Raw genomic sequence first — 115343 nt, 5'->3', positions numbered from 1 at the left:
CAGAGCGGTGAGATCAAGTTTGATGAGCTTCCGACCTTTTCCCCTGAATTGTTTGCCAAGGTTACTGTAAAAAATGCATTGAAGCACAAGCAGTTCCAGAAAGGAATCGATCAATTGACTGAAGAGGGAACCATTCAGGTGTTCCGCACGATCAATTTTGACGATATGATTCTTGGCGTTGTCGGTCAGCTTCAATTTGAGGTGTTTTTGCATCGGATGAAGGGGGAATACGGTGTGGATGTTCAACTCCAACGTATGCCTTATCAATTTGCTCGCTGGATAATCGATGAGAAAGTGGACCCTTCGAAATTCCGGATTAACTCAACACTGGTGAAGGATAAAAAAGATAATTACGTTGTTCTCTTTGAGAATGAATATGCGATGAGAACAGCTGTGGAAAAAAATCCGACAGCGAAGTTTTTGGAGACGGCTCCTTAAAAGAGAAACGATAAGAAACAATCCCCCTGCAAAATCATAAGCAGGGGGATTGTTTGTTTACCGACACCCGGCCTTATGTTAGACAATCTTGCCGGGAGTAACGGTTTTGAGGTGATTATGAAGGGAAGTGACAAGTTCACTTTGAGCGGACTTGTCCATGTTTTTCCACATCATCTCGAACATGACACCGAGACCGGGAAGGGCTTCCTCGGGTCCGTCCACGGAGCCCTCGATCATGGAGCGCAGCTGTTCTTCGTCCTGATTGTGGACTTTGTGAATGACGGCCTGCCTTAGATCTAACAATATGGACATCGAAATGTTCCTCCTTGCTATTAAAGGGTCATTTTAATGTACCCGACAAGGGAGATATCCATTCAAGATTAACGCGTAGTTATGGTATACTAACACAGATAGTCTAGGGTTCGGGGAGGAAAGAGTATGGCTAAGAAACAGTATGCGGTTATCGGTATGGGCCGCTTTGGTACAAGCGTAGCCAAGGAACTTAGCTCAATGGGTTTTGATGTGCTTGCGATCGATGCTAGCGAGCAGCGTATACAGGAAGTGTCCGGTTTGGTCACACATGCGGTGTCATCGGATTCGACAGAAGAAGAGGCTCTTCGGGCATTAGGCATCCGTAATTTTGATGTGGTCGTGGTTGCGATTGGTGAAGATATTCAATCGAGTATTTTAACAACATTGATTCTAAAGGATTTGGGTGTTCCCGTTATTATTGTAAAAGCCAGAAATGAACTTCACGGTAAGGTATTGCAAAAAATTGGCGCCGATAAAGTGATATTTCCTGAAAGAGACATGGGGTTAAGGGTGGCTCACAATCTCATTTCACCGAATATTTTGGATTACATTGAAATTTCCGATGATTACAGCATTATGGAAATGAAGGTGTCCTCGGACATGGTTGGACATAATTTGAAGGAGCTTAATATCCGCGCTCGTTACGGCTGCAACGTCATGGGCATACGCCGTGACAAGGAAATGAACATTTCTCCACATCCTGAGGATCGGCTTGTAGCCGGTGATATTTTGGTCATGGTTGGACATAAGAATGACTTGACGAAGTTTCAGCTTGCTTATCCGAAATAAGGCGACGGATTGGATTGATATTAGGACAGGTGAACATATATGGAAATTTTATCGCTACAAAATGCGAGAGTGAAAAGCTGGGCTCAGCTGAAAGAGAAAAAGCATAGAGATCGGCAAAATAAATTTGTAGTGGAAGGCATTCATCTGGTACAGGAGGCGTTGATGGCTGGAGCAGACATGGAATGCATTGCTTATAACTATGAATTAGGCATTCCGAATGAGCTTCAACCATGGTCTGACCATAAACAAGGCGTCGAATGGATCGGTGTGACAGAGGCGATTATATCTAAGGTGAGTCATGCATCGACTCCACAGCCGGTATTTGCGGTCGTTCGTAAAGCGGAAGTGACCTGGGATGCTCTTTTTGCCGAAAAGGACAAGCTGGTTATCGTGCTGGATGGCCTGCAGGACCCGGGGAATGTCGGCACGATCATTCGCAGTGCGGATGCTTCGGGAGCAGGGGGCGTGATTTTAGGCAAGGGCTGTGCTGACCTGTATAATCCAAAAACGTTACGTTCTACGATGGGTTCTTTATTTCATCTTCCTGTTATAGAAGGGAACTTAACCGATATTCTCCCTCAAGCGAGGGAAGCGGGGGCGCGTTTGGTTACGACTTCACTTCAGGGACAAACGACAGCCTTTCATTATGATTTTAGTGGATCATGCTGGATCGTAATCGGCAGTGAAGGCAGCGGCGTATCACCGGAAGTGGCCGAATTGGTAGATGATGCTATTATTATCCCTATGCCCGGTAAAGCGGAATCGCTGAATGCGGCGATGGCCGCGTCGGTGTTAATGTTTGAAGCGCTGCGGCAACGGGAGTACTCAAGTGAGTAATTGGAAATCTATATGTTTCAAATGACGAAGAGCAGGCCTTCTTTTTCGGGACCCAAGCTCTTCTTTTTTACGTTTTGTCCGCATATCCTCTAGGGAAGCTTGCCAAGAAGTGGGGTACAGGACCTCCAGCGCAGATGAGGGGAGGGGCATAAAGTGTGAGACGAAAAAAATGGGGGAGCCGGCGAATATCGCTTCCGTCCTTGGCTTCATGGCCTAAACCGAAATTTCGGCGGCGAGCACGAGCATATAAAAGGTTGTCACCCATGAAGCCTTTAATGCCTGTTAAAGCGTCATGGAAGCAGCAGCATACACGTCCTCAAGGATCAAAACGAGGGAGTCGGCGAAAATGGTGGCTTATCGCATCGCTGATCGTATTGTTTGGATTGGTTCAACTGTTTCTATATGTGGAGCGGAATCTGAAGCCGCCGATTATGCATCTGGCGCAAATCCGTGTCAAGCAAATTGCGACAGAAGCGATTAACAAGGCGATTACAAGCCAAGTCAATGAAAGTCAACAGTTTGAAAATCTGGTGAACTGGAAAACGGACAGCACAGGCAAAGTGAGCGGGTTCATGCTGAATTATGCAGAGCATTTAAAGATCACATCGTTTACGACCGAGCTCGTTCAGGAAACGTTGGAATCGATTGAAAAGCAGAAAGAGCATATTCCGCTTGGACAGGTGTTAAAAAGCCCGATCGTTGCATCTTTTGGACCGCAAATTCCAGTTAAAATCGAGCCTCAAGGAGCCGTTAAAGTTCAGCTGGATACGAGGCAGCAGGAGCTCGGCATCAACATGATTTTGGTAGAGGTGTATGTTCATATCATCACAGAGGTTGCCGTTGTGGTTCCTTTTGATATGGAGCCTCAGGTTATTGAAACAGATATCCCGATTTCCTATATGCTGGTGGTCGGTGACGTGCCTATGTATTATTATGACAACCAAGGCAGGCCTGTCGGTGAGAACAGCCATCAAGCACCGAGCATCGCTATTCCTCCAATGGTTAAGCCTGAGGAGGGAAGTGATGAAACGGAGAAACAGACAATTCCGAATCCGGGAATCTCATCTCCTGTACCGGAAGTGCATGAAGAAATGCCTCCTACAGATTCAGAGCATGTTCCGGAAACAACGGAAAGCCCGTAACTCCAGCAAAAGGTTAAAGCGCGCCACAATTGACTTAGCGGCGCGCTTTTTTATTTTTTCGTAAAGATTGACGTTCCTGATATTCCCAACGCTTAAGAAGCGGGTATGGATCGAAAGACCATTCGGACAGACCGGTGTCACGATAAATCCCATAATGCAGGTGTGGAGGAAACTTGCCCTGTGTTCCCGGCTTTCCGTATCCTGAGCTTCCCACCCAGCCAATATTTTGTCCCGGGGTGACGACGTCGCCTGTTTTGATTCCTTTTTCAAAGCCTTGAAGATGTGCATAGTAATGATAGTGATTGTTCAGATCACGGATTCCAATCCGCCATCCCCCGTATTTATTCCACCCCTTGAGTTCAACGACCCCATAGCAGGTGCTTCGGACAGGAACACCGTATCCGGCAAACAGGTCCGTTCCCTCATGAATGCGTCTGCCTCCCCAGCTTCGTCCCATACCATAAGTGCTGCGATAAGAGTAGTTGTTACCGATAGGGAGCGGAAAGGCATGATCAAACAGGTCTAGTTTTCCAAAACTTTCATAAAGCTTGGCATACTGCATGATCCGCTGAACAGCTCTTCCGTTCTGATAATATGACCATAATCCGATGGCGAAATCATCTTTGGAGTGACCATATGGTTTCAGTTTGGCAGAAATGCTATATAGTAAATCCATGTTATTGTTCGGGTCGGCTTTGCCATCTCCATCGCCATCCCGCCCAATTCCGTAATACAGTTCGATCGTTGGAGGATGCGTATCCTCTGGATTGGGATTCATCGGGCCTGCCCAAGCTGTTGGAGGAACAAACACACCGATGAGACGTTCAGGATGTTTGCGATCTTTCGGATGAACCCGCGTTAACGTCCGTTCATATTGATCGATGGCTGCTAGTCGATACCAGGGGATCTGGGTTACGGCAGAAATTTGGTCGTACAGCATTTTTCGGGACTTGAAAACGTCGTTTTCTCTCGATTCCACAGGTTTAGTTGAATGAGTTAGGATGGTTGATTTTGCTGCAGCATCGTCCGGTCCCCATAAATAGGTGACCGCTGTAACAGCAGTCATTAGAGCAGCAAAAACCTGCCGCTTCATTTTCCATCGACCGGATTGTTGTCGTGATTGTTTCATGATAGTACCGTCCTCCTAACTTGTTGTTTTCAAAAATAAACGGATATGGATGCCTACCTGTAGGGTGAATCGAAAGGATGATTTTTATCCATGCCGCTAAAAGATGAATTTGATATCGATGAGGATAGGTAATCATTAGATTTTCATGATATAATATGGAACTATAAATTGAGCGATTTCAAATCAACTCAAATATACTCAAATCAAATCGAACGAAAGAAGGTTTTCTTCTTGTCCAAAACATTGAACAAACAACCAAAACCGGACTGGATTAAGATCAAGCTCACCACGGGTGATAACTATAACGAAATCAAGAGTATGATGCGTTCTAAAACACTCCATACCGTGTGTGAAGAGGCGCGTTGCCCGAACATTTATGAATGCTGGGCTAACCGTACCGCTACGTTTATGATTCTGGGAGATATTTGCACTCGGGCATGTCGTTTTTGTGCAGTCAACACGGGAATGCCAACAGAACTGGATTTACAAGAGCCAGAACGTGTAGCTGAGGCAGCCGAACAGATGAATTTACGTCATTGTGTTGTAACAAGTGTTGCTCGGGATGATTTGAAAGATGGAGGGGCTTACATATTTGCGGAAACGGTAAAGGCTATTCGCAAGCGTTTGCCACTATGCAGCGTTGAGGTGCTGATTCCCGATTTTATGGGTTGTGATGATTCACTGAAAATTGTGATGGACGCAAAGCCCGATATTTTGAATCACAATATTGAAACGGTTGAACGAATGTCTGATCGTGTTCGGGCGAAAGCTAAATATAAGCGTTCTTTGCAGCTGCTTCAGAATGCGAAGCGAATGCAGCCGGATATCCCGACAAAGTCCAGTATCATGCTGGGCGTAGGTGAGAAGTGGGATGAAATTTTACAGACAATGGATGATCTTAGAGCCGTCGATTGTGATATTATGACAATTGGACAGTATTTACAGCCAACACCTAAACATCTGAATGTCGAGAAATATTACACTCCTGAAGAATTCGCTCTATTGAAGGAAGAAGGATTGAAGCGTGGATTTAGCCATGTGGAATCCGGACCGCTTGTGCGAAGCTCTTATCATGCGCATGAGCAGGTTAAATCGGCTGAACGCCGAAAGGATGAAATTATGCGGTCGTAGCCGGGAAAGGCAGGGGAAGCTTGCTTGATCGTTATTGGCAACAAAAGTTATGAAGTGCTTGAAGACCATAGAAATGGTTGGAATGCTGAGGCTTTTCGCAGCAGATACAGTGAAGTGCTTGATCGGTATGACTATATTGTTGGAGACTGGGGATACAACCAGCTGCGACTAAAGGGGTTTTACCGGGACAATCATCCGAAAGCCCCTAAAGAATTAACTTATTCAGCGATGTCTGATTACATTAATGAATATTGTAATTTTGGCTGTGCATATTTTGTGATTCATAAAAGCAAGGAAATCAAAGATCCGAAAGAACTTAAGGAATTGAAGGAACAAGAATTAAAAGAGGCGAGAGAAGCTCAGGAAAAGCGTGCACAGTTAGAAGCAAACGGCCCTGAAAACTTTGAAAGAAAAGATGTTACCAAGTCCAACGGCGGGCGTTCGGGTGAGCAGGGTACAAATATAGAACAGCAGGAATATAAGGTAAAACGCGAATCAAAAGAAGCTAAAGATGTTAAAGATGTTAAAGATGTTAAAGATGCAAGAGAATCTCGCCCTAACAAATCGTCGAAATCGTGGAAGGAGCCGAAACATCGGGATCACCGCGAAAGTCGAGTGAATCATAAGAACCAGCATCATGAAGATAATTAGGGAACCTTCGACAAATATCTTCTAATAAGAAACACCTCTTCTGTATGGTATAGTGCTTTTTTTAAAATCACTAAACCATAAGAAGCGGTGTTTTTTGTTGCCAAAAATATCTACTCCCGCACCGACATGGTGTATGAAGTAAAAAAAGTCCATGCCCATGTAAATTGTGTGCATGGGCATTGTAGTCCTTTTGTCGTAGCATAAAAGCATAGGAAATAAAAAGAGACTTGGGAGGGGCATTCAATGAAAAAACATAAGCTGTGGTCTTCGGCTCTTGCTTTGACGCTAGTGGCATCTTTATTTGCTGGCTGCGGTGGTGGCAAACAAGCTGAAACGCCGCAGGCTGAGCCGGAAACGACGGTTAATGCCGACGGCACGAAAGAATTTGCAAACAAAGAGTTAAATATTGCAGTTTTTGAAGGCGGTTTCGGCAAGGTGTACTGGGAGGAAGTAATCAAACGCTTTGAAGCAGACTATCCCGGAGTAAAAGTGAATTTGACATCCAATCCGAAAATTATGGATGTGATCAAGCCGAAGATCGTGTCGGGGAATCCGCCGGATATGATCTACGCACCGATGTCTGACCAAACAGGTACGATTTCTTCCATGATTAAAGAGAAAGCGCTTGAGCCGCTAAATGACATATTCGACGAAAACGCGTTAGACCAAGATGTTCCGCTTAAAGACATGATGACTGAAGGTATTTTGGACTATGCGATGCCTCATGATGACGGCAACATTTATTATGCTCCATTTTATATGTCATCTTTAGGTTTGTGGTATAACAAAAATCTGTTCGAAGAAAAAGGCTGGGAACCGCCTGCAACTTGGGACGAGTTCTTCGCTCTTGGTGATGTTGCCAAGGAAGAAGGCAGATCGCTCTTCACATATCAAGGTATTTACCCAACGTATCTGGAATCGGTGCTTTGGCCTGCGATCGCTTCTGCAGGCGGTGAAGAAGCGATGAACAATGTGCTTAGTTACGAGAAGGATGCGGTGAAATCGGATGCAATTCGCCAGGCATTTACTGTGTTCTACGATATTGCCCACAAAGATTATTTAATGCCGGGTACGGTGGCGCTCAACCATACACAAGCTCAAACCGAGTTCCTTAAAGGAAAAGCGCTATTTGTCCCGAACGGCAACTGGTTTGAAGGTGAAATGAAGGATGCGCCGCGTGAAGAAGGCTTTGAGTTTGGCTTCTTGCCGATTCCTACATTCGAGAGCAGTCAACAGCGTTATGTGGCTGTAGCTTATGAAGGGCTGTTCGTTCCTGCCAAAGCGAAAAATAAAGAGCTCGCCAAAGAATTTATCCGTTATCAATATAAAGAAGATAATGTGAAACTGAATGCAGAGAAAACAACCGGTGTATTGGCCATTAAGAACGGAGCCGAAATCGCTAAAGATTATATTCCAGAGTCCGTTTATGAATCGATGAAAGTATTTGACAACGGCGTTAAACCTCTTTTCTTCCAATGGAAAGTAACACCAAAGACTGAAGTGATGATTAACGAAGAGATGTTTAACCCAATCAGCAACATTATGAACAAAGAAATGACGGTTGATGAGTGGATCGACCGGGTGGATACAGCGTCCACGAAATTGCGGGAAATTATTGAAAAGTCGAAGTGATCCAAATGGCAATGTCCGTCTCGGTGAAGGGGTTTCCTTCACCGAGACTCGTTAATAGGAGTGAGACGACATGAAACATAAAAGAAAAGGTTTATTTATACTCGGATGCACGATTCCGGCGTTGTTGTTATTTGGCATATTCAGCTTGTATCCATTTTTGAAGGCGATTGTGATGGCGTTCTACAGTTGGAGCGGTATTTCCGATACGACAGAATTTATCGGTCTCGGTAACTTTAAAACATTGATCGATGACCCGATTGTTTGGAAGTCGTTTAGCAATAACTTGTTGCTTCTGGTCGTTGCCCCTGTGATAACGATGTTTTTAGCTCTATCTTTTGCATACATGTTGACACGTAAGAAACTGAAGGAAAAGGCGTTTTACCGTACTGTGTTCTTTTTTCCGAACGTTCTTGCACTTGTCGTGATTGCCGTATTATGGTCTTTTATTTATCATCCGACTTTCGGGATATTGAATTCACTATTGAAAAGCATCGGCCTGGAGGCTCTAACACATGCATGGCTCGGTGAGACGGGAACTGTCCTGTGGGCAATCGTTCTGCCGATCGTTTGGCAAGCCGTTGGTTATTATATGATCATTTATATTGCTGCTATGGAAGGCGTTCCCGATCATCTGTACGAAGCTGCGCGTCTGGAGGGAGCAACCGAGTTTCAGCAGTTCCGCCAAATCACATTTCCGCTGATCTGGACAGTGGTGCGAATTACGATTATCTTTTTCCTGATCGGCATATTTAACCAAAGCTTCGTTTACATCAAGGTGATGACAAACGGCGGTCCAGACCATGCATCTGACGTGCTCATGACTTATATGTACCGCCAGGGCTTTGAAAATGGAAACTTTGGCTACGCGATGGCTGTGGGCGTATTTACATTGCTTATTACCATTACACTTTCCGTCATCAGCGAGAAGCTGACGGCGCGGGAAACGTACGAGTATTAAAGGAGGAGAACGCGATGAATGAAAACACAGGAAGGAACTTTGCTTCTAATCTACTCACACGCATCGTTCTTCTCATCTATAGCTTGATCGTGCTGTATCCCTTGTTCTGGACTTTAATGACATCATTCAAAACGACGACAGAGTTTTATGACAATCCTTGGTCACTCCCATCCTCGTTAAGTTGGGAGAACTATATAAACGCGCTTGACAAGGCAAATCTTGGTGCCTATTTCTTTAACTCCATTTTGGTAACGGCGATTGCTCTGGTCGTATGCAACGGTCTTTCTTTTGCAGCCGCATATGTCATTGCTAGATTCCAGTTCCCATTTCGTAAGTGGTTGCAAAAGCTGTACATGGGCTCTTTGTTTATCCCGGTTGCCTTCAGTATTATACCACTATTTATTTTGCTCAATAACATGAATTTGCTTGATTCCCTTATTGGACTCAGCCTTGCTTATGCTGCTAGCGCGATTCCGTTTACGATTTATTTGCTGATCGGTTTCCTGATTACGATTCCGAAGGAATACGAAGAGGCTGCGGCGATTGACGGCTGTTCGAACTTCAAGACGATGATCCAGGTTATATTGCCGATGGCCAAGTCGGGCATGATTACGATTACGATTTTCAACTTTATGGCTTTTTGGAACGAATACGTGATGGCTTTATCTTTTATCACAACGGAGACAAAACGGACGCTGACGCTAGGACTGGCTTACCTGATGGAAATTCAACGCTTTTCCACTGACTGGGGCGCATTGTTTGCAGGTTTGGTGCTCGTCATGCTGCCAACGATGCTTATGTATGCTTTATTGCAGCGGAAAATAACTGCTGGCCTGAATATGGGTGGCATTAAAGGATAAAAGAATTGGAGGAGATGGATGATGGCAAGTCACGGACGCCTCACATTACCGATTGAGTCGGGGATGGACGAGAAGTTGAAGGAAATCATGCGGCGCTGGGGAGCGGATGCTGTTCGGAACAGCGATGGAACGAGTCTGCCGGATTGTTTGGAGGAATTGGGTGCAAAGGTATATTCCACTTACTTCCCGACACGAAATGATCAAGAGTGGCCTAAGAAGCATCCGGATCAAATCCAGCAGCTCTACCTTATGACTCCGCATACTACGGCTGTAGCCGAAACGTTGGAAATCGATCTGATGCACGGTTACTTCAAGGAACAAGTCATGGTGGACAAGGATCATGATCCGAAAGTTTGGTGGGAAGTGATCGATCGGACAACCGGACAGGTTGTGGACCCCACTACTTGGGATTTCGATGCAGATAAGGAAACGGTGACGATTCGCGGTACAAAGAAGTTTCACAGCTATACCGTCTCATTTCTCGTATGGCAAATATGGGATTCGACGCAAATGTACAATCATTTGACGAATGATTGGGGCGACAAACCGCATGAAATCCCATACGATGCCCGCCAACCGGAAACAAGAGCACATATCATCAAAGTTATGAAGCGCTGGCTCAATGACAATCCACATGTGGATGTCGTTCGTTTTACGACGTTTTTCTATCACTTTACCAATATATTTAATCAACATGCCAAGGAGAAACTGATTGACTGGTTTGGGTACTCAACGACGATTAGCCCGCTTGCACTGGAGCAGTTTGAACAGGAATACGGATATAAGTTGCGGCCGGAAGATCTGGTTGATCAGGGCTATCATAATACGCCGTTTCGTAATCCTAGCCCACAATATCGTGATTGGATGGATTTTCAACAGAAATTCGTATGCGAGCTTGTGCGGGAGCTTGTAGAACTGACCCATCAAGAGGGCAAAGAAGCGATGATGTTCCTTGGTGACAACTGGATCGGAACGGAGCCGTATGGTGAGTTCTTTGAGGCAACGGGGCTTGATGCAGTTGTTGGTTCGGTAGGAAACGGTGCGACGCTGCGGATGATTTCTGATATCCCAGGTGTGAAATACACAGAAGGACGCTTCCTGCCATATTTCTTCCCGGATACGTTCCATGAAGGGGGAGACCCGACGACAGAGGCGATCGATAACTGGCTGCAAGCGAGAAGGGCGATCCTTCGTAAGCCAGTTGATCGAATCGGTTATGGCGGTTATTTAAGCCTGGCGGTTCAATTTCCGGATTTTGTTGAATGTGTTGAAAATATCAGCAATGAATTCCGGACGATTTATGACCGGATTGGCGGCACGAAAGCATACACGCCGAAATTTAAGGTAGCTGTGCTAAATGCATGGGGGAAACTACGCTCCTGGCAAACAGCGATGGTGGCTCACGCCCTTTGGTATAAAAAAATCTATTCATACGTTGGCGTCATTGAAGCGTTGAGCGGAATGGCTGTGGATGTGGAATTTATCAGCTTTGATGATGTGAAGGAAAAGGGAATCCCGTCTGATATCGGTGTTATTATCAATGCCGGTGATGCGGGTACGGCTTGGAGCGGACACGATTACTGGGTGGATGAAGACATCATTTGCAAGCTGAAAGAATTCGTGTATAACGGCGGCGGATTTATCGGGATTGGCGAGCCGAGTGCATATCAGCATCAAGGCCGCTTTTTCCAAATGGGTGATGTGCTCGGTGTGGATAAAGAAGTCGGATATACACTCAGCTATACGAAGTATGACCAGGAGAACACAGCTGATCATTTCATAATGAAGGGGATAACAGGCCCTGTGGATTGTGGTGAGAAGATCGAGTTTATCCGCAGCGTTAGCGAACAAACGCAGATCGTACAAATGCAGCGTGGTGACATCGCCGTTGCGGCGAATGAATTCGGAAAAGGCCGTAGCGTATATATTGCCGGACTTCCGTACTCACCGGAGAATGCAAGATTGCTTCTGCGCTCGATCTACTGGACAGCAGGAGCAGAGAACGACCTGAAAACATGGTACTGTGACAATCCTCAGACGGAATGTGCAGCATATTTGGAAACAGGCTGGGTGATCGTGATCAACAATTCACTGGAGCCGCAAACGACAATGCTTTATAAAGATGTAAATACAAGTGTGGAGGTTTCACTCGAAGCAGGCGGACATCGATGGTTCCGTGTGGATGAACTGTAAAGCCTTCATTGTTTAGTGTACTGTTGAACCGGACGAATCTTCAGGCTAGATTATCGTTCGGTTCATCATTTAAATTGTAAATCAGTCCATGGTAATAATCGGCTTCAGCTTTATCATAGAAATGAAGATTCAGTCATTTTGATACGAAAATTTTTGAAAGCGCTTTTAAGGTGTTGAATGATAAAAGGAGGCGATTTAATGAAAAAAATAATTTACAGCGTTTCATTTCTCATTCTTACGATTTTTGTCTTGATATTTGGCTCTCGGGTCGTAATGGCAGAGGCAATGATGGAGGCGGTGGATGCGAATGTCGTTGTAGAGTTGACGGATTCGAAGAATGAACAGACGGATGCTGCTGAAGGGAAGGATATGATGCGCATGTTGGACAGTGAATTTGTTTTTTCACCAGGAGCCACTACATATTATGTTGATGATTTGAACGGTTCAGACAAAAATAGCGGGCAAAGTCCGGAGCAGGCATGGAAATCTTTAAGTAAAGTGAATACGGTAACATTTATGCCGGGGGACAAAATCCTTTTTAAAGCGGGTGGCAAGTGGACCGGGTCCTTGGAGCCGAAAGGATCAGGCGAACCTGGGAAGCGAATTGTTATTGGTTCATACGGTGAAGGCCCCAAACCGCTGCTGCAAGGGAATGGAGCAGAAAATACAATCAAGTTCTATAATCAGGAACATTGGGAAGTTGGACATTTGGAAATTACGAATACAGGTGCTCAAAAAGCTACAAGTCCGCGCCGCGGCATCCTGATTTTGGGTGTGAATGCCGGCCTGGGCAATAAAACGGAAACCGACCTGAATGAAATAACGGTACTGCGTGATTTCTATCTTCATGATCTTTACATTCATGATGTTAACGGTGAGGATAAGAAAGATGGGGATGGCAGTGCAGCCATTCAAGTGTCGGTACGAATTCCCGGGTTGGCCAATAATCAAATACCAGAAGGCAGTGTGAATCAAAGAACAACTTTCGATCAAATCGTGATTGAAAATAATGAGATTCGTAACGTTGATCGCTCTGGCATCATTTTTTGGACCGATTGGAAAAGCAGAGACTTGCTTCGATTCAAGGATAACGTTTATGGGGACAAAACGATAACGCCTTGGACTCCGATGACAAATGTTGTGATCCGCGGTAATAAGCTTTATAACATCGGCGGAGACGGTATTGCTCCGCATATGACAGATGGTGCGCTTGTTGAATATAATTTCATCGACGGTTATAACGTAAGATCTGCTGGTTATAATGCCGGTATGTGGCTGTGGAATGGTGACCATGCGCTTTTTCAATTTAATGAGGCAACAGGCGGGAAATCAACGAGAGATGGAATGCCTTGGGACTTTGACCAAGGTACGCAAGGAACGATATATCAGTATAACTACTCCTACAACAATGAAGGAGGAACGCTTCTGTTTTGTACAGAGAATGAAGGCGGAGGTGTGAAAGACGGTATTTTTCGCTACAATATAAGTCAAAATGACAAGTATCAGATTTTCACGGTTTGCGGCGGCAGTGCGATGGAAAACGTCAAGGTATACAATAATGTTTTCTATGTCGGACCTGGGATGAACACTCAAATGATGGTATCTCAGGGTGGGAATGTGGAAGTACAGCTTTATAACAATGTGTTTATTAACCATGGAACTGGCCGATATCAGTCCAAGCCAAGCTGGACGTATCATAACAACGCTTTTTTCGGCAACAATGTTCCTTCGTCAGAGCAGATCCCCGATCCATTCATGATTACGGAAGATCCGGGGTTAGTTGATCCAGGCAAGTCGGGTTCCGTACTAAATATTCCAGGCACAATCCGGCCCGATCAGGTGAAGTGGGATGAACTTGACGGATATAAGTTAAGCGCCGGTTCACCGCTGATCAATGCAGGCCGTTTTGTAATCGAAACGGAAGATCCGGGACAACGGGATTTTTTCGGTAATCCGCTTTATAATGGTATGCCGGATGTGGGTGTACATGAATATGAACAGGACCCATATCCTGATGTTGAACCGTTTGAACCTGTGATTCCAAGACCGCAAGCAGCGATCAAAAATGGAGACTTTGAGAATACATCTCAGCATGAAAATAAAGCGCCTTGGAATTGGCAGTGGAATGCGGGAATTACGAATGACGGAAACGCATATCAAGGGAATTATGCAGGTTATATTAAAGCTGTTAACGCTGGAGGTTCGATCGAGCAACAGCTTGCTGTTGAGCCTAACACAACCTATCGGATTAGCGCACATACAAAAAACGGTGACGCCAGTCAAAAGGTTTATATGGGCGTGAAATGGAATGAGGGTGGGCAGCACCATGAGTATAAAATTCCGGTAACGTCAACAGACTATAGTCTGCATTCTATTGAATTTTCAACAGGAAGTGCAGCAAAAATGGTCACCGTATATTTTTATAAACAATCGGGCCCAGCGAAAAAAGCTTATATCGATCATGTGAAGATCGAAGAGGTAAAGTCGAAGAAGTGACTTTAAGAATGCTCTGCAAGCATCGCTGGAGACAGTGAACAAGCTTCACAGGAAGCGATACGTCGAGAACAAGAAGTTGCGTTCTTTCGAGCAAGACCAAAAATTGAAATCATTTAAAACAGCAGCCCGTTGCAGTGAAGCACCAGGGCTGCTGTTTCGGTAATGCGTGGCACATCAGATTATTCCAAATAGTTAAAGATACTATGAAGAGGGGAGCATGATATGACATCAAACCGAATTATAGTTTTCCGCACCATATCATCTACGCTACTTACCCTAACCGTTATACTATTTATTATTGATTTGTTTCTTCACAGCGGTGATAAATTTGATGGAATTGGCCTGCTGTCCACATGGTTTCTTCCTCCGATCGGTTTATTTCTTGCAGGAGCCGTTTATCATAAAAACGGATCGAAACAAGACATCTTTCTTTTAGTTTTAAATGGGATAGCCTTTTTAGCAATATTTATCATTATGGTTGTTGGCACATGGCTTTTTGGGCCTTAAGGATGACCTGATCGGCTTGTCCTTTAGTTTTTTTCTTACTCAATAATTTCGCTGCAGCGATTGAAACCCGCCTGAGCGAGGAAATACGTGCGGATCGTCCATGCCCAAAATCCAGATTGATTATCAAGGCATCGAATAAGGGCTGCATCACATTCGCAGTCAAAGTATCCGTTCCTGTCATAGCACAAATCATGTGTCTTACAACAAGAATCTACACCATCAATCGGATCGCTCGGGCCACTGCAACCCGGTCCGCACCAGTTCCCGTATATAAGGCAATTGTCTTGCGGTGTTACAATCCCACTCTCGGTATTTAGGTTATGGATCGTACTTTCTTTAAAAAGTAAAACCTGCCCCTCCTTTACATGATACAGTTGCTCTTGATTTCCTTTGATAACTACCCCGGTTACATTCTCAGCTGTCGATAGGTTTTGCGTATGATTAAATGTGCTGTACCAAATAAAGGAATCCCTACCAAGAGAAACTTCCATGTTAATTCCTGCTTGATGTTCGGAGACAAGTTGTGAGCCTTGTGTGACTTCAAAAGTAGATTCGGTACCACCTTCTTGAGCAAAAAAATCGATCAGTAAGCGAGCTTCGTTATTCTCTTGCAACCGTCTCGCCCAAAAATTCCTTTCAGCTTCACTCAAATTTCGTTTGTAGTTAGTAATATTCATAATAAAACCCTCCTAATATGTTTTTAGTTGCATGAATTAATCCATGCCCTACAGCATTTACAGCGAACTCCAGCGGAATCGCATGGTCAAATAAGAGCTGCTTCAATTGTCCAACGGTTGGTCGATAACCGTAATCCCTTTCCCATCCTTTACTGAGCAAGGCGGCTACTCCTGCTACCATGGGAACGGCGCATGATGTGCCTGATAAAAATGCAAATCCTTTCGGGACTGTGGAGTAAATATTCAAGCCTTGTGCTACAAGATCAAGTTGTGCATTGCAATTTGAAAAATAGGCAGGTTCAAGGTTTTCATCCACCGCACCAACCTGAACAACTTCAGAATAGGCACCTGGAAAGGAATATTCATCGGTTCTCGTATTTCCATCTCCTTGATTTCCTGCAGCAGCAATAATCAAAATTTGGCTTTGTGTAATTAGACGAATGATGTCATATAAAGCTGGGTCATGTTTTCTACTACCAAGTGACATAACAATCAAATCTACTTTTTCTTTGTTTGGCCCTCTCCACTCCAGCACATAACTCAGGGCGCGGATCAGCGTTGCGATATCGGAACGACCATGCTGATCGATCACTTTGACTATAAGCAATCTGCTACCTGGTGCAACTCCCCAAAACCCTGCAGCCTCTCCCACAATTGATCCCGCAACATGTGTACCATGGTAATGATTGTCCTCAAAGTTAAATGGATCTTTGTAGTCGGCCGTGAAATTATAACCGTCGATGATTTTCCCCTTTATATCCGGATGGTTTTTATCACACCCGGTATCTAACACCGCCAATATCGTGTCTTTACCGTAGTCAGCTTTTTTCCATAGCATGTTGGCTTCCACAAGTGAACTGGCAGTTCGCTTCAATAAAGATGGTTTCAAATGATGTGGGAATGAAAAAGGCAATGATACACCTCCTTTCTATGTGAAGTTACTGTGAAAGATCATTTTATCTGTTCACGCGTTTATAATAACATGCAACGTAACGATACGCAATATAAAAATATTGCGTATCGTTACGTATTATTGTATGATTGGTTTACAACATCATTTTATTTAAAGGAGGTATGGATTAATGAATCACGTCTGTGGTGAGAAATTACTAAAATGCATTCAGTCCGTTCATGTCGCAATTATGGCATACGCTAATTGCTTATGTATTGACGGTACTGAAGAGGATCAGGAAATTTTTTTTAAATTCGGAGAGGAATTATCGCTTCAACTTAAAGAACTCAGGCAGCTTTACATTTCGTTGTACCAATTTGATCCTTTAGACGGATATCCTCCAATTCAAACCAACTAGGGCAGTGTATAAGGAAAGACAGGAACATAAAACGCCTAAGCTGAGGTTTTTATCTCTGACTTAGGCGTTTCTTTTCTAATTATAGGTTAGTCCCTGGCGGTATGTAGCGTCTCTTACACTACTATCCGAGGAACGCGTCTCGTACCCGATTCCAAAAAGGGAAAGGACGATACCGGGCAAAGCTTACTTTTTGTTTCGCGACCTGACAGCGAACAGAAATAAGATCATCGATCATGAAATTGTTATGATCGACGGTCAGCAGTAAACGCTGTTCTTTGCGGGAAAAAATATCGCAATGATGATGTTTCGGAAGAAGGAGCGGAGAGCCTAACGTTCGGAAAATTCGATTGTTAATAGAGGCGATTTCCGCGATTTGGAGCGCATCGATGGAAGGATGCACCATGGCCCCTCCCACACTTTTGTTATAAGCTGTGCTGCCGGAAGGCGTTGAAACACAAATACCGTCCCCCCGAAACATTTCAAAGGTTACGTCATTAATGTCCACCTGAGCAACAACAGTACCATCAACACCTTTAAGTGTAAATTCGTTTAAGGCGATATAAGATGCCGTTCCTGATTTTTTATGAATTTCGAGCTGAACTAAGGGATACTTAACAATGCGGGGTTTAAGAAGATTAGGATCGCCGATGCCACTCATGAGTTCAATAAGCTCGGGTATTTCGTCGGCTTTCCAGTCAGCATAAAAACCGAGATGTCCAGTATGAATTCCGACAAAAGCAAGGTCAGGAATGCGGTCGATAAACGTATGGAAAGCGTGAAGCATCGTACCATCTCCGCCAATAGAGACAACGATCTCTGGAGATTCTGCATCCAGTTCGAAGCCCCGTTGTTCCGCCAGCTTGTGAAATTGTTGACTCAATTCTACAGACAATGGGTCTCCGCGGTCCAGAACATAGTATCTCAAGTTGATAAGCTCCTTTTATAAGGTTATATATCGATGATAATCAATCTTGAAGAATAAAACAATCTCACCTTGGGAATTTGCGGAGTTTTCGCCGGAGCAAGATAAAACCTTCCATCAACAAAGCCAAGGCTATAAAACTGCCAAGCATTAGACAAAATGCCAACATGATATGACTGTACCCACTTGAGGACAAATAAGAAGCAGCTGGAACCACTTGAGCTGCAATCGACCCTCCCATGATCGGTTTCCAGAACAGTAAGACGATAGCGGCTGCCACGATGCCATGAATTAAGCGAGCGATCATAAATGGCAAGTAACGAAGATTCGTTGCGTTCAAAATGCTTGCGATCTGAGCATGCACCGACAAGCCTCCCCAGGACAATATAAAGGCGGCTGCAGCAGCTTTGTAAGTCAGAGGGATCATTTCTCCGGCTTCCCCGGCATAGCGCGCCCCTAGTGTGACCTCAAACAGGCCTCCAACCACCGCCGTTGACAATTGTTCCGGTATGCCCACAAGAGACAGAAGTGCATTAACGGCATGATTCAGGGTAGTGATCATTCCCGCGCGTGTCCAAAGCTCCAGAAACACGGAGAAGAATACAACCAGGCCGCCTACGACAATAATAAGCTGGAGAGAAGATTGAACCGATTGTCGCAATAGTGGCCCGAAATCACGCCCGTCTGCTTCTCTTGCGTGATGCATGGCAAGAACTGCAGCTTTAAGACGACCGCCTTTTGGCAAATCTGCAGGTGAAGATATTGTATCATTTTTACGTCCGTGGAATCTCATCAACAGACCTACCAGGAAACCTCCGCCATAATGCGCTAAGGCAAGAATTAAACCGATCTGCGGATTATGAAAAAATCCGACAGACACGGCACCGATAAGAAATATAGGGTCTGACGAGGTCGTAAAAGCAACCAGGCGTTCTCCTTCATCCCGATTGACCATCTTTTGCTCCCACAGCTTAGCTGTCAGCTTCGCTCCAACGGGGTAGCCTGAAACATAACCCATCGCTGCAACAAAACCACCGCTTCCGGGAATACGAAATAGCGGCTTCATTAGCGGGTCCAGCATCGTTCCTATGAGGTGTACGACACCAAAGCCGAGCAGCACTTCCGATATGACAAAAAAGGGAAAGAGCGAGGGGAAGAGAACATCCCACCAAATGGAGAGACCACGGACTGCTGATTGAAGTGCCGCTTCTGGAAAAACAGCCATCAGGAGGACGATGCTGAATAAACCGAGCATGAGAAGGACCCAAGCCATTTTTTTTATAGTCATATGAGAATAACGCCCCCTGGGTAAAACAGATCATGTCTGTGTAGTCTTACTGCTCCATCTCTATGCAGAATGTGGGACAAACAGTACAAAAAAGAGTTGGAAAGCGGTTACAAAAATGCTTTATTTTCGAGGACATTGTGCTATAATAAAAATACCAAAAGCACATCTTTCGAATTATGTTTGGATGGAGTGATGATCATGAGCATAGTCGCGGGTATACTGGTTTGCGCCTTCGTTTATGTAATACGTGCCTCTCTCGTCCATCAGGGTGAAGAGGATTGGCGCAGTTATTGAATAGGAACAAGGTGCTAAACTTGGTTTAGCACCTTTTTTTGAAATATTGGATAGGGATCTAATATTTCTCGAAGAAACGCTTATCATCCTGTGCTGGGTGTTGATGGCGTTTCTTCTTGTTTTTTTTGCTATAATAGTAGACAGATTACTTTTATTCAAGATGGGAGATACGGAAAATGAATCCGAGCTTGAGCATCTACGATAATCTTGGCGGTGCTGAAGGCGTCCGCTCTTTAGTGGAAGCTTTTTACCCGCGAGTTCAGCAAAATCAACTGTTGGCTCCTCTGTTTCCAGAGGATATCCATCCGGTCATGGATAAACAGTATATGTTTCTCAGCCAGTTTTTTGGAGGACCAGCCTTGTTCTCGGAAGCTTTTGGACACCCGATGATGAGAGCAAGACATCTTAAATTCCCGATTACGGATCGCCATGCGGATGAATGGCTTGGTTGTATGGCTGGCGCATTAGAGGAAATTGGCGTGGAAGAGGCGCTGCGGGATTTAGTTCTCAAGCGTTTATCCGGACCTGCCCGACATTTTGTGAACACACCTTAACGCTGCTTAAGTCGAGACTAACATTATGAGGGAAAGGAATGTCTATGGTATGGTTTTAGAGCCTTTGTACACGATTACAGTTACATGTGGGAACTGTGATCACCTTTTTAAAACATCAAGAGTACGGCCTAGCTTTAAAAAAGCGGTGAAGACAGATACCGATTTTTGCGGTTATTACAAAAATGAGAATCCGGACTACTATGTCGTTAGAGTCTGTCCACAATGCGGATTTGCCTCAACAGAGAATTCCATTGAAAAATTGAATGATCACCAGAGATCGGAATTTCGGACTAAAATCTCGAGCAGATGGATCAAGCGTGATTTTGGAGGCCATCGTAGTTTGGAGGATGCGCTTGAAACGTACAAATTAGCTTTGTTGTGCGCCCAATGCATCGGAGAGAGGGATCGAATCATTGCCAGTCTTCTTCACCATATTGCATGGTTATACCGCTATCAAAAGAATGAGGAACAAGAACAGCGGTTTTTAGCTCACAGTCTCGAATCATATATACGGGTTTATGAGCTGGAGGGCGTTGGGGCGAACGATGCCCGCCTGCTGTATCTGATCGGAGAAATTAACCGCCGATTAGGGCGGTTTAATGATGCGGTTCAATGGTTTTCACGGGTTATTCAAGATAAGAAAATTATGGATGCCGCTATGATCCGTGCTTCTCGCGAACAATGGAGTTTATTGCGAGAACAAATGATGAATGAGAAACTGGAGCTTCCGGAAGAAATGAATTCCCTGTAACGCTACATAGAACGGTTTTTCAAGCAGAAATACCGCTTCTTGAAAAAAAGGCGCTGGTGTTTCTGCTTGAAACAACGAGAACAGTTTAAAAATGGGTACTATACTTTCTCCGATTTTATCTCTCGAAAAGCTGTTTACGCCTGTTATCTCAGTTTCCGATCAGTTAAAATATAATCGGCATCGCTGTCAAGAACCGTTACTTTGTTATGACAGCAAGGGAAGATGAGCAGTTTCTTCTTACCTTCACGCACGCTGATAAGCTCTTTTGGTTTCATGGGAAGCAATACATTGTCCCTGCTACAGAGTGGACAGCTCTGCACATACATATCGCCGGCAATGATGTCATAGGGCCAGGTGTTTGAGAAGGGGATCATGGCTTCTCCGTGAAACGGTTGTCTGTATTTTCTTCTTTTTCAGGTGACTTCTGCTCCGACCCAGCCAGTTCTGCAATTTTCTGCATCAAAATGTGCTGCGGCATATGCATGAGATGCTCCAATGGAACACCAAGCTGTTTTGACAGTTTAATGGCTGTCTCCGGTGATATTTGCAATGGTCTCATAAACGTTGTCCTCCAACAAAATTTAATTAGGATATAGTTATATTTATACACTTTTACACGGAACCGTACAAATTAAAACTTATGATAAAAATATAGAAAGGTGATGAATATGAACAAATCGCTTCAGCAAACATGGGATTTGGAAAGTATCTTTCCGGGAGGCTCGCATTCACCAAAGTTTGCAGCATTTCTGGATTCACTTGAGAAGGAAGCCCGTGAACTTCGCTTAGCAGTACAGAATGCAAAGGTGCCTAAGAATCTGGAGGAAGCTAAAAAGCTGGAGGATATTGTCTCGATGATGGAGAAATGCACCGCTATGACGAGTGAAGCAGGTGCATTTGTCAGCTGTTTGTCGGCCCAGGATCAAAATGATAAAAAAGCAGTTCAGCTATCCGGGCGCATCACCTCGATCCGGGCAAACCTTCAGAGTGTGATTTCTGCATTTAGCAACGTACTTCGTGAAATGGATGACTCTTTATGGGATGCGTGGACTTCTACCGAAGCCGTTTTCCCTTTGAAATTCATTCTGGATGAAAGTCGTAATGTGGCACGTGAGAAGATGAATCCTGAACTGGAAAGTTTGGCGCTGGAGCTTGCGATCGATGGATATCATGGTTGGGGGAGCTTTTACGACACCATCGTCAGCAAAATTCAGATTCCAAATGAAGAGAATGGCAAGACTGAGATGCTCTCTGCTGGTCAAGCCTTTAACAAGCTGCATCATCCTAGCCGTGAAGTGAGACAGGAGATGTTTGAAAAATGGGAGCAAGCGTGGACAGATGCAGAGGATTATTGTGCGGACACACTGAATCACCTTGCTGGCTTCCGTCTCAAACTTTACGCTAATCGCGGTTGGGAAGATCCTTTAAAGGAGCCGCTTGCGATTAACCGGATGTCCCATGAAACGTTGGATTCGATGTGGGCTGTTATTCAAGACACGAAGCCATTGCTTGTGGAGTACCTGAATCGAAAAGCCAAGCTTCTTGGACTTGATCGATTAACCTGGACCGATGTAGAGGCGCCGATACGTACTTCTGTTTCCAAAATTACTTATGATGAGGCTGCTGAGACCATCACGCAGCAATTTGAGAAGTTCAGTCCCAAGCTGGCTGAGTTTACTCAAATGGCTTTTGACAAGAGATGGATCGAAGCTGAAGATCGGCCGGGCAAGCGTCCGGGTGGCTTTTGTACATCATTCAAAGTAAGCAATCAGACGAGAATCTTTATGACCTTTGGCGGGACAGTCTCGAACGTGTCTACGCTAGCTCATGAATTGGGTCATGCTTATCATCAGCATCTGATGAGAGGCTTGCCTGTGCTCAATCAAGGTTACGCCATGAACGTAGCCGAGACAGCCTCCACGTTTGCTGAGATGATCGTGGCTGATGCCCTTGTGAAAGGGGCTAAAGACGAGCAAGAAAAGCTGGCATTACTTGAAGAAAAAATTCAGAACACGGTATCGTTCTTTATGAACATCCATTCTCGCTTTTTATTTGAAACACGTTTTTACAACAAGCGGAAAAATGGACTGTTAAACGCCAATGAGATTTCAGAAATGATGGAGAAAGCTCAGAAAGAAGCGTATTGCGAGGCGCTTTCTTCTTACCATCCACATTTTTGGGCATCGAAGCTTCATTTTTATATTACAGGTGTGCCGTTCTACAATTTCCCGTATACTTTTGGCTATATGTTCAGTACGGGGCTTTACGCCAGAGCGCTGCAAGAAGGAAGCGCGTTTGCAGACAAATACGATGCGCTGCTTCACGATACCGGTGTGATGACGGTAGAAGATCTGGCGAAAAAGCATCTAGATGTTGATTTAACTCAGCGTGATTTTTGGCAAAGTGCAGCGGATATGTGTGTTTCCGATATTCATCAATTTTTGCGCATGACAGATCACTTAGCATAAACGAAGGTTTGAATTATGGAACACGGGTTGTCCTGAAAGTAGTTTTTATGACCTAATGGGACGTCTATTAGATTAGAGAAAGGTCGAGTTAGGGGTTGAAGTGACCCCGGACTCGGCCTTTTTGTTGCTTGCGAATAGTGTTTATTTTTGTCGTATAAAACAGAATCATGACGTATAATAGCGGGCTCCATTAGGGACTTTGTGAAATAAATAGTAATTAATACCTAATTATGTTGTATATTGTTGATGAACTAAAACATTTGACCTATAATGAGTCATAAGCCCTAAAATTGGGGGTTTTCGAAAAAAGGTTAAGGGGGTTGGAAATGATTAAAGTGGATCAATTATCGCTGGCTAGACAGTTGGATTTAGTGTTTCGAGAGTTGGAGGAAGAGTTGTCAGGACTATCGTCGGGAACTGTATTTGTGCAAATACGAAATAATGTGATAGGAAAATTTGGTATTCGTCATAATCCGCTTACTGGTCAAAATGGTGTTATTGCTCCGGCTGGTAAAGGTCTAACACCAAGTCAACAACAATCTTTTCGAGCGATCGCGCTTGAAAGTTTGAAGCACAAACGTCGTTGGACGCATGGCGAAATTAGCTATGACTTTACGGTGAGACAAGGTTTGATCATCATAGATGCCATCCTTGAATCAAACTATAATATGGCGAATCTGATGATTCGCTACCCGCGAAAAAATATTTCAGAAGCTGCTTTGGAATCTTGATATTATATTATTTTTAACTGGATACATAGCGAAAGAGACGATCTTTGGGGAGAAGATCGCCTCTTTCTTTATTTTGGAGGAACAGAATCACTACATATTCGAACGACCTGACAATTGTTGTTCAGCCATTTGTACCAGACGTTTTGTGATATAACCTCCCAAAGAACCAGTCTCGCGGGAAGTGTAGTTACCCATATAACCGTCTTGTGGGATAGAAACGCCCAGTTCCTGCGCTGCTTCATACTTCATTTGTTGAAGTGCTGCATTCGCTTGAGGAACGACCAGGTTGTTAGAACGGTTTCTGCGGCCTTGTCCGCCTTGTCCTGCTTGACCCATGTTTGTCACCTCCTTCGGCATTGTATGAAGTTATTATGGTTGAAAGGAGAGATTCTCATGCGTGTACGTGCCAACATCATTCCTGGTAATATTAGGACAAAAAAAGAGCCCTGAATATAAATCAGAGCTTCTTTCCAATGATAAAATTCTATCTTTAAATATTTGGATAATGTATTTGCAACTTAGTGTAAAGTTCAACCGTTTGGTCTGGTTCCAGATGGATAAGACCGGTCGTTTCCTTCGGTAAATTGAGATTCGGTGCATTGGGTAGCCAGGTATAAGGTTCAATACAGAGAAACTCATCCGCAATTCCCTTGGTGTACAAAACCCAATGTTTAAAATAGGAGCGATCGGCAGAATAATGGATTTCATATCCGTCACTTCGGGAAAGAATGGCTTCTGCAGGCTCGCCTTCAGGGATACTAAAGATGGTGTCAAAATTACTGTCTTTCAAGTTATATCCTGTATTCAGGGAGTTCAGTTCACCGAGCGGAGCTCGTTCCCCTGTAGGAAGCAGCTCTTCATTCAAGACGTAAATCCCTTCCACTGGAAGCTTTAAAGTCCACTCGTCAGGTCGTCCATCCAACAGAAACCAGGTGTGGTATCCCATACCAAAAGGAACCGGTGCGGTACCTTGATTTGTTACAATAAAACGTTTGTGCAGTTCAGAGCCTTGAAGACGGAAACTCATTTGTAGTTTGAGCGGCTGCGGCATTTGTGAGATCCAGCGTGGATCGTTGGCCGTCAAAAATTCCGTTGCGACTGCGCATCCTTCTTCATCCTCTTCAATATCACTGACACACCAAGCTTGAGTACGGTGCAATCCATGAATATGGTTGTCATTGGCTGTATTTTGCTCAAATTGATAATGGCTGCCTTCGTACTCAAAACGGCCTTTCTCAATTCGTCCAGGTGGAATTAGCATCGGCATGCCGAAGTGGTAAGGCTTTTGTAAATAAAATGCCAGTTCACTTTCATCAGGCCTCCGGAGTACATGGCGCTGTTCTTGCAAATCCTTAATTTCAATGACGTTGTTACCGAGACGGGGAAGGAGAGTCACTTCCAGCCGGTCTGTTTTTAAGGTGTAGGTGTCGTAACCATTCCATTTTCCTTTGGTCACTTGATTCATATCGATGCCCCTTTACCACAGTAATCAATAGTAGATGATTAATCTCATCATAACAGATTTTATGGGGTGACGTAAAAAATACTTGGGAAGATTCATGGTATGCCGTAATGACAAAATTAAGAACGTCTGCGTTTTGCTTTAATTATAAAACCCCAGCCTATATTTAAAATGGTAAGTAGACCGAGACCTATAGCTACGAGAACGTTATGACTAATGCTTATGGTTGCTGCCGTCATCAGAATGATGGAAGATACCGCAAACCAAAGGGACAAGCCTTTGCTCATGCCTAAATCACCTCCCAATTTTTTAATTTAATCAATCGGTATAAGGTTGCGAGAAAAAGACATAATAAGCTTGCAAGCTTGCACTGGAACACAGTTATATTTATTCAGTGAAGGGAGATCAGAATAACATGGCACAAAGAGGTTCCCGTAGTAATAATCTGGTTGTACCACAAGCAAACGCAGCACTGCAGCAGCTTAAAATGGAAGCAGCTCAGGAGCTGGGTATTACGATTCCTCAGGATGGTTACATGGGACATTATACCTCCCGTGAAAATGGATCGTTAGGTGGATATATTACAAAGCGTCTTGTACAGATCGCAGAACAGTCCCTTTACGGACCTAACTCTTAAACATTTTATAGTACGCCATTCAAGCCTGAAGCAGATGCTTCGGGCTTTTTCAATATGAAAAAATTAGAAATACATTTAGAAATACATATAATAATGTAAATTACTACGCTGTTTACAAAAGCCGCTTAAACAAATTGTGCCTTAATGGAAGGCATAACGTCAAGGCGAAAAAATGACAGCTAATTTCACCGAATTGTCATATAGATGGCACAAAAATCGAAGGATTGTTAAATACTTTTTCGAAATGGTATGATAAACTTTATAGCGGAGGCAGTCTTCCTCCATTTAATGATTGAAATAAGGAGGAATGTTTGAACGTGGAAAATCACATGAGTTATAATGCTCCTTCTGATTCCGCTGCACTGGCTTCCGCAAGACCTAAGCCCCCTGAAAAAGCGGGAACATGGAAAGATTTTATAGCTGTTACAAAACCGGGAATTATTCGTTCGAATTTAATAGCGGCATTTGCCGGATTTTGGATGGCATCCCGTTGGGAAATAGATTTTGGCCTTATGATTATGACACTTCTTGGAACCATGCTGGTAATGGCTTCGTCTTGTGTCTTTAACAATTATTTCGACCGTGATTTGGATGTAAAGATGGAACGCACGCGTAACCGCTCATTGCCAACCGGACGTCTGACCCCAAAGGTGGTACTATGGTATGCCATTATTTTGGGAGTTGCCGGTTTGTCGGTTCTATTTCTGTTTTCCGGTGTGCTTGCCGGTATTTTTGGAATTGTAGGCATGTTTGTATATGTAGTTGCATATACCATTTGGCTTAAACGCACCTCTACCTGGAGTACATCGGTCGGTGCGATTTCAGGCGCTATGCCGCCGGTTATCGGTTATGTGGCTGTCACACAGACTGTTGACATGGGAGCATTTTTATTGTTTGCATTGTTGTTTTTATGGCAACCTCCTCATTTCTGGGCACTCGGAATTCGCCGTGTTGAAGAATATCGCGTTGCCGGATTTCAGCTGCTTCCAGTAGTGAAGGGGGTTAAGCGGACCAAATTTCAAATGATTCCATATATTGCACTGTTGGTACCGCTACCGATTTTGATGTATGCCTACGGATATGCCGGAAAATTCTTTCTTGTTGTTTCACTGCTGCTATCTTTGTCTTGGCTCTACCTTGCCTTCAAAGGTCTTCGTGCGAAGGATGATGAGGCTTGGTCAAAGAAGGTGTTTTTATTCTCTATTAACTATCTGATGGTCAGTATGATTGTACTCGTTCTTAACACGCTTTCCTAAGAGTGTGTTTTCCATAAATACAAACTTGAATGGATGAAGGGAGAACGGGGGTTAATGGCATCTTTCAAACGTTATAAGTGGCATTGGCTGCTTTTCGCAGCCTGCCTGCTTGCTGCGGTAATTCTGGTTTACAATGCACTCGGAATCGGTAAAAGCAAATATCCTGTCGTAGGGCAGGTTGGGGACTTCACGATGGAGAACGTGGATGGTAAAACGATATCCAGGGACGATACGAAGGGAAAAGTTCGCCTGATGTATTTTTACTTCACCAGCTGTCAAGATGTTTGTCCTTTAACGACTTTTGTACTGTCCCAGATCCAGAACGAACTAAAGAAGGATGGAACCTTTGGCAAAGATGCTACAATTGTCTCCATTTCTTTTGATCCGGAAACGGATACAAAAGAAAAAATCAAAGAATTTGGCGATAAGTTTTTTGCAGACTACAGCGGTTGGTATTTTCTCCGCGGCGATCAAGAAGAAACACGTGTGCTGATGAATGATTCTTTTGGAGTCCAGTTATATGGCGATGATTCAAGCAACTATACACACGGAAACAAGATCGCATTGGTTGACCGTGACAATAACATTCGTAAGATGTACAACGCCATTGACCCTAACAGCGTGCAGATTGAGGAAGTTGTGAAAGATGTTAAAGCATTGGTTAAAGAGTAGGGAACATAAAGTGAAGAAGCGCTTGAACTATTCCACAGAATAATTCAAGCGCTTTTTTGATTCTCACGGAAGTTCATTGTATCTCGAAATTGGAGACCGGAGGGGGATAAAGTATAAATTCCTCCAGCCCGGCTTTTTCTAACTGGGCGATGAGATATTCGTCAGGCGTTCCCTCAACTCCGGCATAACCTCGACGTGTGTATATGTGGATGGCATCGGGGAACACATCTCTCAGGACGCCGCGAATTTTTTTACCCGAGCTGTCATTATCCATAAACAGATACACTTCTTGATTTTGGACTTGCTTGTATAGAGATTCTAGTTTGACACTATTCAATGTCCCGAATGTGCAAAGAATTGTAATGTCGGAAGTCAGCAATCGGCGCAATTTTCTGCGATCATTTTTTCCCTCTACGATCATAAAAATCGACATGTCATTCACCTCTGTCATATTGCGATATACCCACCCGAAATTCCCCGGGAAATGTTGCCCTTCGAATTAGTCTTTACATCCGTTATGTATAGTGTAGCTTGTCCAATATGCTTATGCAAAAGAAAGAACTCTAAAAAAATCAGGCCACCCAAGACTTGAAATTCTCGAAAAATGGCCTGATTTATCATTTGGAATATCCTAATATACAATCAGATGATTTAGGTAAGGACAAATTCACTTTCGTGATATACCTTAATAGAAGCAGCTGAGTATAATTACCAGCAAAATGAAGAGGACTAAAATAATGCCTATAGAAGCTCCAGGATAATAACAATGCTTATGAACGTGACTCATTTATCTTCACCCCTCAATTAATCTCAGTGGTCATTTGCCACACTGTATATTATGTGTAAAAACCCATATGGATTGTGTGTTGGCCTAACTTGGTGTTTTTGGGCTAGTTATTTGCTGATATGATTCATACGACATTTGGTTTGTGCTAAGTGTTCGCACCGGTCGGTATGTCGATAGAAGATGTTTTCCTCTGGTAAGGGAGAAGAAGCAGAACGATCATCAACATGATAAAGGCGATAAAATACGGGGAGATCGAATCTCTAATCATTCCCGATGCTATAGGCCCAACAAATGAACCGATAGACATGGCAATGGACTGATAGGAGAACACTCTCCCCAGTCTTCCGCCGCCGCTAAGCTCGATAAATAGGGATGAGAGGGCAGGGAAAAGCAGTCCCTTTGCTGTACCGAGCATAAACAAAATACCGATTATAGGAAGCTGATTCGCCGCTGCCAAAGCATAAAAGCATAGGGCGAATCCGAGAATGCCGATGGCAACTCGTTTGCCTGGACTGTAATGGTTCAGGAATAGCATGCTTAAAGTGACCAAAGCGCCTAAACTGACCGCAGAAAAAAGAAGGCCGGTTGACATAATGCTTGCCTGGCCGTTTGCACGCAGCGGAATCTCAAAAAACAGAATGCCCTGAGAGCAGGCAATAGCGAAAGGAATTAAATACAGGCGAAGGCTGAAGGGGAGTGCTCCACTCGTTTCAATTTTCGTTGTTTTGGCGCGGTCTGGATTGGTCAGTGCTGAAGATTTAGGCAAGGTAAGATAAGCCATGAGCCCCGTAAAGATCAGCAGCCAGCCCAAACTTTGAAATGTACCTGAGAACCCTGTTTTTGCCACAATAAAAGCGCCTGCCGCTGGCGACAACACGGAAGCCAATGTATGAACAACGCCATGCCCGGACATATATTTACCTTGAATGACCTTATCTTGGGACAGAGATGCGAGCAGAGCAAGACATGCTGGTGACAGAAAGGCGAGAACAAACCCGCTGATGGAGCGTAGCACAAGCAATTGCCAAGGCATTTGTACATGAGCTTGAAGCAGCAGAATGATGCCGGCAGCCGTCAGGCTGAAGATGATGTATCTCCGGCTTCCGTGTTTGTCGATCAGTCCGCCGGCGATCAGGTTACCCGGCAGATGTGTTAACGCATAGATCCCCATCATCCACCCGATGAAGGTTGGGGCGGCACCGAGTGAAATCGCAAACGGTGTAAGGACAGGATATTGGGCATGAAGATCAAAAAATGCCAAAAACAAAAACATATATAACCAGGTTGCTGTTTTCATAAAGCACCTCCTACCCTTATTAGACAGGTTATGTTCTACTTGTACGTTGAACTTGCCAAGCTTATACCTTAATTTGTACAACCGGGGTTTTACTGACACCGAGGTGGGGAATCATGTATAATCGATAAGGACGGTAAACTGGGTACCGATCCAAGTGAAGTGATGGGAGTGAAATCACATGGATGCACAAGTATGGCTGGAATTTTTGAAACAAAATTGGCTTGTGATTGTTATTGCCTTGATCGTGCTAATCATTGTGATCAATTTGGTCAAAACAGTCATCAAATGGGCACTGGTTGTTTTAATAATCGGGGGACTGCTTATATACAGTGGAATATCACTGGATCAGATTGGTGAAGTGGTAACTACGGTAAAGAACGAAACGGTTGATACCGTCAAGACAGAAGCTATGAATATGATGATGAAGGAAGTTAAAGACGCACAATATACATCTAATGGGGACGGGACATTTACGGTGAAGTCACCGAACCTGGAGCTGAAGGGAAGCAGCGGGTCCAAGGAAGTGGAAGTGAAGTTCCGGGGAGTACCTGTAGGAAAATGGGATATTAATGAGACAATTCAAAAATATATTGAACAGGCGAAACAGAATTAAAGCAGCTAGATTGACAGACAGGAAGGAGGGGTTCCTATGCTATCTGCATGGATTGACAGTTTAAGAGAAGGTAATGCCATTACGATTCTCCTGCTGTTGATTGTAGCCTTTTCTTTAATACAGGGTTGGAGTCGGGGAGCTTCCCGTTCGGCAGGGAAGCTCGCCTTTTTTCTTGGGGATGCCCTTCTTCGTATAATCGGTATTGGCATTTCGGTTCCACTTACACTTTGGCTTTCACCTCAAGCCTCTGCATGGCTTGATTCTCTAGGGAACCAGATTCCTGATCGGGAGCTTAAAATGTGGGAGCAAATGTATTATACTTTTGTGAAATCGATGGCCGATTTTGCATTGTTGAGATTTGCGGTTCTTTTCATGATCAGCTATTGTTTGATCATTTTTATACTTCGTTTGCTGGTATCACTGACCATCGGCAGCCGTTTGGGACTATTCGATCTGAAGAAGGAGAAACCAGCAACGTTTGCCAGCCGTATGGCAGGAGCAGGCATCGGTATCGTTATGGGGGCAGCTCGCAGCATTGTTGTCATTGCAATTTTATTTATATGGGTAAGCCTTAGTCCGAATCATTCATTCAGCAAGTATGTGGAATCGTCACCTGTTTACCAGCAAGGTGCGCAGGCGGTTATGGAACCTTTGTCGGGCTCACTTGTCCGAGACAAGCTCCCTGTGTTTACAGAATCGGTTCAGGAAGAACTAAACGGCATTATGCAGCAGAAGTATGAGGTCATTGACCATGCGATTCCTGATAACATTGAGCAAACGGCCGCCCATGTTGTAAAAGGAGCCACAACCGATGAAGAAAAAGCCCGTAAGCTTTATGATTGGGTAGGTACGCGTGTTTCCTATGATTATGACAAAGTAAAGGCTTATGAGGAAGAGCGGATTTGGCGTGAGCAAACTCCGCAAGATACCTATAGTACCCGCTCGGGTGTATGCATTGACTACGCTCGTCTATATGCAATGATGGCCCGTTCTCAAGGGTTGGAGGTCAGAGTGGTTACAGGCCGAGGATACAACGGCCAAGGTGGATACGGACCTCACGCATGGAATGAGGTATATTTAAGCGAGCAGCAGCAATGGATACCGCTTGATCCGACATGGGCACAAAGCGGGGATTGGTTCAATCCTCCCCGGTTCTATGAAACCCATATTAAAGAGCAGGTGTTTTAACAGTTTAGTTATTGACCTAGAACCCCTTTTTTCTGCCTTGAAATGTCAGTTGGCGTTTTTTTTCTGTATTTGTCTTGGATTACTTTTATCCCAATATTTATGATAAGATTATTTTATCTAAAGGTGAACTAGGGGGAAAAGCTCAAGGTGAAGCTTTTTAAGTCTGGAATATCAAGGCAGGATGAGGGAGAGGTCAAAAGTCAGCTAACCTTAAGGTTAAATGTATTCTTTTTCTGTACATTTATCATTTTTTGTGTTCTTATTATCCGACTTGCCATATTGCAGTTTGTAGAAGGACCGAAGCTGACAGAGCAGGAAGCGGGTGGTCAGACCAAAAACTTTCCGCTGCAGCCGATCCGGGGCAATATTTTGGATGCTTCAGGAACTCCACTGGCTTATTCCAAACCTTCCAATGCCCTGTATATGACGCTTCTAAAGGACTACAGCAGTAATTCGGATAAGGGGGAGGAAAATCGACCCGAAATCGAAAAGATCGCCAAGGATATCGTTGCTGTGTTTAACAAACATGGTGATGGCAATCCAGAACAGAAAATGACGTATAAGGATGTCATCGAACAGCTGGATCTGGACTCGCAGAAGCAGCACGGCTATGAACCCAGACGCATCAAAGGGAATTTGACCGAAGAAGAGGTTGCTCACTTCCTTGAAAATAAAAACTTATTTCCAGGAGTCGAAATCGTCGAGGAAAATATTCGTTATTATGATAAGGACACGGTGGCTGTTCAGACAATCGGTTACGTGCAGGAATTTAAAGGTGTTAAAACGATTGAGAAATACAAGAAAATCGATAAAAAAAATAAAGATCAAGAGCCTGGCCTAGTCTATTCGGAATCCGAACGTGTAGGCAAGGACGGACTTGAACTAATGTTTCAGAATGAGCTGCGCGGCAAAAACGGATATATGAGCATCCCAATCAATCCGCAAAATATGATTGACGGCGTACCGACGATGGTTCCGCCGGAGAAAGGCCATAATGTTTACAGTACGATCCATAAGGAAATCCAGTTGAAGACGGAACAGGCGATTGTGGATCAGCTGGAATGGCTGCATACCGTACCGTTTTCGGGTCAGACCCATTCCAATGCTCAGACCGGGTATGCTGTCGCCATGGAGGTGGATACCGGAAACGTCGTGGCCATGGCAAGCATTCCGGATTACGATCCGAATATGTGGAAAGATGGAATAAGTAATTTGGACGGCGTGAATTATGGAAACGGGGCGATCTCACCATATAACAGCGGGCGCTCAGCAAGAGGCCTGGATTCGGTTCCGTGGCTGGGTTCTACCATTAAGCCGCTGACAGTGCTGATCGGTTTGAATGAAGGCTTGTTTGGGGTTGATGATTATTATATCGACCAAGGTTATGCTCAAATCGGAAGGGACCCCCGCAAGATCAGAAACTCAGGGGGTAGAGCATTCGGTTCTATTGACCCGGCCAAAGCACTCGAAAAATCTTCTAATGCATTCATGATTGATATGGTAGGCGAGGGGCTTCATAAAGAATATGGTGACAAGGGCATTGATGTATGGCACAAGTATATGACAGATTTTGGTTTGGGTGAGTTTCCAGGTTCCGGATTACCAAGCGAATATAAAGGAAAAATAGACTATGATGAGATTGAACAGGCGGGCAGTCATATGGCAGCACTTTCCTTTGCTTCATTTGGTCAGTCCAGTGGGTATTCGGCGCTTCAGCTTGCTCAGTATACGGTGATGCTGGCCAACCGAGGCGAGCGGATCAAGCCGCAGCTGGCCAGTAAAATTGAAACCCAGGATGGAAAAACGGTTAAAACGTTTAAGCGTGAGGTCCTGAATAAAGTAGATATTCCCGATCGATATTGGGATGAGGTGATTCAGGGAATGAATACTCAGGGGCTTTCTTCGTTTGACGGGTTTGGATATGATTTTGCCCGTAAAACAGGGACATCCCAGATGACCATTTATGAGAATGGTGAACAAATTAATACGGACAACGGTGTCTTCATTGCGTTTGCTCCCCGTCAGAATCCAAAACTTGCCGTAGCTGTCATCATTCCTGAAGGAGGTTTTGGTTCATACAGCGCTGCTCCTGTTGCCCGAAAAATTTTTGACGCCTATGATGAAGTATATGGCCTGGATGGTACACCGAAACCAAAGAAGGCGGAAACTGCAAATGAAGCCGCTCAAGGCTCCGAGCAATCGGATGAATCGGGTGCAGAAGGTACGGAATAAAATATATATTATGAAGTGGAAATATTTGCAGAGGGCCTTTCTTTAGGGAGGGCCTTTTTTGCGCTTTATCTCAACGAATTGTTCCCAACCCTGGTAGTATCTGCAAAGATGAATCGGGGGCAGGGTTTATGTTAAAATCTAAGGAAGACAAGTTCGACATTATACATCTTAGATTTCTCCGCGAAAACGTCAGTTTTTTCCTCCCAAAGACAGCAAAGTCGTTTACGTTTGAGTTATTCTTTATGCGAAAGTCAACCAAAAGGGGAGAAGCTTAGGGTGAAGTTTTTTAAGCCTGGCAGACGAAAAAAAGATGAAGCGGATGCCAGTAGTCAATTAAATTTAAGAATCAATTTGTTCTTTTTCAGCACTTTTATCATATTTTGTGTCATTATTATCCGGCTTGCTATATTGCAGTTCGTAGAGGGTCCGGAGTTAACGGAGCAGGAAACGGGAGGTCGGACGAAAAACTTTCCGCTTCAGCCGATTCGGGGCAGCATCATTGATGCCTCGGGGACTCCGATCGCTTATTCCAAGCCATCCAATGCCCTATATGTAACCCTTCTAAAAGACTATAGCAATGAGACTGAAAAGGGGAGGGCAAATCGGTCTGAGATCGAAGCGATTGCGGAGAAGATGTATAAAGTGTTTGAAAAATACGGTGATCCGAACGGGGAGAAGCTGACGACTCAGGATATCATTGAAAAGCTGGATTTACAATCCAGAAAACAGGGAGGATATGAACCGCGTCGAATTAAAGGCGAACTTACCGAAAAAGAGGTTGCTTATTTTATTGAGAATAAGTCCCAGTTTCCTGGAGTGGAAGTTGTGGAGGAAAATATTCGGTTTTACGACAAGGATACGGTAGCTGTACAAACGATCGGTTACTTGAAAGAGTTTAAAGGTGTTAAAAGTATCAATAAATATAAAGAGATTGATGAACAGAACAAGGATCAGAAGGACCCCGGCTTGAAATATACTGAAACGGAACGAGTGGGCGTTGATGGATTGGAAATGATGTTCCAGGATGAACTTCGGGGCAAAAACGGCTATATGAGCATCCCTGTTAATCCGCTAAATATGATTGACGGTACGCCGACATTGGTTCCTCCTGAAAAGGGTCACAATGTGCATACAACGATCCATAAAGACATTCAGATGGCTGCAGAGCAGGCGATTGTGGATCAACTGGAATGGCTGAGGACTGTACCGTTTTCGGGCCGAACCCATCCTGAAGCCAAGACAGGGTACGCGGTGGCTATGGAGGTGGAGACCGGTAACGTTGTTGCCATGGCCAGCATTCCGGATTATGATCCGAATGTGTGGAAAGATGGTACGGATGATTGGGATAAAGTTATGCCTTATTATGGAAACGGGACCATTACACCGTACAGCTCCGGGCGCTCAGCTAACGGATTGGATTCCATTCCATGGCTCGGTTCTACCATTAAGCCGCTGACAGTGCTGATCGGTTTGAATGAAGGATTATTTGGGGTCAATGATTATTACCCTGACGTAGGTTATGCACAAATCGGTAAAGATCCTCGTAAGGTAAGAAACTCCGGGAGTAAAGCATTCGGTTCTATTGATCCAGCGAAAGCGATTGAAAAATCTTCAAATGCATTCATGATTGACATGGTTGGTGAGAAGCTGCATGCCAAATATGGTGCTAAAGGTATTGAGGTATGGGATGAGTATATGAAGGCTTTTGGACTCGGAGGGGTTACCGGTTCTGGATTGCCGAATGAACATCGAGGAAAAAAAGACTATGACAACATTGAACAGGCGGGCAGTTATATGGCGGCTCTTGCCTACGCTTCGTTCGGTCAATCCGGTGGCTATACTACGCTTCAGCTGGCACAGTATACAACCATGTTGGCCAACCGAGGCGAACGGCTAAAGCCGCAGCTGGCTAGCAAAATCGAAACCCAGGAGGGAGAAGTTGTTCAAACTTTTGAGCGTGAGGTACTTAATAAAGTAGATATTCCTGATCAATATTGGGATGAGGTTATTCAAGGAATGAACACGCAAGGACTTCCTTCATTTGATGGGTTTGGATATGATTTCGCTCGAAAAACCGGTACATCTCAAATGGAGGTCTACGTCGACGGGAATCGAATTTTAACAGACAACGGTGTATTTATCGCATTTGCTCCGCGGGAGAAGCCTAAGCTTGCCGTAGCAGTAATTATCCCGGAAGGCGGATTCGGTTCCTACAGTGCAGCACCTGTAGCTCGTAAGATCTTTGATGCTTATGATGAGGTTTATGGGCTGGATGGAACGCCGCATCCGAAGAAGGAAGAATCGTCTGATGAAGGCACGGGTACGAATGAAGGTACTGCTGATTCAGATGTTGAAACTACGGAATAACTTCATTTTCACGAATTGTTTAATATATCAGGCAGGTCGGGATTGTTATAATCCTGACTTGCTTTTTTTCAAGATAGAGTACATTGTAAATTTGGTAAAGCGATTGTGTTTGCAGCCGCGTTTGTCTTTGGTCATCAGGTTTTGGGCATCTTTTTTTATTTATGGTAAAATGGCGTTATGTCTAACAGGAGAGAATCAGAAGGGGGATTATGTCATGAGTCATAAATACAAGTTGCTGGCATTGGATATGGATGGAACATTGCTTCAGGATGATCTTGAGATTTCACCGGAAACGGTAAAATGGATTAAGGAAGCGGTTCGTCAAGGGATTCATGTATGCTTGTCTACAGGTCGGGCATTTTCCAGTGCGTATCCATATGCACAGCAATTAGAGCTGACAACTCCGATGATTACTGTGAACGGAAGCGAAGTATGGAGAGCACCTTATGACTTGTATCGCCGTTCCATGCTAGATGTAGAGCTTGTCCGAAAAATGCATCGAATCGCGGTGGAGACGGATTCCTGGTTCTGGGCATACGCTGTAGACCAGCTGTATAATCGGGACAACTGGGCCGAAGACATTGCGAATGAGGAATGGTTGAAATTTGGATATCATATAGAAGATGATGATGTACGTCATCAGGTTTTAATGAGGCTTCAAGAAATAGAAGGTCTTGAAATCACGAACTCATCTCCACAGAATTTTGAGATTAATCCGAAAGGAATTAACAAAGCGGAAGGAATTAAGCAGGTATGCGAGCTTCTCGGTCTTGACATATCTCAGGCAGTTGCTGTAGGTGATAGTCTGAACGATTTAGCAGCGATTCAGCAGGCTGGCTTGGGTGTGGCAATGGGAAATGCCCAGCAGACGGTCAAGGATGAAGCGGATGTTGTTGTAGCTAGCAACAATGATAATGGCATCGTGGAAGTGATTCGTGATTATATTTTGTGTCGGGAGTGATTTATAGGTGGATGTATTGGGTTGGATCATCGTCATTGCCCTGTTTGTCGTCGGTATGGCCGGGGCTATATACCCGATCTTGCCAGGCGTTGTCGCCATTTACTTGGCGCTTTTCGTTTATGGCTGGTTCTTTACATTTGAGCATTATAATTGGTTTTTCTGGATTATTCAGACTTTGATCCTTATTATTCTGTTTGTTGCCGACTATGCCGTTAACGCCTGGGGAGTTAAAAGGCTTGGCGGTTCCAAAGCATCCATCTGGGGAAGTACGGTTGGTTTATTGGTTGGCCCGTTCGTTATTCCGGCTTTCGGACTTGTCATTGGCCCTTTTATCGGAGCTATTGTTGGAGAGATGCTGGCAGGTTCGGCGCCAGGAAAATCAATAAAGGTGGGACTGGGTTCGGTTTTGGGACTGTTCAGCAGTATTGTTGTGAAGGTTGTTTTACAGCTTGCCATGATTATTATTTTCTTTGTTTGGATTTTTTAGGGGAAACTGCGGGTAGCAGGGCCTTTTTGGGAGAAAGAAGGGTAAGAACTTGTCAAAGAAAGATACTTTCATCAAAGGTACAATCGTTCTGGCCGTTGCTGCTTTAGTGGCTCGGGTTTTAGGGTTGGCTCAGCGGATACCGCTCGAGCATTTACTCAATAATGTAGGGGACGCATCCTTTACGATTGCAAACAATGTTTATTTAATGCTGCTGACCATAGCTACGGCCGGTATTCCGAGTACGCTCAGCAAGATGGTATCCGAGCGCTATGCACTGAACAGAACGTCTGAGGCCAAACGGGTGTATCAGGCGGCTCTTTTCTTTTCGGCCGGTGCCGGAATTGTTATGACACTGATGCTGTATTTCGTTGCACCGTACTATGCCACTTATGTGGCAGAGATGCCGGAATCAGCAGCTGCAATAAGAGCTTTGGCGCCAGCGCTGCTTCTTTTTCCGACCATTGCGATGATGAGAGGGTATTTCCAGGGGCGGAACTTCATGACAGCCGGCGGTATATCCCAGATTGTTGAACAGATCGCAAGGGTGCTTACCGGGATTGGTCTGGCGTACATTCTGGTTCGTCTCGGTTATGATGACACTTGGGTAGCAGCCGGTGCATCCTTTGGCGGCGTGCTCGGCAGTGTTGCTGCGTTCGGTGTTATGATCTTTTTTGCGATGAAGCTAAGGCGTCAGGATCGGAAGCAGAACCTGCCCGGAGCGGATACATCCATTCCGCTTTGGGGGATTTATAAAGCGATTTTTACCCTGTCTATTCCGATTGTACTGTCATCGCTTGCGGTTCCTGCTATCAACTTCATCGACGGTTCGATTGTCAAGCCGCTCTTGACCGGACATATCGGTGCGGAAGCGGCGACGGAAGCTCTGGCGGTACTAGGTACGAGAGCGCAAAGCATTGCGGGGATTCCACCGATTCTTGCAATTGCTCTAAGTCAATCGTTGATTCCTATCATATCTGCTGCCTATGCCAAAAAAGATCAGGATCACCTTCAGCGTCAGGTTACACTTGCCTTAAGAATATCTATTTTGACGGGAATGCCCATTGTTCTGGCTCTCGTTGCTGCATCCTATTCCGTCAATGGTTTGTTGTTCAGTACGTTGAATGGAAGCGAAATAATCGCTATGCTCACTTTTGGGACCATATTCCAGATTACGATGATGACATCTGGCTCGATCCTGCTTGGAATCGGTAAAGCCAAGGTTTCCATGATTCACGTTATGATCGGTATTGTTATCAAGCTGGTCGCCAGCGTTCTGCTTGCTCCGCTGTTTGGAATTTATGGAATTATCGGTGCAACAGCTCTATGTTTCCTTGTTATTACTATACTTAACATACGAGCGATTAAGCTCATTGTTCCGTTCTCTATTCTGGGCTCACGCTGGACAGGCTTTGTCGTTACAGGGTTGGCTGCTTTGAGTATAGGCTATGGGATGAATCAGCTAGGTATTCAAATGGTTGACTTTATGCCTGCCCGGCTCGCATTCTTTATTACATGCTTGCTCGTGGGTGCTATCGTTGTTGCGCTTTATTTAGTACTGTTGATCATGTTCGGTGTGATCAGGAAGTCAGAGCTTTCGAGTTATCCGGGTATACTCCAAAAACTATTCCGGCCTTTAATGCGTTTGCAGCCTTCAAAACTACGGGAACGCGGCTGAACAAAAGATGATATTGATGAAAAAGCAGCGGTTCTCCGATATGGAGGCCGCTTCTTTTTGCAGAAACCGTCATTCAAAAGGTTCATGTGCCTATGGACTTAAATGCCCCTTGAGATCATGAGCGAATGCTGTTTTTTCCAGAGCTGTGCGGTGAGCATGAGTCATATCAAACAGGAAAGGGCGAATGGGTTTGCTTATATGATGAAGCATTTCAGTTTCTGAAAACCAATCATAACGAGGAATCGGCTCATATTCTGTATCATGCCATACCTCTTCAAGGATCGGGCTGTATAGCCGCTGTCCGTCATTTAGCCACTCGGATTGAAGCAGCTCATGACTCTCTTGAAGCGAGTTCATCGCTTTATCCCGGCGAGTCGTGAACAAAGCGGGCCAGTACTCGGCACGAGAGCCCAAATGCGGCGAGGAGTGGACATATTGAAGTACACCCCGATAAATATCCTCATATCCAAACAGCATGGCATATAGCGATTTTCCAGCTTTAATCCGGCTTGATGGATCATCGAAATGATTCATGTTCAGACCGACTAAAGGCCGAAGGGGCAGGTTGGTTTCCTTAGAAAAATCATGTTTGCATCGGACTTCACCCAACGGAAAAATGACCTGATTTAATCGCATAAATTCATGCAGACGGAAAGAGGGACTATTTAATACGTTTTGGCGGAAATAAGGATGCCGTACGACGCGCCCTTCTATATAATTTTGCTCATTGATGATCAAGGCGACCGTCAGCAGGCTGCTGTTACGCTCTATCCAGAAGCGTTCCCAGAAAGGATACATAAATGCGGAAACGTGAAAATAAGGTAGAAGGTGGAAGCAGCTTCGTTCCTGTTGTCTGCTGAATTTATACAGTAACAGCTGAGGATAAGCATCCTGAAATATAAGGGCATTACAGCGTTCGAGAAATCGGTATAGATGATTCTTGAACCGGCTGTCAGTTAAATCAGACATCAGACCGCTTTGAAGATCGGTCATATTCCAGCCAGCATTTCTGGAAACCATATGAGCAAGAAGGCTCCAATGCACCTCGGGATAATCATCGTAAAATTCGAGGTAAGCTTGAGTTCGTGTGATGTTGCTTTTATTCGCATTGGCAACGGTCTCGTGAATTCGTTGGATGAGAAGATGATCCTGTGCTGGAAGCTGATTTAGATCATTCTCGTCTAGGCAATCGTTTGACTTCGGATCGAAATTTATCGTCTGACCAGCACGCTCCCTTTGGTAACACTCAGCTGTTTTAACGAGCAAATCGCTCATGCTTTTTGCAGCACCTTCATTCCAGGTTAACTCCCTTGGACGGCGCCGAAGCTCACTGGATGCATTCCAAGCGGCCGCTAAACCTTTGAATGCCTCAGCAGTTGCACGGGGAACAGAAGCAAGCAGCGACCAGACGGATCGGCGACTGGACTTGGAACGATGAGAACGACTCATATGGCAACCTTCTTTCCTCAATGTCAGTAAAATTTATTGTAGTATGGTTCTAATGTTTGACTTCCACTCTACATTTTGCTTCACTTAGGGAGAACGAATTCATATGGAAGGGGAGATTTCCATGGAAAAGATTACTTCAGAGGCTGAATTTCAAGTATCGATTCAGTCTCCAAGATTGACAGTAGCTGTGTTTAAGGCAGACTGGTGTGTCGATTGTAAATTTATTGACCCGTTTATGCCGGATGTAGAAAGTAAATATGCTGATCGTTTAACACTGGTGGAAGTTGATGTGGACGCTGTAGGAGATGTAAGTCAGCAGCAAAACATACTGGGAATCCCCAGCTTTGTAGCCTATACAGATGGTCGTGAGCTGGTCCGGTTTGTAAACAAGATGCGCAAATCACGGGAAGAGATTGAAGCTTTCCTCGACCGCGCCTTAGAAGTGTACGGAGCGATTCACAAGTAAAAAAATCACACCGCCAGCCCGATATACGGCAGGCAGGTGTGATTTTTTTGAACATTTTGTCACAAACGGTCTGTGATGATTGTCATTGAATCAGTTATAATAAATATTAGGCTGCATTTCGAAAATTTGGAAACCAGTAATGACTGCCCGGATTGATCATAATATTGAATACGTCAGCAGGTGAAAAATTGTGAGTAATAAACAGTTGAAATGGCTCAGTTACGTGACGTGTCTGGTCATGTTTCTCGCAACCTTTGGCGGTATGGTCGTAACTAAAACTGAGTCCGGCCTGGGATGCGGACAAGAATGGCCTTTATGTAACGGAAAATTTGTTCCCGCTTATACATTGGCATCGATGATCGAGTATTCTCATCGTGCGATTAGCGGTTTGGCCGGGTTGGCGGCCCTTGCTTCCCTGATTGCATTCTGGAAGTTCAAGCGCGATCGTCGTGACCTGATGACCTATGTGATTCTGACCTCTATATTTGTCATTTTACAGGCGATTATGGGCGCAATGGCAGTAGTTAAGCCGCAAACTCCATCGGTTATGGCTTTGCATTTTGGCTTTGCCCTAATTGCGTTTGCGAGCTCTACGATGCTTGCATTGGGGATGCGCAGAATTGAGAAGGCGAAAGAGCCGGATCATCTAATCTCTCTGCCGCGGGTCAGCAAGTCATTTCGCAATTTAGTTTGGTTTACAACGATATACACTTATATTGTTGTATATATTGGTGCCTTTGTTACTCATACGGACTCAAGCGGAGGGTGTTCGGGATGGCCGCTTTGTAACGGCCAGGTTATACCGGAGCTTTCAGGCGGCGTAGGCATTGCTTTTATGCATAGAGTCGCCGCAGCTATTTTGCTTATCGTAGTCGCAATTATGGGGCATTATGCATATTGGCGCAATCGGGATCATCGTGAAATCCAAATGCTTGGCATCGCCTCCGTGGTACTTTGTGTCCTGCAAATATTGAGCGGTCCGCTTCTGATTGCGACGATGGATAACGCTGAGCTGTATATTTTTGCAGCTTTAGGGCATACCCTTCTCATCTCTGCATTATTCGGCGTTTTATGTTATTTGAGTGTAAGGGCGTGGCAGTTAAGCAAGTCTGAATTTCAAATGCCGCGTCATTCAGACTCCGTTTCTTATAAATGAACCCAGGGAGGGTAACGCCATGCTTCGAACCTTACTCGGGGAGCCGCCCCGCAAGAATGAGGGTTTGCTTGAAGATGCTATTGAGACCATGATGGAGACAACCCGGCTTTTGCAGGAAGAGATTAAGAAAAATCAGGATCCGACACATGACTTTCGTAAGCTTGAGATATGGACCCGAGGCCTTATTGTATCGTTGGACGAGCTGGAGCAAAGCTGGTTCGCAGCATGTTTTTTTCGTAAATCGGTTAAGGCTGGATATGTGGATGACATGTCAGCGCAAGAGCAAGGAGATTATGCGCGTTATGTTTATTTTTATAAAAACGGGTTTATTCGGGTGTTTTCCATTCTGGATAAACTCGGGACGGTGTTGAATGAACTATATGATTTGAACACCTCAAAGGTAAAGGCGCATTTTTCATATTTCACGGTACTTCGTCAGTTCAGATATTTGAAATATCATGATGAGTTGGCAGACAAGCTTGAGATGATCAAAGAGCATTACAAGTCATCGCTAAGCGTGCTTCGCAAGCGGCGTAATGCCGAGGTGCATTATATGAACGCCGAGATGCAGGATGATCTGTGGCAGCGTCACCGAGGTCTTAACGACAAGATAGAGTTGGAAGATATGGATGAGCATTTGAACGACCTGAAGCAAGGCCTTGATATGGTGTGCAAGACGATGACGGCTTCATATCGCTACACGAATGAGGTATGGGCGAAAAAGATATTAGCTTCCAAAGAATCAAATAATCTATAAAAATGTTTTGACAAATGTGTTAAAAGAATCTATACTAACAATTGCATTCTATGATCAAATGTGAAAGAAAAGTCAATTTAAAATATCATATCGAAGTTTTCTTATCGAGAGAGGCGGAGGGAAAGGCCCGATGAAGCCCGGCAACCGATTCCAGTGCAATGCTGAATTAAGCTAATTGCACATGGGATGTCATGGTGCTAATTCCTTCAAAACTGCGAACAACTGCAGTTTTGACAGATGAGAAAAGGTCTTCGTTTATTACGTAAAGAGCCCTTTTTGATTCTGAGAACAAAAAAGGGCTCTTTTATTTTTGAAATTTAAGAAAGTACGCTTGACTTCATAGAATTTGGGCTATGGGGAAAGAGGAGGGACCGGGATTGATTGAATTAAAACGATTAACGAAGCAGTATGGAAAATCGGGAATGTTGACCACCGCCTTATCTGAACTGGATCTATCCATTGAAAAAGGGGAGATCTTCGGAGTGATCGGACATTCCGGTGCAGGCAAGAGTACGTTGATCCGCTGCATTAACTTGCTGGAACGTCCAACCTCCGGAGAAGTATGGGTGAACGGGGTCAACCTGACAGCTCTTAATAATAAACGGCTGCAGGGAGAGCGGCGCAAGATCGGAATGATTTTTCAGCATTTTAATCTACTTTCTTCCGCAACGGTGTTTGATAATATTGCATTCCCGCTTCGTTTAATAAAGACATCCAAGGCGAAGATTGAACGGAAGGTGAACGAGCTGCTTGCTTTAGTCGGGTTGGAGGCTCACCGGAACAAGTACCCGTCGCAGCTGTCTGGTGGACAGAAACAGCGCGTTGGGATAGCCCGGGCACTCGCAAGCGATCCGGAAGTGCTGCTCTGTGATGAAGCCACGTCAGCGCTAGATCCACAAACAACAGAATCCATTCTCAAGCTGCTGCTGGATATCAATAAGCGCTTTAACCTGACGATCGTATTGATTACTCATGAAATGCACGTGATTCAAAGTATTTGTGATCGGGTTGCCGTGATCCATCAAGGAGGCATCGTTGAACAAGGGCCTGTAGCAGAAGTGTTTCTGAAGCCTAAACATGAAGTGACGAAGGAATTTGTCCGTAATGAAACAGATTCTGAAGAGGCATTGAAATTAGCCACTTATGCACCGTATATAGGGTCATTCCGTGCGGCCAAGATCACTTTTCTTGGTTCCAAAACCTATGAATCCACCCTTTCGCAAACGGTGCGTGAAACCGGCGTAGCTTTTGCAATTCTACAAGGTACGATATCTACGATTAAGGATACGCCATATGGTCAGTTGATCGTTCGTTTTGAAGGAAAGATGCCAGCCATTGATTTGACGATTCAAAGGCTGCAGGAGCAAGGACTTGATGTGGAGGTGATGGGCTGATGTTCGGATTGGATTTTTCCCAAGTAAACTGGGAAGAGATTGCAACGGCTACCTTGGACACACTTCGGATGCTTAGCGCCTCGGCACTGTTTACCTTTCTGATCGGGCTGCCTCTTGGGGTGTTGCTGTACATGTCGGCCCGTTCGACCTTCGGTTGGGTGCGGCTTGGATACGCAGTTCTATCGTTCGTGGTGAACGTCCTCCGTTCGGTTCCGTTTATTATTCTGATCGTGGCTATGATTCCGATTACGAGATCTATTGTCGGCGTATCTTACGGGGTGCTAGGTACAATTCCTCCTCTTGTCGTCGGTGCAGCTCCTTTCTTTGCACGGCTCGTAGAGACTTCGTTAAATGAGGTGGATAAAGGCGTGATCGAAGCGGCACATGCGATGGGTTCCTCCGCACTTCAGGTCATCTGGCGGGTGCTTCTGCCGGAAGCTCGTCCGGGCCTGCTTGCAGGGATGACGGTTACGATCGTCACACTTGTTTCCTACACGGCGATGTCAGGTATGGTAGGCGGCGGTGGATTGGGTGATTTGGCTATTAAATACGGTTACCACCGTTATGAAACCGAAGTGATGATTGTAGCTGTCGTGCTGATGGTGCTGCTCGTGCAGCTGCTTCAAATGGGGGGCGACAGACTGGTACGTCGTTTTACGAGAAAATAAAGCAATCATAAAACATGATTCATAATTATTTGGAGGGAGAGTTAAACAATGAAAAAATGGACGTTAGCATTTCTGAGTCTGGCACTGGTCGCGGTATTGGGAGCATGCGGGGAAAAGCCTGCGGAAACCGGCAGTAATGATAATCAGACGTTGCGTGTAGGTGCATCGCCTGAGCCGCATTCCAACATTTTGGAGCATATCAAGCCGCAGCTTGAACAAGAAGGCATCAAGCTTGAAATTGTAGAGTTCACCGATTATAAACTTCCGAATCAGCAGTTGGATCAAAAGGAGATTGACGCCAACTTTTTCCAGCACAAACCTCATATGGACGGTGACGTGAATCAGCGTGGAATGGATCTGGTATCGGTTGTTCCTGTTCACATTGAGCCTTTAGGCGCTTATTCCAACAAGATTAAATCTGTAGATGAACTGCAGGATGGTGCTATTGTTGCTATACCGAATGATCCTTCCAATGCCGGTCGTGCACTTTCACTGCTGGCGAAGCATGGTTTAATTAAACTGCAGGATGAGAACATGCTGGAAGCAACATCCAAAGACATTATAGAAAACCCGAAAAATCTGGAGTTTAAAGAAGTGGAAGCAGCGATGCTGCCGCGTATGCTGGACGAGATGGACATGGCGATTATTAACACGAACTATGCTCTAGAAGCTGGTCTGGACCCAACGAAGGATGCGCTCTTTATGGAGGATAAAGATAATCCGTATGCGAACATTCTCACTGCCCGCTCGGACAATAAAGATTCTGAAGCGATCAAGAAGCTGGCAGAAGCACTGACCTCCGATGAAGTAAAGAAATTTATTGAAGAAAATTATAAAGGTGCCGTCATTCCGGCCTTCTAATTGAATTTTATATGCTCTGAAGAAACGCCTCGCCCTTGAGAAGGGACCGAAGGCGTTTCTTTTTTTGTCGGCTCATAGGATGTTCTTTTTGTGGAATAATAACCAAAACTTACGAGAGTTTGTCCTATTGACTACAGGAGGTAATGATAATGAGCTTTGCCTTTAACCATTCCCGGGCATCTATACTGGGGATCGGAACGGCTTTGCCGAATCATGTGATCGCACAATCGGATATAATCGAGATTTTGGCTTCTTCTCTACAGAATCAACCGGATTTAGCCCGATTCGCCAGAAGGATTTTCAAGTCTTGTGGAGTGGAGACTCGGTATACATGTGAACCGGATTTTTTAAAACCATCTGAATCATGTCGATATCTTCCTTCCGATGACCGATCCCGTATTCCTACAACAGAAGAGCGGATGAATACATACAAAAGGGAATCCCTGCCGTTAGCAGTAGAGGCTGCTCAAAAAGCATTAGCCGATGCCAACATTCGCCCTGGGGATATTACCCATCTCATCCCAGTTAGCTGTACCGGTCAGTTTTTGCCAGGGTTGGACGTTATGCTCATACAAAATTTAGGCCTCTCTCCCCGTATTCATCGTCTACCTCTCATTTTTCAGGGCTGTGCTGCAGGACTCAAAGCGATTCAATTCTCGAGGGATATCGTACAAGGCGCGCCGGAGTCACAAGTTCTTATCGTCTGTGTTGAGCTGTGTACGCTGCATTTACAGCCTGTGATGAAGAGGGAAGCTTTGTTTGCAGCTTCATTTTTCGGGGATGGGGCTTCGTCCTGTGTTATCGGCAGCGCACGGCAGGATCGTACACATTATTTACAGCTGGGTTCCGGCTATTCTGTTCTGCTGCCTGATTCTACAGAAGACATGACCTGGGAAGTAGGGAATACGGGCTTTGATCTTTATCTCTCCCCCCGCATTCCTAAGCTGTTAGGTTCTTATCTCTTGCCTGAGTTGGAACTGTTATTGGCAGGGGATGAACTACCGGAGCTATGGGCGATTCATCCGGGAGGCCGTGGAATAGTTGATTCGGTTCAAAAAGTATTGAACTTGCGTGAGGATCAGACCAAGTACAGCCGGGACATACTCAAAAATGCAGGCAACTTGTCCTCAGTAACGATTATGTTTGTTTTGGACGCTATGCGTAGGGAACTGCAATCTGCGGGCAGCCTGTCCAAAGAAGGGGTGGCTCTGGCCTTCGGTCCAGGTTTGACGGCAGAACTTATGCGCTTCCGGTATGTTTCTTCCTCTACATCAGATCTTACGGAGCCTGAACATGCCAATCTTTAGAAAGTTAACTAAAAGGGCGCATGAAGGTGAATTGATGGATGACTTTTCAACCGGGGGTGAAGAGTTGGTTGAGGCGCTTCAACATTTAAGACGTCTGAACAAAATGTTTAATGCACCCGGGCCTACGAGATACGGAATTGAAAAATTGTGGAACAGCATGGGCAGACCTGAGGCGCTGACTATTTTGGATGCAGGTGCAGGCTCAGGGGATGTGAATCGCAAGCTGCTTCGATGGGCGGATCAGAAAGGGATACATCTTAAAATTACATTAGTGGATATGACGGAAGAAGCGTGCAAGGAAGCTAGATCTTTCTTTGAAAATGAGCCGCGTATACAGGTCAGACAAGGGGATATTCGCAACATGCCTGAGGCTAGTGCCGATATAGTAACGGCTTCGCAATTCCTGCATCATTTTGACGGTGACGAATTGATTGAAATCGTATCTCATATGCTGAAGGCTTCCAGGTATGGGGTCGTTATTAATGATATCCACCGCCATGCGGTTTCTTATACAGCCGTATGGCTTGCAACGCGCATGATGTCTCGCAACCGTTACATTCGGCATGATGGGCCTTTATCTGTTGCCAAAGGATTTACAGGAGCAGACTGGAAAGACTTGAGGGAAAAATTGAAGCATGATTCGATGAGCTACGCCTGGAAACCTCTGTTTCGGTATGCTGTTGTGATCCCACGTCAAGATGTACAAAGTAAATGAAATGACGGAAAGGTGTTGTCCCATGGATAAACAGGTAGATGCTATCGTAGTTGGAGCCGGGATTGCAGGCAGCAGTACAGCCATTCAGCTTGCAAGATCGGGACATCGGACCCTGCTGTTAGATCGGCAGCTGTTCCCAAGGCATAAAACTTGTGGTGAATTTATGTCCCCGGAAACTCAAGAAATGCTGGAATTTCTCGGTGTTGATCTGCTGAAGCATCACGTCAAACCTATCATGATGAACAAGGCATGCATCTATATGCCCCGCGGTGGTGAAATAAACGTGCCGCTTCCTGGAAGCGCCTGGGGGATCAGCCGATATGAGCTCGATCATCTGTTGCATCAGAAAGCGCTATCCGCCGGAGCCCAGCTTATAACCAAAGCAACTGTGATTGGAATTGAGCTGTTGGATAACGAGCAGTACAGGGTTGACATCAGACAGGGTAGCCATACGGCTAGCTATTATGCGAAGGCTGTGATTGGCGCTTACGGGACTCGAAAGCCCAAAGGTGTTATACATACGGAACAGAATTATCGGGATGAAGTTGTATATGTTGGGCTGAAATCACACTATACCGGGGTTGAAGCAGGGGCACAGGTGGAGCTTTATTTTTGCGATGGTGGTTACACAGGAATCTCTCCTGTTCCCAATGGAATGGTTAATGTAGCGGCGCTGCTTACTCGGGATGTGACTCAATCCAGTGGTAAATCGGTACAGGATATATTGAAAATTGCTTCACGCACCAATCCCAAGCTGGCCGCCAGGCTGAACAATGCCGTACTTGTTCCGGGAACTCAAGTGTCGATCGCGCCAGTCAGGTTGTCGGATATTCCGGAGCCTTGGTCCACGTTTCCGCATGTGGGCGATGCCCTTTTGATGATTCCGCCACTATGCGGAGATGGCATGTCTGTGGCACTTCGATCATCGATCCTGTGCTCCAATGCGACGGATCGGTATTTACATGGGGAAATAACATACAATGAATGGAAGAGCGAGTATACCGAAAAAGCCAACCATGAATTTGTAAAGCTGCTCAAAAGAGCTCGCATGATTCAGAAGCTGGCCTTTGTAAAGGCCAATCGATTATACCCGGGGATCGCACGTATATTTCCGGGCCTGGCTACTTATGTAGTAAAGTCTACACGACTAGCAGAAGCAGAATTAAATCGTTTTTAGCACTGTTCTTCTTGATGGAAAAGGGTCCAAGTTGTGGGGATGGAGTAAATCTTTTATACTTAATAGAAGGCGAACATGTGCGGAGGAGGGAAGGCCTTGAAGGGGAAAGTGGCTTTGATTACCGGCAGTGCGACCGGATTAGGCAAAATGACGGCATTGACGCTAGCCCGGAAGGGCTGCAATATTGCGCTGAATTTTGTCAACAGCAAAGACCAGGCGTATGCACTTCAAAAAGAAATTGAAGCAATGGGTGTTCGTGCGATTGCAGTGCAAGCAGATATTGCTGTGGAAGAGGAATTGTACAGTCTTGTGGAAGAGACCGAGAAGAACCTTGGGACAGTTGATATTTTGGTGAATAATGCCGGGCCTTTTATTAGGGAACGACGGCTGTTCTCGCAGTATACCCGTGATGAAATCGTACATTTGATCAATGGGAATCTGACAGGTGTTATGCTGCTGGATCACCGCGTGCTTCCTTCCATGAGAGAGAAGAAATGGGGGCGCATCATCCATTTTGGATTTGGTCATGCAGGAGAAGCGAGATCATGGCCGCATCGTTCGGTGTATGCAGCTGCGAAAGTGGGGCTTGTTTCTTTTACGAAAACATTGGCTGTGGAAGAGGCTCCTTACGGTATTACGGTAAATATGGTCTGTCCCGGCGATATTCGGGGAACGAACAAAGAGAAGACCATTGACGAAGTATCGGGGGTAACAGATGGTCTTACTCCTCGGGGGCGCTCAGGAAGCGGGGAGGATATTGCCCGGGTCATCGAGTATTTTTGTTTGGAGAAATCGGATTTCATTACCGGTAATATAATGGATATATCCGGCGGGCTGGACCCGATCAGGCCGCGAATCAAACCTGAGTAAGTTAACGGAATTTATATAATTTTTAAAATAAAAAAAGTCTTGGCTACTGAAGCCAAGACTTTTATGATCTCTTACGTATCTCGCGAAAAAACGCCTTAGCCCTTAAAAAGGACGATAAAGGCGTTTCTTCTTACGCTTAGAGTTATATTAAAATACTTGTACTACTTCTTGGATGCCATCAACTTCTTCAACCAAGGCGCGTTCAATACCGGCCTTCAAGGTTATTGTGGAGCTTGGGCAGCTGCCGCAGGCACCTACAAGTTTCAATTTTACAATGCCGTCTTCAACGTCGACCAACTCCACGTCACCGCCGTCGCGCTGCAGGAACGGACGAAGCTTATCGAGCACTTCAGCCACTTCATCATACACTGTGCTTTGTGCGTTTTCGCTCATCTTGTTCAACTCCTTTCCACAATATTATAGTACATAAAATTTAAAATGCCAATCTAAAGACAGGTTGATTATTATTATGCTCGAAAAAATTTGAATCAAATCAAGAATCCATGTTTTTAGTTAAAATACAAACAAAAATGATTAAAAGCTTCGTTTCGACTTCCAAAGCACACCACTTTTTAGCAGTCTAGGCACACGTCCAATGACGGAGGTGTTGCCCATCAAGCCAAAGCCTGCTCTTTTGCCAAGAGAACCGAGAGTTCCCTTCAGCTTAAGCGGGTGTACCTTCGGCGTGTCACCTCTCCATAAAGCTTTCATGGCACATCCAATCTGTTCTGCCTGAGCACCTGCAGCTTGTGCACTTGGCACAAACGGCAGGCTAGCGCAGTCGCCGATCACATACACTTCCGGATAGGAAGGTATTTGATACAGTTCATTCAGCAAAATTCGGCCACTGCGATCTTTAGGCAAATCCAAATTTTGTACGACTGAAACAGGTTGAATGCCAGCAGTCCAAACGGTTATATCAGTAGGTATAGGTTGATCCATATTGTATACCGCATCTTTTTCCACTCTCGATACAGAAACACCACTATGAATTTCCACGTTATGTTCTGAGAACCAGCGCTGCACGTAGGCAGACAATCGATTAGGAAAGGATGAGAGTACACGAACTCCACGGTCAAGAATAGCTATGTTAAGGTCAGGGCGGCTTTCCCGCAAGTCTGCGGCTAGCTCAATCCCGCTTAACCCTCCGCCGATAATATGAACCTGGCTGTACGGTTTAAGATTATTTAACTTTAAGTAAGTTTCACGAGCCCCGGAAAAAGATTGCAGGCTGCAAGTGAATTCCTCGGCTCCTGGTACACCGTGATATCGGTCTGTGCAGCCAAGGGCTATAGCCAGCTCATCATATTCCACAGGATCATCATTTAATAAATGAACTAACTTGGATTCAAGATCGACTGAAGCAACTTCTCCGTAATGAATGCTCAATTTGTCATGGTTTGGAAACTTTATCCGCACCTCCGTATCAGCAACAGTACCTGCAGCCACTGCATAGTATTCTGTTTTAAGACCTTGATAAGGCATGCGGTCAATGAGCACTACTTCCAGATCGGGAGGAAGATAACTGCTGAACAATTCCTGAATTAAGGCAACACCACCGTAGCCTCCCCCGAGAATAACGAGCTTTTTCATGTATGTCTTCCTTTCTAAGAGATAAGAAAACAGAGCTCTATATTATCTCTTTAACCTGATATCCGTATTTTGGAACTTTATTATTCGTACACTTTAATTTCGTTATAGAATGTATCGCGCTCTACCGGAATCCGGCCAGCTCCTTTAATCAGCCAAACCAGCTCTTTTCGGGTCAGACCTTCAGGTGTTAATGCGCCAGCAGCATGGCTTATTCGTTCTTTCAGGATCGTACCATGCACATCGGATGCTCCGAAGCTGAGAGCGACCTGTGTTAACTGAGAACCAATATTGATGAAATAAGCTTTAACGTGGTCGATGTTATCCAGCATGAGACGGCTGATTGCAATGGTCTTCAGGTCCTCATAAGCCGAATTGCGTCGCATGATGCCTGCATTTTTATTCCTTGGTTGCATGGAGAGCGGAATAAACACCATAAATCCGTTCGTTTCATCTTGCAGCTCCCGAATTTGCATCATGTGACGAATACGATCTTCGTGACTTTCAATCGATCCGTATAGCATCGTAGTATGTGTCTTCATACCAAGCTGATGTGCAACACGATGGACCTCAAGATATTGCTCTACATTGGCTTTGTCGACTTTCATTTTCTGACGGTATTGATCTGATAGTATTTCAGCACCGCCCCCGGTTAGCGATTTCAGCCCTGCTTTTTGCAGTTCTTGGAGCACTTCCTTAATGCTAAGGCCGCTGATCCGAGTGAAGAATTCAATTTCCGCTGCCGTATACGCCTTCAGTGTCACATCCGGAAAGCGTTCATTCAGAGCTTTTAACGAATCCACATAGTATTGAAACGGCACATGGTTGTTATGACCACCAACGATATGAAATTCCCGAATACCCGGATGAAAGTGTTCTTCTACATATTGAATCATTTCCGGACCGGAAAGAGTATAAGAGCCTTCTTCTCCCTCGTCTTTACGAAAGTTGCAAAAAGCACAGCGGGATTCACACACATTGGTGAAATACAAGCTCATGTTCTCGATAAAATAAACCTTTTTCCCGTTTTTACGCAGATTTGCCTCGTTCGCAAGCTGCCCCAGGGTCAGAAGGTCATCAGTTTGATACAAATAGATACCGTCTTCAAGGTCCAAGCGAACTCCGTTTTGGACTTTCTCAACGATTTCGGCCATCCTTTTGTCCATTAAAGGGCTTACAAATGTGGACATATAGTTCCTCCTTATCATGCATTTAAGTACCGGTATATGGATACAAAAATGCAGAAATTGTCCGTCTTAATGAATATTTCGCTAACGGATTGATATACATAGAGGCAAGTAGTTATAATTAAAAAATTTTGTGAAAAAATATACAACTATGAACACGGACACATTAAATAGGCAGCACAGGCTGCCGGATGTGACAGAAATCCAACACTTGGCCTCTTCAGTTCCTTCCTTATTATAAACCTGACCTCTCAGGGTAGCAATACATATGGAGGAAAAGGGAAGACTATAAAAGATTTTGTCGAGTAAATCAGCCGCTTGAGCGTTACTTTGTTGTGGAGTATACTAAAAAGTGAACGAAAAGGAGGGGTGACCTATGATAACAATCAGTGATGCTGCAGCAGAACGTTTGAAAGAAATGCTTGCAGAGCAGGAAACACCGAATATGTTCCTTCGTTTAGGCGTCACGTCCGGCGGGTGCAGCGGTTTTTCCTACGCTATGGGATTTGACGACGACGAAACGGAAGATGATGTATATATGGACGTTGCCGATATGAAGGTTGTAGTTGATAAGGATAGCATGAAGTATTTGAATGGTCTCGAGATTGATTTTGAGGAATCCGGCATGACAGGCGGGTTCACCATTCATAATCCAAACGCTACGGTAACCTGTGGCTGCGGAAGCTCCTTCCGTACGAAAAACGATGCAGGCAAGCCAAATGCGGAGCCTTGCTAATCGCCGTAGTGACGCGGTTTTTCGCCCGTTGATCTGAACGGAAGCCGAAGCGCTAGCGACACGGGAGTACGCGTTCGGGGTTACGAACTGTTTCCGGGAAAATGAAGCATTAACAACCCCGCACGATGAACATTAACAACCCTAAAAACGCTGTTTCTGGGTTGTGGATGACGGCCTCTATAGCGTGATAGTCACGTACTATCAAACCTATGGAGGTCTTTTTGTATGTCATTAAAAAAGCGTGAACGACGCGTTCCAGTAGGCGCAAGAACTATGAAACAGTATCCAGAACTGACGTTTGACCAGGCGATCGATTTAGTTATCGTTACAAAGAGAACGGAGGGTCTACGCGAAAGGACTTTAGCGGATTATAAGAAGCATTTCGGTTATTTCGTTGATTGGGTTCGCGAATTTCATCCGATATCGAATACGTTGGTCAACTGACGATCAGTAATTTTCGTGACCACATATCGTATATGAAGTACGATAAGGTTCGTTATGAGGGGCATAAATATATATCAATTGAAAATCAAACGAGTTGGACTATCCGATACTACGATCAATATTCGGTTGCGTACGCTAAAAGCTATATTTAACCAACTTGAGCGCGATGAATTAATCGAGATCAATCCGACCTCCAAATTGAAGTTACTGCGCCAGGATATCGATTTGACAAACTGCCTTACGGATGAAGAAGTAATTGCGATATTAGCGCAACCCAACCGTCGTGATTTCGTTGGTTTTAGGGATTATGTAGCGATATGTTTGATGTTGGATTCTGGTTGTCGAATTTCAGAAATGTTAGGATTGCGAACGGGGGATATTGACTTTCAAACGAGATTCATATCACTAAGTGGAGGGCAGAATATAAATCGGAAACCGCAAATGTTTCCGATTTCTGCGGAGGTTACAAAGTTGCTGCTACAGCTTATCGAAGAAAATCGTGCTGGTATGCGTGACTACGCTCTCATACTTCTTACGCTGGATACAGGTATAAGGCCTTCGGAAGTTCTTGCGCTACAGCCCAACGATTTTAATCTAATATCCGGATGGATACGGGTGCCAGATAAAGTGGCAAAGACTCGCGTTTCCCGAACGCTTAATATATCCCCGGTTACCGTAGATGCGCTGAAGCACTTCGTAAGAATGCGCCCGCGCTCATGGGTGAATAAGGTGCAGGTTTTTAGTACGGAGTCCGGAAACCATTTAAACAGACATACATGGGGGATAGACTTGAGCGACATAGCAAAAAAGTAGGTGTACATATAACGCCATATGCTTTACGCCATGCTTTTGCGCTTGAATTTATTCGTAATGGCGCTTCGGCGTTCAGTTTACAAAAAAACGTTAGGCTACGTGGATATTACTATGACGAAGCGGTACGTTGCTTTAGCTGACGAGGACTTAAGAACGGATCACGTCAAAGCAAGTCCACTGATCAAGTTAGTTGAAAAAGCGTTTCCTGCCCAAAAATAAATTGACTCCGTGAAGGGACGACTTTGGCCGCATTTATAGGTCTCGTTGTATTGAATTAAAAAGCGCAGTAACTAGCGAGAATTAGTCGTTAGTTACTGCGCTTCTTTGATCCGTAAATTTAGCGTAGTATTATCGTTTTTTTCTCGTACCCTACCTGCCTAACCCTCCACCTAATAGAAAACACCTAATTTGCCGCTGATGTTTTGTGACAGCTAGGCGTTTTTTGTTCATTCTATATCCGTTGAAACATCGCTGTATTACGAGAATAATGCGTTAGGTTACTGGTCTTTAGCGTTTCGAATGCGCACGTAATCCGGTGTGTAGCGCTCGCGTTGGACTCTACGTTAGGCCGTAAATTCGCCTGGTTGACATCGCCTTTTGATGCCTCGATGTGTTAAACCGCTTCAGTGTGTTGCCCGATAGGCATCGACCTCATTCGCGAACAGCGATAGCATGGCGTTCGGCGCATCGTAAAAGTCTTTGGATATGCTTTCGTAGCTCGGTTGCAGCGCTTTCCATTCGCTATCGCTCAAACCGTTCACTAAGTTCTTGAGTTCATTCATGGACTCTGCTGCGACCTTATTCAGCCATTCTTGTTCTGAGATCGCAAAATTTTCATAGTATTTCTTAGCTGCCGCTAGATGGCCTTCAGTATCGAAGTCTATGCGATCGGCTTTCGCAGGTTCTCCCACCGAATCAATTTTCTCCGGCTGCGGGCCGCGTTTTAAGACATACTCGTTGTAAGCCTCTTTAGTTTTGCTCGCGTACTCATCATAATCGCCTATAACCTCTACAATATCGGTGAGCACTTCGCTTTCATCTAAATCCACCACGTTATCCGCGAGCGCCTCCCTTAGCATCCCTTTAAAATCATCACGAGGAATAGCTTGTTCCGAATATTCATCGTAGTCATTAAGAAAAGTATTATAAGTTAGTTCCTTAGATTCGTATTTCTCTAGTAACTCAATATAAACCTCACCCGGTTTTCGACTATCTGTCGTGGAAATTTCCTCCTTTTCTTCGTAACTGGCATCACTTTCGGTATTTCCAAGTTCCTGATCTCCGCAGCCTGTCGCCCCTACGAATAGGAACGCCGCCAAAATGGCCGCAGTTGCTCGTTTCTGTCTACGTTTATGTTGGTGTCTCATATTCTTACGCCTCAATTCTACGATGTAATGGTGCCTTCAGCTGTGCGCTTGTTGATTCTTATCGTTGCGGTAATGCAGTTTACGGTAGGTGCAAATGAAAAACGCCGATCGTTTCGGGTCAGAAGACGCCAGGCAGTATAATCTAAATAAAAGGGCCGCGCCCATTAACAGGTTAGCAGTATTTCTTCGTCTATATTTGCTGAAATATCGCCGTATCGCATAAGTAATACGTTCGATTACCGGTATTAGCGTTTCGAATGCGTACAATATTCGGATCGTACCTATCGACAAATCCGCGTTCGATTTCGATGTACTCTCCGGCCGGATTTTCTTCCCACATGGAAATAAGAGATTCCGATAAGACAGCCGCGAAGAAATGTATGTCCTGCGATAGATCAACGCGTTATCATTCGTCTTTATCCTCTATCAACTAATGGCGAACTGATTTACGAGAAAAAGTAATAAACTACCTCTCATCACTAACTGTCTTTTAATCGCATAACCAAGCGCTATAATCGATACATTTAAAGGTGGGTATCGAAGCTTAGCGGCTTCATAAATCGACTCATTTCGAACCACCTCACTACTATTCGCGCATCCTTGCGTTATTTCACGTTATTATAAAAAAATTTACCATATTCAGCGCCTAAAAAGGCGTCTTTTTCGTTTTTGACCGTGCATTTTGTGCCGTTAGCTGGCTATACGTCATGAGGGTAGTTTATGCGCATTTACTTTGAGCTAACCAAACGTCCACTTACGGAATAATACCGTGAGTGGGCGTTTTTACTTAAGCGCGGTTTTTTTTGCGTTCTGATACTCCGAGATACGTCTTTAACGCATCTTGCAATACGTGCGAATAATTAACCTTGTGTTCTGCGGCCAGGTCGTCAAGCCATTTCGGGATCGTCAGCGTCTTTTTAACCGCACGATCGGCCACCTTATCGCGGAAGGGCGGCATCCAGACCTCGATTAGTACGACCGCCTGATTAGGATCTTTTTCGATATCGGCAGCACGCGAAGGCTCCGGAATAGGTTCGCCGTCTTCTTCCATACCGTAGAGATGTAGCGCAAGGCAATCCTTCGCCATATACAGCGCTTCTTCGTCTGTATCGCCGCAAGTTAGTGCGCCAGGGATATCCGGGAACTCTACGGAGATGCCGTCCTCGTTATATTCGAATATAGCCGGGAAGATATAACGATCTTTTAACTTTGACATTTATATTAACCTCCTTAGGAGGGGCTTATTTTAGCCCTGCCTGTTTGAGAATGCTTGCTATGGTTTTCTTCGGTAAATCTTTCTTGGGATGAGGGACCGTGACCTTGCCGGGCTTGGTTGGGTGTTTGTACTGATAATGGTCGCCTGTCGCTCTTATGTAGCACCAGCCATCCGCTTCTATCATCTTGATCACTTCCCTCGAAGAGTATCCCTTCATTTCATTGTATCACCTCCTTACATTTCTATTATAACATAACACGTATTTATATACGTGTAAATAATTCAATTCCATCTCCTGAACGTATAATTTGTTCCGTTTTGTGGCTATAGGTTATGAAAGCTGCATTTCACGCGGTATCCGTAATCGTTGATGTTGCGGATGCTTTAAGCGGAAAGCGATCCAGCGCGAAGCGAAAAAAGCTACGCAGGCATTGCGTGGGTTGGAGGCGGCCAACTATAACGCATATTTGAAATAATCTGCGAGTTAGTTGGCGCAATACCTGACGATTGTGCATTTGATAAGTTAGGCGATTACGTAGACGGGCGTATTGACAAGATTACACAATTTAGTCGGATTAAGCCGCGGCTGTTGCAGTTACACAGGCGGTCTTGCTTGCGGTAACAAAAAACGTTGAATGGCGAGTCCGGACGGTCGTCCGGCAGGTAACAGCGTAATCCATGCGTGCCAATCTCGCCAAGGGCGTTAATGGTCGCCGAACAATAAGGCCGTGACATACTCGATGGCTTGCGCAAAAAGCTCGGCGACTCTATCGATACCGGAATTATTGACGCAGCAGGGCGGCGGTGGAAGTCGGAAGTATATACGTCGAGATGGTGACGCGGACGAAGTTGGCGGAGACTCACCGTGATGCAAGGATAAACGAGGCTTTAGGCCGCAACGCTATATACGGGCGGATTTCGAGACATGGCGCAAAAGATGCGAAGGAACAATCGTTAAACTTACGCCCCGAAGCACCCGGCCCTTACCGATATATTGGCGATCTGCCGCCCTGGCCGGGCTCGTAACAGGTGTGATGGCTGCGGAGCTGTTTGCCAAACATAAAAACAACGCCTCGGGTTGGACCCGCAGGCGTTGTTTTTATGATTATTTTTCGCGGTTAAACAGTCTGATGAAGAGTTTAACGACTTCTACAATCGGAATGATGGAGAAGGCGGAAAGAACAACGATCAGCCACTGTTCGCCATTCAATGGTACGACACTGAACAAATCATTCATGAACGGAACCAGGATGACGACCAGAACGAGAAAACCTGATATCACTGCTGCACCATTCAAGTATTTGTTGGAAAATACACCGATCGAAAAAATCGACTTGGTCGTTGAACGAACGTTGAATGCATGCGTTAGCTGAATCATCCCCAGTGTGGCAAAGGCCATTGTAACGGCTACCGCTTCGGAATAGTGCGTATGCCCATAATAGTAAGCAAACAATGTTAAGGCGGCTTCCAAAGCACCTTGATAAAGAATTCCTATGCCGATTCCATTGGCAAATACACTTTCCGATGGTTTGCGCGGTCTCCGCTTCATGATGTCACTTTCTGCTTTCTCAAGCCCCAAAGAAAGTGCTGGTAATGTGTCAGTAACGAGATTGATCCACAAAATGTGAATTGGGAAGAGAATCTTCCATCCGAGTAAAGTGGCAATGAAAAGGGTAAGGACCTCCCCGAGATTGGCGGATAAGAGAAAATGAACTGTTTTGCGAATATTGTTGTACACTTTCCGTCCTTCTTCTACAGCCACAACAATCGTACTGAAGTTATCATCGGCGAGTACCATATCGGAGACACCTTTGGAAACCTCGGTGCCTGTAATTCCCATGCCGACCCCGATATCGGATGCTTTAAGCGCAGGCGCATCATTCACTCCGTCCCCGGTCATGGCAACAACCTTGCCTCGTTTTTTCCAGGCTTGAACGATACGTACCTTGTGTTCTGGTGACACCCGGGCATATACGGAATATTGCGTCACTTTTTCTTCAAAATCTTGATCACTAATCTGATTTAACTCACTGCCTGTAATAATGCCGCTCTCATCCTCGATAATATGAAGCTCCTTGGCGATTGCCGTAGCGGTATCACGGTGATCCCCCGTAATCATAATTGGGCGAATACCGGCGCTCTTACAGATGCGAACCGCTTCCTTCACTTCTTCACGAGGCGGATCGATCATTCCGACAAGACCGACGAAGATTAAATGTTGCTCTACATCCTCCGGCTCCATGCTGCTTGGTATCGCTGATTCATCCCGGTAAGCGAGCGACAAAACCCGCAGTGCCTTATCGGCCATTGATTTATTGGCTTTAACAATTTTTTTGCGATGCTCATCGGTTATTTCAGTGACCGTTCCGTTCACCAGAATATGGCTGCATCGTTCGAGCAGAACATCAGGGGCCCCTTTGGTCATTACTCGATAAACGGTATTATCGTCGTTTAATTCATGAATAGTAGTCATTAATTTTCGATCAGAATCGAAAGGGATTTCAGCTTTTCGAGGGAATTTCTTTTCCCCTTCCCGCTTATCAAAACCGTGCTTGATTCCGTAATCAACCAAAGCCGTTTCTGTTGGGTCACCGATTAATGTAAATTTTTCACCATTCGTTTCATTTGAAATTTTCGTATCATTGCATAGTGCCATCACTTGAAGAAACAGTTCATAGTCCTGCATCGTTTCAAGTTCTTGATCGGCCCCTTGCATATGTTGTCCGATAAATGCTTGCTGCACCGTCATTTTGTTCTGGGTCAGAGTGCCTGTTTTGTCTGAACAGATGATCTCCGTACTTCCTAACGTTTCAACGGCCGGAAGCTTGCGGATAATCGCTTTTCGTTTGGCCATTTTCTGAACGCCAAGCGCTAAAATGATAGTGACGATTGCAGGCAAACCTTCAGGTATCGCCGCTACCGCTAATGAAATAGAAGTGAGAAGCATATCGAATACTTCACGGCCTTGAACCATACCGATGATGAAAATAGCCAAAGCAACACCGATCGTAATGATCGTAAAGTATTTCCCTAGCTCATTCAGCTTGCGCTGCAGTGGGGTGATCTCTTCTTCATCTTCCGAAATAAATCCGGCGATCTTTCCGACTTCGGTATTGCTACCGGTTGCTGTAACAACACCAACGCCCCGACCATAGGTAACATTGCTTGTCATGTAGGCCATATTTTTACGATCACCGATTACAACATCCTCTTTAAGCAGCGGTTCAGTTGACTTTTCAACAGGTACAGATTCTCCTGTTAATGCCGCTTCCTCAATTTTGAGAGAGGCAGACTCGATTAACCGCATATCGGCGGGGATGACATCGCCAGCCTCCAGAAGAACGATATCTCCTGGAACAAGCTCCTCGGCTTTGACCTGGACAACCTCACCATTTCTTTTGGTTCGAGCGTTCGGGGAAGACATTTGCTTAAGAGCTTCAAGCGCTTGCTCAGCTTTATTCTCTTGAACCACTCCCAAGACAGCATTCAGCACAACGACGAACAGAATGATAAAGGAATCGGTCCATTCTCCAAGCAATCCTGAAATAAGTGCTGCAACAAGCAAAATGATAATCATGACATCTTTAAATTGTGCGAGCAGCTTGGCAAACAATGATTTTCCTTTACGTTCTTCGAGCGCATTTTTACCATACTGCTCTAGTCTAGCGGCGGCTTCTTCTTGGGATAGACCGTCGTTATGACTGTTTAGTGACGCTAAAGCTTCATCACTGGAAAGTGTGTGGAATGTTTCACTTGAAGTATTGTTACTGCTGTCCAATTCGGTCACTCCTATCCTTATTTCTTCATCATTCTAGAATAAATATCTGAAGAATGATGCTTATAGAAGTTAATACGTATGATTTTATTAAAGTTCCATAAATCATAAAAAATATTCAATGATTTAAAGTGTATTACCCTGAATCGCAAATTTAGACACTGTAGTTTCTAAGAGTCTTTTTGGGCAATAGACCGTATGAAGAAAAAACCGCCTTAATGGCGGCTTTCTAACTTATTTTCATTCATGTATTATGATTAAATCCCTAATAGCCTTGCCACATAAGCGGCAACCGCTTTGTCTTGAAACTCTTGCCAGCTGCTAAGTTTAGAATGATCTGCGAGAAAAGCGTCAAAATCTTTTTGAACGAATGATTCGAATTCTTCTTGGCTTTGCCCCTCATAACCTGCCGCTTTCAACAATTCTTGTAAGGAGGAGAAATCGGAATACATCTGAACGAATGATTCTGGAAATAAATCGTCTGTATGTACTTCCCGCTCGAAATTTGAGAGTTTTTTTGTGTTTTCTTGAATGTCTTTCAGCTTTTTATCAAGATGGTCGAGCTCGCCAAATTCAATATTCATCTAGATCACCTCCGCCTGTCTGTTCTAAGGATGATTCAACCTTATTCTCATGTATTTCGATATATAAAATCAAGAAGAACGGTTTTATGAACACGTATATGTTACTCCTATAAGGCAAAAAAGAACTGTTTATTAAGCATAAATACGATCATGCCTGCGGCTACAAGAGAAAATGCGATGCAGCCAGCACCGAGACCTGTGCGCTTGTCTTTTATAAACTTGAATCCGATAACAAAAATGAAGAGGGTAATACCGATGAGAGAAACGGACATTCCGATCATGGCTATCCAATACAGCACTTCAAATAGAGCTTCCAGACTTAAAACCTCCTTCTATTTCGTTTGGACAAATTTTCAAAAAAATATCTGTTCCTAATATACTTTAAATTGGAATTTTTGGAAAGATGTCAATCGATCTTTGCCTGGCATACTCAAGGAATAGGCGTTATAACCCGGACAATCATCCAAGAGAGAACCTTCACAGCCGAGTAATATAATGTATGTCATGATAAAGGGAGGCGTTGGCAGCATGGCGGGAAGGCAATTAGCCAGCAAGTGGCTCAAAACGGAAGCACTGCTGACCGATCCTCAGATAATCCCTTATATTCCGGAAACGAAAGCTTACGGACGGGAAGATCTGATGTCGATGCTCTCACAACACGACATGGTTGTCATTAAACCAGTTGTGGGAACAGGTGGTAACGGCGTCATACGTATTCAAAAGGACGATGAAGGCTATTACGTCAGCCATAAAGGGCGTACAGGGTTTGTCAGCTCATCTTCGGATTTGATTCAGGTACTACCCAAATTGAAATTGAAACGGAAATATATAATCCAGCAGGGAATAAATCTGGCTACGATCAACGGGCGTCCTTTGGATTATCGCGTTAAAGTAGTCAAAGTAAAGGGGAGGTGGGAGTTTAGAGCGATGGTTGGCAGGCTTGCCAGACGAGGCTTGTTCGTAACGAATCTGTGCAAAGGAGGAACACAGCTAACGTGCAGAACGGCGATTCGAAATTCGCTTCCCCATATTAATTCTGTTGAAAAACGAAAAGAGATGCGGCAATTGACCCGGAACTGTATTGCAGTCTTGGAAAGACATTTTCCCGGCATTGGCCAACTAGGCTTTGATTATGGACTTGATGATACTGGAGCGATATGGATATTAGAAGTGAATACTCGTCCAAGTTAAATACCATTTAAAGGAAAATTAGTAGATTATATGAACGAATATTAGGGTATTTAAAATTATCTATTAAATTCCGATATATATATTAACTGTTTCTCAAAAAAATTTTAGCCTTTCTAAAAAGGCGAATATCCTGTGTATAACATTTATCCCCATTATCCACGTTGATGGAACTGCAATTACGACACTTACCAACAAATTATACACAGGATTTCCACAGGAGCTTGTGGATAAGGGAACAGTTGTTCTGTTATATGATGTTTGATATGATAGATTTAGGAAATTAAAGGAAAGGGGTGTGAGAGGGATGGCTATGTTGACGGACGAGATGTTGCTTGACTCCTACCATATGGCTATTGAATTGAAGCTCGAACGTGAGTTTATTACTTTATTGTTGGCGGAAATTCATAAACGGAACTTGGACACCGATTCCATCAGCATCCTTCACTAGTTCCATTTATTTTATAGATAAGAGAACGTGATGTAGGCATACATTTCAAGAAGATATCTACATAATGTATGTCGTACAACCATAGAAAAGGTATCTCGTATCCACCGATTGATATGTTCGTGGATAGTAGATACCTTTTTTGTTCTATTTAAAATTTTCTTTCATGATTTACAGTTTCATATTGCTGCTGTGACCGGGAGCTAGCCGGGCCTCAGGATCAATGTAAACTTTGGCGTTATTGATCGCCGTTGGAGCTTCACCAAATCCGACAGCAATCAGTTTTACTTTACCGGGATAGGTGGTAATATCGCCAGCTGCAAAAATTCCCGGGATACTTGTTTCCATGCGGGAATCAACCACGATCGAATTGTTTTCAATAGCGATTCCCCAGTCCGAGATCGGACCAAGTGAAGAAATGAAGCCGAAATTGACGATAACATCATCGACTTCGATCTCTTGAGTTTCTTTTGTTTTGACGTGAGAAAGAGTTACCTTGTTAATGTGCTCGTCCCCGTGAAGCTCAGAGATCTCTGCCGGGGTAATGATGTTCACTTTGGAAGCAAACAGCTTTTCCACACTGTGTTCATGAGCGCGGAATTTATCACGGCGATGGACCAGACTTACCTGTTCGGCAATGGGCTCAAGCATAAGGGCCCAGTCGACGGCAGAATCACCTCCACCACTAATAAGAACCTTTTTATCTTTGAAGCGGCTTAGATCGCTGATAAAGTAATGAAGGTTACTTTCTTCAAACTTATCGGCATTAGCGATTTCGAGACGGCGAGGCTCAAAAGCTCCTACGCCAGCAGTAATAATAACAGCTTTGGCATGATGCTCATCTTTATCCGTCTTGATCACAAAGTGACGTTCGTCGATTTTTTCAAGCGATAGCACTTTTTCTTCTAGCCGAATGTCCGTGTTAAACAGATCCATTTGGCGAGAAAGAGAATCTACCAATTCCTGAGCGGTAACTTTAGGAAATCCAGCTACATCGTAAATATATTTTTCTGGATAAAGAGCAGCCAGTTGTCCTCCAAGCTGGGGCATACTCTCAATAAGTTTAACTGAGGCTTGGCGCATGCCTCCGTAAAATGCAGCAAACATGCCTGCAGGGCCGCCACCGATGATGACAAGGTCCGTTATCGGTTGATTCTGCGGTGATGATGTCAAAGGAAAGCACCTCCGTAATGATATATTTAGAATCAGACAGACGATGTCTAACATAATTCTGATTCATTGAATCCTATACTATTATATCCGTCCAGAATCACCATTGAAAGTCGAGAATGATGCCAAAATGCTTATGGCACAAATGATTACGCTTTCTTTGTTGGTTGTTTTATTATGCGAGAATCTTATCCCTTTATCGGTCAAAATATGTCTTGATCTTTGCACTATTTATGCATATGATTAACGTGATATCTTGTGCGCAAACACGAAATATCGACAATTTTTTAAATATTAAGAAAGTATAAATTTTATCATTTATTTGTATACTTGGCTTATATTTTTCGTCTAACGCTGTTGCTTTCAGAATGTTGTAACGATTTAAACTTTTTGACAGCAGTATTTTAAGCGAAGAAACATCAGGTCGAAATCTTAGCGGGCTCTGATAAAGAGCTCTTCTCTTTTTTTAGAGGTTAAAAAATTCACAGAAAGTTAACATATCACACCATACTTATACAGAAGTAAGCCGGGAGGAGCAGGAGAATGAGCAGCATACCGAAAATCGTAATCCTTGGTGCGGGTTATGGTGGCATATTGACAGCACAGCGGCTGCAGAAAGAGCTTAACTATAATGAAGCTGATGTAACGTTGGTGAATAAGCATGACTATCACTACATTACGACCCATTTGCATATGCCGGCAGCCGGTACTGACAGTATAGAAAATACTCGCGTTTCGATATCCAAGCTAATTGATGAATTCAAGATTGATTTGGTCAAATCATCTGTACAGGAAATTCGTCTTCATGATAAAAAGGTTATTTTGGAAGATGGGACCTTGTCATATGACTATTTAATTATCGGACTCGGCGGCGAACCGGAAACTTTTGGTATCCCTGGTCTTGCCGAACATGCGATGTCCATCCGGAGCATTAACTCTGTTCGTTTAATCCGAGAGCATATTGAGTATCAGTTTGCTTTGTACAAAAATGAACGTAAACCGCAAGAAAGAATTAATTTTGTTGTTGGTGGCGCCGGCTTCAGCGGCATTGAATTTGTGGCGGAGCTTGCGGACCGCATTCCCAAGTTGTGTAAAGAGTTTGACGTCGATCCTGCCCTTGTGAACATCTATAATGTAGAAGCTGCGCCAACTGCGCTTCCGGGTTTTGCCCCTGAGCTAGTGGAATATGCGATAGATGTTCTGAAGAAAAAGGGTGTTACCTTTAAGCTTGGTGTGGCGATCAAGGAATGTACACCAAACGGGGTTTTGTTGAGCACAGGGGAAGAAATCCGGTCTGCCACCGTCGTATGGACTGGTGGGATTCGCGGAAATCGTCTGATTGAGGCGGCTGGCTTTGAAACGATACGTGGACGTGTTAAAGTAGATGAATATTTGCGTGCTCCGGGCTACGAGAACATTTATATTATAGGTGATAATTCACTTGTGTATAACGGTGATCGCCCATACCCGCCTACAGCCCAGATCGCCATGCAACAGGGCGTTTGCTGTGCGCAAAACATCGTATCTGCTATAAGAGGTAAGGAATTGAGGAAGTTCGAGTTTCATCATAAAGGAACGGTGGCCTCTTTAGGAAAGGGTGCAGGAATCGCTGTTGTCGGTGATAAAACATATCAGGGCTGGAAAGCGGCTCAGCTCAAAAAACTGGTAGATCTCCGCTATCTCTTTATTATTGGTGGCATAACACTCGTCCTGAAAAAAGGAAGGTTCTTATAAATGAGACACTGCAGTGTACAAGTTCGGGGACTGCTGACGCGCGAAGAGCTGGATCGGTATAACGCACTGATGGAAGTTGGATCATATTTGGAATCCCAGGAAAAATACGATCTAGCATATACTGTCCAGAAGGAAATCGATATATTGATTTTGCCCGCTATTGAGCGGCTGAAGGATAAGAGCAGAGCACGGGACCGAGCTACTGCACAATATTTAGAGTCCTTGCGTGAGGATAATGGTGAAGATTAATAAAAGGCAGGCTTTTTAATGGACGAAAAGTTCATTTACAGGCCTGCCTTTTATAATGTTTGAATCATTTGTTTTGGTAATGAATATTTATGTTCTGATCAGAAGCTTGCTTAAACCTTCATTAACTTTATAAAAGAGTCCTGATTCAGCAAATTGCCGACATAGAACGACCCGAACTCCCCGAAGCGGGCGCTGACTTCGTCAAAACGCATTTCATAGATCAGTTTTTTAAATTGGAGTGCATCGTCAGAAAAGAGTGTTACACCCCATTCCCAATCATCGAGTCCGACCGATCCGGTAATAATTTGCTTCACCTTTCCGGCATAACTGCGGCCGATTTTCCCGTGACTGTACATCATGGCGCGTCTATCTTCCATGCTGAGCATGTACCAGTTGTCGTTCAGATCACGTTTTTTGTTCATTGGGTAAAAGCAAATATGTTTGGATTTTGGAAGAGTTGGCTTTAAACGTGCAATAACATGGGGATTCTCCATCGGATCGCCATCCGATGATCCAGCCAAATAATTGCTGAGTTCGACAATGCTGACATAGGAGTAGGCCTTGGTTGTGTATTGGGCAAATGTTGTTTTGTTAAAGGCGTTCTCGATCTCATTCAACTCTTCAAGCGTTTCGCGTAAATGCATGAATACAAAGTCTGCTTTTTGCCCTACGATGGTATATACAGCGGTGCTTCCTTGCTTGGATTCTTCTACTTGATTCCATTCTTGCAAAAAAGCAAGCAGCTCGTCCAGTGCAACGGCACGCTGCTCATCATCCGCGGCTTTCCAGGCTGGCCAGTTGATCGAGCGGAAATCATGCAGAGAATACCAGCCATCCAGCGTCATTGCGGCTTCGTTCATATGATCACTCCTAAATATTCATATAGGTGTTTATATATCAAGCGAATAAACCGCTTGCCAAACCTTATTCTATTGTATCTGACCGCAAGAATAAGGGCAATGATGACACAATCTATTCACGAAAAGTTCGTTGAAATGTGACATTCTTTCTAGTACACTATCTACTAGCCGCTCTGGCGTGTGCTATTACTCATTGTTATATATAGAATACGCAGGTGACAAAGAAGAGGTGATATAACGAAATGCTTCAGTATCTTCCCGTGCTCGTACTGATGATTTTATTGTTTGTCATGATGTTCGGTATCGGTTTTATTGTCAATATGTTGATGAAGACGACTTGGCTTCCTTGTCTTTTTTTCGTAATCGTTATATTGCCTGTTGTTGTATACAGCATGTGGAACCATGATGAGGCAACGTTTTGGGCTCATATCAGCTCATATCGGGTAGTGGATTACTTGACAGGGGTAGCCGGGTTAGCGGGTACGTTTTTAAGCGGCTGGGCTATTCATACACTGCGTGTGAAAGGGTTTAAAATGTTTTAAGTGTAGTATTATTGCGGCTCTCTCCCGAGTGGAGCGAGTCGTTTTGTTTTTTTATGAAATGTGATTATAAATACCAGAAATTTGAATGCCTTTGAGTGTGGAAACAGACTTTTTGGCCTGCTTTTTATGATAGAATAGAGAAAGTCTATTTTTTTAAAGATCTAAGAAATGATAGGCTCATTACTTCACTGTTTCTTGGTTTATATTTCTTGTGAAAAACGCCGCCGTTCTTTACACAAAGATTTCGAAGGCGTTTCTTCTTGGACAAAAAGGGAGGAGCAACAACGATGCGCATGACAAACTTTTTGCATTTTACTGAAAATCACCGTTACTGCGTATACCGCGACTTCTGTCTGAGCGGATTGGATGATAAAATGCTCAGCTCCATATATCAACCAATGGTAGGGGCTTTTGCTATCAGTTTATACCGCCTTTTGGTTTTGCATGTCCCTGCAGAAAAAGTAGGGTATTCGGCAATCGAGCAGCAGCGTCGGCTGTTTTTGACATTGGGGCTAGAGCCGAGTGAAAAGGGCCGGAAATATTTAATTGAGCAGACCTCAAAGCTGGAGGCTGTAGGATTGCTGCAAACGAGCAGGATGTATGTTCTGGAGACGGATGATTATGTTTATGAATACGAACTGCAGGCGCCCTTGTCTCCGGCAGAGTTTTTCAATACACAGCATTTAACGCTGTTATTGCGCGATAAAGTGGGCAAGTTTGCGGTATTGTCGCTGCGGGAACAGCTATGGAGCAAGGAACCTTTGGAGTGGTCAGGCATTTCACTGAACAAGGAAAATATTTCGGTGCCGTTTTATGATATTTTTGAACTGAATACTCACGTCATCGATTATGAGCTGGAACAGGCACTAACTGAAGTAGAGCCGCCGCGAACTCCTGCAGTGAATATCGTTCCTCAGGATGAGGGGCTTAACTATTCAGATATTATATTAAGATTTCCGAGAGAATCACGAAACCGTGTGTTTGTGGAGCGGCTTCGATATGATCATGAACAGATGGGCATTGTCAATTATGTCGTTCGAAAATACGATATGAGCATACAGGACTTGTGCCGGCTTTTGGATGAGGATGGAATCTTCTCAAGTCAGGGGGAAGTGATGCTGGATGAGCTTCAGCATAGGGCGAGCCTCCATTTCCGTCAAAGTATGAAGCTGGAGGAGAAACGGCAGATCACAGCTGGTAAAGTAATTGCGCTTCACCAAGAGCTGAATGCGGACCCGGATGCACCGGTTGAAGAGCATGCTGTACAGATGGAGTATTATGTAGAGGTGCCGCCGCAGTTTCAATCCAAGTGTGATATTCATCAATATAATATGATGCTTCGAAACGAGCCATATACAAGGCTGCTTCAAACTTTTTTCCCGGGCTCGGTTCCGGTGCATTTTATGGAAATGTTCGAAAAGATCGATCTCAGCTACAAGCTGCCAGGTGAAGTCATCAATGTGTTGATACATTACTTGATGTCTTTGATTGCTGCCGGGGGAGATCAACGAATCAATCGCAATTTTGTAGAGGCTATTGCTTCTAATATGCTGCTCAAGCAAGTGAACAGCTATGAAAAAGCCGTTCAGTATATTCGTGATCAGGCGAAGATGAAAGGCAAACAGGCGGCGGCTGCTTCGCGTACGCGTACATACGCCAAGAGCGGAAAGGCCAAGCCGGAAATTCCGGTGGCGCTGGAGTCTGCCCAAGGCGAAGCCGTTACTGAAGAAGAATATGAGAAAATGCTGAAGCTTGCTGAAGAGATGCAGGCTAGCAAGAAAAGAAGCGGGCTTAATTGATCTGCTTTGTTCTCGTGAAAGGAAGGTGTATATGTGGAATCACTTGGTGAATTGCTGGATAGCATGAAAAGCCCGGCGTTTCGCCGCCGCACAGATCAAATTGTTGATCAGCTGCTGAAGCATCCGCTGATTCTTGCCCTTCGGGCTGAACATCCGGATTTGGATGAAAGCGTGCTGCGGACGAATCTAAGCCGTTTATATCAATATATTGGTGATCATGAGAATTGTAAGCAGTGCCCCGGTCTGGAGCGTTGCCCTAATGATTTCCAAGGTCACTACAGCAAGCTGGACATTCAGCCATTGAACGGTTCTTTGGAAATCTATGAACGTAAGGCGCCTTGTTCGCTCCAAATCGCCAAAAATAACGAGGAGCAGATTCGGAAGCGGGTCCGGAGTTTTTATGTGGATGAACGGGCTTTGAATGAAGGATACGATGAAGTGGAGATCATGGGAAAAGATCGTCTTCGGGCTCCGGCGGTACACCAGGTCTTTCGTTACATCAACGATACGAAGGAACAAGGGTTATCTCATCGAGGTTTGTATTTGACCGGATCATTCGGTACAGGCAAAACATTTCTGATGTGCTATCTGCTGCACGAATTGGCGAAGGAAGGTTATACCGGTGTCATTGTATACATGCCGGAATTTGTGGAAGATTTAAAGTCAATGATGCAGGATGGAAGTAAGCTCAAAGAGACCGTAGAGACGATGAAAAACTGTGATCTGCTTATTTTTGATGATATCGGTGCAGAGAACCTTAATCCGTGGGTTCGAGACCATGTGCTGGGTGCTATCCTCAATTTTCGCATGAATCGGAAACCGACCTTTTACACATCAAATTATTCGCTTGAAGGATTGGAAAGACACCTGAGCTTTACAAGCAAGGACGGTGAGGAAGCCCACAAGGGGCAGCGCTTGATGAATCGAATCTCCCCTTTTGTAGATGTTGTTCAGCTGTTCGGTGAGAATCAGCGGGGGAAAGACTAAGGTGTGACCATGAACGTAAAAGTCTGATCTTTCGTCCACAGGGCGCAGGATTAGGCTTTTTCCAATAAAACAGAAACGCCGTCGTCTTCACAAAGACGACGGCGTTTCTGTTGGTACAAGCGGCGAACTCTATTATAAGAGAGCTCGCCGCTTTCTTCTTGTGTGCAAAAACAGAGCATCAGCCTGCGATGAACTTGATAATAACCATAGCGAAGAAAATAACGAACATAAAAGCAAACATGCCCGTAAAGCCTACAACCAGATCGCTAAAGTCATTACGCGGTTCTTCGTTAATATGCTCTCGAGGATCTACTGCGCGTACGTTCGTATCCATCAGCCTGCCTCCTCAAAAAGTGAACTTCCGTGTGACATAATGCCTTGACAAATGTCTTTCGGGTTCATTATTTGTAGTATACCTAATGGTTAAATCATTTGTAAAGAATGGTTGAACATTCCATTTGGCGTGTCATATCTATTTCACATCGTCTATGTGATTATGGTATACTGTAATGGTCGGCTTAGCATAATATTCTAAGCACAAAATGTAACTTTTCTAAATAAGGAGGAGAACCTCATGGCTATCGTTAATGTTACCGATCAGACCTTTGCTAGCGAAGTAGAAGGTAAAGGAACGGTTGTAGTTGATTTTTGGGCGCCTTGGTGCGGTCCTTGTAAAATGCTTGCTCCGATTTTGGACGAATTGTCCCAAGAGGTCGGCGATGATGTGAAAATTGCGAAGGTGAACGTGGATGAGAACCCTGAATCTGCTTCCCGTTTCGGTGTGATGAGTATTCCGACTTTGATCTTCTTTAAAGACGGCCAGCCTGTCGATAAAGTTGTTGGCCTGAATTCCAAAGAAGCATTGAAAGGCATCATTGCCAAGCATCAGTAAGCGAGCATCTGTAATATAGGATGTCGTGTACCATACAGCGCCTTCGGTTTTGGACCGGAGGCGCTTTGTGTGGTTTCAAATCGATATCTCCTTCGGAGAGGAGTAGAAAGATGGAAGATTTCGCGAAGAAGCTTCAGGAACAGGAGAAGGCGCTGGAGAATATCCGCAATAAGCTGGCTCTTTTGCCCGATCTGCCGGGCTGTTATTTGATGAAGAACGGGGAAGGCACGATTATATACGTAGGCAAGGCCAAGGTTCTCAAGAATCGGGTACGGTCCTATTTCACAGGCAGTCATGACGGGAAGACCCAACGATTGGTTTCTGAAATCCGCGATTTTGAATACATCGTTACGAGCAGCAACATGGAAGCCTTGATTCTGGAATGCAATCTGATCAAGACACATCAGCCGCGGTATAATGTGCTCCTTAAGGATGATAAGACATATCCATATCTCAAAATTACGAATGAAACGCATCCCAAGCTGGAAGTTACACGGCGGGTGCTTAAAGATAAAGCAAAATATTTCGGACCTTATCCGAACGCTTATGCAGCCCAACAGACCAAGAAGCTGCTTGACCGGATGTATCCACTTCGCAAATGTGGAGTCATGCCCAAAGAGGTTTGCCTGTATTATCACATGGGCCAGTGTATGGCTCCGTGTGTGAAAGACATTCCGCAATCCGCTTATGAGGAGATTACACGGGAAATCAGCTCTTTTCTAAGCGGTGGACATGAAGAGGTGAAAAAAGAACTGCAGCGGAAAATGCAGGAGGCTGCGGAAGAGTTGTATTTTGAACGCGCTAAAGAGCTGCGCGACCAAATCATGCATATCGATACCATCATGGAGAAGCAGAAGATTACAACGGCCGACAAGAAGGACCGGGACGTATTTGGCTATGCGGTCGATAAGGGCTGGATGTGTGTACAAATTTTATATATGCGTCAGGGGAAAATGGTTCAGCGAAACGCATCCATTTTTCCATATTACGGAGAAGCGTACAGCGACTTCATGTCATTCGTGGCGCAGTATTACAGTGAGAATCCAGCTTTGCCTCAGGAAATATTACTGCCGGGGCCTTCAGCTGATGATACAGCTAAAGCTGCAAAAGCCGAAACAACCACCTCTTCTGTTGAACCTGAAAAGAAAGATGCGAAGCCGCAGCATACTGAGACTGTCCGGCAAGAAGCTGCTCCGGCTATATGGGTTGCCGAGTCTGAGGAGGACCTCGGCGAAGGGGCAGGAACGGTGGATGCGGCTGGTGGCGCGGCAGCATTGCAGGAATGGATCGGTGTGAAGGTTCACGTACCGCAGCGTGGATTGAAGCGTCAGATGGTTGGGATGGCTTTGCAAAATGCGAAGGTCGCACTGGATGAGAAGTTCCGGATGATTGAACGGGATGAGGAACGAACGTCGATTGCTGCCGCCAACCTCGGCGAGGTGATCGGGATCGATACTCTCCACCGAATCGAAGCGTTTGATAACTCCAACATACAGGGGACGAACCCGGTGTCTGCCATGGTCGTGTTTATTGACGGCAAGCCGGCCAAGAAGGAATATAGAAAATATAAAATCCGCTCTGTACAAGGGCCGGACGACTATGAAACGATGCGGGAAGTTATAAGGCGCCGTTATGAACGGGTGCTTAAGGAAAATCTGCCTATGCCTGATTTGATCGTAGTGGATGGGGGCAAAGGTCAGATTTCGGCAGCTGTAGACGTGCTGGAGAACGAGTTGGGCCTGTTTATCCCGGTCTGCGGACTGGTGAAAGATGCTAAACATAAAACGGCACAGCTGATGGTGGGTGATCCGCCAGAGCCGGTCTCTCTGCCGCGGGACAGTCAGGAGTTTTATTTGCTCCAGCGAATCCAGGAAGAGGTGCACCGCTTCGCGATCTCGTTTCACCGGGAACAAAGGGGTAAATCGATGGTTACCTCCAAACTGGACGCTATTCCAGGAATCGGAGAGAAACGGCGGAAGATGCTGCTGAAGCATTTTGGTTCTGTCAAAAAAATAAAAGAGGCAAGTGTGGAAGATTTTCGCCCTTTATCTATTGGCGATAAGCTGGCTAAAGAGATTCTCAAAGCGCTGAATGATGATTAAGTAAATCTTCATATGGGTGTTAAACAAGAAAAACGGCAATCCGCCTTACATGGACGGATCAGCCGTTTCTTTTTTTCATAAGTCTGTTTGATCAAAAGTAGCTAAGTCGCTTACGACTCCTTGAATTGAATCTGTAAATCACATACCCGACGATGGCTGGCAAAATAATATAGAAAATGCCCATCCATAAGTTTACCGGATCGTTCATCAACATCAGGCTGTAGCCCATCAGAATGCTGTTGAAAACGACATGCGCGAATACGGCGGTCAAATAACCGAAGCGCAAGAAGATGTAGCTGAACAAAAGCCCGATGATGATCAGCTCAATCGGTCTTGAAATGATCGGATAGATCGGATACAGGGTGTGGCCGAGAGCCCAGATGGTCGATGTGATCAGACTGGCGACAAACGTATTACGTACGATTTTTTTAACCATTCGGATACCGAACAGACGATACACCGCCTCCTCAGATATCCCTGCAAACCAGGCCATCAATGGAAATAGCCACGGATACAGCATGTTAAAAGGAGATTGGGTTGCATCTGTTGTAGACCACGTATTGAGGGTCAGGCCGAGCACGATAAAGATCAGAGACTGTACACCGAGCAGGATACAGGCCCATATATATCCGAGCTTCATGCTTTCCAGCACGTACTTGCCATACCCCGGCTCCTTCGCTTGCGGCCAAGGATTCAACCCATCTTCCTTGTGCCATAATCCGCTTCCTCCAACAAGTGAGAAATAAAGCAAAGCCGAGAAGACGAGTGAATAGCCGACGTAAAAGATCATCATCCATTTGATGCCAGCGTCGCTCATACCTTCAGCCTGAAAGACCGGAATCAGATTATAAGTGTTCAACATTTGGATAACAAACAGCAGTAACGAAAGGAAAATCCCTCTTTTGAAAGACGTGTAAGCTCTCGTTTTTATACTGTAGACAATGGCTAAAACACCTAGAATCAGGGTGAACAACCCAGAGCCCAAAAAGGTCAACAGCGTAGCGTTCGTCGTTTGCTTTTCTACATAAGTAGTATGAGCGGCAGGGACAGAAAAGGCTGGTTCGTACGAACGTAACTGTCGGTCTTCGAAGGTGAAGTTTAGTTGAAGAGTCGAGTCACCGATCTTCGCTTCCGGCACCTTATATTCCAAGCCCGGATCTCCTTCACCCGTAACTAGTTCAAGCTCTGATCGCTCGTATCCAGACCTCTGAAGCCATGGCTCTGCCAGAGCCTCCTTCTCGCTCAAAGACATACCGCCTTCGATCAACAGAAGCCATTGACGTTGAATCTCGTCTTTCTGAAGCATGGCCCCTTCATAACTGGAGCCAATTCTGTCATACATAAATCCTGTAATTGTGCCGTTTTGCATATGTACATCCACATTTAAAGCGGAGCCATCGCTTTTTTCGAATCGGACTCGATAAACATCATAAGGATACTTGCTTTCAAATGTTTTATTATATTCTTTCAGCAAATTTTCCTTCGACAGGTATCCATATACATCCGACCTGGTTTGATAGGTAACGAGAGGCTCTTCATCGGACGCAGTATCGTATTGAAGCTGTTCCTGGGCGAAGCGTTCGGCAGCCTCGGCAGCAGCTGTTTTGGTGATGAGTTCGGGAGCTTCAACCTCCGCCGTATCCGTGGTGATTGACGGAAATACTTGAATGATAAGAAACAGAATGAGGCCGATGGCCCCGAGTATGATTAAAGGCTTTTTGTTCGATTGAAGGTTAAGAGGCTCTCCTGCTCTATTCATGTCATTCCTCCTTGTTATAGGGTTGGTACTTGTTCCAGACGTTTCATTACAGAAAGACATAAAGTCAATATAACATAATATGAAAGTCGACACTGGCTTATCCTATTCAAAACATGAAAAATACAATGAAAATGAAGGAAAGATTTCGAAAACCTCAGAAAATCATATGCTACTACTCTTGAATATACCCAATTTCGCTCTTTTTTAAGTTAATTTACGTAAAAAGCGGTTTTGGGTTACTTGGGGTATTGCGTTATAATCACATCATGCTAATTGAATAAAACAGCCGAATTTCGAAAAGAAAACGGGGGAACCATTTAATTGGGGTGAATTTCACTAACGCTAAGGCAGTGAATAGGGCACCTGTGATATGCCCGAATCCGTCAGCTAACCTCGTAGGCTGCAGCGCAGGAACCCAAACGCGTAAGGGCATTGGAATTCCAGTGTCTTTTTTGTTTCATTTTGAAGAGGTGTAGAATATGATGACTTCCAAATTACTATGGCTTCGCTTGTCACCGCCGCAAATTCTTGCTTTGGGATTCGGAGGAATTATCATCATTGGAACCATGCTCCTTATGCTTCCGCTTGCCAACACGACCGGAGAATCGATGAGCTTTATCGATGCTCTGTTTACGGCAACATCTGCGACCTGTGTGACTGGGCTTGTAGTAGTGGATACAGGCACATATTTCAGTCCTTTTGGGCAGGTTGTCATCATGCTTTTGATACAGGTAGGCGGTTTGGGTTTTATGACGATGGCAACGCTGTTTGCGCTTGTATTTAAGCGTCGGATCTCTTTAAAGGACCGGCTTGTATTGCAGGAAGCGATGAATCAGTCATCGATGGAGGGCATCGTCCGGTTGATCCGCAGGGTTCTGCTGTATTCCCTAGTTATTGAAACTTGTGGAGCGCTGCTGCTGACTTTTCGCTGGGCTTTTGATATGCCTTTTGGCCAAGCGTTGTATTACGGGATATTTCATGCGGTTACGATGTTTAACAATGCGGGCTTTGACCTGTTCGGCGGGTTTAGAAGCTTGACTGGTTATGTGTACGATCCGCTTGTCAATTTTGTCGTTATGTTTCTGATTGTATCTGGCGGAATCGGTTTTATCGTAATGGCCGATTTGGTTGATTATCGAAAAACTCGAAAACTATCGCTTCATACCAAAGTGGTTCTTTCCATGACAGGCGCGCTTATTTTAATAGGTGCTGCAGTTATTTTTATATTTGAATTCACGAATCCGAAAACATTAGGGTCGCTGAATTGGGGCGGGAAAATACTCGGATCTTTCTTTCAGTCGGTTACACCGAGAACGGCAGGGGCGAATACGCTGGATATAGGCGGTTTGCGTCAGGCTACCCAGTTCTTTATCGTTATTCTCATGTTTATCGGAGCCTCCCCTGGCTCGACAGGCGGAGGGATTAAAACGACGACATTTACGATGATGATCGCTGCCGTCATCGCGATGATGCGGGGGAAAGATGATATCGTGCTGTTCCGGTATCGATTGGTCCAGGAACGGATTCTTAAAGCGTTGACGATAACGCTGCTTGCTCTCCTTCTGGTGATTACGGTTGCGATGATCCTTTCGACAACAGAAAACGCAAGTTTTCTTTCCATATTGTTTGAAGCAACATCTGCGTTTGGCACCGTAGGGTTGTCCATGGGCTTGACGCCTCAATTGTCTTTGTTCGGAAAGCTGCTGATCAGCATTACGATGTTTGCAGGACGTCTTGGTCCTTTGACACTTGCCTATGCACTAGGCCCTAAAAAGGGTAAGGAATTGTATCGTCATCCAGAAGGAAAAATGATTATCGGATAAGGAGAATGGCGGAGAAATGAAACCGAAGCAATTTGCAGTAATCGGGCTCGGGCGATTCGGGTCCAGTCTGGCGCTTGAACTGATGGATTTGGGTTATGAAGTGCTCGGGATCGATCGGGACGAGGAAGTGGTTGAAGATATGAGCGAACTCCTTACCCATACTGTGGTCGCGGATGCAACGGATGAAGAAGTGCTTAAGTCGCTGGGAATAAGGAATTTTGATTGCGGTATTGTAGCTATAGGGGATGAAATTCAGACCAGTATTTTAGCAGCTATTCTTCTAAAAGAATCGGGTGTAGAAACGGTGGTTGCGAAGGCGATATCCGTACTCCATGGCCGCGCTTTGGAAAAGCTGGGTGTGGACAGGGTTATTTTTCCAGAACGAGATATGGGAATACGTGTTGCGCATCAGCTGGTTACCCCCAATCTCCTGGATTATATCGAGCTGTCGAAGGACTATCGAATTGTGGAAATGACAGTGACAGAATGTATGGATGGGAAGACGCTTAGTGAGCTGAATACCCGTGTCCGTTATGGGATCAGCGTTGTTGCGCTCAATCAACGTTCCGGTATTATAGTGGCTCCTACTGCGATGGATGTTTTACGTGCTGGCGACATTATGGTCGTTATCGGATCAAAAGAGAACATTGACCGTTTTGAAGGTGAAGTTGTGAATATGCAGTAACGAATGGGAACGACACCAGCTTTATTTACGGTGTAATTCCCGAACGATGAAAGCCAATAACCTTGACGTATGTTATTCGTCAGGTTATTGGCTTTTTATTTTCTTTCGAGTTCACGGAATAAAGTTTCCGTTTCAGCGATCCAACGGCTGGCGGCATTGCTTAGTTCAGTGGGATCGCCATAGATCAGACTGGTTGTTCGGCGTGTCTCGATGAGGGCGGGAATATGAATGTCAACAAGGTCATTATCCGACAGCAGCTGCGGACGGAGATAGGATTTGGGAAGGAGCGCAGCGGCTTTGCAAGTCGGGATGAGACGGACAATCGCCTCGAAGGAATCGATTTCCATTCGGATATCGGGCATAATGCCCCAGCGGTGAAACAGTTCATCGGTCAACTTGCGGTACCAGGTCCCTGTGGAGAAGGTGATCATCGGTAGGCCTTGAAGGTGCTCAATCCCGACCTCTTGATTCTCGGCTAAAGGATGACTTGTTGGAAGTACGAGTTCGAGATGATCGTCGAATAGCGGAATACAATTAAGGCCTGGCTGACTGATCGATGAGGCAACGATGCCAACTTCTACTCTTTTATCACGAACGTAGGACACGATTTCATGTGTCTTGCCTGTAACCAGCTTAATTTCAGCTGTAGGATGGCGTTCCATAAAGGCATTCACCAGCGGCGGCAGTGTCGTCTGAAGTGTGGTCAGGCTGGCTCCGAGAGAGATGGTAATCTGATCCTCTCCGCGATAATGCGCGAGGGTTTGCATGAACTTTAATTGCTGCTGGCGCTGCTCCAGAGCATAAGTGTAGGCTAACTGTCCAATGGAGGTGAGCTCCAGCCGCTTTCCGCGCCGATTAAACAGCTGAACGCCGAGCTCATATTCAAGCTTGGCGATTTTGCGAGACAGGGCGGGCTGGGAAAGGTTCAGAAGCTTTGAAGCTTTGTTTAGGCTCGACTGTTCTACAACGACTGCAAACACATCTAATTCTTCGAACATGATGGGTTCACCTCCTGAATATATTGCTTATGCATAATAATTATAACGATTAATAATTATATTGCAATTCCATTATAAGAGAAAAAGGAGTAACATGAAATGTGACACAGGATGTTCACAGAATATGCGAGATTGGGGGCATTTTGTCGTTGTATGCATAATAGTGCAAGGAAATAACGCATGGATAGTAACAAAGTAGTGGATCGTTATGGGTTTTAATGAAAACGCTACACATTTGGAAAGGGGAACGTCAACAGATGAAAGGGTATTATTCCAGAAAGCTGCATTCTCTACTTGGTATCATACCGCTCGGAGCCTTCTTGATTACTCATATGATCACCAACTTTAAGGCTTTCGACGGTGGAAAGGAAGGCTTTGATAAAGGTGTTCAATTTATAAACGGCTTGCCGCTCATATTTTTCCTTGAACTGTTCCTGATCTGGCTGCCGCTTCTTTATCATGGTGTTTACGGTCTCTACGTCGCTTATCAGGCTAATAACAACGTTGGAAATTACAAGTTTGAGCGGAACTTGCGCTTTACTTTGCAGCGGGTCACCGGTGTGATTACGTTTGTATTTATTATTTGGCATATGTATGATACACGTTTTCAAGTCGCTTTGGGCAATATCACGCATGATGAGTTAGGGGCAACGATCCATGCCATTGTGACCAATCCATTCCTGTTTGTCCTGTATGTGATCGGGATTATCGCAGCTACGTTCCATTTCGCGAACGGACTCTGGGCATTCCTGGTAAGCTGGGGTATCACGGTCGGTCCGCGTGCGCAGCGTGTATCTTCTTACATTTGTATGGGTCTGTTCGTTCTAATGAGTGTATTGTTCATTTTGGCACTGGATGCTTTCCGTGCTTCCGAGTTTGAGGCAACCGCTTTTATCGATACATTAAAGACAGTTTTGAGCTAAAAGGAGTGAACAGAAATGGCATCTAATATTATTGTTGTGGGCGGTGGACTGGCTGGTTTGATGGCAACTATCAAAGCAGCTGAGGCCGGGTCTCACGTTCAATTGTTCTCATTGGTCCCAGTGAAGCGTTCCCACTCTGTATGTGCGCAGGGCGGTATTAACGGAGCGGTTAATACCAAAGGAGAAGGTGACTCTCCTTGGGAGCATTTTGATGATACTGTTTATGGCGGTGACTTTCTGGCAAACCAGCCGCCGGTTAAAGCGATGTGTGAAGCAGCTCCGGGTATTATCCACCTGATGGACCGGATGGGCGTTATGTTTAACCGGACTCCGGAAGGGCTTTTGGATTTCCGCCGCTTCGGCGGTACGAAGCATCACCGGACAGCTTATGCAGGCGCTACAACGGGCCAGCAGCTTCTGTATGCGCTCGATGAGCAGGTTCGCCGCTGGGAAACAGCGGGCCTTGTTACCAAGTTTGAAAACTGGGAGTTTATAAACGCTGTTATTGATGATGAGGGTATATGCCGCGGTATTTCCGCTCAAGACCTTCGTACGATGGAAATTCGTACATTCCCGGGCGATGCGGTGATTTTGGCTAGCGGTGGTCCTGGTATTGTTTTTGGCAAGACCACAAACTCTGTTATTAATACCGGTACTGCGGCAAGTGCTGTATATCAGCAAGGTGTGCACTATGCGAACGGGGAATTCATTCAGATTCATCCGACAGCGATTCCAGGGGATGACAAGCTGCGTCTCATGTCCGAATCCGCACGTGGTGAAGGCGGACGGATCTGGACCTACAAGGACGGCAAACCGTGGTATTTCCTAGAAGAGAAGTATCCGGCTTACGGTAACCTGGTGCCGCGTGATATTGCTACACGGGAAATCTTCAGCGTCTGCGTCGATCAGGGGCTGGGAATTAACGGAGAGAACATGGTTTATCTGGACCTTTCCCACAAAGATCCTAAAGAGCTTGATGTAAAGCTTGGCGGCATTATTGAGATATATGAGAAATTTATGGGTGACGACCCTCGTAAGATCCCTATGAAAATCTTCCCGGGAGTCCATTATTCCATGGGTGGTATGTGGGTTGATTACAATCAGATGACCAATATTCCGGGCCTGTTTGCTGCCGGTGAGTGTGAGTACCAGTATCACGGAGCTAACCGACTTGGCGCAAACTCTCTCGTATCTGCCATCTATGGCGGTATGGTAGCCGGACCCAAAGCCATTGAATATGTTAAAGGGCTCAAAAAGTCGTCCCAGGATGTATCTTCGGCAGTCTTTGACCGGGTGGCCAAGGAACAAACAGCCAAATTCGAAGGTCTGTTAAAAATGGAAGGTACAGAGAACGCCTATGTACTTCATAAAGAACTTGGTGAATGGATGACCAACAACATGACGGTTGTTCGCTACAATGATAAGTTGGAAGCGACAATTGACAAGATAAAAGAACTGAAAGAACGTTATAAGAACATTAATATGACGGATACTTCCCGGTGGAATAACCAGTCTGCGCCGTTTACTCGTCAGCTGTGGAACATGCTTGAGCTCGCTGAGGCGATGACGCTTGGTGCGCTTCTGCGAAACGAGAGCCGCGGTGCTCACTACAAGCCTGACTTCCCGGATCGCAATGATGAGGAGTTCTTAAAGACAACGAAAGCAACTTGGACACCGGATGGACCGAAGATTTCATATGAAGAAGTGGATGTTTCCTTGATCCCGCCGCGTATTCGCGACTATTCGAAAGAAAAGTAAGGAGGGGATTTGACATGGCTCAAACTTCAGCAGCCTCAAAGAACGTCAAATTTATAATTACCCGCCAGGACAGTCCGGATTCGAAATCCTACACTGAGGAATTTGAGCTTCCGTACCGCCCCGGCATGAACGTCATTAGTGCACTGATGGAAATTCAGCGCAATCCAATTAACTCTACAGGTAGTACAACCACCCCGGTATGTTGGGATTCCAACTGCCTTGAGGAAGTTTGCGGAGCTTGCTCAATGGTTATTAACGGCAAGCCGCGTCAAGCCTGTGCCGCTCTGATCGATAAGCTGGAGCAGCCGATCCGGATACAGCCGATGAAGACATTCCCGGTTGTGAGAGATCTGATCATTGACCGCAGCCGGATGTTTACAGCGCTCAAGAAGGTTAAGGCATGGATTCCGATCGACGGAACTTATGATCTTGGTCCTGGACCGCGCATGTCGGAGAAGAAGCGTCAGTGGGCGTATGAGCTTTCCAAATGTATGACATGCGGTGTTTGTCTTGAGGCATGTCCGAACGTCAACGAGAAGACGGACTTTATCGGTCCGGCAGCCATCTCGCAAGTTCGTTTATTTAACGCGCATCCAACAGGCGAGATGAATAAGGAAGAGCGGTTGGAAGCATTGATGCAAGACGGCGGCATCGAAGGATGCGGTAACTCGCAAAACTGTGTACGCTCCTGCCCTAAAGGGATTCCGCTCACAACATCGATTGCTGAGATGAATAAAGATACGACGAAGCATTTGTTCAAGCGTTGGCTGAGTGTATAATAATTAAGGATAGTTTTAAAGAGCACCTGTCCCATAATGAAGGAGGACAGGTGCTTTTTTTCAAAATCCGGGGCCGGCAGCGATCGAAAGATCAATTGCTTTTGTAGAAAAAAGACAAACGAAGTTGTTGGTCTGTTTTTAAGTAAGGAGAGAGAAGGATGATTGTTGAAAGACCGGTAACGATTGAAGATATTTCAAAGGATCTGAGAAACCTTGGCGTCAAACCTGGTATGACGCTGCTGGTTCACTCTTCTTTAAAGAGTCTAGGAGGCTGGGTTGTTGGCGGAGTAGAAGCGGTTATCATGGCTTTGGAGGAAGTGCTCGGGGATGAAGGAACTTTGGTAATGCCAACGCAATCTCCGAATTTGACGGACCCATCCATCTGGAGAAATCCTTCAGCGGATTCTAAATGGTGGCAGCTGATTCGGGATTTCATGCCACCTTATGATAAAGATTTCACACTCACAACCGGCATGGGGCAAATTCCGGAAACGTTTCGGAAGCAGGCCGGTGTTGTTCGAAGTGCCCATCCTCATGTATCTTTTGCAGCGAAAGGTAAACATGCAAAGGTTATCACACAATCTCATCCATTGTCTGATAGTTTAGGTCAAACATCGCCCCTTGCCAAGATGTATGAACTGGGAGCTTATGTTTTATTGCTCGGAGTGACCTATGAAAGTAATACTTCCTTTCATCTAGCGGAATATCGGGGGAACTGGAAAGGAAAGCGGAAACGAACAGTCTATGCACCTGTCAGAAGAGAAGGCGGGAAAACAATATGGGAAGAATACAGTGATATTAACTATGATTCTGGTGATTTTGGCAAGGTGGGGGCTGATTTTGAACGTGAATGTCCCGAGGCCTACACCCGGGGAAATGTGCAAAACAGCAGTTGTATCATTGCGCAGCAGCGTGCTATGGTCAACTATGCCGTAAAGTGGCTAGAGGCGAATCGAGGGCTGTAAAATGATATTCGACTAGAAGAAACATGGGGGGGGGGCGTCCTTTTTAAAGGATATCGGTGGGCGAAAGCATTTTTTAAGAAATATAAAACCAAGTAGGGGCTGGTCATGAGACCAGCCCCTTGCTATTTTAAGGTTTCATCAGTTTACGCAGTAGGTTCAACCCCTCTTTACCGGGATAACGGAAATGAAAGTCGAACATATTCGTCTGCTTTAGAACACTCTTCATATGAGAGAAGGTTTGAAAGCTATGCTTACCGTGATATGCGCCCATCCCGCTTTCCCCAACGCCTCCGAAAGGAAGATAAGGAGTAGCCAGATGCATTAGCGTATCATTTACACATCCTCCGCCAAAGGAAATGCTCGATAAAATCTTTTGTTGTACTTCAGAGTCTTTGGTAAACAGATAGAGTGCCAGCGGTTTGGGTCTCTCGTTAACCGAGGTTATAACTTCGTCCAGATTTTCATAAGTCAATATAGGAAGAATCGGACCGAATATTTCTTCCTGCATCACCGGCATGTCCCAGGTGATCTCATCCAGTAAAGTCGGTTCAATCAGGAGTTTCCCAGCATCGGTTTTGCCGCCATGACGGATGGAGCCGTTACTCAGGTAGTCGGATAGACGGTTAAAATGCTTTTCGGATACGATTTTGCCATAATCCAGATTATGAAGGGGAGTATCGCCGTAAAATTCGATGATCGCTTCCTTCAAGTGTTGAATGAGCGGCTCCTTTATACGGTGATGAACGAGTAAGTAATCAGGAGCTATACAGGTCTGCCCTGCGTTGGTAAACTTGCCGAATATGATCCGCTTTGCGGTTAATTCCAGAGGGGTATCCTCGTGAACGATGCAGGGGCTCTTGCCACCAAGTTCCAATGTAACTGGAATAAGCTTTTTGCCAGCTGCCTCCATTACGATTTTGCCGACAGGAATACTGCCTGTGAAAAAAATGTAATCCAACTGCTGCTCCAAAAGACGGGTGCTAGTCTCCGGACCGCCTTCTACAACCGCTACATATTGCTCAGGGAATGTTTCCTTGATAAGAGATGAAATCACACGGGAAACGGCAGGCGTCAGCTCTGACGGCTTGATGATGGCTGTATTGCCTGCGGCCAGAGCTCCAATCAGCGGCGCTATGGCGAGCTGCCAAGGATAGTTCCATGGAGCGATAATAAGAACAGTACCGTACGGCTCTGGATGGATTTTACCACGGCTTCCGACATGTGTCAGTGCGGTTCTCACCCGGCGAGGTTTGGCCCATTTGCGAATGTTCTTTATGATGTGGGACATCTCTTTATATACGATACCGATCTCGGTTGAGAATGCTTCCTGCTCACTTTTATTTAAGTCCTTACGCAGAGCGTCGATTACTTCATCTTCCTTGGCAATTAAAGCTGCTCTCAGCTTTTTTAGCTGCTCGATCCGAAAGTTTACATCCCTGGTTGCTCCTGTTTTGAAATAACGGCGCTGGCCTAGAACAATTTTTTCAATAGAATCGTTAACAGTCATAGGTGAATAAAACTCCTCTCTGCATCACGTGTAAAGCTGCTATGTTAATGATGCTTTCTATTAGATTATAAAGGAGACCGCTCTAAAATGAAAAATAGTTCGGACCCCTTGTTGTCGTCCAAAAATAACCAGACTGGGGACGAGCCTCCAAAAACCTTAACGCGGCGGCAGTTTCTAAAGCTTGGCACATCTGCTTTAATCGGGACTGCGCTGGTTGCCGGTGGTTACGCGTCGCTATATGAGCCGAATACGCTTGAGGTTGTCAGAATGACACTGTATCAGGAAAGGCTGCCGGAGGCTTTCGACGGGACGAAGATCGCTCATTTCAGTGATTTTCATTTAGGGTTTCAGACTGATGCTGAAGATGTCAGAAGAATAGTGAGTGCTATCAACTGGGAAAGACCTGATCTGGTTTGCTTTACGGGTGATATGGTCGATGGTTCAGCGGATGCTTTGGCGGGAGCTGTAGATTCGTTTGCTGCATTAAAGGCGCCTCTCGGTGTGTTGTCCATCCTGGGAAATCACGATTTTGATGATGTGAACAGACTGGTACAGCTGCAGCAAAAAGCGGGATTTACCGTGCTGCGTAACGAGCATGTGATGCTGAGGCGAAATGGAGGAAGCATGGCTGTCGCCGGGCTGGACGATCAGTTACTTGGTTTTCCCGATCTTGACAAGGCACTGAAAGGAGTCCCTGAGAATACATACACTTTACTGATGATGCACGAACCAGATTATGCCGATTGGGTGATCCGACATCATGTTGATCTGCAGCTGTCTGGACATAGTCATGGTGGACAGGTTCGCTTGCCGTGGATCGGCGAGGTGATCACACCTCCCGGTTCCAAAAACTACATTAAAGGATTGTACAGGATAGAAGGGTCGCGGTTGCTTCTCTATGTAAACCGTGGCATCGGAACGACAGGGTTACCTTTTCGCTTTCTATGTAAGCCCGAGCTGACGATGTTGACACTGAGAAAAAAGAGGATATAACCCAAATAAGTCTATTTTTAGGAGAGAGGGCGGCTTTATTCCGTCACTTTTGATTTTGTTACACAATTGAAATATACCTGTTATCAAACGATAACAGCCACAGGGTACACTTAACTCATGACCCCCTTTTGAGAATATATATATTGTTTGAGACCCGAATCTCTCGGGTCTTCTTTTTTTTTGAAATTATAACCGAAGCCTCTATGAAAGAGGCACGGTCACCTTCTGTTTCTGTTTGTAATACACCCATTCGGTATAACCGATGTCTTTCAATACAGCGGCAACCTCCTCGAATTCATCGCCTACTCTGGAAGGTTTATGGGCGTCTGAGCCAAACGTAACTTCTACACCGTGGAAGTGAGCCCGTTCCAATATTTCATGGGAAGGATACCAGCCGCCACTTAATTTTGTTTTGCCCGATGTGTTGATTTCGATGGCAACTCCGCATTCTGCAATCACCTGAAGTGTTTCTTCCAAGGCGTCCTCGGTTAAAATATCCGTAAATGATGGATAATTGCCTTTCATCGCATCGATATGGCCAAGGATCTGAAACATACCGCTCTTTGCAGATTGACGAATGAGAGAGAAGTATTCTTCTTTCTCGGCGATCTTTTGTTTAGGGCTCAAGTTTTTCCATCGATTCTTGTTAAATATACTGACACCGCTCACTTGATGCACAGAACCGATGATGTAGTCGAAAGGATAGCGGGAAAGAGCCTCATGGTACGTTTTTGCATGTTCAGGAAAAAAATCGGACTCAATGCCGAGAAGTACATCAATTATTCCATCGTATTCTTTCTTTAATTCAAGAACTTCATTCACATAATTGGCGATCTCGGCTTTAGCCATAGAAATGTAGGGAAATGGATGTTCCTCCGGGTTACCGAAATAAGGCGTATGGTCTGATATGCCGATAACCTGAAGGCCGGCGCTTATTCCAGCCTCAATGTAATCTCTGATGTTCCCGTCTGCATGTCCGCAGCGGAAATGGTGAGTGTGCAGATCGAATTTCATGATGTCCTCCTTGAAAGAAAGTGGTTGTAAATGCTCATTCGCTGCTGATGAACTGGGTCTCCGGCATTCCCTTCAAATCACTGATAAATTGTCGCATCGCTGAACTGACGTATCTCCCGTTTTTATAAATGACACCAACAGGATGACTAACTTCCAGCTCCGAGAGAGGGACGATTTGAAGTGTTCCTTTCCGAAGCTCAGATAACACAGATTGCTTGGAAATAACGGCCGCTCCGAGATTGATTTCGACCATTCGTTTAATTTCCTCGCTGCTTGAGAGCTCCATGACAACTTGCGGGTTAATTCCATGTAATTTCATCACTTCATCGGCAAACCGACGGCCGACGGTATCTTGAGTTAGGAGAATTAAAGGAGTTTGACCGAGCACATCGATGCTTGCTTTTCTTGCTTTGGCCAGAGAATGCTGTGGAGATACAACCAGTTCAAAAGAGTCGTAAAATAAAATGGAAGAGTTTACGTTGGGGTTCCGTTCAATTAGGTACCCGATTCCAATGTCGATCAGGTTATTCTCCACGCTGTGATAAATTTGTGAAGAGGCCATCGATTGAATCGTTGTTTTGATATTGGGAAATTGATCCTGAAAATAAGACAGCACACGCGGCAAAATCTGAATAGCGATCGAGGTCGTTGTGCCGAGCCGGATGTGACCTTGTGGGGTCTGGTCCAAGTCAGCCAGCCTCTGCTTTAGTTCATCAACGATTCTTAGAATGTGCTCAGCGTGTTCTACGAACACCTGCCCCCGGTCCGTCAGTGTTACAGGCTGACTGCGGTCCACAAGCACGGTTTTAAATTCATCTTCAAGGCTCTTGATTTGAGCCGAGACGGCCGGTTGGGTTAAGTTAAGCAATTCCCCCGCTTTACGAAAGCTCATCGTTTTGGAAATCATGATAAGTGTTTCCAATTGGCTGATGTTCATGACCGTCCTCCTGACCTGATTTGATTTTTCCGTACTTACTAAGCGAATAACCATTGATTAAATTATAGGTGATTATGAATAAGGGGGCAATGTAATGCTGTTAACTTCGGTGTGGCCCAGCAGTAGGCCTTTAATTATATTTTCCATTATTTAATTATAAAATGTGAAGGATAAAAGCCGATAATAGTATAGATTGCTATTATGGAACTAAGACTAAAGACCTTTTCTTTTTTTTCGTGAAAAAACGGCTTAATCGTTGATAATCAGTGCGGTTATTGTTAATTTATGATGATTTATTATAGGGTATCCTTTATAATAGCATTAGTTTAATTTTTAACACTTTAGGACTTTAGCACCCTGGGCCATCAACCTAGTGAAAGGAGATAAATCGGGAATGAAAGCGGAAGTCATCAATCCTTTTTTAGAATCCGCGTGTCACGTCATTGAACAGGTCATACAGGTTTCACCTTCAACGGGCAATCTGCGGGTTCAAGAAATTACATTAATCGATAATCATATATGGATTCAGATCGGAATGACAGGTCAAATGAACGGAGATATCGTATTTGGACTGAAAGAGCAGGTTGCCCTGCGTATAGTTTCTGTTATGATGGGCGGATACATACTGACCGAGATGGACGAGATGGGGCAGAGCGCCATTTCGGAGCTCGGCAACATGATCAGCGGGAATGCGAGCACGATTTTGTCCAATCAAGGCGTTAATGTGGACATTACACCTCCAAAGGTGATGCGATCGTCTAATTTAACGAACTTTTCCCGGAAAAAAGCGCTCAGCATCCCTCTAACTATGGACGGAATCGGTGAATTGGATATTCAAGTCATGATTTCTTAAAATAGATTCATCACAGCAGTCTTCTACATCTGGTAGGAAACGAAAAGGTTTCAACCGCTCGGACTGCAGAGAGGAAGAAGAAATGATGCTTGAAAATAAAATCATTGTCGTTACGGGAGCCTCCAGCGGCATCGGTGCGGTAACGGCAGAGATGCTCTCGAATGAAGGGGCTTATGTGGTTCTTGCAGGTCGATCGGAAGAACGATTGGAACAGGTCGGCAGCCGTTTGAATGGGCCGCATGAGCTTGTTTTACTCGACGTACGGAATACGGAACAGGTTAGAAGCGTATTTGATCGGATCTATGAAACCCACGGCAGGGTGGATGTGCTTCTGAATAATGCGGGGTACGGTGTTTTCGAAACGTTTACGGACATGCCAGAGGAACAGTTCGAAGATATGATGGACGTGAATTATATGGGAGTTGTGCGGTGTACACAAGCGGTTCTTCCCGGTATGCTGCAGCGGAAAAGCGGACAGATCGTAAATGTGGCTTCGATGGCAGGTAAGATCGGCTCCGCCAAATCAACAGCCTATTCAGCTACCAAGCATGCGGTGCTCGGTCTGACCAATTCATTGCGCCAAGAGCTTCGGGGGACAGGCATTACGGTCTCTGCGGTCAATCCAGGGCCGATTGATACACCGTTCTTTTCGCTTGCCGACCCAAGCGGCGGTTATGTGAAAAATGTAGGCTGGTTTATGATGAAGCCCGAATATGTATCCAGGCGTATCGTTAAACTGATTCAAAAGCGAATGGATGAGGTTGATCTTCCACGCTTGGCCGGGGCAGGAATAAGACTATACAATTTGTTTCCGCGTCTGGCTGATCGGCTGTCCTACCGCTGGATGAATAAAAAATAACGAAAATCATATATGTATGCTATGGGCGGGCTCTTAGGGAGCCGCCTTTTTAATTTTCTTATCATGATGGAGTTTCATTTGGTGAGAACTCTGTTTTAGCATATAATGAAACGTGAGTGTGAACAAGACTCAAAGATAAAGGATGGCGAACTATGACTTCTACTACATTTATAAACCTCGGTATAGCAGAGGATTTGGCCGATCGCTTGGCTGAGTTTGGTATACATACGCCTTCCGCGGTACAGGCTGAAACGATCCCGCATGTATTGGAGGGCAAGGATGTTCTGGCCACTTCCCAGACGGGAACGGGCAAGACATTGGCGTACTTGCTGCCGTTGCTGCAGAGCATTGACCCTGACAGTAAAGCGGTTCAAAAAGTAATACTTGCACCAACGCAAGAGCTTGCAATCCAGATTGTACGGGAGGGCGAGCGATATGGAGGGCCAAGAGGAATCGGCGTGTTGGGTCTGATTGGAGGAGCATCGGTCAAGCGGCAGCTGGACAAGTTGAAGCTGCGTCCTCAGCTGATTGTCGGTACGCCGGGCCGGGTACGCGAGCTGATTGAAATCAAAAAGCTAAAAATGCATGAAGTTACCACCATCGTGATTGACGAAGTGGATCAGGTGTTTCATCTTGGAGCATCTGACGATGTGGAGCGGATTTTGCGAAGTGCGATGCGTGACCGACAGCTTGTCTTTCTGTCGGCTACGGTTAGCCCGGAAACAGCTGCTCTGGTTAAGCGCGAGATGGATCAGCCCGTTGAGATCGGCATCGATCCTGAGCTGCGGACACCAAGTGTGCTGGAGCATTACTACTTTGTATGTGAGGAGCGGGATCGCATAGATATGGTGCGCCGTATCGTTCGTCACTATCAGCCGGAACGGGTGCTTGTGTTTGTGAACGAAATCAATGATCTTGCTGAAGTTGAGGCGAAGCTGAATTATTTGGGCTTTAAAGCCGCGGCTTTATATGGAGACGCAGACAAAATGACACGCAGTCGGGTGTTAAGCGATTTCCGGGAAGGACGAACACAGCTGCTTGTTGCTAGTGATGTTGCGGCAAGAGGACTTGATATCGAGGGGTTGTCTATGGTCATTAATTACGATCCTCCGATGGATGCCGAGCATTACACTCACCGTGCGGGCCGAACGGGGCGGATGGGGCGCAGCGGTACGGTCATCTCACTTGTAACAGATCGACAAACGTTTATTATGCGAAAGTTTAACCGTGAGCTAGGCATTACCATTGAGGAAAAAGCGATGTATGGCGGTAAAGTGCGATCCCCGAAGGCATTCACTTCAGGCAGCGGACGTCCCCTAGGCGAAGATGTTGTGAAGGGAGCCGCAAAAGAGAAAGCCGCTCGTTCAAGCCGTGGGAACCAAGTGAAGGCTATGGGCAAGCCGAGTACCAGAGGTTCATCTGGCAAGGCTTCGCAAGAACGGCAAAGTGAGCGCATGCGCGATCGCAAGAACAAGGGCGCACCGAAGTGGCTGAAGAATAAGCCTCCGCGCGGATAGCGTCTGCATTTTTTATTGAAAATGGGGTGAAGAGGAATGAAAGAGAAGCCGGTATTATCTGTCCAAGGATTGACCGGGGGCTACAGCTTGAATCGTCCAGTGCTGCATGACATTTCTTTTGATGTAAAACCCGGAGAGATGGTAGGTTTGATCGGGCTGAACGGAGCGGGCAAGAGTACAACGATGAAGCATATCCTCGGACTTATGAATTCGCAAAAGGGAGAGATTCGAGTCCAGGGCCATACACGGAATGAGAACGCCGAGGCTTATCATAGTGCAATTGCCTTTGTACCGGAGGCACCGCTTCTCTATGAGGAAATGACAGTAAGGGAACATCTTGAATTTACAGCAAGATCCTATGGTGTTTCCCGTGAGGATTATGAGCGGCGTGCAGCGCAGCTTTCCAGTATGTTCAATATGGAGGAGAAGATGGACAGCTTGTCGTCACATCTATCCAAAGGGATGCGGCAGAAGGTAATGATTATGTGTGCCTTTGTCGCAAGGCCATCTCTTTACATTATTGATGAGCCGTTTTTGGGCCTCGACCCGCTCGGCATTCGTTCTCTTCTGGATTTTATGCTTGAACTGAAGGCAGCCGGTTCTTCGGTACTGCTCAGCTCACATATTTTATCGACGATTGAGAATTATTGTGATCGGTTTATCGTGCTGCACCACGGTAACATTATAGCGCAAGGAACGCTTGAGGAAGTGGCCGAGCAGGCCGGAAATCCGGGACTTCCGCTGGAAGAGTTGTTCTATGCCCTGATTCAAGGCGGGAATGGCGGATGAACCTGCGAGAGTTATTTGCCAAGAGACGAAGTCAGTTTTGGGGAAAGGTGTTTCCATATCTCGGATATGTTATTCAGAGCGGTGTTGCGGTAGTCTTCTTGTTTGTGATCATTGCTTTTTCGGCGTGGTACACCTCGCTTGTGCAAAATATCCCGCCGGAACTGCCGATTCGCTGGATCATGCTTGCGGTTTTATTTCCGTTGACGGTTAACAGCAGCGTGCGCACGTATCTGCAGCCTGCGGATACGGTGTTCTTAATGCCGCAGGAGGCCAGGATGAATGAGTATTTTGCCAAGGGATGGGTTGGGGGCACGATTTACAAAATAGCCGGTCTAATCCTTGCGGTGTTTATTTTATGGCCTCTATATACGCGCAGTGATCTTTCCCCCAAGTCGCTGGGTGCTACTATTCTTGTGCTTGTCGGATTGAAACTTCTCTCCAGTTACGGAAGCTGGAAGGAGCTCGCTATGACGCAGCGGAACACGGCTGCAGCATACCGGGCGCTGCGCTGGGCTGTCATTGTGCTCGCCATTGCATCATGGCTGTGGTATCCAAATTTGCGCAGTCTTATATTTATCATTCTGATCAGTGCGGCTTACTTCGCTGCCTTGGCTGTTCCGGCAAAGCATAAAGTAGCCTGGGAGTGGCTCATTCAAGTAGAGAAAAGGCAGGACGCTCGGGTCATGATGATATTAAGCTGGTTCGTCAACGTACCTCAGCGGGAACAGCGGGTGTATGCCCGGAAATGGCTGTCCCGCTTTGGACGGACGATTCCTTGGCGCAAGGATACCGCATATCGGTATCTGCTGGTCAAAAGCCTGATTCGAAGCGATGTCTTTGGCATTTTGATCCGTGTAGGTGTCCTTGGAGCACTGCTCGTTTGGTGGACACGTGACAGTGTGGCTTCCAGCGCGGTTTACTTGGTCAGTTTGATGATAGCGGGCCTTCAGCTCTCATCACTTCGCAAACTCCATCAAGAGTCCTTCTGGCTGCATGTATATCCTTTACCTGAAGGCTCGCGCCGGATAAATGAGATAAAGCTCGTGTTCCAGGTACAGCTGTTATGGGCAATTCTGATGTGGCTTCCGCTGCTGGCCTCACTTTCCAGCGCGCCGGGTCTCGTATTTGGAACGGGGATCAGCGGTGTATTGCTTGTGATCCTGTTTCGTTCTGCCGCTATACGAAAAGGGCGGAAAGTAGATGAGGATGATTTATAAATTTGAAGACAAGGCGCCTCATGGGGCGCTTTCTTCAATTTATTGACGGGATTTTGCTGCTTTTTAAATCCAGTAGGAACGAACGATGATGACGAGAAGGATAAAAAGGACTAGAATGATTCCTACACTTCCGTGACTGCCGTGACCGGCGTATCCTCCGCACCCGCAATGTCTGGTTTCTTCAACTTTACCCATAATTCATTCCCCTTTCACCAACCAGGTTGTTGTTGATACACGGTATTGTATGTAGTCGAGTGTCCAGGTGGTATGGGCAAGTGTTTATATCAAGCAAAACTCCCCTTAAGCATCGGTTTATTTATTAAGCCGGTCTGCTTTAAGGGGAGTTTATTTCATCCCGCTAGGGGACAGTCTCATATATTTTTAAACCTTAAGCTTGCTTCAAGTCCTGAATGCCTTTGTAAATCAGATCAAACATGTCTTCCAAGTGTTCTTCTTCGATACAGGAGAACGCAATCCGGAGATCATGCTCGCCCAGGGCGATCGTTCCCACACCATATTCATAAATCAAATGTGTGCGCAGCTTTTCGGCTGAAACGCCGTTCAGTTTAAGACACATGAAGTATCCGGAGTTGAACGGATAATATTCCCATACATCACCATACTTGCCGCTGTCGAGAAGGGATTTAACCTTGTTCGCACGGCCCTTCATGATGTTGAACTTCTCTTGCTGCTGTTGACGAAAGTCTGGTGATTTCATGGCATCAAGCAAGAAGGTCTGGGAAGGATGGGGACCGCTTGAGATCGTTGCCCGAATGATTCCGAGTGTCTTCTGCTCCAGAGCGTTCAACATGTCTTGGTCTTCACCTGCATAAGTGATAAAGCCAACCCGGAAGCCCCATACAAACTCTTCTTTGGTTGCACCGTCAACCTTTATCGCAAGCACACGCGGATGAAGATCGGAAAGACGGCCGAAGAGAGATTCTTTCAGTGAATCTTCGAAGAACAGGCCAAAGTAGGCGTCATCTGTGACGGCAACAATGTTAATACCGGCTTCAGCAGCTTCGTGAATGGCGGCGACGATCGCCTCACCTTCCTCTATTCCTGGCGTATAACCTGTCGGATTGTTCGGGAAGTTCAGCAGCACGATCGCTTTGCCTTTGTCCTTTTGGCTTAGGAGCGCTTCACGAAGACCCTCTGCATTAAATTTCATATCTTCTGTAAAGAGAGGATAATTTACGGTAACACCATGACGGCGGATACCAAAAGTGAGCTCATAGTTCTCCCAGTTCTTATCTGGATAAACGATCGCATCGCCTTCATTGACGAACAAGTCTGCAACGATGCTCAGTCCGTGGGTCAGAGCGTTGGTAGCAACCGGGTTGCTGAAGCTTTTGCCTTCAAGAGACGGATTATCTTGAATCATCTTGCTCCGCCAGATGGAGCGAAGCTCAGGCTTTCCGGCAGGCGGGGCATAGCTGTAAAGGTCCTTCGGCTGGAATGCCGACAGTTTGTCCTGGATGACTCCCAAATGCATCGGAACTCCGCCTTCTGTGGCAATACCGATCGTGGCGTTATATGTTTTGGCATGACTGGATGCTTCCGCCGATTGACTCAGAATGCCCTCTTTAGGGAAGTAAATTTCTCTCCCGAGATTGGACAGCATGTCATACACGTGAGGGTTTCCTTTTTTAATGTTTTCGTTCAGTTGTTCAGCCATTGAGTTCATGAGTTGATTCCATCCTTCCGAATACCTTGGTTAAGGTGCAGTATCTCTCATTAACAATTCATCGCCTAACATTATATCACTTCACCATCAAAGCGTCACGGAAAAAGGTTAAGCTTTTGGCTGATTTGAAAGGGTGGGATGGTACTTGCATATCAGTTCGGCTGTAAGGGCATCCATGAAAATAATAGGCTCCTTCCACAAACACGAAATTAAGAGGAGTCACTCGCGGGCATCCGGCTTCATCTACCGTACCGAGAAACCCGAAACTCATTTCTGCTAAGAATTGCTCCACTTCCTCTGGATTATCCATCATAAACTCACTTCTTCGCATAGCTATCAATCTCCCCTTCGTCTATCGCTTCCTCTTAGCATATGGGGAAAATTGACAAGAAAAAAGAGCCAATATACATTAATTTTATAAGTCCAATTATTAAAAAGGGAGATTTTTCATGGAGCTAGGTTTAGCGATTGATTCCTATTTGAAGAAATACAGATATAAATATTTGGCTTTATATCATGCTTTACGGGATGCGATTGTAGAAGGGATGCTGTCTGAGGGGACAAGGCTTCCTGCCACACGCGAACTTTCCCGTCAATATGGGTTGTCGCGGGGAGCGGTTGCCCAGAGTTATGACATGCTTCTTGCCGAAGGCTTTGTGTTTACGAAGATCGGCAGCGGGACTTATGTGGCCAAGGGAGCTTCGCTTGCTACTCATGACATTGAAGATGTACACAGCAGCCCGGTTTTATCGACATGGGGACAGCGAGTGTCAGATATCATGTTATCCCCAAGCAGTCATTCAAAAAAGAGCACGGCTGTTATTTGTTACTCCGAGCCGCCAATATCCAACCGGAGCAGTGCTGTCTTTAGAACGGCGCAGAGAGCTGTTGAGATGGGCAAGTCATCATCAAGGAATGATTATTGAGGATGACTACGATAGCGAATTTCGCTGGGGAGGCCGCCCGATGGAGCCGCTCAAAGCATTGGATGACGGAGGACATGTGATTTATATCGGTTCTTTTTCCAAAACGATGTTCTTCGACTTGCGCCTGGGATACGCTGTTCTTCCAAAACCGCTGGTGAAGCCGGTAATTGCTGCAAAGTCATTGTATGAGCCGGTCACATCAGCGCTGCTGGAGCAGCGGGCCTTGGCTCGTTTTATATTTAAGGGTGGATATAGCCGCCATTTGCGCCGGATGACCCGGTTGTATGGAGGGCGGCACCGTTTTTTCCGGAGTCAGATGGAGAAAAAGGCGTCACATCTGTTTCAGCTTGAGCCGGGGGATGCTGGTCTGCATGTCTTTGCGACGTGGCTTCACGATAATGTCAAATATGATCTTTTCAAGGAGGCTGCGAGCAAGAGAGGCGTGGAATTCAGGGATGCGGCGGTATACCGGCTCTCACCTGGTTCGCCATCAGCCTGCTTCGGTTTCTCTCATTTGAACGAGGAGCAAATTGAAAAAGGTGTTGATCGAATGGCTCTGGCATGGGAGGACATGCAAAAGTAGTAAAAAAAGAGTATCATGAAAGAGTATCAATGTGCAGAAAAGAAACAGATTAATTTTGGAGAGACAAGGGGGAGTGACGTGATGCTGAACGCATCGCCGTCTTCTTTTATCATCAAGCCCGCCTTGGCCAAAATCGCCTGTGAGCCAGGGTGGAAATGGCAAAAGCGCGAGAAGCCGATGCAAAATTACGATTTGTTTTACGTATGGAGTGGAGAAGGTACGGTAGTGCTGAATGACAAGCCGTTTGAGGTAGGGAAAGGAAGCTGCTTTCTGTTTACCCCCGGTGATTATACGAGTGCGACACATAACCCTCAGAAGCCTTTGGTTCTAACTTATATTCATTTTGATATTACAGAACCGGTCAGTGAGGTGCCGGCATCGTACCGAAGGCTGAATGAGACGATGGATTTTGAATATTTGCTTGCTAGATACGTTCGGCTGTATCTTGATCAACCTTACGGTGCCGAGGAAGAGGGACAGATCATTTTAAAACAGCTGATGATTTACCTGCTCCGGGAAGATCGAGATACACCGATTATTAAAAAATCGAGCAATCATCTAAATGAAGTCATACACGAGATTGCCAATTACGTCCGATTGCATCCCGGTTTACCCCATCGTGTTGAAGCTTTGGCTGCACGGGCCGGGTTGTCTCCCCGTTATTTTTCGATTAAGTTTAAGGAGCTGATCGGTACGCCGGTGCAGTCATATATTATCAAGATGAGGATAGAACGCGCCCAACATTTATTGCTCCATCAGGGCATGAATGTGACGGAGGTGGCGGACGCCCTGGGATACAGGGATATTTTCTTCTTCAGCCGTCAGTTCAAGCAGTATACGGGGAAAAGTCCTTCAGAAATTCGCTGATCAAAAAGCAGCTGTGATTCACGATGAACTTCAGCGGGTAATATATTTGATTAAGGTCTGAGAAGACAGAGAGGGGGATTTTTGCAATGAGCCCAAAAAGACGGGTACGCAGTCTCATTGGCAGCCGCGGAGGGTTTGGCATTTTTAGAAACCGCTTGCGCCGTTCCAGAAACATAAAGCCAGAACTGAATTTGTGGTTTTAATTTATTCGACATAGACAATAGCACCATCGTTATTTCCCGAAAAAGGAGCGATCCTGATCGGCCGATATAACGGGGTGCTTTTTTTAACCTATATCTGAACTCAAGGAGAAACGGATGAAATGATAGCGGATTTAACAGGGAAAACAGCGCTCGTAACCGGAACGTCCAGCGGTTTCGGACTCCTGATCTGTCTGGAGCTGGCTCGGCTAGGATATCAGGTGGCAGCAGGCATGCGAAGACCGAAGGATTCGGAGCGGCTGCTCAGTTTAGCGATGGAGGCAGGGGTGAAAGACCGAATTCATGTGATGAAGCTGGATATATGCGAGCCGAAGCAGGTTGCAGATGCTGCGCTTGAAATAGAAAAGCGATGGGGGCGTCTGGATCTTCTGGTGAACAATGCGGGGGAGGCTATTGGCGGATTTGTCGAGGAGGTGCCGCTTGAAGCGTGGAGGAGACAGATGGAGGTTAATTTTTTCGGAACTGTATCTGTCACGCAAGCTGTTTTGCCGCTCATGCGCAGCACAGGCAAAGGCCGGATCATTATGATGAGCAGTATTAGCGGAGTGGTTGGATTTCCGGGCTATGGACCATACGCTTCTTCCAAATTCGCGATTGAAGGGCTTGGGGAATGTCTCTCTTTGGAGCTTCAGCCGTTTGGAATCGACGTCGTATTGGTTGAGCCAGGAGCTTATGGAACCGCTATTTGGAATAAAGGGTTCAGCGATATGAGCGGACAAGAGGGTTCGCCTTATCAGGCGATGCTGGAGGATGTGCTCCATTTCTCAAAATCAACGGCCGAAAACAGCGGTGATCCGGCTGAGGTGGCCAAACTGGTAGGGGAAATCGCCGGGATGAAATTTCCCCGCTTCAGATATCGGCTGCCAAAGGGAACTCGTCTAACCGCCGCTGCCAAACTTTTGCTGCCAGATCGAATATTTCGGCGTATTGTATTGAAAACGCTGAGCAGAAAGCGTTGAAACTCAGGAGTCCTTGGTAGAGGGATGGTGAAGCAGACCAAGCAGTTCCCCCATCTTAACCTTGTCGCCTACCTTCAGATCACCGCGAGGCGTAAAAGTTTCGTTCTCTGTCAGCAGGACGACGGTGGAGCCGAATTCGAAATAGGCGAGGTCATCGCCGATATTCCATTCGTTTGCTTTCTCGTCCGTATAACGTATGCTGCTGACATTCATCGCTCCAACCTTGACGACAGCTACTTCCCCATGCTCATGAGCGATATAGGTAATGAGTCTTTCATTGCGGCTGAGCACATTCCGAATGTTGGTCAAGGCGAAGTCGTTGACCGGATACACTTTGCCGCGGAGATGCTCACTTTCCGCTTTTTTGCCGGTGACAGGGGAATGAATCCGATGGTAATCGGTAGGACTCAGATACAGCACAAATACATAGCCGTTCAGATAGTTCCCCATCCGCGGGGAATGGTTTAACAGCTCGTCAATCGTGTAGTCCTGGCCCTTTACGTTCAGAATGGTTCCCGCTTTGATAGGGCCCATGCCCGTGATGAGGGCATCAACAGGACTGGTCATGGCGTCTGCTGTATCATCGATGCTGCGCATGCCCATTTTTAGGCGGCGGGAGAAAAACTCGTTCAATGACCGATATTCATGTATTTCTTTTTCAGCCTCGTGGGCGGGAATTTTATATATTCGTATAAACGTTGGTATTAAATAACGGCTCCATCTGCTATGGGAAAAGCTGCCCATAATACGGGATAACCATTTTCGGGAGGAGAGCTCCGTCATAAGCTTCAGTAATTGTTTTACCATGCGATTCTCCTTTTTCTTGCATGAACAAATAGCAACTTTGGATAATATGCGTACACTGCCTTATATTGACATAGAATAAGGGCTAAAGCAATAAAAAGGGTTTTTTGAAAAATGCGACTTGCAAACATAGGAAGGTATGGTGTATTTTAGAGACAGCATAAAACCGAATAGGGAATACGGGGGCTTGAGTGAATCAGGCTGAGACTGCAGATGTTATCCGCTGCTGACCGTTAATCTGAACTGGGTAATGCCAGCGTAGAGAATATCCGAACCCAAGTAGGGCTTATTTTCCGTCTGCGCATATTTATCCAGACGGTTTTTTTGCGTTTATATCAAATCATGAGTTTTGGAGAGGAGAAACTGTGGTGCAATCAAATGTTAATGCCAAAATGAATGGAAATGTAAGAAGGGGATTGCGGCTTAGTGATATTCTCGTCACGATTTTGATCTCGCTCGTTTTGGGTGTAGTCTATCATTTCTGGGGATCGGTATATGGCTTGTTCAAGCCGTTGTTTTTCCAAGCGGACGAGATGATGTACGGGATGTGGTTTGCAGCGTCAACGCTTGCTTTTCTGCTGATTCGCAAACCCGGGGTAGCGTTGATTGCAGAGCTTGCGGCCGCTCATGTTGAAGTGCTATTCGGAAGTGGATGGGGATTAAGTATGCTTCTGTATGGGTTCATCCAGGGCTTGGGGGCTGAGTTGGTCTTTGCCGCTTTCCGTTACCGGAATTATACGGCTTGGGCTGCTGCTTTAGCTGGTGCAGCGTCTGCGGTCGGGTCGATGTTCGTCGATATTTATATGGCTTATACGGACAGCTATGTCCTATGGATGTATCTTGCCAAGTACAGCATGCGTATTGCAAGCGGCGCAATCATTGCCGGTTTGTTGATGTTCGCTTTGGCCAAAGCGTTGGAGCGGACAGGGGTAGCCTCTCTGCTGCGGCCTGCTTCAGCCAAGGATTATGCTGCTTTGGATGATTCCCGCGATGTATGAGACTCAAGATCATCAGCATGCTGTAAGAGCTGGCAGCGGGGCAAGAGCATCACGTTCTTTGTATGTGGAGGGCTTGCGGCTGAAATTTCCGGGAGAAGACAGGCTGGTGTTCAAAGATCTTTCTTTTGCTGCAGAAAAAGGGGAAAAGGTACTTCTGCTTGGACCGAGCGGATGTGGAAAATCAACACTGCTTCAGGTGCTCAGCGGGATGATCCCACAGGCTATTGAAGTGCCTATGAAATGCTCGGATCAACTAGTTCCGTCTTCCTGGGCGTATGTGTTTCAAGACCCGGATACCCAGTTTTGTATGCCGTATGTAGATGAAGAGCTGGCCTTTGTGCTGGAAAACCAGTCTGTACCGCAGGAGGAAATGACAGGCCGGATGCAGGAAGCATTAAACGCCGTAGGTTTGCAACTGGATAATCTACATACACCGATTGCTCATCTTTCCCAAGGGATGAAGCAGCGTCTTGCCCTTGCATCTGCACTGCTGCTTCAGCCGGAGGTGCTGTTTCTGGATGAGCCATCAGCGCTGCTGGACCCGGAGGGCCGTGAGCAGATTTGGGAGGCGGTAAAAGCTGTTTCGGATGGACGGACACTCATTATTGTGGAACATCGGATTGAAGAAATGGCGGCGTATGTGGACCGGGTTGTTCTGTTTGGCCCGGATGGTGCAATTTTGGGCGAGGGAAAGCCGGAGGCAGTATTTTCGGCATTTCAGGAGGAGCTTGTTGAATACGGGATCTGGTATCCGGGAGTATGGGATGACTACGCTAAATCCCCGGCGGGGGCGAAAACGTTCAGGCCGTTAAAATCATCAGCACTGATGGAGATGCCCGAAAATACGAATAGCCGCAATATTTATCGAATGACGGACTGGACTGACGGAGATGACAACCAGGCTCATACAGGGAGCTTGATTCCAGTGCTGGAATTGAATGATTTTACGGTATTGCGAAAAGGCCAGCCCGTTGCAACCGCCCATAAAGCGAAGTTGTTTCCGGGTGAATTCACAGCGGTCATTGGACCGAATGGAGCCGGAAAAAGCTCTTTCCTGCTCGGATTAATGGGTTTGCTTCCGATCGAAGGGCGATACCATCTTGGAGAAAATATGGTTCCAACAGGGAACAAGCGAAAAGAGCGCAAACTCCGGCAGTCCATGCTGCGGCATATCGGTTTTGTATTTCAAAATCCAGAGCTTCAATTCGTCACTGAACGAGCTCTGGACGAAGTGGCCTACTCGCTGCTTGTGGATGGAATGCCGACCGAAGAAGCAGAGGCAGTTGCATATGACATCCTGAAGCGATTCGGGCTTGACGGAATGGAGCAGCGTCATCCGTATCAGCTGTCTACCGGCCAAAAGCGCAGATTAAGCGTTGCAACTGCTATGGCTCGTGAACCGAAGGTGCTCCTGCTCGATGAACCAACATTCGGGCAGGATGCGCGAAATACGTTCTCGATTCTGGAAATGTGTGAGGAACTGCGTGAAACAGGTACAGCCATTCTGATGGTCACCCATGAGATGCAGATTGCCCAAAATGCGGCTACTCATATTTGGGAAGTCCGAAAGGGAAATATTGTTTCACAGCAGCCTTCTTACAGGCTGAAGACCGATATTATCGATGACAGAGAAGCTGTTGAGGGCTCGGAAGAACGACAGTTGATGGTATCGGGGGTGAGAACATGAGTTTTTGGAAGCCGGAGAGGCTAACCTGGCTGCATCGCGCGAACCCTGTCGTCAAGCTTGGCGTGCTGGTGGGTTTGTTCTTAATGACCGTGCTGACACATGATATTGATTTTATACTGTATCAGGCTGTTGTTTTTACCGTATGTCTGCTAGCTTTAAGCGGTATAAAGCTTTCGAAAATGCTGCTGTTATCCGTCCCGTTTCTCATCGCGTTTCTATCTTCCTCCACATCGATGATGCTGTTTGGACGGGGGGAGGATGTTTGGTGGCAGTGGGGATTGTTTCGTGTAACAGAAGAAAGCTTTTACCGTGGGTTGCACCTGGGCTTTAAAGGAATTACGTTTGCAGCTGAGGGGCTTCTGTTCGTAACGACCACGTCCTCGGTAGCTTTGTTCTATGGATTGATGCAAAAGTTGAAGCTTGCACCCAAATATGCCTACAGCTTCATGGCTTCCATCCGGCTTCTGCCCATGGTGTGGGAGGAATATGTAGTTCGACGTCAGGCGCTTCAGGTTCGGGGGATCAGACCGATTCGCGGAGTTAAGGGGGCGGTACACAGAGCCGGAATGTATGCAGTACCACTCTTGGCACAAAGTATCCGAAGGGCCCACCGGGTAGCTGCCGCGATGGAGGCGAAGAAGTTTAACGGGGAAACCGGGAAACATAGGACCTATTACTATGTGTCACGTTTTACAGTATATGATGTCCTCATCGTTCTTTTACTGGCAGGAGCTGCTTGTATATCCTATATGATCGCCAATTTCTACCCATGGTTTGGGATCGGTGATGTCAGATTTTAGTTTACTTTTTTGAGGTGCAATGCTAGACTTGATGTAAATACTTTCCTGCTACCGTATAAAGCGGAGCTTGCCGAAAACCTCGGTGGGCTCCGCTTTTTTTCTTGATGGATATGTTGTACGCCAGTTTGGTTTTTATGCAGACTACAAAGCAGGTTTATCTTTCAAAAAGGCGATGTTTTAAGAGGGGGGGTGTCTATTTTACTAGAAAGAGATAGGTATATAATACTAAAATAATATAATATATGATAATATAGTCATAGTTTTACTATGGTGAGGATGTAGGCTTATGCACTTTTGAAGGCTTTCAGGGGATGAAGTTCCCTAATTTATGAAAGCGATTAAGTGCAACACCCTGAATTTTAAGGGGTTACAATTTTTAGGGAGCGTGAAATGAATGAAAGTGATCGTAAAAGGATTGCTTGCCGGTCTATTGACTATAACCGGTGTACTTCCATCCATCGGTACTGGAGAAGCCGTCGCATCGTTTAAATTTAAGGATGTGCCGGCGAACCATTGGGCAAAGGACGCGATTTATAAGGCGGTAAACAAAGGCTATTTCAAAGGGTATTCTGACGGCACCTTTCGTCCAAATGCTAAAGTTACACGCGCTGAATTTGCTGCGTTAATGGCGAGAGTATCCAATAACCCTACAACTCAGGGGCTTGAAAATTTCTCGGATTTGAAAGGACACTGGGCAGAAAGCGCCGTTGCAAAAGCGATCGGTATGGGCTTTATTTCAAAGAAAGATTACCCTAATGGTTTTAAGCCTGGGACTGCTTTGACCCGAAGGGAAATGGCAAAGTGGATGGCTTCCGGTCTAGCTGCCAACAAAGAAGATTTCAAGCAGGCTCTTTCCGATACAAAGGATACTTTGGTTCCCGTTGCTGAGTATTTTAAGGGTAGCTTGAATAAATCTGATTATCCTTATATCTCGGTTGTTCTTGGTACCGGACTTATGGCAGGATATCCGGATGGTAGTTTTGGTCCAAACAAGACAACGACACGAGCCGAGGCGGCAGTCATTCTAGCTCGATACGAGAAAGTGAGTACGAAATCAGCGGAATCATTTGCAGATTTGAACGAATTGAGAATGGTGGGGACTAAAAAAACAAATCTTGAACTTGTCACACCATTTACTACAGGGAACACCTCATTTACTGATATTTCAGGAAAGAAGAAGTCTTTTAGAAATGGTGCAGGGAATCTCGTATTTCACCGTCTGATCGCTGTAAATACGCAAAATTGGAACGACAAAAAAAGCGTGTATGCTCCCTTTTTTGTAGATGATAGCGATAAAAACTTTTTAACTAAACATAAAGGTTTGTACCCTGTGTTTATGCAAATAACGATTTATCCTAAATCTAAACAGTTTGATGTGGATCACTACTACAATGGTGTTTATGATTTTTTAAGTGCAAGTCCAATAACAAATGATCTGCCTAACAAATTTGGATACTTTACATTACCGCGTATGTATACAAAGGAGTTTTTTAAAAATCGCCCTAATGGAGTAACCGTATGGGTAACTAAAAATATGGATGATAACGGAAGAGTCGGGGGGCAAATTGATATGGACGATGGATCTGTCGTCTATTTCAGTCGAAAAAAGTAAGTGGGGCTGATTGAATGAAATTGAAGAAGACAATTTCAATATTGTTGCTGTTATCAATCTTTCTCATAAACGGAAATGATACAAGTTATGCAAGATTTCCAAACGGTTATCCAACAGAAGAAATAGAAGTAAGTCCAAGTGGTTTAGCCTATAAAAAACAAACAGTTAAAGTTACAGTAAAAGGACAAAGTGATCCTAGACCTAAGACAGTATGGACACAAACGGATACAGATCGCTGGGAAGCTACAATAAACGGAGGAGCAGAACAAATTTATACCGGTACACATGGCTCTGGATATAATGCGGTGCCTACTAAACAAATGGTTAGAAACAAAATTAATACATTTAATTACGCTCCTAAATCAATGAGGGACAAGAATAATAATCCATTCAAAAGGGATAAAGTGAAACAGTTAGGTATTGAAGATATAAATTATATTAAGGATTCTGCGTATGAACCCTTGGGAGCTAAACCTGAGTTTCAAAAAGGAAAGATATTTGCAACTTTAAAGACTTACACAGGATATCCTCTTCAAGAAACCAAAAAAGTACAATATGGTTGGCGAGCAGACGGAGCACCCAAATTTAATGTCCACTATAACACTCCGCTCGAAATACATTATATTGGTTATGTTCAAGAGACGAAAGAACTTAAAGTTACAGGAAATGCAATCTTAAAAAAGGGAGAGACCAAGCAGTTAAAAGCCGAAGTTCGAACACAGGAATATGACATGAATGGGTTTAGTGATCCTGTGGATGTTACTAGAAGGGATCAAACGATATGGAGCTCTGACAACAAAAAGGTTGCTACGGTAGATGAAACCGGTTTAGTGAAGGCAGAAGGAAAAGGTACTGCAAAAATTACAGCCAAGTGGAAGAGAGACCCTTATTACATTTATGATACGGTAACCATCACGGTAGATGACAAAAAACCAACATGTAAGCCCGGAGAACCCGGATGTGATGATAATGAAGAACCACCACCAGGGGGTGTATGTACTCCCCCACAACCCGGAAGAGTGATATCGGGGAAATATATGGACCCGGTGGCTACCGCGGTCATCAAAGCAGACCAGCGTGGGAACGAGCGGTTTGATGTGCTGCAAGGCATACCGACATCGGAGAGCTTATACGGAAATATATTAGCAAGGAATTACCTCTTCCAGAATAACTTTGTCAATATGACCGGCACATGCACATTTAACGTTAATGTCGAGAAAACATGGACACTCACGTGGGACCCTGGCAAGACAGTCACTGGAGCGGATGGTAAAACAAAAACAGTTCCGGACCCACAAGTAGATCAAGAGCCTGTTCAACAAACGCATCAAATTGTACGGCCGTACTCTTTTTGGGTCATTGACAACCTGGAAGTGTATAAGATCGATCAAGGGACACTTCGGAACTATGCTCTCCCCGGCGGTGAGGTTACCATCTATCCGGAAGGGTATGAAGAACCAAAGTTCACGGCAGAACAAACAGGCAACTTTTATCCTCCTGAAAACCCCGGTACGGTAACAGCTCCGGGAGGCACCAAAAACGGAGGGAAAAGCAGGCCATCACCGCCAAATGAAAACTTAAAGAGCCACGCTGAAAAGGCTGTAGGCAAGGTTCAGGTGACCAATGATTCTTTAGAGTTTAACAACCAAACCATTATGAATGGTGAAAGAGTCGAAGAAACCGGAGCGACACCAGGAAACATTCCAGCGCCAACACATATTGGGCCAGACGTATTATATAGTTCCGGTCACATCATTAGCAGCGATAAAATCAACAAGGCCAACACAGCAAGTAATGGTACGATTAACTATGGTTTGATGCCCGGAAACATGAACGGCGGCAGCAACCAGGAGTTTCCGATTTACGAAATCAACACCGTTACAGTACATACCCCGGTTGTAAACTATTCTTCCGTCACCGATGATCAGGCACATAACCAAAAAACGAACCCGAATCCGGATCGGGCAGCGTTTATTTTAGAACGCCCCTTTACAGTCCGTATTCCAACAAACGGCCAGCATACGAATTATCCGGGTTACAGGAATCGCGATTATGCGAAGTATTTCCGCACCAAACAAGTGAAATTTCCATTCGATACGTATAACAGCAGCCGAACCATTTTCTATCCAAAGAACACCTGGATCGATATCCCGGTCCATCAATTGGATACGGAATTTTTCCTGCCGGTGTGGGTTGATGAAGGAGACTATCAAGTAGAATTTCGGAATATCGCAGAAAATGCCCCTGCGAATTTTACCCAGCAGCCCAAAGCGAACCTGGACTTGATGCACCATGTGGCGACAGAGGTTGAGCCCGTTGAAGTGATCGGGCGGGTATACGATTTTCGAATTACGGACATCGCAGACTATAACTGGCAAACCGTATTTCGGACGCATAAGGGAAGCGCAGTGCCCAAGGGTAACGCTTATTGGACAGGCCAGCGAGATATCGATGGAGCTCCAAGAGGCAACCCGCTACCTTATACACTGCCGATTGCGCCGGGAAAACATCCGCAGCCAGGATACAAAAATGTATCTGTGAAAACAGGCTACCATTTCAAGTTTGACCTGAAAACGAAAGGGAATATGTTCAGCGCAAAAGATGGCATTGCGATCACACCCAGCTTTTATTTTGTGAAAAAGGACGGGACCGGACGAATCCCGGTAGATCTTTATTACCACAGCAGCAGTCGAAACTTTGTTCGGATTGGCTCACCTGAAGACAAAGAGAAGCGGTATGTCATTCTGAATGAACGGCTGAGAAATGTGCCGCTACGTGAAATGCAGGATACGGCATCCTATATGTACAATCACAGCGGCGCTTCACGCCAGATGTCGCCTGAGGCCTTTGCGAAGCAATATATCGAGCGGATATCCAGGAAGAGGACGTGGATCGGCCGCTATGATTGGCTGCTACTCCCTTCTGAAATCCGTACGCTGATCGGGCCGAAAGCTGGACTTCCCGCTTCGGTAGATCCGGAACGAGCGAATGCATCGATCCAGCGCTGGTATGGGGAATACAGCATTCCATCTGACGTTTACGTCGTGAAAAAGGGAACGAATCTAGCCGAGTACGGGCGCGGTAAAGGAATCGATGAAAAGTCGGATGTTTTTTTGAAGGATGGTTTTATTGTCGTTAACTTTAATATCGAGACGATTCAAAACGGCAACCTGACTCGTCCGCATCTTCAGTATATCGATGCTCCTTTGATGAATCAGTGGAAGCTGGAAGGTTTCAGCAACACGTATATAGACCCGTATGGCTCAAAGTTCTCCCTGAAGGATGGGGATGCGGTATTTTATCATGCGGATCAGTCCAGCAAGAAAGATTTTTCTTCACAGGTTCCTCATTAGATAGTGGTAACCCGAAAGGATGAGAGGTCTGACACTGATTAGGCTTTTTCAGATCGATTTATTTTTTTAGGATTTATAAAAGAAACGTATCATTCAAATAAGGACTGGCGCTAGAGTGCCCAGTCCTTTTAAGCATTAAATCCCAATATAGAAACATATGTTTGGTTATGTGTCAAAAAAATATAGCATTTCCTGTGGAATGCCTGCTCGCAGATAATATTCCCGCATGCTTTCTTCACTCATGGGCGTTAAATCAGCTGTTAATAAAGTGATGGCAAACCGATGGGCCTGTCTTTCGAGCTTGCCTGGACAAAAGAAAGAATGCTCTTCCAAAAATAAACGATTGATTCCCTTGTGAAGGCGGTCGTGTCCCAGCTCATGAGCGCATACAAAACGCTGCCACTCCGATGGCAGATGGGAGTTTATCACGATAAACCGCCTTCGAAGCTTGCGGAAATAAAGCCCTTTCGTTGTTTTGCCGAGATCGGCGTACCGGATGTGGATTCCGAGGGCAGAAGCCAATTGAAAGGGGCAGTTGGTATGATATTTTTTGATGAGTTTTTGAATTAATGATTGTACTAGATCATCCATCCCGTTTCACCTGCAACATGATTGTAATTTCATTTCTGATTGGAGTTTGCCCTTTATCGCTTTTTGTTACGCCGTTTGTTCATCTGCTTAGCCTCCCAAAACAACCCGGTTAACACATCCTTGATCCGCTGTTTATCTTCCTCATCCAGTGGAATGCCGTCAAACATCAGCTCGCCATCCTCCTCCAGCATTTTTTTGAAATCCCTCTTGTCTTTGTACGTTGCCCATTCTGGAACAGAGATGTCCTCTCCAGATTTTTGGGTAGTATATTCGCTTTCCAAATAGCCTGCCTGGTTCATTAGCTCCTCATAAGAGACGTCTAATGCTTCGGCAATTTTGCGGATTGTCTGTGGCTTGGGGACACCCCGGAGACCGTTCTCAATGCGTGATATTTGTGATCCACTGACCTCAGCGGCCTTGGCCAACTGATTGATGCTCCATCCGCGTTCTTCCCTTAACTGCTTTAAGTACGAACCAAATGATTGCTTCACGATCCGGCCACTCCTTACTTCGTCCATAAATAGCTTCTTGTTAATCATAGTATAAACAGAGTGCATGATTTTGCCAACAGGTAAAAGAAAAAGAGAAATGTTGCCAAAAGGCAAGAAAAACAAAGGTACAGTGTTATTCAAGACAATAGGCTCGACAATATCGTGTTTTACGACAATGTCCAAATAGTGGTATATTGAATGAAAACACGAACAAAAATACGAACACATTGAGTTCAAAGGGTTTATGACAAGTGGCAAAACAAGATGGATGTTCACCTGCTGCGGGCAGGGCTGTTGTATCCAGATGATTTTTATGAGGAGTGAAGGATATGAATTGTATTTTACCGGAATTGGATCGCAGGAAGACGCAAAACGCGATTGAAGCGATTTTTGAGAAATATCGAATTTATAAAACGATTACGTTTGAGGCAAGGGAGACGAGCACAACCGCTTCGTACACCGAACGGTTTCACGGACCGACCCATGTCACCTCAGATCAAACGGCGAAGGTTGCTATATATAATGTAGATGTTCCTGCGGCGAGAAAACGTTACTGTGAAATGATTGAATCGGTTGTGGAGCGGCTTGGCGAGCGCGAGCAGGTGTTGATCCGGGAGCGGTATATGAAGCATGACGATATTTATGATTACAAGGTGTACAACCATATTCTCGAACCGCCGGTCAGCAAGGATACGTATACGAAAATAAGAACCAGGGCTTTTTACAAAATGGCGCTGGCTTTTGCGGACAGAGGGCTGTTGAAGCTTCATGAGCTGGAGAAAAATCCACCACAGTGTAGATGAAGCTGATTGCTATCTGATTGTAATCACAATGAACCGGGGGACCTAAAGGTCTTTCGGTTTTTTTGTTAGAAGACACGCTAAGCCCCTTTAATTAAGGAGGACGAAGGCGTGTCTTCTTTTTTTAAGTCCAAAAACAGGAACGTATGTTCTTACATTTTTCATCCCTAATTTCGCTTGAAGCTCTTCTTAATTCGTCCGCTTCGCCGTCAGCGTTTCTGGTTAGGGGGTGTAAGCTTGTAGTATCGGGAATGAAGCAAAAGAGCATATCGAACACACACAGTGAATTGTCAGCCGGCCGCCAGAGGCCGGTTTTTGTTTGCGAATGATCTCGAATTGATTCATTTCCGATTGTCATAAAGAAATAGAAAGGAGGAGCCGTGTTGCGCAAGCAAGCAGTCTTTATGAACGGTTTCGCTGCAGATGGTATGAAAATAAATTTCCGGCGACCCGCAGCATGAGAGCGGCGGTTAAGGAAGCCGTTCGATCCATCGTCCCGGAGCTAGCAGGCCGGGTGTACGATGTCCAACCGCTAGATGGAGCGGCGGATGATCAATATGCCGTTTTTACGCTTGGCGAAGAGATATGGAAATCTTCATGGGCAGGGTATCGGCAGGTCGTAAGGCTGAAGCTTTATGCAGACAGCTCAGGTCTGTCTCAACTTGATGCATGGGCGGAGCGTCTGGTGAGCGGATTAAACCGTAAGCGGGTAAGCGGCACAGAGAACGAGGCGTTTGTGCTTCATTATCTGGGTGTTCCGGAAACGGACAAGCTTGATGCAGCGTCAGGCAAAATCGTTCGGGTCATGCGCTTTGGCGTATACATGCCGGAGGCTACCGGAGCAGTTGCACCCGGTGAGACGGACGAATGGCTCAGCACTCTGACCGCCTTGACGGGTGAGATGCTGGGAACCCCTTGGAAGATCTACCATACGGCGTGGCCAGCTGGACGGGAGGAGCATGCTGTTTTGTGGCGGATGACAGGGTGCGAGTCGAAAAGCGCGGGAGCTTCGATGTACGAAATTCGTAAAAGCTTCACCGGGCATATTGTGTCGCCGAACCTGGAAAGCGAACAGCTTGCGATTGTGTCGCTTGTGGAGAAGCTTGGATCGAAGGTACGGCTGATGCTAGAGCCTGTGGATCAACGGTATGTATCGGTTGTTGACGTATCCAGCGATTTACAGGCTGATCCGATTCTAGATGGTCAGATAAAGCTGACTTTAATGCAGCGGCAGATGCGGCCGGCAGAGGAAGCGGCACTGATCCGCCGCGTTAACATTGATCCTATTTTAAAGTGAGGTGTCCCTTATGGCTGTTAAAAAAACAAACAACACGAAATTCCGCAAAAGCATCACTCCGCGTTATGCATTGTCAGAGCTGACAGCGCATGCTAAGGAACTGTTTGATGTTCCGGCAGAGGTGCTTGCGGGAGCGATGTACAGAACAGACGGAGAGCGGTTTACCGTGGCTGAGGTCAAACAGAAAATCGAACAATTTATGAAAGCGAAGGTGGTCTAATCATGGCAGGCGGAACATGGGAAAGTACAAATAAACCGGTGTTGCCGGGATTGTATATGAACTTTAAAGCAGCGGCTGCATCTGCAATTCAGGGGGGAAACCGCGGTACAGTCGTTGTACCGGTCAAGGCGAACTGGGGACCGGTACGTGAATTTGTGGAAATCGGAAGTGAGCAGGCAATCGCTGAGCTATTCTCCACGGACAGTTTGGATGGAGCAACAGCCTATCAGACACTGTACCTGGCCTTGCTTGGCGGCCCGAAGAAGCTGCTGGCTTACCGTTTGGCAGACGATACTACGGCGGCTGCATCTGTGATGCTTCAGAGTGAAGCGGAAACGCCGTCCGATGTATTGCAGCTTCAAGCCAAGTATCCGGGTAGTCGAGGCAACGGCTTCTCTGTGACGATTCAGCCCTCGCTTGCCGATCCGGCGGCGAAAGAGCTTCGTCTCTACGAGGGAGCCAAGCTGCTAGGCACCTATACAGGGGCTGACGGAACGGCCGCCTCCATCGCTGCTCAAATTAACGATGACAGCGAGAATGAATGGGTAACGGCGAAGGTGCTGGAAGATGGCGGCATTCCTGCCGATGTCAGCGGCGCTGCGCTCTCAGGAGGAAAGAGCGGAAACGCCGGTCTGACGAACGCGGACTATATTGCGATGCAGGAAGCGATTGAAGGCCAGGAGTTTGATGTGCTCGCTCTGGACTATGCCGCTGATATGGCTTTGCTGCAAAGCTTCTCCGCTTGGGTCAAACGACTTCGCCGTGAAGGACGCGGTGTTATGGCTGTCTTCGGCGGAAGCGCAGCAGATGATGTATCCAAGAATGCAGCCGATCTGGCGGCAGCCCGTTCATTGGCTTTGAACCATGAAGGAATTATTAACGTGGGTACAGGCGTGCGTCTGTCCGGCATGGACTACAGTTCTGCCCAGACAGCTGCTTATGTGGCAGGACTTATTGCGGGTCAGCGTCTGAATCAATCGGCAACGTATGCCGCCACTCCTTTCGAAGATGTCACCCGCCGTTGGACACGTTCCGAGCAAGAGCAGGCACTGCGAAACGGTGTATTTTTGCTTTTCTTCGACGGACGTCAAGTGAAGACGCTGCGCGGCATTAACACGCTCGTGAATCCGGCAGAGGGTCAAAACAATGCATGGAAAAAAATCCGCTCTATCCGGGTGATGGATGCGATTAATGCCGATCTTCAGCAAACGGCCGAGCAGGTGTATATCGGTAAAGTGAACAACACGGAAGAAGGCCGACTGGCGCTGATCGGGGCCGTGAAGGAATATCTTGCGCAGCTGTCACTCAGCAATGTGATTGAGTCTGACGGTTATGATGTCATTCTCGACCCTGCCTATTATGGCGATTCTGCCGTTGTTCAGCCGGAGCCGGATCAGGTGTTCCTGCAGTGGAACGTGAAGCTGACCGATGTGATGGAACAGCTGTTTGGCACATTTTACGTGCAATAAAAGGCTCTGATTTCATGTTGAGTCTGAAAAAACATTAAAACTTTGAGGAGGAATCAAATATGTTGGATGCTTCAAGAGTCATTCTGGGAACGTACGGCCAGGCATATATCGATGGGGTCTGGCAGACGCATATTAACAAGTTGGAAGCGAGCGTGGAGCTTGAAAAGCGGGAGCTGAAGCTGGTCGGAAACGACTGGACGGTGCACAAAAAAGGGAGCAAAAAAGGAACCGGCACAATGAGCGGCTACAAAGTCACTTCGGATATGATTGCCCGCGGTTTCACCAAATTCGATATTATTTCCAAGCTGGATGATCCCGAATCTTACGGTCATGAGCGGGTTCGCCTGATCCGCTGTATGCCGGACAAAATCCAGCTCGCCAACTGGACAGCCGGAGAAGAAGTGCTGGAGGAAACCGAATTTACGTTTGAAGGCTATGAGCTGCTGGACCCGATTACGGCGGATTAATCGCTTTGCGTCTTACTGGCGTTGGTTGATAGTTATCTGATTAAAGGTTAAAGGGCAACCCATTGCTGCTTTGTTATTAGTAGATTTCCTGTAAAGAGCAGCCATTAGCTGCATAGCGAAATGCTGTAACGGCTGTTGTGGATAGGGGCTATCCCATAAGTGTTTGTCTTGGGAGAAAAGAGCGATTGCAGGAACGACTGGTAAACGTAACGTCTTACCAGGGGCAACGTAAGGCCCAGGTCATTTTGGGATAGCCCCACCAGTTGCAGCTTTACCGCACGTTTCATTCGAATTCAGAACATATTTTAACAAAGGAGATAAAAAGCATGAGCGTACATGAGAATTTGAGCGAAGAGCAAATTTTGGACTGTCTGTTTGAGGCGGCTGAAAAGCTGCCGGAGGAAACCGTGCGCATCAAGCGGCTGGATATGCAGATCGTTTTGCACGGTTTGACCTCAAGCCGTGTTGACAGCATCCGTGAACGCTGTACAGTTCGCCGCACGGTGAAGGGTGTGGTGGATGAGAAGGTGGATACCGAAACATTTAACGCACTTCTTATTTCGGAAGCGACGGACAGCCTTGTTGTCAAAGGGCTGAAGCTGAATGGTTGGGGGGACCCGCGGATTACGAGCCGTTTAAAGCTGTCAGGCGGAGAGCAGGCGGTTCGCCGTATGCTTTTGGCCGGGGAGCTGGATGCAGTTGGTGATAAAGTGCTGGAGTTGTCCGGCTTCGGGGTTGAAATAACCGACTTAAAAAACGAATCAGCTCCGGGGGAATGATCACGATGCTATACCATCTGTGGGTACGGCATCATATTCGGCCCGGAGAATTTTGGCGTCTGCCGCGAGGTGAACGTCTGCTGCTGCTTGCTTTTTCCGAAATGGAAATGGACAGCATGGCAGGTTAGAGCTAGGGACAAAGGAGGTGAGCACATATGGCTGAAGCGATAAACTACCGCATGAATCTCGTTATTGATCCGAAAAACGTAATTAAAGCGAACCGGGAACTGCGGGCGATGGAACGTTATTTTGAACGGATTCAAGGGCGTGTACTAAAAATCGGAAGAACCCGCATGGTTCCTGAGATTGTGCTAAAGGACAACGCTTCGAAAGGTTTGGACAGTCTGTTGGCAAAATTGAGCCGTGTAAAATCGCAGGTCATCAATACGTCTGCCAACCTGAATTTGAGTGTAAAACAGTCGTCTGGCGGACAAGCAGACTTTTCCGCGGTGACCCAAGCGCTTCAAACGAATACGGATGCGCTCGTTGCACTGACGGGAGCATTAGGGACAATGGGGGCTTTGAGCGCCACTAAAGAAGCTAATCCAAAGAATCCGAAGACGATATGGGACAAAGTAAAAGACGGGTTTGGCACTGCTAAATCTATCGGCGGCGGCGTGAAAAACCTGGCGGAAATACCGGAGAAAGTGCGGGCGATCGGCGATGCATGGAAGGGCAATGAGGCTGGTTGTCAATGCTGCTGCGGCGGGGTAGCAGTTGGAGGAAGGCGTAGAGGTTCGAAAGCGAAGGGTTCGAAAAAAAGAACGGGAAAAAGAGCGGGAGCAAGCGGCAAAGGAAGCAAGAATGATCCCGGATATGTAAAGCCAGGAACACAGTCAAGGCTCGAAAGAGGGCGGGAGCGACGAGTCCAAAACAGAGGAAGATTAGGCAGAACCGCAGGAGCGGCAGGCGCACTGCTTGAAACGATCGGTGGGGCAGGTGAAGGGCTGATTGGCGGAATTCAAGGTATCGGCAAATGGTTTGGCGTTAAAAGCGACAAAACATCCGCCGTCTCAGACGCATCGAAAGCTGTCAAAAACGGCAGCAGCGGTATCGTTGCCAATACTGCCAAAGGTCTGGGCAAAAGGTTGCTCGGTCCGTTAAGTTTTGCAGCCGATGCGGCATCCATTGCGACAGCTGCACCCGGAA

At 45.5% G+C, this 115343-nt stretch carries 116 protein-coding genes and 3 riboswitches (2 of these 119 cut by a window edge); of the genes, 79 read left to right on the top strand and 37 right to left on the bottom strand.

What is annotated here, in order from left to right; genetic code table 11:
• Nucleotides 1–438, top strand: the final stretch of a protein-coding gene (locus C8268_RS06510; protein ID WP_106766933.1) for a peptide chain release factor 3. 1143 nt of this gene lie to the left of the window's left edge; only the last 438 of its 1581 coding nucleotides appear in the window; the start codon falls outside the window, past its left edge; its stop codon occupies nucleotides 436–438.
• Between the two features lie 78 nt (nucleotides 439–516).
• Here the strand turns inward: C8268_RS06510 and sspI are convergent, their stop codons facing one another.
• Nucleotides 517–750, bottom strand: a complete 234-nt coding sequence (sspI, locus tag C8268_RS06505; RefSeq protein WP_106766932.1) for a small acid-soluble spore protein SspI — start codon at nucleotides 748–750, stop codon at nucleotides 517–519.
• Between the two features lie 126 nt (nucleotides 751–876).
• Between sspI and C8268_RS06500 the strand changes: the two genes are divergently transcribed.
• The 3 genes from C8268_RS06500 (at nucleotide 877) to yunB (ending at nucleotide 3518) form a co-directional block, all read left to right on the top strand.
• Nucleotides 877–1539, top strand: a complete 663-nt coding sequence (locus tag C8268_RS06500; RefSeq protein ID WP_106766931.1) for a potassium channel family protein — start codon at nucleotides 877–879, stop codon at nucleotides 1537–1539.
• Between the two features lie 39 nt (nucleotides 1540–1578).
• Nucleotides 1579–2376, top strand: coding sequence for a TrmH family RNA methyltransferase (locus C8268_RS06495; protein WP_106766930.1), 798 nt, complete (start codon nucleotides 1579–1581; stop codon nucleotides 2374–2376).
• Between the two features lie 263 nt (nucleotides 2377–2639).
• The gene (yunB, locus tag C8268_RS06490) at nucleotides 2640–3518 is read left to right on the top strand and encodes a sporulation protein YunB (protein ID WP_234032682.1); all 879 of its coding nucleotides are present in this window, start codon (nucleotides 2640–2642) and stop codon (nucleotides 3516–3518) included.
• 34 nt (nucleotides 3519–3552) lie between these two features.
• Here the strand turns inward: yunB and C8268_RS06485 are convergent, their stop codons facing one another.
• Entirely contained in the window at nucleotides 3553–4647 is a 1095-nt protein-coding gene (locus tag C8268_RS06485; RefSeq protein WP_234032681.1) for a M23 family metallopeptidase, read from the bottom strand.
• 168 nt (nucleotides 4648–4815) lie between these two features.
• Between C8268_RS06485 and lipA the strand changes: the two genes are divergently transcribed.
• The 8 genes from lipA to C8268_RS06445 all read left to right on the top strand — a co-directional run bounded on the left by lipA (nucleotide 4816) and on the right by C8268_RS06445 (nucleotide 15075).
• Nucleotides 4816–5778, top strand: a complete 963-nt coding sequence (lipA, locus tag C8268_RS06480) for a lipoyl synthase (protein WP_272939322.1) — start codon at nucleotides 4816–4818, stop codon at nucleotides 5776–5778.
• Between the two features lie 24 nt (nucleotides 5779–5802).
• Entirely contained in the window at nucleotides 5803–6429 is a 627-nt protein-coding gene (locus C8268_RS06475) for a YutD family protein (RefSeq protein ID WP_106766927.1), read from the top strand.
• Between the two features lie 243 nt (nucleotides 6430–6672).
• Entirely contained in the window at nucleotides 6673–8061 is a 1389-nt protein-coding gene (locus C8268_RS06470) for a carbohydrate ABC transporter substrate-binding protein (protein WP_106766926.1), read from the top strand.
• A 70-nt stretch (nucleotides 8062–8131) separates the two neighbouring features.
• Nucleotides 8132–9019 carry a carbohydrate ABC transporter permease gene (locus C8268_RS06465; protein ID WP_106766925.1) on the top strand — a complete coding sequence of 296 codons (888 nt, stop codon included), beginning with the start codon at nucleotides 8132–8134 and terminating at the stop codon, nucleotides 9017–9019.
• A gap of 14 nt (nucleotides 9020–9033) precedes the next feature.
• Nucleotides 9034–9879, top strand: a complete 846-nt coding sequence (locus C8268_RS06460; RefSeq protein ID WP_106766924.1) for a carbohydrate ABC transporter permease — start codon at nucleotides 9034–9036, stop codon at nucleotides 9877–9879.
• Between the two features lie 18 nt (nucleotides 9880–9897).
• The gene (gene gnpA, locus C8268_RS06455; protein ID WP_106766923.1) at nucleotides 9898–12072 is read left to right on the top strand and encodes a 1,3-beta-galactosyl-N-acetylhexosamine phosphorylase; all 2175 of its coding nucleotides are present in this window, start codon (nucleotides 9898–9900) and stop codon (nucleotides 12070–12072) included.
• Nucleotides 12073–12270: 198 nt separating this feature from the next.
• Nucleotides 12271–14568: a carbohydrate binding domain-containing protein gene (locus tag C8268_RS06450; RefSeq protein ID WP_106766922.1), complete on the top strand. Its 2298-nt coding sequence runs from the start codon at nucleotides 12271–12273 to the stop codon at nucleotides 14566–14568.
• A 222-nt stretch (nucleotides 14569–14790) separates the two neighbouring features.
• Nucleotides 14791–15075: a hypothetical protein gene (locus C8268_RS06445; RefSeq protein WP_106766921.1), complete on the top strand. Its 285-nt coding sequence runs from the start codon at nucleotides 14791–14793 to the stop codon at nucleotides 15073–15075.
• A 35-nt stretch (nucleotides 15076–15110) separates the two neighbouring features.
• Here C8268_RS06445 and C8268_RS06440 read toward each other — a convergent pair whose 3' ends face one another.
• Entirely contained in the window at nucleotides 15111–15752 is a 642-nt protein-coding gene (locus C8268_RS06440; RefSeq protein WP_106766920.1) for a phospholipase A2 family protein, read from the bottom strand.
• A complete protein-coding gene (locus C8268_RS06435) occupies nucleotides 15739–16665 on the bottom strand; it encodes a S8 family peptidase (protein WP_106766919.1) in 927 nt (308 codons plus the stop codon). Before C8268_RS06435 ends, C8268_RS06440 begins: the two co-directional genes overlap by 14 nt.
• A 169-nt stretch (nucleotides 16666–16834) precedes the next feature.
• On the opposite strand from C8268_RS06435, the gene C8268_RS06430 reads away from it, so the two are divergent.
• Nucleotides 16835–17062: a hypothetical protein gene (locus C8268_RS06430; RefSeq protein WP_106766918.1), complete on the top strand. Its 228-nt coding sequence runs from the start codon at nucleotides 16835–16837 to the stop codon at nucleotides 17060–17062.
• 121 nt (nucleotides 17063–17183) lie between these two features.
• Here the strand turns inward: C8268_RS06430 and C8268_RS06425 are convergent, their stop codons facing one another.
• Both C8268_RS06425 and ylbJ read right to left on the bottom strand, forming a co-directional pair.
• Nucleotides 17184–17987, bottom strand: coding sequence for an NAD kinase (locus C8268_RS06425; RefSeq protein ID WP_106766917.1), 804 nt, complete (start codon nucleotides 17985–17987; stop codon nucleotides 17184–17186).
• A 64-nt stretch (nucleotides 17988–18051) separates the two neighbouring features.
• Nucleotides 18052–19272, bottom strand: a complete 1221-nt coding sequence (gene ylbJ, locus C8268_RS06420; RefSeq protein WP_106766916.1) for a sporulation integral membrane protein YlbJ — start codon at nucleotides 19270–19272, stop codon at nucleotides 18052–18054.
• Nucleotides 19273–19742: 470 nt separating this feature from the next.
• Here ylbJ and C8268_RS06415 point away from each other — a divergent pair, with 470 nt between their 5' ends.
• Both C8268_RS06415 and C8268_RS06410 read left to right on the top strand, forming a co-directional pair.
• Nucleotides 19743–20120: a globin domain-containing protein gene (locus C8268_RS06415; RefSeq protein WP_106766915.1), complete on the top strand. Its 378-nt coding sequence runs from the start codon at nucleotides 19743–19745 to the stop codon at nucleotides 20118–20120.
• A 49-nt stretch (nucleotides 20121–20169) separates the two neighbouring features.
• Complete coding sequence (locus tag C8268_RS06410; protein WP_106766914.1) at nucleotides 20170–20871, top strand: DUF2225 domain-containing protein; 702 nt, start codon at nucleotides 20170–20172, stop codon at nucleotides 20869–20871.
• Nucleotides 20872–21014: 143 nt separating this feature from the next.
• Here the strand turns inward: C8268_RS06410 and C8268_RS23100 are convergent, their stop codons facing one another.
• Both C8268_RS23100 and C8268_RS06400 read right to left on the bottom strand, forming a co-directional pair.
• Entirely contained in the window at nucleotides 21015–21245 is a 231-nt protein-coding gene (locus C8268_RS23100) for a hypothetical protein (RefSeq protein ID WP_106766913.1), read from the bottom strand.
• A complete protein-coding gene (locus tag C8268_RS06400; RefSeq protein ID WP_106766912.1) occupies nucleotides 21242–21430 on the bottom strand; it encodes a YycC family protein in 189 nt (62 codons plus the stop codon). The genes C8268_RS23100 and C8268_RS06400 overlap by 4 nt, the downstream gene beginning before the upstream one ends.
• 109 nt (nucleotides 21431–21539) lie before the next feature.
• Here C8268_RS06400 and C8268_RS06395 point away from each other — a divergent pair, with 109 nt between their 5' ends.
• Together C8268_RS06395 and C8268_RS06390 are read left to right on the top strand one after the other, a co-directional pair.
• Complete coding sequence (locus C8268_RS06395) at nucleotides 21540–23339, top strand: M3 family oligoendopeptidase (protein WP_106766911.1); 1800 nt, start codon at nucleotides 21540–21542, stop codon at nucleotides 23337–23339.
• Between the two features lie 326 nt (nucleotides 23340–23665).
• Nucleotides 23666–24070 carry an O-methyltransferase gene (locus tag C8268_RS06390; RefSeq protein ID WP_106766910.1) on the top strand — a complete coding sequence of 135 codons (405 nt, stop codon included), beginning with the start codon at nucleotides 23666–23668 and terminating at the stop codon, nucleotides 24068–24070.
• A gap of 90 nt (nucleotides 24071–24160) precedes the next feature.
• Here C8268_RS06390 and C8268_RS06385 read toward each other — a convergent pair whose 3' ends face one another.
• From C8268_RS06385 to C8268_RS22915, 3 genes are all read right to left on the bottom strand, one after another.
• Nucleotides 24161–24406 carry an alpha/beta-type small acid-soluble spore protein gene (locus C8268_RS06385; protein WP_106766909.1) on the bottom strand — a complete coding sequence of 82 codons (246 nt, stop codon included), beginning with the start codon at nucleotides 24404–24406 and terminating at the stop codon, nucleotides 24161–24163.
• A gap of 154 nt (nucleotides 24407–24560) precedes the next feature.
• A complete protein-coding gene (locus tag C8268_RS06380) occupies nucleotides 24561–25535 on the bottom strand; it encodes an aldose 1-epimerase (protein WP_106766908.1) in 975 nt (324 codons plus the stop codon).
• A gap of 116 nt (nucleotides 25536–25651) precedes the next feature.
• Nucleotides 25652–25819: a hypothetical protein gene (locus C8268_RS22915; RefSeq protein ID WP_199794818.1), complete on the bottom strand. Its 168-nt coding sequence runs from the start codon at nucleotides 25817–25819 to the stop codon at nucleotides 25652–25654.
• 128 nt (nucleotides 25820–25947) lie between these two features.
• Between C8268_RS22915 and C8268_RS06375 the strand changes: the two genes are divergently transcribed.
• From C8268_RS06375 to C8268_RS06365, 3 genes are all read left to right on the top strand, one after another.
• On the top strand, nucleotides 25948–26169 hold the full coding sequence (locus C8268_RS06375) for an alpha/beta-type small acid-soluble spore protein (RefSeq protein ID WP_106766907.1): 222 nt from the start codon (nucleotides 25948–25950) through the stop codon (nucleotides 26167–26169).
• A gap of 329 nt (nucleotides 26170–26498) precedes the next feature.
• Entirely contained in the window at nucleotides 26499–27425 is a 927-nt protein-coding gene (cyoE, locus tag C8268_RS06370; protein ID WP_420094271.1) for a heme o synthase, read from the top strand.
• A 54-nt stretch (nucleotides 27426–27479) separates the two neighbouring features.
• Nucleotides 27480–28097, top strand: coding sequence for an SCO family protein (locus C8268_RS06365; RefSeq protein ID WP_106766905.1), 618 nt, complete (start codon nucleotides 27480–27482; stop codon nucleotides 28095–28097).
• 73 nt (nucleotides 28098–28170) lie between these two features.
• On the opposite strand, the gene C8268_RS06360 is transcribed toward C8268_RS06365, so the two are convergent.
• Together C8268_RS06360 and C8268_RS06355 are read right to left on the bottom strand one after the other, a co-directional pair.
• A complete protein-coding gene (locus C8268_RS06360; protein WP_106769860.1) occupies nucleotides 28171–28530 on the bottom strand; it encodes a toprim domain-containing protein in 360 nt (119 codons plus the stop codon).
• 499 nt (nucleotides 28531–29029) lie between these two features.
• The gene (locus C8268_RS06355; protein ID WP_106766904.1) at nucleotides 29030–30181 is read right to left on the bottom strand and encodes an MFS transporter; all 1152 of its coding nucleotides are present in this window, start codon (nucleotides 30179–30181) and stop codon (nucleotides 29030–29032) included.
• 178 nt (nucleotides 30182–30359) lie between these two features.
• Between C8268_RS06355 and C8268_RS06350 the strand changes: the two genes are divergently transcribed.
• The 7 genes from C8268_RS06350 to C8268_RS06320 all read left to right on the top strand — a co-directional run bounded on the left by C8268_RS06350 (nucleotide 30360) and on the right by C8268_RS06320 (nucleotide 39704).
• Entirely contained in the window at nucleotides 30360–30794 is a 435-nt protein-coding gene (locus C8268_RS06350) for a hypothetical protein (RefSeq protein ID WP_106766903.1), read from the top strand.
• Between the two features lie 36 nt (nucleotides 30795–30830).
• Complete coding sequence (locus C8268_RS06345; protein ID WP_106766902.1) at nucleotides 30831–31982, top strand: transglutaminase domain-containing protein; 1152 nt, start codon at nucleotides 30831–30833, stop codon at nucleotides 31980–31982.
• Nucleotides 31983–32129: 147 nt separating this feature from the next.
• The gene (locus C8268_RS06340; RefSeq protein ID WP_106766901.1) at nucleotides 32130–34214 is read left to right on the top strand and encodes a peptidoglycan D,D-transpeptidase FtsI family protein; all 2085 of its coding nucleotides are present in this window, start codon (nucleotides 32130–32132) and stop codon (nucleotides 34212–34214) included.
• 276 nt (nucleotides 34215–34490) lie between these two features.
• On the top strand, nucleotides 34491–36581 hold the full coding sequence (locus C8268_RS06335) for a peptidoglycan D,D-transpeptidase FtsI family protein (RefSeq protein WP_106766900.1): 2091 nt from the start codon (nucleotides 34491–34493) through the stop codon (nucleotides 36579–36581).
• Nucleotides 36582–36795: 214 nt separating this feature from the next.
• Entirely contained in the window at nucleotides 36796–37542 is a 747-nt protein-coding gene (locus C8268_RS06330; protein WP_106769859.1) for a Cof-type HAD-IIB family hydrolase, read from the top strand.
• Between the two features lie 7 nt (nucleotides 37543–37549).
• A complete protein-coding gene (locus C8268_RS06325; RefSeq protein WP_106766899.1) occupies nucleotides 37550–38029 on the top strand; it encodes a DUF456 domain-containing protein in 480 nt (159 codons plus the stop codon).
• Between the two features lie 49 nt (nucleotides 38030–38078).
• Complete coding sequence (locus C8268_RS06320; protein ID WP_106766898.1) at nucleotides 38079–39704, top strand: putative polysaccharide biosynthesis protein; 1626 nt, start codon at nucleotides 38079–38081, stop codon at nucleotides 39702–39704.
• Nucleotides 39705–39794: 90 nt separating this feature from the next.
• Here C8268_RS06320 and C8268_RS06315 read toward each other — a convergent pair whose 3' ends face one another.
• A complete protein-coding gene (locus C8268_RS06315) occupies nucleotides 39795–41153 on the bottom strand; it encodes a DUF2515 family protein (protein WP_106766897.1) in 1359 nt (452 codons plus the stop codon).
• 121 nt (nucleotides 41154–41274) lie between these two features.
• On the opposite strand from C8268_RS06315, the gene C8268_RS06310 reads away from it, so the two are divergent.
• The 10 genes from C8268_RS06310 (at nucleotide 41275) to C8268_RS06265 (ending at nucleotide 50524) form a co-directional block, all read left to right on the top strand.
• The gene (locus C8268_RS06310) at nucleotides 41275–41619 is read left to right on the top strand and encodes a thioredoxin family protein (RefSeq protein ID WP_106769858.1); all 345 of its coding nucleotides are present in this window, start codon (nucleotides 41275–41277) and stop codon (nucleotides 41617–41619) included.
• A 190-nt stretch (nucleotides 41620–41809) separates the two neighbouring features.
• A complete protein-coding gene (locus C8268_RS06305) occupies nucleotides 41810–42775 on the top strand; it encodes a COX15/CtaA family protein (RefSeq protein ID WP_106766896.1) in 966 nt (321 codons plus the stop codon).
• 19 nt (nucleotides 42776–42794) lie between these two features.
• The gene (locus C8268_RS06300; protein WP_106766895.1) at nucleotides 42795–43532 is read left to right on the top strand and encodes a Cthe_2314 family HEPN domain-containing protein; all 738 of its coding nucleotides are present in this window, start codon (nucleotides 42795–42797) and stop codon (nucleotides 43530–43532) included.
• A gap of 98 nt (nucleotides 43533–43630) precedes the next feature.
• Nucleotides 43631–43776: riboswitch (SAM riboswitch) on the top strand.
• Between the two features lie 133 nt (nucleotides 43777–43909).
• Entirely contained in the window at nucleotides 43910–44926 is a 1017-nt protein-coding gene (locus C8268_RS06295; RefSeq protein WP_106766894.1) for a methionine ABC transporter ATP-binding protein, read from the top strand.
• Nucleotides 44926–45594, top strand: a complete 669-nt coding sequence (locus tag C8268_RS06290) for a methionine ABC transporter permease (protein WP_106766893.1) — start codon at nucleotides 44926–44928, stop codon at nucleotides 45592–45594. Before C8268_RS06295 ends, C8268_RS06290 begins: the two co-directional genes overlap by 1 nt.
• Nucleotides 45595–45642: 48 nt before the next feature.
• Nucleotides 45643–46455, top strand: coding sequence for a MetQ/NlpA family ABC transporter substrate-binding protein (locus tag C8268_RS06285; protein WP_106766892.1), 813 nt, complete (start codon nucleotides 45643–45645; stop codon nucleotides 46453–46455).
• A 149-nt stretch (nucleotides 46456–46604) separates the two neighbouring features.
• On the top strand, nucleotides 46605–47762 hold the full coding sequence (locus tag C8268_RS06280; protein ID WP_106766891.1) for a type III polyketide synthase: 1158 nt from the start codon (nucleotides 46605–46607) through the stop codon (nucleotides 47760–47762).
• Nucleotides 47749–48477, top strand: coding sequence for a methyltransferase domain-containing protein (locus C8268_RS06275; protein ID WP_106766890.1), 729 nt, complete (start codon nucleotides 47749–47751; stop codon nucleotides 48475–48477). The genes C8268_RS06280 and C8268_RS06275 overlap by 14 nt, the downstream gene beginning before the upstream one ends.
• A gap of 22 nt (nucleotides 48478–48499) precedes the next feature.
• The gene (locus C8268_RS06270; protein ID WP_106766889.1) at nucleotides 48500–49654 is read left to right on the top strand and encodes an NAD(P)/FAD-dependent oxidoreductase; all 1155 of its coding nucleotides are present in this window, start codon (nucleotides 48500–48502) and stop codon (nucleotides 49652–49654) included.
• 96 nt (nucleotides 49655–49750) lie between these two features.
• Nucleotides 49751–50524: an SDR family oxidoreductase gene (locus C8268_RS06265; protein ID WP_106766888.1), complete on the top strand. Its 774-nt coding sequence runs from the start codon at nucleotides 49751–49753 to the stop codon at nucleotides 50522–50524.
• A gap of 147 nt (nucleotides 50525–50671) precedes the next feature.
• Here C8268_RS06265 and C8268_RS06260 read toward each other — a convergent pair whose 3' ends face one another.
• From C8268_RS06260 to mqnE, 3 genes are all read right to left on the bottom strand, one after another.
• Complete coding sequence (locus tag C8268_RS06260; RefSeq protein WP_106766887.1) at nucleotides 50672–50917, bottom strand: NifU family protein; 246 nt, start codon at nucleotides 50915–50917, stop codon at nucleotides 50672–50674.
• Nucleotides 50918–51058: 141 nt separating this feature from the next.
• Nucleotides 51059–52117 (bottom strand): NAD(P)/FAD-dependent oxidoreductase, encoded by a 1059-nt coding sequence (locus C8268_RS06255; protein ID WP_106766886.1) that lies wholly within the window; start codon nucleotides 52115–52117, stop codon nucleotides 51059–51061.
• 80 nt (nucleotides 52118–52197) lie between these two features.
• Complete coding sequence (mqnE, locus tag C8268_RS06250; RefSeq protein WP_106766885.1) at nucleotides 52198–53304, bottom strand: aminofutalosine synthase MqnE; 1107 nt, start codon at nucleotides 53302–53304, stop codon at nucleotides 52198–52200.
• A 373-nt stretch (nucleotides 53305–53677) separates the two neighbouring features.
• Between mqnE and C8268_RS06245 the strand changes: the two genes are divergently transcribed.
• From C8268_RS06245 to C8268_RS06235, 3 genes are all read left to right on the top strand, one after another.
• The gene (locus C8268_RS06245; protein ID WP_106766884.1) at nucleotides 53678–54037 is read left to right on the top strand and encodes a HesB/IscA family protein; all 360 of its coding nucleotides are present in this window, start codon (nucleotides 53678–53680) and stop codon (nucleotides 54035–54037) included.
• Nucleotides 54038–54262: 225 nt separating this feature from the next.
• Entirely contained in the window at nucleotides 54263–54481 is a 219-nt protein-coding gene (locus C8268_RS23095; protein ID WP_106766883.1) for a hypothetical protein, read from the top strand.
• Nucleotides 54482–54535: 54 nt separating this feature from the next.
• Nucleotides 54536–55294: a site-specific integrase gene (locus tag C8268_RS06235; RefSeq protein WP_106766882.1), complete on the top strand. Its 759-nt coding sequence runs from the start codon at nucleotides 54536–54538 to the stop codon at nucleotides 55292–55294.
• Nucleotides 55295–55917: 623 nt separating this feature from the next.
• On the opposite strand, the gene C8268_RS06225 is transcribed toward C8268_RS06235, so the two are convergent.
• The 3 genes from C8268_RS06225 to C8268_RS06210 form a co-directional block, all read right to left on the bottom strand.
• Complete coding sequence (locus tag C8268_RS06225) at nucleotides 55918–56661, bottom strand: hypothetical protein (protein ID WP_106766880.1); 744 nt, start codon at nucleotides 56659–56661, stop codon at nucleotides 55918–55920.
• Nucleotides 56662–57448: 787 nt separating this feature from the next.
• Complete coding sequence (locus C8268_RS06215; RefSeq protein WP_106766878.1) at nucleotides 57449–57877, bottom strand: type II toxin-antitoxin system HicB family antitoxin; 429 nt, start codon at nucleotides 57875–57877, stop codon at nucleotides 57449–57451.
• A 25-nt stretch (nucleotides 57878–57902) separates the two neighbouring features.
• The gene (locus C8268_RS06210; protein ID WP_106766877.1) at nucleotides 57903–58094 is read right to left on the bottom strand and encodes a type II toxin-antitoxin system HicA family toxin; all 192 of its coding nucleotides are present in this window, start codon (nucleotides 58092–58094) and stop codon (nucleotides 57903–57905) included.
• A 587-nt stretch (nucleotides 58095–58681) separates the two neighbouring features.
• On the opposite strand from C8268_RS06210, the gene C8268_RS22910 reads away from it, so the two are divergent.
• Nucleotides 58682–58903 carry a hypothetical protein gene (locus C8268_RS22910; protein WP_199794817.1) on the top strand — a complete coding sequence of 74 codons (222 nt, stop codon included), beginning with the start codon at nucleotides 58682–58684 and terminating at the stop codon, nucleotides 58901–58903.
• 79 nt (nucleotides 58904–58982) lie between these two features.
• Here C8268_RS22910 and C8268_RS06200 read toward each other — a convergent pair whose 3' ends face one another.
• The 3 genes from C8268_RS06200 to C8268_RS06190 form a co-directional block, all read right to left on the bottom strand.
• Nucleotides 58983–61655, bottom strand: a complete 2673-nt coding sequence (locus tag C8268_RS06200) for a calcium-translocating P-type ATPase, SERCA-type (RefSeq protein ID WP_106766876.1) — start codon at nucleotides 61653–61655, stop codon at nucleotides 58983–58985.
• A 254-nt stretch (nucleotides 61656–61909) separates the two neighbouring features.
• Nucleotides 61910–62236: a hypothetical protein gene (locus C8268_RS06195; protein WP_106766875.1), complete on the bottom strand. Its 327-nt coding sequence runs from the start codon at nucleotides 62234–62236 to the stop codon at nucleotides 61910–61912.
• Between the two features lie 107 nt (nucleotides 62237–62343).
• Entirely contained in the window at nucleotides 62344–62535 is a 192-nt protein-coding gene (locus C8268_RS06190; protein WP_337441786.1) for a hypothetical protein, read from the bottom strand.
• Between the two features lie 229 nt (nucleotides 62536–62764).
• Between C8268_RS06190 and C8268_RS06185 the strand changes: the two genes are divergently transcribed.
• Together C8268_RS06185 and sda are read left to right on the top strand one after the other, a co-directional pair.
• Nucleotides 62765–63427: a YheC/YheD family protein gene (locus C8268_RS06185; RefSeq protein WP_106766873.1), complete on the top strand. Its 663-nt coding sequence runs from the start codon at nucleotides 62765–62767 to the stop codon at nucleotides 63425–63427.
• A gap of 304 nt (nucleotides 63428–63731) precedes the next feature.
• A complete protein-coding gene (sda, locus tag C8268_RS06180; RefSeq protein WP_106766872.1) occupies nucleotides 63732–63875 on the top strand; it encodes a sporulation histidine kinase inhibitor Sda in 144 nt (47 codons plus the stop codon).
• Nucleotides 63876–64043: 168 nt separating this feature from the next.
• Here the strand turns inward: sda and C8268_RS06175 are convergent, their stop codons facing one another.
• A complete protein-coding gene (locus C8268_RS06175) occupies nucleotides 64044–65045 on the bottom strand; it encodes an NAD(P)/FAD-dependent oxidoreductase (protein ID WP_272939321.1) in 1002 nt (333 codons plus the stop codon).
• Nucleotides 65046–65585: 540 nt separating this feature from the next.
• Between C8268_RS06175 and C8268_RS06170 the strand changes: the two genes are divergently transcribed.
• Nucleotides 65586–66776, top strand: a complete 1191-nt coding sequence (locus C8268_RS06170; protein ID WP_106766870.1) for an NAD(P)/FAD-dependent oxidoreductase — start codon at nucleotides 65586–65588, stop codon at nucleotides 66774–66776.
• Nucleotides 66777–67025: a hypothetical protein gene (locus tag C8268_RS06165; RefSeq protein ID WP_106766869.1), complete on the top strand. Its 249-nt coding sequence runs from the start codon at nucleotides 66777–66779 to the stop codon at nucleotides 67023–67025.
• 110 nt (nucleotides 67026–67135) lie between these two features.
• Here C8268_RS06165 and hemQ read toward each other — a convergent pair whose 3' ends face one another.
• Complete coding sequence (gene hemQ / locus C8268_RS06160) at nucleotides 67136–67885, bottom strand: hydrogen peroxide-dependent heme synthase (RefSeq protein ID WP_106766868.1); 750 nt, start codon at nucleotides 67883–67885, stop codon at nucleotides 67136–67138.
• Between the two features lie 242 nt (nucleotides 67886–68127).
• On the opposite strand from hemQ, the gene C8268_RS06155 reads away from it, so the two are divergent.
• From C8268_RS06155 to dnaI, 3 genes are all read left to right on the top strand, one after another.
• Nucleotides 68128–68427, top strand: coding sequence for a YuiB family protein (locus tag C8268_RS06155; RefSeq protein WP_106766867.1), 300 nt, complete (start codon nucleotides 68128–68130; stop codon nucleotides 68425–68427).
• 287 nt (nucleotides 68428–68714) lie between these two features.
• On the top strand, nucleotides 68715–70226 hold the full coding sequence (locus C8268_RS06150) for a replication initiation and membrane attachment family protein (protein WP_106766866.1): 1512 nt from the start codon (nucleotides 68715–68717) through the stop codon (nucleotides 70224–70226).
• Between the two features lie 33 nt (nucleotides 70227–70259).
• Nucleotides 70260–71213, top strand: a complete 954-nt coding sequence (dnaI, locus tag C8268_RS06145) for a primosomal protein DnaI (protein WP_106766865.1) — start codon at nucleotides 70260–70262, stop codon at nucleotides 71211–71213.
• Between the two features lie 178 nt (nucleotides 71214–71391).
• Here dnaI and C8268_RS06140 read toward each other — a convergent pair whose 3' ends face one another.
• Nucleotides 71392–71547, bottom strand: coding sequence for a YqzM family protein (locus C8268_RS06140; protein WP_106766864.1), 156 nt, complete (start codon nucleotides 71545–71547; stop codon nucleotides 71392–71394).
• 240 nt (nucleotides 71548–71787) lie between these two features.
• Here C8268_RS06140 and trxA point away from each other — a divergent pair, with 240 nt between their 5' ends.
• Both trxA and uvrC read left to right on the top strand, forming a co-directional pair.
• Nucleotides 71788–72105: a thioredoxin gene (trxA, locus tag C8268_RS06135; RefSeq protein WP_106766863.1), complete on the top strand. Its 318-nt coding sequence runs from the start codon at nucleotides 71788–71790 to the stop codon at nucleotides 72103–72105.
• A 110-nt stretch (nucleotides 72106–72215) separates the two neighbouring features.
• A complete protein-coding gene (uvrC, locus tag C8268_RS06130) occupies nucleotides 72216–74207 on the top strand; it encodes an excinuclease ABC subunit UvrC (protein WP_106766862.1) in 1992 nt (663 codons plus the stop codon).
• Nucleotides 74208–74298: 91 nt separating this feature from the next.
• On the opposite strand, the gene C8268_RS06125 is transcribed toward uvrC, so the two are convergent.
• On the bottom strand, nucleotides 74299–75966 hold the full coding sequence (locus C8268_RS06125; RefSeq protein WP_106766861.1) for a CPBP family intramembrane glutamic endopeptidase: 1668 nt from the start codon (nucleotides 75964–75966) through the stop codon (nucleotides 74299–74301).
• A 274-nt stretch (nucleotides 75967–76240) separates the two neighbouring features.
• A riboswitch (cyclic di-AMP (ydaO/yuaA leader) is annotated at nucleotides 76241–76383 on the top strand.
• A 65-nt stretch (nucleotides 76384–76448) separates the two neighbouring features.
• On the opposite strand from C8268_RS06125, the gene C8268_RS06120 reads away from it, so the two are divergent.
• Nucleotides 76449–77789 carry a TrkH family potassium uptake protein gene (locus C8268_RS06120; protein ID WP_106769857.1) on the top strand — a complete coding sequence of 447 codons (1341 nt, stop codon included), beginning with the start codon at nucleotides 76449–76451 and terminating at the stop codon, nucleotides 77787–77789.
• 16 nt (nucleotides 77790–77805) lie between these two features.
• Nucleotides 77806–78474, top strand: coding sequence for a potassium channel family protein (locus tag C8268_RS06115; protein WP_106766860.1), 669 nt, complete (start codon nucleotides 77806–77808; stop codon nucleotides 78472–78474).
• 95 nt (nucleotides 78475–78569) lie between these two features.
• Here the strand turns inward: C8268_RS06115 and C8268_RS06110 are convergent, their stop codons facing one another.
• Nucleotides 78570–79472 (bottom strand): LysR family transcriptional regulator, encoded by a 903-nt coding sequence (locus C8268_RS06110; protein ID WP_106766859.1) that lies wholly within the window; start codon nucleotides 79470–79472, stop codon nucleotides 78570–78572.
• Between the two features lie 257 nt (nucleotides 79473–79729).
• Between C8268_RS06110 and C8268_RS06105 the strand changes: the two genes are divergently transcribed.
• The 4 genes from C8268_RS06105 to C8268_RS06090 all read left to right on the top strand — a co-directional run bounded on the left by C8268_RS06105 (nucleotide 79730) and on the right by C8268_RS06090 (nucleotide 83897).
• Nucleotides 79730–80395: a succinate dehydrogenase cytochrome b558 subunit gene (locus C8268_RS06105; protein ID WP_106766858.1), complete on the top strand. Its 666-nt coding sequence runs from the start codon at nucleotides 79730–79732 to the stop codon at nucleotides 80393–80395.
• A 15-nt stretch (nucleotides 80396–80410) separates the two neighbouring features.
• The gene (sdhA, locus tag C8268_RS06100; RefSeq protein ID WP_106766857.1) at nucleotides 80411–82153 is read left to right on the top strand and encodes a succinate dehydrogenase flavoprotein subunit; all 1743 of its coding nucleotides are present in this window, start codon (nucleotides 80411–80413) and stop codon (nucleotides 82151–82153) included.
• A 14-nt stretch (nucleotides 82154–82167) separates the two neighbouring features.
• Nucleotides 82168–82932, top strand: a complete 765-nt coding sequence (gene sdhB, locus C8268_RS06095; RefSeq protein ID WP_106766856.1) for a succinate dehydrogenase iron-sulfur subunit — start codon at nucleotides 82168–82170, stop codon at nucleotides 82930–82932.
• A 158-nt stretch (nucleotides 82933–83090) separates the two neighbouring features.
• Nucleotides 83091–83897: an AAC(3) family N-acetyltransferase gene (locus tag C8268_RS06090; RefSeq protein WP_106766855.1), complete on the top strand. Its 807-nt coding sequence runs from the start codon at nucleotides 83091–83093 to the stop codon at nucleotides 83895–83897.
• 127 nt (nucleotides 83898–84024) lie between these two features.
• On the opposite strand, the gene C8268_RS06085 is transcribed toward C8268_RS06090, so the two are convergent.
• A complete protein-coding gene (locus C8268_RS06085) occupies nucleotides 84025–85404 on the bottom strand; it encodes an aldehyde dehydrogenase (RefSeq protein WP_106766854.1) in 1380 nt (459 codons plus the stop codon).
• An 87-nt stretch (nucleotides 85405–85491) separates the two neighbouring features.
• Here C8268_RS06085 and C8268_RS06080 point away from each other — a divergent pair, with 87 nt between their 5' ends.
• On the top strand, nucleotides 85492–86397 hold the full coding sequence (locus C8268_RS06080; protein ID WP_106766853.1) for a metallophosphoesterase: 906 nt from the start codon (nucleotides 85492–85494) through the stop codon (nucleotides 86395–86397).
• Nucleotides 86398–86598: 201 nt separating this feature from the next.
• Here C8268_RS06080 and C8268_RS06075 read toward each other — a convergent pair whose 3' ends face one another.
• Nucleotides 86599–87411, bottom strand: a complete 813-nt coding sequence (locus C8268_RS06075; RefSeq protein WP_106766852.1) for a histidinol-phosphatase — start codon at nucleotides 87409–87411, stop codon at nucleotides 86599–86601.
• A 34-nt stretch (nucleotides 87412–87445) separates the two neighbouring features.
• Complete coding sequence (locus tag C8268_RS06070) at nucleotides 87446–88348, bottom strand: LysR family transcriptional regulator (RefSeq protein WP_106766851.1); 903 nt, start codon at nucleotides 88346–88348, stop codon at nucleotides 87446–87448.
• Between the two features lie 394 nt (nucleotides 88349–88742).
• Between C8268_RS06070 and C8268_RS06065 the strand changes: the two genes are divergently transcribed.
• From C8268_RS06065 to C8268_RS06045, 5 genes are all read left to right on the top strand, one after another.
• Nucleotides 88743–89201: a chemotaxis protein CheX gene (locus C8268_RS06065; protein WP_106766850.1), complete on the top strand. Its 459-nt coding sequence runs from the start codon at nucleotides 88743–88745 to the stop codon at nucleotides 89199–89201.
• A gap of 82 nt (nucleotides 89202–89283) precedes the next feature.
• Nucleotides 89284–90060 carry an SDR family NAD(P)-dependent oxidoreductase gene (locus C8268_RS06060; RefSeq protein ID WP_106766849.1) on the top strand — a complete coding sequence of 259 codons (777 nt, stop codon included), beginning with the start codon at nucleotides 89284–89286 and terminating at the stop codon, nucleotides 90058–90060.
• Nucleotides 90061–90212: 152 nt separating this feature from the next.
• Entirely contained in the window at nucleotides 90213–91577 is a 1365-nt protein-coding gene (locus tag C8268_RS06055; RefSeq protein WP_106766848.1) for a DEAD/DEAH box helicase, read from the top strand.
• Nucleotides 91578–91613: 36 nt separating this feature from the next.
• Nucleotides 91614–92366 (top strand): ABC transporter ATP-binding protein, encoded by a 753-nt coding sequence (locus C8268_RS06050; protein WP_106766847.1) that lies wholly within the window; start codon nucleotides 91614–91616, stop codon nucleotides 92364–92366.
• Complete coding sequence (locus C8268_RS06045; protein ID WP_106766846.1) at nucleotides 92363–93583, top strand: ABC transporter permease; 1221 nt, start codon at nucleotides 92363–92365, stop codon at nucleotides 93581–93583. The genes C8268_RS06050 and C8268_RS06045 overlap by 4 nt, the downstream gene beginning before the upstream one ends.
• 63 nt (nucleotides 93584–93646) lie before the next feature.
• On the opposite strand, the gene C8268_RS06040 is transcribed toward C8268_RS06045, so the two are convergent.
• From C8268_RS06040 to C8268_RS23310, 3 genes are all read right to left on the bottom strand, one after another.
• Nucleotides 93647–93778, bottom strand: coding sequence for a sporulation protein YjcZ (locus C8268_RS06040; RefSeq protein WP_106766845.1), 132 nt, complete (start codon nucleotides 93776–93778; stop codon nucleotides 93647–93649).
• Between the two features lie 193 nt (nucleotides 93779–93971).
• Nucleotides 93972–95270, bottom strand: coding sequence for an aminotransferase class I/II-fold pyridoxal phosphate-dependent enzyme (locus C8268_RS06035; RefSeq protein ID WP_106766844.1), 1299 nt, complete (start codon nucleotides 95268–95270; stop codon nucleotides 93972–93974).
• A gap of 76 nt (nucleotides 95271–95346) precedes the next feature.
• Nucleotides 95347–95601 carry a pyridoxamine 5'-phosphate oxidase family protein gene (locus tag C8268_RS23310; protein ID WP_106766843.1) on the bottom strand — a complete coding sequence of 85 codons (255 nt, stop codon included), beginning with the start codon at nucleotides 95599–95601 and terminating at the stop codon, nucleotides 95347–95349.
• A 118-nt stretch (nucleotides 95602–95719) separates the two neighbouring features.
• On the opposite strand from C8268_RS23310, the gene C8268_RS23415 reads away from it, so the two are divergent.
• From C8268_RS23415 to C8268_RS06015, 4 genes are all read left to right on the top strand, one after another.
• Nucleotides 95720–96196 (top strand): winged helix-turn-helix domain-containing protein, encoded by a 477-nt coding sequence (locus tag C8268_RS23415; RefSeq protein ID WP_337441785.1) that lies wholly within the window; start codon nucleotides 95720–95722, stop codon nucleotides 96194–96196.
• Complete coding sequence (locus tag C8268_RS23410; protein ID WP_337441784.1) at nucleotides 96129–96779, top strand: aminotransferase-like domain-containing protein; 651 nt, start codon at nucleotides 96129–96131, stop codon at nucleotides 96777–96779. Before C8268_RS23415 ends, C8268_RS23410 begins: the two co-directional genes overlap by 68 nt.
• A gap of 81 nt (nucleotides 96780–96860) precedes the next feature.
• Nucleotides 96861–97646 (top strand): helix-turn-helix domain-containing protein, encoded by a 786-nt coding sequence (locus C8268_RS06020; protein WP_106766842.1) that lies wholly within the window; start codon nucleotides 96861–96863, stop codon nucleotides 97644–97646.
• 322 nt (nucleotides 97647–97968) lie between these two features.
• Nucleotides 97969–98826, top strand: a complete 858-nt coding sequence (locus C8268_RS06015) for an SDR family oxidoreductase (RefSeq protein WP_106766841.1) — start codon at nucleotides 97969–97971, stop codon at nucleotides 98824–98826.
• Between the two features lie 3 nt (nucleotides 98827–98829).
• On the opposite strand, the gene asd is transcribed toward C8268_RS06015, so the two are convergent.
• On the bottom strand, nucleotides 98830–99633 hold the full coding sequence (gene asd, locus C8268_RS06010; RefSeq protein WP_106766840.1) for an archaetidylserine decarboxylase: 804 nt from the start codon (nucleotides 99631–99633) through the stop codon (nucleotides 98830–98832).
• Between the two features lie 166 nt (nucleotides 99634–99799).
• A riboswitch (TPP riboswitch) is annotated at nucleotides 99800–99912 on the top strand.
• Between the two features lie 110 nt (nucleotides 99913–100022).
• Here asd and C8268_RS06005 point away from each other — a divergent pair.
• The 5 genes from C8268_RS06005 to C8268_RS05985 all read left to right on the top strand — a co-directional run bounded on the left by C8268_RS06005 (nucleotide 100023) and on the right by C8268_RS05985 (nucleotide 108080).
• Nucleotides 100023–100628 (top strand): ECF transporter S component, encoded by a 606-nt coding sequence (locus C8268_RS06005; RefSeq protein ID WP_106769856.1) that lies wholly within the window; start codon nucleotides 100023–100025, stop codon nucleotides 100626–100628.
• Entirely contained in the window at nucleotides 100621–102315 is a 1695-nt protein-coding gene (locus tag C8268_RS06000; protein WP_106766839.1) for an ABC transporter ATP-binding protein, read from the top strand. The genes C8268_RS06005 and C8268_RS06000 overlap by 8 nt, the downstream gene beginning before the upstream one ends.
• Nucleotides 102312–103115, top strand: coding sequence for an energy-coupling factor transporter transmembrane component T family protein (locus tag C8268_RS05995; protein WP_106766838.1), 804 nt, complete (start codon nucleotides 102312–102314; stop codon nucleotides 103113–103115). The genes C8268_RS06000 and C8268_RS05995 overlap by 4 nt, the downstream gene beginning before the upstream one ends.
• 394 nt (nucleotides 103116–103509) lie before the next feature.
• Nucleotides 103510–104727, top strand: coding sequence for an S-layer homology domain-containing protein (locus C8268_RS05990; protein WP_106766837.1), 1218 nt, complete (start codon nucleotides 103510–103512; stop codon nucleotides 104725–104727).
• Between the two features lie 14 nt (nucleotides 104728–104741).
• Nucleotides 104742–108080: a DUF5704 domain-containing protein gene (locus tag C8268_RS05985; protein WP_106766836.1), complete on the top strand. Its 3339-nt coding sequence runs from the start codon at nucleotides 104742–104744 to the stop codon at nucleotides 108078–108080.
• 165 nt (nucleotides 108081–108245) lie between these two features.
• Here the strand turns inward: C8268_RS05985 and C8268_RS05980 are convergent, their stop codons facing one another.
• Complete coding sequence (locus C8268_RS05980) at nucleotides 108246–108671, bottom strand: ImmA/IrrE family metallo-endopeptidase (RefSeq protein ID WP_106766835.1); 426 nt, start codon at nucleotides 108669–108671, stop codon at nucleotides 108246–108248.
• A gap of 53 nt (nucleotides 108672–108724) precedes the next feature.
• Nucleotides 108725–109189 (bottom strand): helix-turn-helix domain-containing protein, encoded by a 465-nt coding sequence (locus C8268_RS05975; protein ID WP_199794816.1) that lies wholly within the window; start codon nucleotides 109187–109189, stop codon nucleotides 108725–108727.
• Between the two features lie 302 nt (nucleotides 109190–109491).
• On the opposite strand from C8268_RS05975, the gene C8268_RS05970 reads away from it, so the two are divergent.
• The 8 genes from C8268_RS05970 to C8268_RS05940 all read left to right on the top strand — a co-directional run.
• Nucleotides 109492–109965: an ArpU family phage packaging/lysis transcriptional regulator gene (locus C8268_RS05970; RefSeq protein ID WP_106766833.1), complete on the top strand. Its 474-nt coding sequence runs from the start codon at nucleotides 109492–109494 to the stop codon at nucleotides 109963–109965.
• A gap of 454 nt (nucleotides 109966–110419) precedes the next feature.
• Nucleotides 110420–111259: a hypothetical protein gene (locus C8268_RS05965; RefSeq protein WP_106766832.1), complete on the top strand. Its 840-nt coding sequence runs from the start codon at nucleotides 110420–110422 to the stop codon at nucleotides 111257–111259.
• 10 nt (nucleotides 111260–111269) lie between these two features.
• Nucleotides 111270–111479, top strand: coding sequence for a YqzN/YkzM domain-containing protein (locus tag C8268_RS05960; RefSeq protein WP_106766831.1), 210 nt, complete (start codon nucleotides 111270–111272; stop codon nucleotides 111477–111479).
• Nucleotides 111480–111481: 2 nt separating this feature from the next.
• Nucleotides 111482–112948, top strand: a complete 1467-nt coding sequence (locus C8268_RS05955; RefSeq protein WP_106766830.1) for a phage tail sheath family protein — start codon at nucleotides 111482–111484, stop codon at nucleotides 112946–112948.
• Nucleotides 112949–113007: 59 nt separating this feature from the next.
• Nucleotides 113008–113415, top strand: coding sequence for a phage tail tube protein (locus C8268_RS05950; RefSeq protein ID WP_106766829.1), 408 nt, complete (start codon nucleotides 113008–113010; stop codon nucleotides 113413–113415).
• A 326-nt stretch (nucleotides 113416–113741) separates the two neighbouring features.
• Complete coding sequence (locus C8268_RS05945; RefSeq protein ID WP_106766828.1) at nucleotides 113742–114194, top strand: phage tail assembly chaperone; 453 nt, start codon at nucleotides 113742–113744, stop codon at nucleotides 114192–114194.
• A 5-nt stretch (nucleotides 114195–114199) separates the two neighbouring features.
• Nucleotides 114200–114322, top strand: coding sequence for a hypothetical protein (locus C8268_RS23305; protein WP_272939320.1), 123 nt, complete (start codon nucleotides 114200–114202; stop codon nucleotides 114320–114322).
• A 27-nt stretch (nucleotides 114323–114349) separates the two neighbouring features.
• Nucleotides 114350–115343, top strand: partial view of a hypothetical protein gene (locus C8268_RS05940; RefSeq protein WP_106766827.1) — the 5' portion only. It continues 773 nt past the right edge of the window; the window shows 994 of its 1767 coding nt (coding positions 1–994); the start codon lies at nucleotides 114350–114352; its stop codon lies off the right edge, out of view.

Source organism: Paenibacillus faecalis, from assembly GCF_900289175.1.
Classification (GTDB): Bacteria; Bacillota; Bacilli; order Paenibacillales; family Paenibacillaceae; genus Paenibacillus_AQ; species Paenibacillus_AQ faecalis.
Note: the sequence above shows the minus strand (reverse complement) of the source record. Positions and strands in the feature narration are given on the sequence as shown.

What these genes read in the sequence shown, in the direction of transcription:
- uvrC (WP_106766862.1), top strand. Translation starts at nt 72,216, where the DNA reads ATGGAAGATTTCGCGAAGAAGCTTCAGGAACAGGAGAAGGCGCTGGAG.
- C8268_RS06410 (WP_106766914.1), top strand. Translation starts at nt 20,170, where the DNA reads ATGGTTTTAGAGCCTTTGTACACGATTACAGTTACATGTGGGAACTGT.
- C8268_RS06390 (WP_106766910.1), top strand. Translation starts at nt 23,666, where the DNA reads ATGATTAAAGTGGATCAATTATCGCTGGCTAGACAGTTGGATTTAGTG.
- C8268_RS06000 (WP_106766839.1), top strand. Translation starts at nt 100,621, where the DNA reads ATGTATGAGACTCAAGATCATCAGCATGCTGTAAGAGCTGGCAGCGGG.
- C8268_RS06275 (WP_106766890.1), top strand. Translation starts at nt 47,749, where the DNA reads ATGCCAATCTTTAGAAAGTTAACTAAAAGGGCGCATGAAGGTGAATTG.
- C8268_RS06080 (WP_106766853.1), top strand. Translation starts at nt 85,492, where the DNA reads ATGAAAAATAGTTCGGACCCCTTGTTGTCGTCCAAAAATAACCAGACT.
- C8268_RS06395 (WP_106766911.1), top strand. Translation starts at nt 21,540, where the DNA reads ATGAACAAATCGCTTCAGCAAACATGGGATTTGGAAAGTATCTTTCCG.
- C8268_RS06045 (WP_106766846.1), top strand. Translation starts at nt 92,363, where the DNA reads ATGAACCTGCGAGAGTTATTTGCCAAGAGACGAAGTCAGTTTTGGGGA.
- C8268_RS06280 (WP_106766891.1), top strand. Translation starts at nt 46,605, where the DNA reads ATGAGCTTTGCCTTTAACCATTCCCGGGCATCTATACTGGGGATCGGA.
- C8268_RS06470 (WP_106766926.1), top strand. Translation starts at nt 6,673, where the DNA reads ATGAAAAAACATAAGCTGTGGTCTTCGGCTCTTGCTTTGACGCTAGTG.
- C8268_RS06445 (WP_106766921.1), top strand. Translation starts at nt 14,791, where the DNA reads ATGACATCAAACCGAATTATAGTTTTCCGCACCATATCATCTACGCTA.
- C8268_RS06285 (WP_106766892.1), top strand. Translation starts at nt 45,643, where the DNA reads ATGAAAAAATGGACGTTAGCATTTCTGAGTCTGGCACTGGTCGCGGTA.
- C8268_RS06460 (WP_106766924.1), top strand. Translation starts at nt 9,034, where the DNA reads ATGAATGAAAACACAGGAAGGAACTTTGCTTCTAATCTACTCACACGC.
- C8268_RS06260 (WP_106766887.1), bottom strand. Translation starts at nt 50,917, where the DNA reads ATGAGCGAAAACGCACAAAGCACAGTGTATGATGAAGTGGCTGAAGTG.
- C8268_RS06330 (WP_106769859.1), top strand. Translation starts at nt 36,796, where the DNA reads ATGAGTCATAAATACAAGTTGCTGGCATTGGATATGGATGGAACATTG.
- C8268_RS06365 (WP_106766905.1), top strand. Translation starts at nt 27,480, where the DNA reads ATGGCATCTTTCAAACGTTATAAGTGGCATTGGCTGCTTTTCGCAGCC.
- C8268_RS06255 (WP_106766886.1), bottom strand. Translation starts at nt 52,117, where the DNA reads ATGAAAAAGCTCGTTATTCTCGGGGGAGGCTACGGTGGTGTTGCCTTA.
- C8268_RS05975 (WP_199794816.1), bottom strand. Translation starts at nt 109,189, where the DNA reads ATGGACGAAGTAAGGAGTGGCCGGATCGTGAAGCAATCATTTGGTTCG.
- C8268_RS06350 (WP_106766903.1), top strand. Translation starts at nt 30,360, where the DNA reads ATGGATGCACAAGTATGGCTGGAATTTTTGAAACAAAATTGGCTTGTG.
- C8268_RS06060 (WP_106766849.1), top strand. Translation starts at nt 89,284, where the DNA reads ATGATGCTTGAAAATAAAATCATTGTCGTTACGGGAGCCTCCAGCGGC.
- cyoE (WP_420094271.1), top strand. Translation starts at nt 26,499, where the DNA reads ATGAGTTATAATGCTCCTTCTGATTCCGCTGCACTGGCTTCCGCAAGA.
- C8268_RS22915 (WP_199794818.1), bottom strand. Translation starts at nt 25,819, where the DNA reads ATGAGCAAAGGCTTGTCCCTTTGGTTTGCGGTATCTTCCATCATTCTG.
- C8268_RS05995 (WP_106766838.1), top strand. Translation starts at nt 102,312, where the DNA reads ATGAGTTTTTGGAAGCCGGAGAGGCTAACCTGGCTGCATCGCGCGAAC.
- hemQ (WP_106766868.1), bottom strand. Translation starts at nt 67,885, where the DNA reads ATGAACGAAGCCGCAATGACGCTGGATGGCTGGTATTCTCTGCATGAT.
- sda (WP_106766872.1), top strand. Translation starts at nt 63,732, where the DNA reads ATGGCTATGTTGACGGACGAGATGTTGCTTGACTCCTACCATATGGCT.
- C8268_RS05955 (WP_106766830.1), top strand. Translation starts at nt 111,482, where the DNA reads ATGGCAGGCGGAACATGGGAAAGTACAAATAAACCGGTGTTGCCGGGA.
- C8268_RS23305 (WP_272939320.1), top strand. Translation starts at nt 114,200, where the DNA reads ATGCTATACCATCTGTGGGTACGGCATCATATTCGGCCCGGAGAATTT.
- sspI (WP_106766932.1), bottom strand. Translation starts at nt 750, where the DNA reads ATGTCCATATTGTTAGATCTAAGGCAGGCCGTCATTCACAAAGTCCAC.
- C8268_RS05985 (WP_106766836.1), top strand. Translation starts at nt 104,742, where the DNA reads ATGAAATTGAAGAAGACAATTTCAATATTGTTGCTGTTATCAATCTTT.
- C8268_RS05950 (WP_106766829.1), top strand. Translation starts at nt 113,008, where the DNA reads ATGTTGGATGCTTCAAGAGTCATTCTGGGAACGTACGGCCAGGCATAT.
- C8268_RS06075 (WP_106766852.1), bottom strand. Translation starts at nt 87,411, where the DNA reads ATGAAATTCGATCTGCACACTCACCATTTCCGCTGCGGACATGCAGAC.
- trxA (WP_106766863.1), top strand. Translation starts at nt 71,788, where the DNA reads ATGGCTATCGTTAATGTTACCGATCAGACCTTTGCTAGCGAAGTAGAA.
- C8268_RS23100 (WP_106766913.1), bottom strand. Translation starts at nt 21,245, where the DNA reads ATGATCCCCTTCTCAAACACCTGGCCCTATGACATCATTGCCGGCGAT.
- C8268_RS06215 (WP_106766878.1), bottom strand. Translation starts at nt 57,877, where the DNA reads ATGTCAAAGTTAAAAGATCGTTATATCTTCCCGGCTATATTCGAATAT.
- C8268_RS06120 (WP_106769857.1), top strand. Translation starts at nt 76,449, where the DNA reads ATGACTTCCAAATTACTATGGCTTCGCTTGTCACCGCCGCAAATTCTT.
- C8268_RS06495 (WP_106766930.1), top strand. Translation starts at nt 1,579, where the DNA reads ATGGAAATTTTATCGCTACAAAATGCGAGAGTGAAAAGCTGGGCTCAG.
- C8268_RS06070 (WP_106766851.1), bottom strand. Translation starts at nt 88,348, where the DNA reads ATGAACATCAGCCAATTGGAAACACTTATCATGATTTCCAAAACGATG.
- C8268_RS06430 (WP_106766918.1), top strand. Translation starts at nt 16,835, where the DNA reads ATGAATCACGTCTGTGGTGAGAAATTACTAAAATGCATTCAGTCCGTT.
- yunB (WP_234032682.1), top strand. Translation starts at nt 2,640, where the DNA reads ATGAAGCCTTTAATGCCTGTTAAAGCGTCATGGAAGCAGCAGCATACA.
- C8268_RS05960 (WP_106766831.1), top strand. Translation starts at nt 111,270, where the DNA reads ATGGCTGTTAAAAAAACAAACAACACGAAATTCCGCAAAAGCATCACT.
- C8268_RS06055 (WP_106766848.1), top strand. Translation starts at nt 90,213, where the DNA reads ATGACTTCTACTACATTTATAAACCTCGGTATAGCAGAGGATTTGGCC.
- C8268_RS06450 (WP_106766922.1), top strand. Translation starts at nt 12,271, where the DNA reads ATGAAAAAAATAATTTACAGCGTTTCATTTCTCATTCTTACGATTTTT.
- C8268_RS06375 (WP_106766907.1), top strand. Translation starts at nt 25,948, where the DNA reads ATGGCACAAAGAGGTTCCCGTAGTAATAATCTGGTTGTACCACAAGCA.
- C8268_RS06085 (WP_106766854.1), bottom strand. Translation starts at nt 85,404, where the DNA reads ATGACTGTTAACGATTCTATTGAAAAAATTGTTCTAGGCCAGCGCCGT.
- C8268_RS06500 (WP_106766931.1), top strand. Translation starts at nt 877, where the DNA reads ATGGCTAAGAAACAGTATGCGGTTATCGGTATGGGCCGCTTTGGTACA.
- C8268_RS06225 (WP_106766880.1), bottom strand. Translation starts at nt 56,661, where the DNA reads ATGAGACACCAACATAAACGTAGACAGAAACGAGCAACTGCGGCCATT.
- C8268_RS06245 (WP_106766884.1), top strand. Translation starts at nt 53,678, where the DNA reads ATGATAACAATCAGTGATGCTGCAGCAGAACGTTTGAAAGAAATGCTT.
- C8268_RS06415 (WP_106766915.1), top strand. Translation starts at nt 19,743, where the DNA reads ATGAATCCGAGCTTGAGCATCTACGATAATCTTGGCGGTGCTGAAGGC.
- sdhB (WP_106766856.1), top strand. Translation starts at nt 82,168, where the DNA reads ATGGCTCAAACTTCAGCAGCCTCAAAGAACGTCAAATTTATAATTACC.
- C8268_RS06210 (WP_106766877.1), bottom strand. Translation starts at nt 58,094, where the DNA reads ATGAAGGGATACTCTTCGAGGGAAGTGATCAAGATGATAGAAGCGGAT.
- C8268_RS23095 (WP_106766883.1), top strand. Translation starts at nt 54,263, where the DNA reads ATGTCATTAAAAAAGCGTGAACGACGCGTTCCAGTAGGCGCAAGAACT.
- C8268_RS06005 (WP_106769856.1), top strand. Translation starts at nt 100,023, where the DNA reads ATGAATGGAAATGTAAGAAGGGGATTGCGGCTTAGTGATATTCTCGTC.
- C8268_RS05970 (WP_106766833.1), top strand. Translation starts at nt 109,492, where the DNA reads ATGAATTGTATTTTACCGGAATTGGATCGCAGGAAGACGCAAAACGCG.
- C8268_RS06105 (WP_106766858.1), top strand. Translation starts at nt 79,730, where the DNA reads ATGAAAGGGTATTATTCCAGAAAGCTGCATTCTCTACTTGGTATCATA.
- C8268_RS06345 (WP_106766902.1), top strand. Translation starts at nt 30,831, where the DNA reads ATGCTATCTGCATGGATTGACAGTTTAAGAGAAGGTAATGCCATTACG.
- C8268_RS06310 (WP_106769858.1), top strand. Translation starts at nt 41,275, where the DNA reads ATGGAAAAGATTACTTCAGAGGCTGAATTTCAAGTATCGATTCAGTCT.
- C8268_RS06165 (WP_106766869.1), top strand. Translation starts at nt 66,777, where the DNA reads ATGAGACACTGCAGTGTACAAGTTCGGGGACTGCTGACGCGCGAAGAG.
- C8268_RS06195 (WP_106766875.1), bottom strand. Translation starts at nt 62,236, where the DNA reads ATGAATATTGAATTTGGCGAGCTCGACCATCTTGATAAAAAGCTGAAA.
- C8268_RS05965 (WP_106766832.1), top strand. Translation starts at nt 110,420, where the DNA reads ATGAGAGCGGCGGTTAAGGAAGCCGTTCGATCCATCGTCCCGGAGCTA.
- C8268_RS23415 (WP_337441785.1), top strand. Translation starts at nt 95,720, where the DNA reads ATGGAGCTAGGTTTAGCGATTGATTCCTATTTGAAGAAATACAGATAT.
- C8268_RS06315 (WP_106766897.1), bottom strand. Translation starts at nt 41,153, where the DNA reads ATGAGTCGTTCTCATCGTTCCAAGTCCAGTCGCCGATCCGTCTGGTCG.
- C8268_RS06170 (WP_106766870.1), top strand. Translation starts at nt 65,586, where the DNA reads ATGAGCAGCATACCGAAAATCGTAATCCTTGGTGCGGGTTATGGTGGC.
- sdhA (WP_106766857.1), top strand. Translation starts at nt 80,411, where the DNA reads ATGGCATCTAATATTATTGTTGTGGGCGGTGGACTGGCTGGTTTGATG.
- C8268_RS06140 (WP_106766864.1), bottom strand. Translation starts at nt 71,547, where the DNA reads ATGGATACGAACGTACGCGCAGTAGATCCTCGAGAGCATATTAACGAA.
- gnpA (WP_106766923.1), top strand. Translation starts at nt 9,898, where the DNA reads ATGATGGCAAGTCACGGACGCCTCACATTACCGATTGAGTCGGGGATG.
- C8268_RS06150 (WP_106766866.1), top strand. Translation starts at nt 68,715, where the DNA reads ATGCGCATGACAAACTTTTTGCATTTTACTGAAAATCACCGTTACTGC.
- C8268_RS06050 (WP_106766847.1), top strand. Translation starts at nt 91,614, where the DNA reads ATGAAAGAGAAGCCGGTATTATCTGTCCAAGGATTGACCGGGGGCTAC.
- C8268_RS06110 (WP_106766859.1), bottom strand. Translation starts at nt 79,472, where the DNA reads ATGTTCGAAGAATTAGATGTGTTTGCAGTCGTTGTAGAACAGTCGAGC.
- C8268_RS06270 (WP_106766889.1), top strand. Translation starts at nt 48,500, where the DNA reads ATGGATAAACAGGTAGATGCTATCGTAGTTGGAGCCGGGATTGCAGGC.
- C8268_RS06385 (WP_106766909.1), bottom strand. Translation starts at nt 24,406, where the DNA reads ATGGGTCAAGCAGGACAAGGCGGACAAGGCCGCAGAAACCGTTCTAAC.
- C8268_RS06235 (WP_106766882.1), top strand. Translation starts at nt 54,536, where the DNA reads ATGAGGGGCATAAATATATATCAATTGAAAATCAAACGAGTTGGACTA.
- C8268_RS06020 (WP_106766842.1), top strand. Translation starts at nt 96,861, where the DNA reads ATGCTGAACGCATCGCCGTCTTCTTTTATCATCAAGCCCGCCTTGGCC.
- C8268_RS06400 (WP_106766912.1), bottom strand. Translation starts at nt 21,430, where the DNA reads ATGAGACCATTGCAAATATCACCGGAGACAGCCATTAAACTGTCAAAA.
- C8268_RS06115 (WP_106766860.1), top strand. Translation starts at nt 77,806, where the DNA reads ATGAAACCGAAGCAATTTGCAGTAATCGGGCTCGGGCGATTCGGGTCC.
- C8268_RS06185 (WP_106766873.1), top strand. Translation starts at nt 62,765, where the DNA reads ATGGCGGGAAGGCAATTAGCCAGCAAGTGGCTCAAAACGGAAGCACTG.
- C8268_RS06360 (WP_106769860.1), bottom strand. Translation starts at nt 28,530, where the DNA reads ATGTCGATTTTTATGATCGTAGAGGGAAAAAATGATCGCAGAAAATTG.
- C8268_RS06040 (WP_106766845.1), bottom strand. Translation starts at nt 93,778, where the DNA reads ATGGGTAAAGTTGAAGAAACCAGACATTGCGGGTGCGGAGGATACGCC.
- mqnE (WP_106766885.1), bottom strand. Translation starts at nt 53,304, where the DNA reads ATGTCCACATTTGTAAGCCCTTTAATGGACAAAAGGATGGCCGAAATC.
- C8268_RS06090 (WP_106766855.1), top strand. Translation starts at nt 83,091, where the DNA reads ATGATTGTTGAAAGACCGGTAACGATTGAAGATATTTCAAAGGATCTG.
- C8268_RS06380 (WP_106766908.1), bottom strand. Translation starts at nt 25,535, where the DNA reads ATGAATCAAGTGACCAAAGGAAAATGGAATGGTTACGACACCTACACC.
- C8268_RS05980 (WP_106766835.1), bottom strand. Translation starts at nt 108,671, where the DNA reads ATGGATGATCTAGTACAATCATTAATTCAAAAACTCATCAAAAAATAT.
- C8268_RS05945 (WP_106766828.1), top strand. Translation starts at nt 113,742, where the DNA reads ATGAGCGTACATGAGAATTTGAGCGAAGAGCAAATTTTGGACTGTCTG.
- C8268_RS06065 (WP_106766850.1), top strand. Translation starts at nt 88,743, where the DNA reads ATGAAAGCGGAAGTCATCAATCCTTTTTTAGAATCCGCGTGTCACGTC.
- C8268_RS06290 (WP_106766893.1), top strand. Translation starts at nt 44,926, where the DNA reads ATGTTCGGATTGGATTTTTCCCAAGTAAACTGGGAAGAGATTGCAACG.
- C8268_RS06300 (WP_106766895.1), top strand. Translation starts at nt 42,795, where the DNA reads ATGCTTCGAACCTTACTCGGGGAGCCGCCCCGCAAGAATGAGGGTTTG.
- C8268_RS06465 (WP_106766925.1), top strand. Translation starts at nt 8,132, where the DNA reads ATGAAACATAAAAGAAAAGGTTTATTTATACTCGGATGCACGATTCCG.
- C8268_RS06125 (WP_106766861.1), bottom strand. Translation starts at nt 75,966, where the DNA reads ATGAATAGAGCAGGAGAGCCTCTTAACCTTCAATCGAACAAAAAGCCT.
- asd (WP_106766840.1), bottom strand. Translation starts at nt 99,633, where the DNA reads ATGGTAAAACAATTACTGAAGCTTATGACGGAGCTCTCCTCCCGAAAA.
- C8268_RS06015 (WP_106766841.1), top strand. Translation starts at nt 97,969, where the DNA reads ATGATAGCGGATTTAACAGGGAAAACAGCGCTCGTAACCGGAACGTCC.
- C8268_RS06485 (WP_234032681.1), bottom strand. Translation starts at nt 4,647, where the DNA reads ATGAAACAATCACGACAACAATCCGGTCGATGGAAAATGAAGCGGCAG.
- C8268_RS06035 (WP_106766844.1), bottom strand. Translation starts at nt 95,270, where the DNA reads ATGAACTCAATGGCTGAACAACTGAACGAAAACATTAAAAAAGGAAAC.
- C8268_RS06440 (WP_106766920.1), bottom strand. Translation starts at nt 15,752, where the DNA reads ATGAATATTACTAACTACAAACGAAATTTGAGTGAAGCTGAAAGGAAT.
- C8268_RS23310 (WP_106766843.1), bottom strand. Translation starts at nt 95,601, where the DNA reads ATGCGAAGAAGTGAGTTTATGATGGATAATCCAGAGGAAGTGGAGCAA.
- C8268_RS05990 (WP_106766837.1), top strand. Translation starts at nt 103,510, where the DNA reads ATGAAAGTGATCGTAAAAGGATTGCTTGCCGGTCTATTGACTATAACC.
- C8268_RS06155 (WP_106766867.1), top strand. Translation starts at nt 68,128, where the DNA reads ATGCTTCAGTATCTTCCCGTGCTCGTACTGATGATTTTATTGTTTGTC.
- ylbJ (WP_106766916.1), bottom strand. Translation starts at nt 19,272, where the DNA reads ATGACTATAAAAAAAATGGCTTGGGTCCTTCTCATGCTCGGTTTATTC.
- C8268_RS06355 (WP_106766904.1), bottom strand. Translation starts at nt 30,181, where the DNA reads ATGAAAACAGCAACCTGGTTATATATGTTTTTGTTTTTGGCATTTTTT.